We start from the raw sequence: 115,343 nt of genomic DNA, 5'->3' as shown, positions 1-115,343 counted from the left end.
AGTTCTCAAAATGTGGACTGACAGGGATGTCACCCAAAAGGGTTAACAGTCCCCTCCACCGAAGCGCGCACACCTGCACGTCATAACAAGAAAGTCACAAGCCAGCGCACGGCGATGCCGCCGCCCTCAAACCGGGCTTAGAGTCACGGCCAGTCACCGCTCCATCGGGAGTTCGGTACCAGCGCGGCACCCGCCGCCCCACCCGGGCGGACGTGACTGCGGAAAGGACTGATTGTGCGACGTTCCTTGGTGATACTTACCTCCGTCCTCGCGACCGGAGCTCTGACGCTCACCGCCTGCGGCTCCCGAGACGACAGTGGCGGCGACAGCAGCGACAGCGGCAAGACGCTGACCATCGGCGTGGACGCCCCCCTGTCCGGCGAGAACTCCACCACCGGTCTCGGCATCCAGTACGGCGCCCAGATAGCCGTCGACGACGCCAACAAGAACAAGACCGTCCCCGGTGTCACCTTCAAGCTGAAGGCCTTCGACGACAAGGCCCAGCCCGCCACCGGCCAGTCCAACGCCACCGCGATCACCGGCGACAAAACCGCCGTCGGCGCCGTCGGCCCCCTGAACTCCGGTGTCGCCCAGTCGATGCAGCAGGTGTTCGCCTCGGCCAACATGGTCCAGATCTCCCCCGCGAACACCAACCCCGAGCTGACCCAGGGCAAGAACTGGCAGACGGACAAGAAGCGGCCGTACAAGACCTACTTCCGCACCGCCACCACCGACGAACTGCAGGGCAGCTACGCCGCCGACTACGCGTACAACGGCCTCAAGAAGAAGAAGGTCTTCGTCGTCGACGACAAGCAGACCTACGGCGCCGGCCTCGCGAAGATCTTCGCCGAGCAGTACAAGAAGCTCGGCGGCACCGTGGTCGCCACCGACCACGTCAACACCGGCGACAAGGACTTCGGCTCCCTCGTCACCAAGATCAAGAACTCCGGCGCCGACCTCCTCTACTACGGCGGCCAGTACGACGAGTCCGCGCTGATCACCAAGCAGATGAAGGACGGCGGAGTCAAGATCCCGCTCTTCGGCGGCGACGGAATGTACGCCTCCACCTACATCGAGGCCGCCGGCGCCTCGGCCGAGGGCGACCTCGTCACCGCGATCGGTGTCCCCGCCGACACCCTGCCCGCCGCCAAGACGTTCATCGAGACCTACAAGGCCAAGGGCTACAAGGGTGACTACGGCGCCTACGGCGCCTACGCCTACGACGCCACCATGGCCATCATCAACGCCGTGAAGGCAGCCGCCGAAGCCAACGACGGCGAGGTCCCCTCGGACATGAACGACCTGCGCACCACCGTCGTCGACGAGGTCCAGAAGACCAACTTCGAAGGCCTCACCGGCAAGCTCTCCTTCGACGAGTACGGCGACACCACCAACAAGCAGCTCACCGTCTACCAGGTCAAGAACGGCGAGTGGAAGGCCGTCAAGACCGGCACCGCCGACCTCGGCTGACCCAGGCCCCCAGCAGCAACAGCAACACACCACGGGCCGCGCGGAAGGGGACCCCGACCGCGCGGCCCTTGCCACACCCACCCCTGCACACGACCAGTGCATACGACCACCAGCGACATGGAGGCCATGCGGTGAACACCCTGCCGCAGCAGCTGGCCAACGGGCTGCTCCTAGGCTCGATGTACGGGCTGATCGCCATCGGCTACACGATGGTGTACGGCATCGTCCAGCTCATCAACTTCGCGCACGGCGAGATCTTCATGACCGGGGCCTTCGGCGCCTTCACGGTCTACTTCTACATCCTCCCCGACGGCACCGCGATGGCCATCGCCGTGCCCCTGATGCTGATCGGCGGCGGAATCGTCGCCATCCTCATCGCCGTCGGAGCGGAACGGTTCGCCTACCGACCACTGCGCGGAGCACCACGACTGGCACCGCTCATCACCGCGATCGGTCTCTCCCTGGCCCTCCAGGAAGTCGTCCGCAACTTCTACCCCGGCGCCGACCGCACCATCGCCTTCCCCGGCCTCGACGCCACCCACGACATCGGCTCCGTCACCATCAAGGACGCCGACATCTTCCTGATCCTGGCCGCCATCGTGTGCATGTCCGCCCTGGCCTTCTTCGTCCGCAAGAGCCGCACCGGACGCGCCATGCAGGCCACCGCCCAGGACCCGGACACCGCACAGCTCATGGGCATCGACACCAACCGGATCATCGTCATCGCCTTCGCCATCGGCGGATTCTTCGCCGCGGTCGCCGCCGTCGCCTACGGCCTCAAGTACGGCAACATCGACTACCGCATGGGCTTCCTCATGGGCCTCAAGGCCTTCACCGCAGCCGTCCTCGGCGGCATCGGCAACATCTACGGCGCCATGCTCGGCGGCCTCGTCCTCGGCGTCGCCGAAACCCTCGCCTCCGCCTACATCGACGGCATCCCCGGCATGGACAAGCTCGGCGGCCAGAGCTGGGCCAACGTCTGGGCCTTCGCCCTCCTCATCCTCGTGCTCCTCGTCAGACCACAAGGCCTGCTAGGCGAACGCGTCGCGGACAGGGCGTGATCACGATGACCGACATCACCAAGACCACCCCCGCCACCCGCGGACTCATCCCCCTGCCCCTCGCGGCAGCCCGCGCGCTCCTCCTCCTCGGAGGCATCGCCACCGCCGCATCCGCCTTCCTCGCCTGGACCTGGACCAAGGAATTCCCGGGCAACCTCACCATCACCGGATACCCCGGCGGCCTCCAGTGGCTCACCTTCACCGCCGGCGTCCTCACCGCCCTCTTCGCCCTCGCCACCTACGGCATCCGAGGCCTCGGCTGGCTCGTACCAGGACGCAACAACGCACCCCTCGCCCTGCTCGCCCTCGGCGGCCTCGGCGTCACCTGGTACACCGTCATCGCGATCACCGTCGAACTCGGCGGCGTCGTCAACCTCGAACCCGGCGGCTGGATCGCGGCCATCGCCTCCCTCCTGCCCGTCATCGGCGCCTTCGCCCTCCCCGAGAAGCGCACCGACGACACCAAGGAAAACCTCAAGGCGTACCTCGCCAAGCCCGACGGCATCCCCGCCCCCCAGCCCCTCGGCGGATGGGCAGAACGCGCCGTCATCACCGTCGTCACCATCCTCGGCCTCTTCGTCTTCACCTACGGCATCGACACCGAGTACGGCCAACTCTTCGTCGGCTACCTCATCGTCACCGTCTTCGCCGTCTGGGCCCTGCACACCGCAGGCCTCATGGACCGCTTCTCCCGCATCGTCGCCCACAACCGCAGCTTCACGCTCGCCATGGGCTTCGTCGCCGCGATCGCGTTCCCCTTCACCCAGACCGACGACCACTACGCCAACATCGGCGTCAACATCCTGATCTTCGGGACCGTCGCCCTCGGCCTGAACATCGTCGTCGGCCTCGCCGGACTCCTCGACCTCGGATACGTCGCCTTCCTCGGCGTCGGCGCCTACACCGCCGCCCTCGTCTCCGGCTCCGAGTTCTCCACCTTCTCCGGCGTCCAGTTCCCCTTCTGGGCCGCCGCCCTCACCGGCGCCGCCGCATCACTGGTCTTCGGCGTCCTCATCGGCGCCCCCACCCTGCGACTGCGCGGCGACTACCTCGCCATCGTCACCCTCGGCTTCGGAGAAATCTTCCGCATCGCCGTCAACAACATGGACGGCGACTCCGGCCCCGACATCACCAACGGACCCAACGGCATCCCGTCCATCCCGGACCTCAAGCTCTTCGGGTTCAACCTCGGCGAATCCCACGACATCGGCGGCTTCACCCTCGGCCGCTTCGCCAACTACTACCTGCTGATGGTCCTCATCATGGCCATCGTCGTCCTCGTCTACACCCGCGCCGCCGACTCCCGCATCGGCCGCTCCTGGATCGCCATCCGCGAAGACGAAACCGCCGCCACCGCCATGGGCATCAACGGCTTCCGCGTCAAACTCATCGCCTTCGCCCTCGGCGCCGCCCTCGCCGGCCTCGCCGGCACCGTCAGCGCCCACGTCACCTACAGCGTCGTACCGACGCCCTACCAGTTCGCCGGCTCCACACCCCCGAACTCGGCATTCCTCCTCGCAGCAGTCGTCCTCGGCGGCATGGGCACAGTCGCAGGCCCCATCCTCGGCGCCGCCCTGCTCTACCTGCTCCCCGAGAAGCTCGTCTTCCTCCAGGACAAGTCGCTGCTCGCCTTCGGCGTCGCCCTCATCCTCCTGATGCGCTTCCGGCCAGAAGGCATCATCGCCAACCGCCGCCAGCAGCTCGAATTCCACGAGACCGGCCAACTCGACGTACCAGACACCACAACACTGACCGGCGAACCAGCCGCCGTCACCAAGACGGGGGCGTGAGCACCATGACTACACCCGTACTCGAAGCCCGCGGCGTCACCATGCGCTTCGGCGGCCTCACCGCCGTCCGCTCCGTCGACTTCACCGTCAACGCAGGCGAAATCGTCGGCCTCATCGGCCCCAACGGCGCCGGCAAGACAACCTTCTTCAACTGCCTGACCGGCCTGTACATCCCGACCGAAGGCACCGTCTCCTACAAGGGCACCGTCCTGCCGCCCAAGCCACACCTGGTGACACAGGCCGGCATCGCCCGCACCTTCCAGAACATCCGCCTCTTCGCCAACATGACGGTCCTCGAGAACGTCCTCGTCGGCCGCCACACGCGGACAAAGGAAGGCCTGTGGTCCGCACTGCTGCGCGGCCCCGGGTTCAAGAAGGCGGAAAAGGCCAGCGAGGAACGGGCCATGGAACTCCTCGAGTTCATCGGCCTCGCCCACAAGCGCGACCACCTCGCACGCAACCTCCCCTACGGCGAACAGCGCAAGCTGGAGATCGCGCGGGCAATGGCGTCCGAGCCGGGCCTGCTCCTGCTGGACGAGCCCACCGCCGGCATGAACCCCCAGGAGACGCGAGCCACCGAGGAACTGGTCTTCGCCATCCGCGACATGGGCATCGCCGTCCTCCTCATCGAGCACGACATGCGCTTCGTCTTCAACCTGAGCGACCGAGTCGCCGTCCTCGTCCAGGGCGAAAAACTCGTCGAAGGCACATCGGAGGTCGTCCAGGCGGACGAGCGAGTCATCGCCGCCTACCTCGGCGAACCCTTCGAAGGAGCCCCCGGCGAGGCGGAAGCCGCCGAGGTCGCGGCCGCCGAAGCGCAGAGCAGCACCAGCACCAAGGGAGAAGCCCAGTGACCGCACTCCTCGAAGTCGAGGACCTCCGGGTCTCCTACGGCAAGATCGAAGCCGTCAAAGGCATCTCCTTCAGCGTCGAAGCCGGCGAAGTCGTCACCCTCATCGGCACCAACGGCGCCGGCAAGACGACCACCCTGCGCACCCTCTCGGGCCTCCTGAAGCCGACCGGCGGAAAGATCCTGTTCGACGGCAAACCCCTCACCGGCGTCGCCGCCCACAAGATCGTCTCCCTCGGCCTCGCCCACTCCCCCGAAGGCCGACGCATCTTCCCCCGCCTCACCATCTTCGAAAACCTCCAACTCGGCGCGTTCCTCAGGAACGACAAGGAGGGCATCGAAAAGGACATCCAACGGGCCTACGAGCTGTTCCCCATCCTCGGCGAACGCCGAAACCAGGCAGCAGGCACCCTGTCCGGCGGCGAACAGCAAATGCTCGCCATGGGCCGCGCCCTCATGTCCCAGCCGAAGCTGCTCATGCTCGACGAACCCTCCATGGGCCTCTCGCCGATCATGATGCAGAAGATCATGGCGACGATCGTCGAACTCAAATCCCAGGGCACGACGATCCTCCTCGTCGAACAGAACGCCCAGGCCGCGCTGTCCCTGGCCGACCACGGACACGTCATGGAAGTCGGCAACATCGTGCTGTCGGGCAGCGGGCAGGACCTGCTGCACGACGAATCGGTACGCAAGGCATACCTCGGCGAAGACTGAGATCCATTCGCCGATACGACGAGGCCCGCGCCCCCATCCGGGAGCGCGGGCCTCGTGCATGCTGGCGGGGCCGGCCTCAGCCCTTGCTGTTGCCCTTCTTCTCCTCGGCGTCCTGAATGACCGCCTCGGCAACCTGCTGCATCGACATCCGGCGATCCATCGACGTCTTCTGAATCCACCGGAACGCCGCCGGCTCGGTCAGCCCGTACTCCGTCTGAAGGATCGACTTCGCCCGGTCGACCAGCTTCCGAGTCTCCAGCCGCAGGGAGAGGTCCGCGACCTCCTTCTCCAGCTCCTTCAGTTCCGTGAACCGGGAGACGGCCATCTCGATCGCCGGAACGACGTCGCTCTTGCTGAACGGCTTCACGAGGTACGCCATGGCACCGGCGTCCCGGGCCCGCTCGACGAGATCACGCTGCGAGAAGGCGGTCAGCATGAGGACGGGAGCGATGCGCTCCTCGGCGATCTTCTCGGCAGCGGAGATCCCGTCGAGCTTGGGCATCTTCACATCGAGGATCACGAGGTCGGGCTTGTGCTCGCGGGCAAGCTCCACGGCCTGTTCCCCGTCACCGGCTTCACCGACGACGGAGTAACCCTCCTCCTCCAGCATCTCTTTAAGATCGAGCCGGATCAGTGCCTCGTCCTCGGCAATGACGACACGGGTCGTCAGCGGAGGCACGTGCGACTTGTCGTCGTCGGGCGCGTCTACGGGCTGGGGCGACTCGGGGGCGGTCACGGGGGCTCCTCGTTCGGGGCAGGGGTGCTGCTGACAAGAGACTACCTAGCTGCGGTAAGGTGGGTGCGCGGAGGGTCAAGGGAAACCTTGGATTCTGCGAGCCCCGGTAGCCCAATTGGCAGCAGGCAATGGATTCAAAACCCATACAGTGTCGGTTCGAGTCCGACCCGGGGCACTTTTCCTTCGATTCCAAGGTCGGCACCTAGAAGCGGATGTCCACGTTCTCGTGAACATCCGCTTTTTGCTGCGTGTCGTAGCGATCACCCTCCCAGAGTGTCCGCATGTACGACATCAGCACACGCAAGCGGGCGCTCACGCTGGTTGCACATGGCCGCAGCCTGAACTCGGTGAGCCGGGAGACGGGCATCTCACGTGCCGCGATCCGTTCCTGGCAGGTCCGACTTGAACCCCTGCCACGTATGGCCGCTCCGCCGCCGGGGCCGCCGACCGACGAAGTCTCGTACTCCTACCTGCTGGGCCTCTATCTCGGCGACGGCTGTATCAGCGCCCACCCCCGCGGCACGGGCCACTACCTCCGCATCGCGTGCGCAGACGCATGGCCAGGGCTGATCGACGCCTGTGAGGCCGCTATGCGTTCGGTCAACCCGGCGCGCAACGCATACCGAGTGCAGGCACAAGGCTACGTATCAGTGGTTGGCTACTACGCGCATTGGCCCTGCCTCTTCCCCCAGCACGGCCCTGGCAAGAAGCACGAACGCAGGATCGCTCTGGAACCCTGGCAGCAGGCCATCGTCGAGGCTCACCCTTATGAGTTCATCCGCGGCCTCATCCACTCGGACGGCTGCCGGATCACGAACTGGGCCACCCGTCTCGTAGGCGGCGAGCGGAAGCGCTACGAATACCCCCGGTACTTCTTCACCAACCTGTCGGGCGACATCATCGGGCTCTTCACTGCGGCGCTCGACCGCGTCGGCGTCGAGTGGCGACAGGCCAACGCTCGCAACATCTCCATCGCCCGCAAAGCCTCCGTAGCCCTGATGGACACCCACGTGGGCCCGAAGCACTGACAGCCCACCTACTTGTCGTCCTCCCCGATGTGATGCACCCGGACCAGGTTCGTCGACCCCGAGACGCCGGGCGGCGAACCCGCCGTGATGACCACGACGTCGCCCTGCTGGCAGCGGCCGTACTTCAGGAGCAGTTCGTCCACCTGGTCGACCATCGCGTCAGTGGAGTCGACGTGCGGGCCGAGGAACGTCTCCACGCCCCACGTCAGGTTCAGCTGGGATCGCGTGGCCGGTTCGGGTGTGAAGGCGAGGAGGGGGATCGGGGAGCGGTAGCGGGACAGGCGGCGGGCTGTGTCGCCGGACTGGGTGAAGGCGACCAGGAACTTCGCGCCCAGGAAGTCGCCCATTTCCGCGGCCGCACGAGCCACCGCACCGCCCTGCGTGCGGGGCTTGTTGCGTTCGGTCAGTGGCGGGAGGCCCTTCGCGAGGATGTCCTCCTCGGCCGCTTCGACGATCTTCGCCATCGTCTTGACGACCCCGATGGGGTACTTGCCGACGCTCGTCTCGCCGGACAGCATCACCGCGTCCGTGCCGTCGATGACCGCGTTGGCGACGTCGCTCGCTTCGGCGCGGGTCGGCCGGGAGTTGTCGATCATGGAGTCCAGCATCTGGGTCGCGACGATGACCGGCTTGGCGTTCCTCTTCGCGAGCTTGATCGCGCGCTTCTGGACGATGGGGACCTGTTCCAGCGGCATTTCGACGCCGAGGTCTCCGCGGGCGACCATGATGCCGTCGAAGGCGGCAACGATGTCCTCGATCGCCTCGACAGCCTGCGGTTTTTCGACCTTGGCGATCACCGGGAGGCGGCGGCCCTCCTCGTCCATGATCCTGTGCACGTCGTCGATGTCGCGTCCGCTGCGGACGAAGGAGAGGGCGATGACGTCGAAGCCCATGCGCAGGGCCCAGCGGAGGTCGGCTTCGTCCTTGTCGGAGAGGGCGGGGACGGACACTGCGACGCCGGGGAGGTTGAGGCCTTTGTTGTCGGAGACCATGCCGCCTTCGACGACGGTGGTGTGGACGCGGGGGCCGTCGACCTGGGTGACTTCGAGGCAGACTTTGCCGTCGTCCACGAGGATGCGCTCGCCGGCGGTGACGTCGGCTGCCAGGCCGGAGTACGTGGTGCCGCACTGCGCGCGGTCGCCCTGCGCGTCTTCTTCGACGGTGATGGTGAAGGTGTCGCCGCGTTCAAGGAGTACGGGGCCTTCGGTGAAGCGGCCGAGTCGGATCTTCGGGCCTTGAAGGTCGGCGAGGATGCCGACGCTGCGGCCGGTCTCGTCGGAGGCCTTGCGGACGTGCTGGTAGCGCTCCTCGTGTTCGGCGTAGCTGCCGTGGCTGAGGTTGAATCGGGCGACGTCCATTCCGGCTTCGACCAGTGCCTTGATCTGGTCGTATGAGTCGGTGGCGGGGCCCAGGGTGCAGACGATCTTTACTCGGCGCATGGTTTGAGCCTAGGGCTTACCGGTGGGTAGAGAATTGGTCCCGCATGACTACTCAACAACCTTTACGTGAAGGGCTATTGACAAGTGTTGAATTGTGCGGCTGGGTGCTCCGATGAGCATTTCGCAGGCTGTCGCGTATTCACAGGCGGGGCGGTGCCATCGTAAAGCGGGCGTTGACCTGGGCGTAGACGCGTTGGCGTTGGGGTTCGAGGTCGAGGGAGGCGGCGGCGTCTTCGGCGGCGAAGGCCGCGGAGCGCATGCGGGCGTTGCCGGCGACTGCGTACGGCTCGTGGTTCTCGGCGCCGATGTCGGCCAGTTCCACCAGTGCCGCGAGTGAGGTACCGAGTGCTTCGGCGTACTCCCTCGCCCGCTGGACGGCTTCCTTCACGGCCTGCTGGCGGGCTTGGCGGTGGGCGGGTGAGTCGGGGCGGAGGGCCCATGCGGGGCCGTCGACGCGGGTGAGTTCTTGGTCGGCGAGGCGGGTGGTGAGTTCGCCGAGGGCGGTGAAATCGGTGAGTTCGGCGGTGATGTGGACGCGGCCGTGGTAGGCGTGGATGCGTTCGCCGCGGCCGTGTTTGGTGAGTTCGGGGGTGATGGAGAAGGCGCCGGTTTCGAGGCGTTCGACTGCGTCGCCGTAGGTTTTGATGAGGTCGAGGGTGGTGGTGTTGCGGCGGGTGAGGTCGTCGAGGGCGGTGCGGCGGTCTTTGCCGCGGGTGGCGACGGTGACGACGATGCGGGCGATTTCGGGGTCGACTTCGAGGCGGGCTTCGCCGCGGACGGCGATGCGGGGGGCTTCGGGGGTGCCGTAGGGGACGGCGGGGTGGGGGTCGTCTGGGGGTGGTGTGGTCATACGCCCCACTCTGTCACGCCTTACTCGCTTACGGAGTGGGCGAGTTGGTGGGGTGGGTCATCAGATCGAAACCTGTAGGGCCTGTTGCTGCTGGGCATGTCCGGGTCAGAATCTACGCGCGTTGTCGACCGTGTTCGGTCTACGCGCGTCATTGACCGTGGCCCGAGGAGTGTCCAGAGATGCCGTTGAACCGCCGGAAGTTCCTGCAGAAGTCCGCCGTGACCGGGGCGGGGGTGGCGATCGCCGGTGCTGCGGCGGCTCCGGCGGCGGAGGCCGCGGAGGCGAAGAGGGGGCGGAAGCCGGTGAAGCGGTACGCGTTCACGGTGATGGGCACGACGGATCTGCACGGGCACATCTTCAACTGGGACTATTTCAAGAACGCGGAGTACACGGACGCCAAGGGCAATGCGCAGGGTCTGGCGCGGGTTTCGACGTTGGTGAATCAGGTCCGGGAGGAGAAGGGCCGCCGCAATACGCTGTTGCTGGACGCGGGTGACACGATCCAGGGCACTCCGCTGACGTATTACTACGCGAAGGTGGATCCGATCACCGCCGAGGGCGGGCCGGTTCATCCGATGGCCGCGGCGATGAACGCGATCGGGTATGACGCGGTGGCGCTGGGCAATCACGAGTTCAATTACGGCATCGAGACGCTGCGGAAGTTCGAGGAGCAGTGTGATTTCCCGCTGCTGGGTGCGAACGCGCTGGACGCGAAGACGCTCAGGCCCGCTTTCCCGCCGTATTTCATGAAGACGTTCCGGGTGCCGGGCGCCCCGCCGGTGAAGGTGGCCGTGCTGGGGCTGACCAATCCGGGAATCGCGATCTGGGACAAGGCGTATGTCGAGGGGAAGCTGACGTTCCCGGGTCTGGAGGAGCAGGCGGCGAAGTGGGTGCCGAGGCTGCGGTCGATGGGCGCGGATGTGGTGGTGGTGTCGGCGCACTCGGGTTCGTCGGGGACGTCGTCGTACGGTGATCAGCTGCCGTACATCGAGAACTCGTCGGCGCTGGTGGCTCAGCAGGTGCCGGGCATCGACGCGATCCTGGTGGGTCATGCGCACACGGAGATCGCTGAGCTGCTGGTCACGAATGAGAAGACCGGCAAGACCGTGGTGTTGTCGGAGCCGTTGTGCTTTGCGGAGCGGTTGTCGCTGTTCGACTTCGAGTTGGTCTTCGAGAAGGGCCGCTGGCGGGTCGAGTCGGTGAAGGCGACGGTGCGCGATGCGAAGACGGTCGCCGATGACCCGAGGATCACGAAGCTGCTGAAGGACGATCACGACATCGTGGTCGAGTACGTCAACCAGGTCGTCGGCACGGCCACGGCGACGTTGACGACGGTGGACGCGCGGTACAAGGACGCCCCGATCATCGATCTGATCACGAAGGTGCAGGAGGACGTGGTCAGGGCGGCGCTGGCGGGTTCGGAGTACGCCTCGCTGCCGGTGATCGCGCAGGCGTCGCCGTTCTCGCGGACGTCGGAGATTCCGGCGGGGGATGTGACGATCCGGGATCTGTCGAGTCTGTATGTGTACGACAACACGCTGGTCGCGAAGTTGATGACGGGTGCGCAGCTCAAGGCGTATCTGGAGTATTCGGCGGAGTATTTCGTGCAGACGGCGCCGGATGCGGCGGTCGATGTGGAGAAGCTGACGAACGCGGGCGGCCGTCCGGATTACAACTACGACTACGTGTCGGGGCTGTCGTACGAGATCGACATCGCGCAGGCGGCGGGTTCGCGGATCAAGAATCTGACGTACGACGGCGCCGCGCTGGATGAGGCTCAGAAGTTCGTGTTCGCGGTGAACAACTACCGGGCGAATGGCGGGGGTGCGTTCCCGCATGTGGCGTCGGCGCAGGAGGTGTGGGCGGAGTCGACGGAGATCCGTACGCGGATCGCGGAGTGGGTGACGGCGAAGGGTGTGCTGGATCCGAAGGACTTCGCGTCGGTGGACTGGAAGTTGACGCGGGGCGGTACGCCCGTGTTCTAGGGCGCGGGGTTGCGGGTCAACGGCGTCGGGGCGTTCGCGCTCCGGCGCCGTTGTCGTTGTCGTTGTCGTGTCAGCGTCCGTCGAGGAGGGGGGTGAGGGGTCGGCGGGCGGGTGGGATAAGGGGTTGGGGTTCGAGGCCGAAGGTGGTGAAGGCGGTGCGGCGTGGGAGGGGGTATGTCTCCTTGCCGGTGAGCGAGTTGAGGATGGTGGCGCTGCGCCAGGCGGCGAGGCCGAGGTCGGGGGTGCCTACGCCGTGGGTGTGGTGTTCGGCGTTCTGGACGTAGACGTGGCAGCCGGAGGTGGTGACGGCGGGGTCGAGGACGAGGCGGAAGTGTTCGTCGATGCGGGGGCGTTCGCGGCTGTCGCGGCGCAGGTAGGGGTCGAGGCCGGCGAGGAGGCGGTCGAGGGGGCGTTCGCGGTAGCCGGTGGCGAGGACGACGGCGTCGGTGGTGAGGCGGGAGCGGGTGTTCTGCTGGGTGTGTTCGAGGTGGAGTTCGACTTTGGTGGTGGCGACGCGTCCTGCGGTGCGGACGTGGACGCCGGGGGTGAGGACGGCGTCGGGCCAGCCGCCGTGCAGGGTGCGGCGGTAGAGCTCGTCGTGGATGGCGGCGATGGTGTCGGTGTCGATGCCTTTGTGGAGCTGCCATTGGGAGGTGACGAGGCGGTCGCGGACGGGTTCGGCGAGGGAGTGGAAGTAGCGGGTGTAGTCGGGGGTGAAGTGTTCGAGGCCGAGCTTGGAGTACTCCATGGGGGCGAAGGCTTCGGTGCGGCCGAGCCAGTGGAGTCGTTCGCGGCCGGCGGGGCGGTGGCGCAGCAGGTCGAGGAAGATTTCGGCGCCGGACTGTCCTGAGCCGATGACGGTGACGTGTTCGGCGGCGAGCAGGGTGTCGCGGTGGTCGGTGTAGTCGGCGGCGTGGATGACGGGGACGGCGGGTGCGTCGACGAGGGGTTTGAGTGGTTCGGGGATGTGGGGTTCGGTGCCGATGCCGAGGACGATGTTGCGTGTGTAGGTGCGGCCGAGGGCGTCGGCTTCGCCGTCGGTGTCGAGTTTGGTGAAGTCGACTTCGAAGACGTCGCGTTCGGGGTTGAAGCGGACGGCGTCGACTTGGTGGCCGAAGTGGAGTGCGGGGAGGTTTTCGGCGACCCAGCGGCAGTAGGCGTCGTATTCGGCGCGCTGGATGTGGAAGCGCTCGGCGAAGTAGAAGGGGAAGAGCCTGTCGCGGGCCTTGAGGTAGTTGAGGAAGGTCCAGGGGCTGGCGGGGTCGGCGAGGGTCACCAGGTCGGCGAGGAAGGGGACTTGGATGGTGGCGCCGTCGATGAGCAGGCCGGGGTGCCAGGCGAAGGTGGGGCGTTGGTCGTAGAAGACGGTGTCGAGTTCGGCGAGGGGGTGGGTGAGGGCGGCGAGGGAGAGGTTGAAGGGGCCGATGCCGACGCCGACGAGGTCGCGGGTGGTGTCGGGCTCGTGGCGTGGGGGGTGGGTCATCGGGGGGTGGTTCCTTCCACGAGTTTCAGGAGCCCGGCGAGGTCGCCTGGCCGGGTGGCGGGGTTGAGGAGCGTTGCTTTGAACCACAGCCGGCCGTCGAGGCGTGCTCGGCCGAGGACGGCGCGGCCGTCGGTGAGGAGTTGTCGGCGTACGGCGGCGACGGCGGCGTCGGTGGCTGTGGTGGGCCGGAACAGGACGGTGCTGAGGGTGGGTGTGTCGTAGAGCTCGTAGCCGGGGTGTTCCTGGACGAGTGCGGCGAATTCGCGGGCACGGTCGCAGATGTGATCGATGAGTGTGCCGAGTCCGGTGCGGCCGAGGGTTTTGAGGGTGACGGCGATTTTGAGGGCGTCGGGGCGGCGGGTGGTGCGCAGGGAGCGGCCGAGCAGGTCGGGGAGGCCGGCTTCGGTGTCGTCGTCGGCGTTGAGGTAGTCGGCGTGGTGGTGCAGGGCTGCGAGGTCGCGGGTGTTCTTGACGGCGAGGACTCCGGCGGGGACCGGTTGCCAGCCGAGTTTGTGCAGGTCGAGGGTGACGGTGTCGGCGGCTGCCAGTCCGGTGAGCTTGGCGCGGTGGCGTTGGCTGAACAGGAGGGGGCCGCCGTACGCCGCGTCGATGTGGAGTCGTGCGCCGTGGGTTCGGCAGAGTGCGGCGATGTCGGGGAGGGGGTCGATGAGTCCGGCGTCGGTGGTGCCCGCGGTGGCTGCTACGAGGATCGGGCCGGGGAGTGCGGTGAGGGCTTGGTCGAGGGCGGCGGGATCGAGGGTGCCGGCGGGCGCGGGTACGACGACGGGGGCGGGCAGGCCGAGCAGCCAGGCGGCGCGGGGCAGCGTGTGGTGCGCGTTGGCACCGACGACCAGCCGCACGCTCGGGCCGTGTGCTTCGCGGGCGAGGAGGAGGGCGAGTTGGTTGGATTCGGTGCCGCCGGTGGTGATGAGGGCGTCGGGGTGGTGCTGTGCGGTGTCGGCTGCGGGCCGGTGGGGGCCGTTCGCGCAGTTCCTCGCGTCCGGGTAGACCTCGTTCGCGAGTGCTCGTGTCACCAGTTCCTCCAGCTCCGACGCGGCTGGTGCCTGGTCCCACGAGTCCATCGACGGATTCAGGGCGGACACGGCGAGGTCGGCGGCGGTGGCGACGGCGAGGGGTGGGCAGTGGAGGTGGGCCGCGCACAGGGGGTGCGCGGGGTCGGCGGCTCCTTCGGCGACGGCTTGCACGAGGACGCGCAGGGCGTCCGGGTCGCCCTCGTCGGGCAGTACGTCGCCCACCGCGTCCCGCACGCGCGCTGCGACCGCGTCCGGGCCTCCCGCGGGCAGCGGGCCGCCTCGGGCCCGCTCGCCGGCGTGGAGCGCGTCGAGGACGGTGTCGAGCAGCGGCCGCAGGGCGTGGCGGCCCTCGGGTCCTGAGGCGAGGCGGCTCCGAGGAAGTGAGAGTGCGTTCCCGCGTCGTTCGGTGCGTGCTCTCGGCGTGCCGGGCGAAGGCTCTCGATGGGGGTCCCCCCGCTCGAGCGAAGCCGAGAGTGGGGGAGGAGCTACTTGAGCCTTTGACTGGTGCGGCGAGAGTGCGTGCCGGGCGGCGTGGGGGCGTGCTGGCACTTCCTCGGAGCCGCCTTGGGGCAGCAGCGTGCTCATGGGTGTCCTCCGGGCGCCGGGCAGAGGGGGTTCCAGCTTGTACGCGGTTGCGTGGTGGCGCCCGAAAAGCCCAACGATCGGAACCCGAATGGGGGTACTTCCGTGCGGGGAAAACGTGTTGGGGGTGTCGGAGTTGCGAGGTCCGGGTTCCTATGCCTCCCGGACGCGCAAGGCCCGTGCGAGGTCGTCGAGCTGGTCGACCAGTTTGCGGCGCAGGGCGGGGATGGGGTCGCCGTCGCGCAGGCAGGTCTCGCCCAGACGCAGGGTGTCGGGGTCGACGGCGTGGACGGGGAAGGCCCAGCGGCCGGCGGCTTCTGCGATGGCGGGGCCGCGGCGGGCGGCCACGGCGACGGCGTCCGCGTAGTAGCGCGGCACGTACTCCCGTACGAGGTCGGCCTGTTCGGGCTGCCAGAAGCCCTGGGCGGTTGCCGTGAAGAGGTAGTTGGAGAGGTCGTCGGTGGCGAACATCGCCTCCCAGGCCGTGCGCTTGGCGTCCGGGTCGGGCAGGGCGGCCCGGCAGCGGGCGGCGCCTTCCTGGCCGGTGGCGCTGGGGTCGCGGTCCAGTTCGGCGGCGATGGCCGACTCGTCGGTGGCGCCGAGGACGGCGAGGCGGGCCAGGACGCGCCAGCGCAGCTCGGGGTCGAGTTCCGGGCCGCCGGGCACGGTGCCGTCGGCGAGCCAGGCGGCGATGGTGTCGGGCTGGGCGGCGACGTCGATGAAGTGGCGTACGGCGATCAGGCGCAGGCCGGGGTGGTCGCCGTCCTCGGTGCGGCGCATCAGGTCGCGGCAGAGGTCGGAGAGGGTGGTCAGCGCGGCGGGCCGCTGCTCGGGGGTGAGGTAGCGGTCGGCGATCTGTCCGGCGGCGAAGGCGAGGACGCCCTGGACGATGGCGAGGTCGGTTTCGTGCGGGAGGTGGGCGCGGGCCGCTTCGAGGTAGGCGGTGGCGGGCATCGCGGGTTCGGCGGTCGTCCCCGGATGGGCACTGACGCCGTCGCGTACGGCGTCCCTGAGGGCGTTCCAGACGACGGCTCGGGTGAGGGGGTCGGGCAGGCCGGACAGGCCGGCGTGCACGGCCCGGAAGGAGTCGGTGTCGAAGCGGACCTTGGCGTAGCTGAGGTCGCCGTCGTTGAGCAGGAGCAGTGCGGGGCGTTTGCCGATGGGCCGGGTGTCGGTCTGCGGGATGTCGAGGTCGAGGCGTTCGCGCAGGGTGAGGCGGCCTTCGTCGGTGAGGTCGAGGTCGTAGAGGCCGACGGCGATGTGGTGGGGGCGGCTACCGGCATGGTCGACGGTGAGGGTGCAGGTGCCGTCGTCGCCGGGGGTGATGTGGGGGGTGAGGGTGTCGACGCCGGTGGTGCGCAGCCAGGCGTCGGCCCAGGCGTGGACGTCGCGGTCGGTGGCGGCGGCGAGGGAGTCGATGAAGTCGGCGAGGGCGGCGTTGGCGAACTTGTGGCGGGCGAAGTGGGTGTTGATGCCGGCGAGGAAGTCCTTCTCACCGAGCCAGGCGACGAGTTGCCGTAGTGCGGAGGCGCCCTTGGCGTAGGAGATGCCGTCGAAGTTGAGGAGGGCGGAGGCGGTGTCGTCGACGGCTTCGGGGGCGACGGGGTGGGTGGAGGGGCGCTGGTCGGCGTCGTAGCCCCAGGCCTTGCGGTTGACGCCGAACTCGACCCAGGTGTCAGTGAATCGGGTTGCTTCGATGAGGGTCTGGTAGCCCATGTACTCGGCGAAGGACTCGTTCAGCCAGATGTCGTCCCACCAGCGGAGGGTGACGAGGTCGCCGAACCACATGTGGGCCATCTCGTGGGCGATGACCATGGCGCGGGTCTGCCGCTCGGTGTCGGTGACGGCGGAGCGGTAGACGAACTCGTCACGGAAGGTGACCAGTCCGGGGTTCTCCATGGCGCCGGCGTTGAACTCGGGGACGAACGCCTGGTCGTAGGAGTCGAAGGGGTAGGGCTCTTCGAACTTCTCGTGGTAGCGGTCGTAGCACGCGCGCGTGACCTCGAGGAGTTCCTCGGCGTCGGTGTCGAGGTGAGGGGCGAGGGAGCGGCGGCAGTGCAGGCCGAAGGGCAGGCCGCGGTGTTCGGTGCGCACGGAGTGCCAGGGGCCGGCGGCGACGGCGACGAGATAGGTGGAGATCAGCGGGGTGGGAGCCGCCTTCCACAGGCCGTCGCCCTGGTGCTCGGTGATGCCGTTGGCGAGGACGGTCCAGCCTTCGGGGGCCTTGATCGACAGTTCGAAGACGGCCTTGAGGTCGGGCTGGTCGAAGGCGGCGAAGACGCGCTGGACGTCGTCCATGAACAGCTGGGTGTAGACGTAGGTCTCGCCGTCGGTGGGGTCGGTGAAGCGGTGCATGCCCTCGCCGGTGCGCGAGTAGCGCATGCCGGCGTCGATGTGCAGTACGTGCTCGCCCGGAGTGAGGTCCTTGAGGGGCAGCCGGTTCTCGTCCAGGGTGTCCAGGTCTAGGTGGCGTCCGTCCAGGCGGGCATTGCGCAGCTCGGCGGGCTTGAGCTCGACGAAGGTGTCCGAGGCCTCGAGATCGCTCCGTACCGTGAAGTGGATGACGGTGACGGAGTCGAAGAGCTCCTCGCCTCGCGTCAGATCGAGTTCGATCTGGTAGCGGTGGACGTCGAGAAGCCGGGCACGGGTCTGCGCTTCGTCGCGCGTGAGTACGGACATGCAGGCCATGCTGCCTGATGCCACTGACAACGCACAGGCTCGGATCGGTAACGCGACCTATGTCCGGTCCTGTTCGAGTTTTCCGGTTTGGGTGCCCGAGGGCCGCTGGTTCGGTACGCGGGCGTCGGGGTGGGGCAGCGCGGGCCGCGGGGGGTGGTCCTGGACGAGGGCGCGCAGTGCGCGGACCTCGCGTTCGAGAGCGAGGTGGCGCTGGTGGGCGTCGTACAGGTAGCGGACCTTGGTGCGCAGGGCCCAGGGGTCGATGGGCTTCATGACGAGGTCGGCGACGCCGAGGCCGAAGGCGGTGGAGGTCAGTTCGTGGTCGGCGCCGTAGCCGGTGAGCAGGATGACGGGGATGTACTGGGTCTGTTCCACGCGCCGCATGTAGCGGACCACGTCGAGGCCGCCGACGCCGGGCATGCGCACATCGAGCAGAAGAAGGCCGACCCGGCCGCGGAGCACCTGCTTGAGTGCCTCGTCACCGCTGGTGGCGCGGGCCAGCAGATAGCCCAGCGGCGCCAGGGCGCTCTCCAGTGCGTAGAGCGTGTCCTTGTGATCGTCGACGATGAGGATCTTGGATTCCGACGGCATGGCCCGGCGTCCCTCCCGCGTGGACAACCAGCTTATGTCCGGGCGCTGACGGGGCGTGCTCGTCAGCTGACAAGGAGTGCACAGCGCAGCATGCCGCGCGCGGGCGCGCATGTCACGCCCCGGGGAGCGAAGAACGAGGTCAATCGGCCGCCGGCATAGAGCCGTTCACCGTGTCCTCGGCGATGATCTCGTGGTGTCTGATCACTTCGCCGATGATGAAATTGAGGAACTTCTCAGCAAAGGCGGGGTCCAGCTTGGCGCTCTCGGCGAGTGCGCGCAGCCGGGCGATCTGCCGGGCCTCGCGGGCGGGATCGGCGGGCGGCAGCTGGTGCGCGGCTTTGAGGTGGCCGACCTGCTGGGTGCATTTGAAGCGTTCGGCGAGCATGTGGACGACGGCCGCGTCGATGTTGTCGATGCTGTCGCGTAGCCGGGCGAGTTCCTCGCGGACGGCGGGGTCGACGTCACCGGTCGAGGTGTTGCTGGTGGTCATGGGCGAAACCCTACGGGGAGGCCGGGCCGCGGCCCGAAGGGGCGCGGGGCTGTGTCTGATATGCGGCTCCGCCGCGATGGGGGTCTCCCCGCTCGAGCGAAGCCGAGAGTGGGGGAGCGACCAGCCACGACGGCGCCGCAGACGAAAGACGGCCCAACTGCGTGCTTCCAGCGGAGCGCTCAGCGCGGGCGTTCGATGACGGGTGGGTCGTCGGGGTCGGGGATGCGGTCGCTCCAGCCGCCGGGGACGGTGCGGCCCTCCTGGGCGCGGAAGCGGATGGGGGCCATGCCGACGCGGCGGGTGAACAGGCGGGAGAAGTAGGCGGGGTCGTCGTAGCCGACGCGGCGGGCGACGGCGGCGACGGGCAGTTCGGTGGCGGCGAGGAGTTCCTTGGCGCGGCCGAGGCGGATGCCGAGCAGGTAGTCCTTGGGGCTGCAGCCGGCCACGCGGCGGACGGCGGCGCGTAGTTCGGCGGTGGTCATGCCGTGCCGGGCGGCGTGGTCGGCGACCGACATCGGCAGACAGGCGTCGCGGGCGAGCGCCTTGAGGACCTGGTTTCCGGCGGGGGTCAGGTCGGCGCGGGCGCGGCGCAGGGCGACGAGGAGTTCGTGGACGGCGGCGCCGGTCTCCACTTCCAGGAGCGGGTTGTCGCGACGGGCGGCGCGCACGATGCGGGCGACGACGGCGCGCGGGCCGGTGGCGTCCGCGAGGGGCACCACGGGGCGGCCGGGTTCGATGTAGCCGAGTTCGGTGTAGGTGGCGGTGGCGGGTCCGGCGAAGCCGACGAAGCCCTCGTCCCAGCCGGTGTCGGGGTCGGGCCCGTAGTGGTGCGGGACGCCGGGTGTGAGCCACAGCAGTGCGGGCGCGGTGACGGTGGTACGGCGGCCGTCGGGGCCGGCGTACCAGCCGCCGCCGGTGCTGATCACGACGGCGACGTGGCTGTCGAGGGTGCGCGGTCCTACGGTGGGCAGGGCGCCGTACTGGAGGCCGACGCCTAGGCAGACCAGGCCGAGCCGGTGGTGGGCGGGGCCGGGCGTGAAGAACCGCATCCAGGTGTGGTACATCCGCGGCCGACTCCGCTCCGTGTCGTGTACGTCCAGGTCGTGTGCGTCCCGGTCGTGTGATTCCAGGTCATTTGCGTCCCGGTCGCTTCCGTCCCGGTCGTTTCCGTCCAACCAGCGCCGATCTTTGTCCATGGACGTGATCGCCGCCAGGGGCGAGGGTGACGGCATGAGCGACTTCACGGTGGGGGACACGGATTTCCTGTTGGACGGGCGGCCGGTGCGTTTGCTGTCCGGTGCGCTGCACTACTTCCGCGTGCACGAGGAGCAGTGGGGGCACCGGCTGGCGATGCTGCGGGCGATGGGCCTGAACTGTGTGGAGACGTACGTCCCGTGGAATCTGCATGAGCCCGGTCCCGGCAGGTTCCGGGACGTGGGTGCGCTGGGCCGTTTCCTGGACGCGGCGCGGGAGGCGGGCTTGTGGGCGATCGTCCGGCCGGGGCCGTACATCTGCGCCGAGTGGGAGAACGGTGGGCTGCCGCACTGGGTGCCGGGGCATGCACGCACGCGTGACGAGCGTTTTCTGCGTCCCGTGGAGCGCTGGTTCGGCCGGCTGCTGGAGGAGGTCGTGCCCCGGCAGATCGACCGCGGCGGCCCGGTGATCATGGTGCAGGTGGAGAACGAGTACGGCAGCTACGGCTCGGACGCGGAGTATCTGCGCCGCCTCGCCGAGCTGCTGCGGGACCAGGGTGTCACGGTGCCGTTGTTCACCTCGGACGGCCCGGAGGACCACATGCTCTCCGGCGGATCCGTGCCCGGAGTCCTCGCCACGGTCAATTTCGGCTCCCACGCGCGCGTGGCGTTCGAGACGCTGCGCGGGCACCGCCCCGAGGGCCCGCTGATGTGCATGGAGTTCTGGTGCGGCTGGTTCGACCACTGGGGCGGGCAGCACACCGTGCGCGACGCCCAGGATGTGGCCGAATCCCTGCGCGAGATCCTGGAGTGCGGCGCCTCCGTCAACATCTACATGGCGCACGGCGGCACCAACTTCGCCGGCTGGGCGGGCGCCAACCGGGGCGGCGGCGACATGCACGACGGGCCGCTGGAGCCGGACGTCACCTCCTACGACTACGACGCGCCGATCGACGAATACGGCCGCCCCACGGAGAAGTTCTGGCGCCTGCGCGAGGTGCTCGCCGAGTACGCCGACGGTCCGCTGCCCGAACCGCCGCCGACGCCTGAGCCGTTGGGTGCCCCGGCCGACGTGGACCTCGCGGGCTGGGCGCCCCTGAGTGCCGTACTGGAGACGTTCGGCGGCCCGGAGACCGTCTCTCCCCTCCCGCCGTCCTTCGAGGAGCTGGACGTGGACAGGGGGCTCGTACGGTACGAGGTCACCGTGCCGGGGCCGCGGCAGCCGTATCCGCTGATCGCGCGCGGGCTGCGGGATGTGGCGGTGGTGTACGTCGACGGGACGCGGGCCGGGGTGCTCACCGAGGGCGACGAGCAGCTGAAGGAGCCGGTTGCCGGGCACGCGCGCGTGGAGCTGTGGGTGGAGTCCCTGGGGAGGGTCAATTACGGGCCGCGGTCCGGGGAGCCCAAGGGCATCACCGGGGGCGTCCTGCACGAGCGGCAGTTTCTGCACGGGGTACGCGCGCGTGCGCTGCGCCTGGACGCCTTCGACGCGGGGGTGGACGGCGTGCCCTTCGAACCGCCGGCCGGGGAGGGTGCCCCCGGCCTGTACCGGGGTACCGTCATGGTCCGCGGCGCCGGGGACGCCTGCCTGGAGCTGCCGGGCTGGACGCGCGGGTTCGTGTGGATCAACGGCTTCAACCTCGGGCGTTACTGGTCCGCGGGCCCACAGCACACGCTGTACGTCCCCGGGCCGGTGCTGCGGGAGGGCGGCAACGAGGTGTGGGTGCTGGAGTTCGAGGGGCCGTCGCCGGAAGCCGGGCTCCGCCTGATGTCCGACCCGCGAAACCCGCTCAGACCCTCGTAGAGTGGAATCGGGTCAGGGCGTCTTGGGGGTACAGGCGTGGCGAACGACGGACCGGTCGAGCACGGCTACCCACACCTGGAGACGGTGCGGGAGTCGATCACCGCGCTCTACAAGCGGCTGTCGTACGACACCATCCAGACGTTCGCGATCAGTGTGGCCCCCGTCGACGTGGCGTTCTGCGACACCGACGACCTGTATCTGGGCGCCCAGCGAGTGGCCCGGGAGCTGGTGCGGCACTACCGGCTCCCGGACGCCCGGGTGATCGTCAGCTTCCGCGAGATGAAGCACGCCGCGAACGTCGAACTCGCCGCGGGACCCGAGTACTTCGTCGAGCTGAACGACCGCTTCCGCACCCACCGGCGGGACATCGGCGCGGCCCTCGCCCACGAGATCATGCACGTCTATCTGCACCGCCTCGACCTGTCGTTCCCCGGCACCCGCGACAACGAGATCCTCACCGACACCGCGACGACGTACCTGGGCGCCGGCTGGCTGCTCCTCGACGCCTACCGGGAGGACGCGGCGTCGTCGCAGAAGCTCGGCTATCTGACACCGGAGGAGTTCGGGTACGTCCTCGCCAAGCGCGCCCTGGTGTTCGGCGAGGACCCGTCCGTGTGGTTCACCAGTCCGCAGGCCTACACGGCGTACACGAAGGGCATGGTCCAGGCCCGCCACGACGAGCAGCAGCCCCCGCTGACGGCGGCCGGCTGGGCGGGCCGCCGCCGCTACGCCCGCGACCGCCGCCACGTCCACGGCCCCCAGCCCGGCGTCCCCTACACCTTCAGCCCCGACGGCGGCGGCCACCTCCGCGTCACGTTCCCCTGCCCGACCTGCCACCAGCGGATCAGGGTGCCGGTGCGGGGGCGAGTGCGGGCGCGGTGTTCTTTGTGCCGGACGGTGCTTGAGTGCGATACGTAGGTGCTGGGCCAGCAGGTCGGTCGTCGCGTGCGGGTCCGTCGTGGCTGGTCGCGCCCACGCGGCGGAGCCGCAAATCGATACAGCCTCGCGCCCCTTCGGAGCGCTGATCTACGCCCCATACACCTCTCCCGGCACCTCCGCCTCCTCCAACAACTTCAGCACCGTCTCCCCCACCTCCCCCGCATCCCACCGCGCCCCCTTGTCGGCGGTCGGTCCCGGGCGCCAGCCCTCCATGACCGTGACCCTGCCCCCCTCCGCCTCGAAGACCCGCCCGGTCACCCCCGCGCTCCCCGCCGAGCCCAGCCAGACCACCAGCGGCGAGACGTTCTCCGGGGCCATCGTGTCGAAGCCGGTGTCCGGTGCCGCCATGGTCTCGGCGAAGGTACGTTCCGTCATCCGGGTCCGGGCCGCGGGGGCGATCGCGTTGACCTGAACCCCGTAGCGCCCCAGCTCGGCCGCGGCGACCAGCGTCAGACCGACGATTCCGGCCTTCGCCGCGCTGTAGTTGCCCTGTCCGACCGAGCCGAGCAGCCCCGCACCGCTGCTGGTGTTGACGATCCGCGCGTCGGGCAGACGGCCCGCCTTGGCCTCGGCGCGCCAGTGCGCGGCGGCGTGCTTCAGAGGCAGGAAGTGACCCTTGAGGTGGACGCGTACGACGGCGTCCCAGTCGTCCTCGTCCAGGTTGACCAGCATCCGGTCGCGCAGGAAGCCCGCATTGTTGACGAGCGTGTCGAGCCGACCGTAGGTCTCCAGGGCGGTCCGGATCAGTGCGGCGGCGCCGTCGGTCGTGGCGATGTCGCCGCCGTGCGCGACCGCCTCGCCGCCCGCCGCGCGGATCTCGTCGACGACCTGGCCGGCCGGGCTGTCGGGGCCCGGTGTGCCGTCCAGGCCGACGCCGAGGTCGTTGACGACGACCCGCGCGCCCTCGGCGGCGAACGCCAGCGCGTGGGCGCGGCCGAGGCCACGGCCCGCGCCGGTGACGATCACGACGCGTCCGTCGCAGATTCCGGTCATGGTGCGGGTCATTGTTGCGTCTCCTTGTCGACTCATCGCTCTTGTCTCCCCCGGGGCCCATCTCACGTCTCTTTGTTGGCGGTTGCGGCGTCCAGGAAGGCGGGCCGCTCCCCTCCCCCGTGCACCAGCAGGTTCGCCCCGCTGATGTAGGCGGCCGCGTCGGAGGCGAGGAAGACCGCGGCGGCGCCGACGTCGGCGGGATCGGCGAGGCGGCCGAGCGGGACGGTGCGGCCGACCGCCTCGATGCCGTCGTCGCCGCCGTAGTGCAGGTGGGACAGCTCCGTGCGGACCATGCCGACGACGAGGGTGTTGACGCGGACCTCCGGCGCCCACTCCACGGCCATGGACCGGGCGAGGCTCTCCAGGCCCGCCTTGGCCGCGCCGTACGCCGCCGTGCCGGGTGAAGGGCGGTCGCCGCTGACGCTGCCGATCATGACGACGGCGCCACGGGACCGCTTGAGGTGCTCGTACGCGGCGAGGGAGACGGTCAGTGGAGCGATCAGGTTCAGCTCGACGACCCGTGCGTGCCGCTCGGCGTCCGCGTCGGTCAGCCGTCGGAAGGGGCTGCCGCCCGCGTTGTTGACCAGCACGTCGAGCCGGGACAGTCCGCCGAAGAAGGCACGCACGGCCTCCGGGTCCCGCAGGTCCACCGGCACGAACTCGGTTCCCTCGACGGGGTCTTCGGGAGGCCGGCGTGCGCAGGTGACGACCTCCGCGCCCGCCTCGACGAACGCCTTCGCGATGCCCGCGCCGACGCCGCGGGTGCCGCCGGTGACGACGACGAGGCGGCCACCGAGGGGCCGGTCGCGGGGATGGCCGGAGTTTTCCACAGGGTCTGGCGCTTGGTTTTCCACAGGGCCTCCCGCCGCGATCCGCCTGCTGCTAGCTTCGAAGCCTCACACCTAACAAATGTTTGGTGGAAAGGTAGCTGAGTGCGAAGGTAGCTGATGCGTCCATGGGTGTCTCCACCTCGTCCCCGGAAACGGGGTCCGAAAAAGACGGAATCGCCGTTGTCACAGTCGACTTCCCGCCGGTGAACGCCCTTCCGGTGGACGGCTGGTTCGCGCTGGCCGACGCGGTGCGCGCGGCCGGCCGTGACCCGGAGGTGCGGTGCGTGGTGCTGGCCGCCGAGGGGCGGGGGTTCAACGCGGGCGTGGACATCAAGGAGATACAGGCGCGTGGGCAGAGCGCGCTGGTCGGCGCCAACCGGGGCTGCTTCGCGGCGTTCTCGGCGGTGTACGAGTGCGAGGTGCCTGTGGTGGCGGCGGTGCAGGGCTTCTGCCTGGGAGGGGGCATCGGTCTTGTGGGGAACGCGGATGTGATCGTGGCGAGCGAGGACGCCGCTTTCGGGCTGCCCGAGCTGGACCGTGGAGCGCTGGGCGCCGCCACCCACCTGGCCCGGCTGGTCCCGCAGCACCTGATGCGCGCCCTGTACTACACCTCGCGGACGGCGACGGCGGCCGAGCTGCACGCGCACGGCTCGGTGTGGCGGGTGGTGCCGCGCGAGGAACTCTTTTCGGCCGCCCTGGAGTTGGCCCGCGAGATAGCCGCGAAGGACGGGGAGCTGCTCCGGCTGGCCAAGGCCGCCATCAACGGCATCGATCCGGTGGACGTGCGCCGCAGCTACCGCTTCGAGCAGGGCTTCACCTACGAGGCGAGCGTGAGCGGCGTGGGCGACCGGGTCCGCGACACCTTTGGACGCAACTCCTTTGGAAAGGACGGTGACTGAGTGGGCGACAGGACGATGACCGCCGTGGGGGACAAGACGATGACCACCGTGGGCGACAAGACGATGACCGCCGACGAGGCCGTTGCCGGGCTGGAGAGCGGCATGACCCTCGGCATCGGCGGCTGGGGCTCGCGTCGCAAACCGATGGCCCTGGTGAGAGCGGTGCTCCGGTCCGGCGTCACCGACCTCACCGTGGTGTCGTACGGCGGCCCGGACGTCGGCATGCTCGCCGCCGCCGGACGGATCCGCAAACTGGTCGCCCCCTTCGTCACCCTCGACTCGATCCCCCTCGAACCGCACTACCGGGCGGCCCGCGAGCGGGGGGAGCTGGAGCTGATGGAGATCGACGAGGCGATGTTCATGTGGGGGCTGCACGCGGCGGCGAACCGGCTGCCCTTCCTGCCGGTGCGAGCCGGCATCGGTTCCGACGTGATGCGGGTCAACCCGGGTCTGCGGACGGTGACGTCGCCGTACGACGACGGGGAGACGTTCGTGGCGATGCCCGCCCTGCGCCTGGACGCGGCCTTGGTCCACGTGAACCGCGCCGACCGGCGGGGCAACGGCCAGTATCTGGGGCCCGACCCGTATTTCGACGACTTGTTCTGCGAGGCGGCGGACGCGGCGTTCGTCTCGTGCGAGCGGATCGTGGACACCGCCGAGCTGACGAAGGAGGCCGCACCCCAGACCTTGCTGATCAAGCGTCATGTGGTGACGGGCGTGGTGGAGGTGCCGGGCGGCGCGCACTTCACGTCCTGCGCCCCCGACTACGGGCGAGACGAGGCCATGCAGAAGGAGTACGCGACCACACCCTGGACGGAGTTCGCCGAGCGGTTCCTCAACGGGCCCGAGATGGAGGGGACATGACCGTGACGCGGAGTGAGTTCTGTGTGATCGCCTGCGCCGAGGCCTGGCGCGGTGCCGGTGAGATCCTGGCGAGTCCCATGGGCCTGATCCCCTCCGTCGGCGCGCGTCTCGCCCGGCTCACCTTCGCGCCGGACCTGTTGCTGACCGACAGTGAGGCGATGCTGGTCGACGTGGACGGCACCGTCGAGGGCTGGCTGCCGTATCGACAGCATCTGACCCTCGTCACCGGCGGCCGGCGGCACGTCATGATGGGCGCGAGTCAGATCGACCGCTTCGGCAACCAGAACATCTCCTGCATCGGCGACTGGGAGAAGCCGAAGCGGCAGCTTCTGGGGGTGCGGGGCGCGCCGGTCAACACCCTCAACAATCCGACCAGTTACTGGATCCCGAAGCATTCCCGGCGGGTGTTCGTGGAGAAGGTCGACATGGTGTGCGGGGTGGGGTACGACCATGCGGGCGGTGCCCGCCATCACCGCATCCCGCGGGTCGTCTCCGACCTCGGCGTCTTCGACTTCGACACCCCGGACCGCTCGATGCGGCTGGCCTCGCTGCATCCGGGTGTGACCGTCGAGGAGGTCAGCGATGCGACGGGGTTCGCGCTGACGATCCCGGACGAGGTGCCGTCCACCCGCGAGCCGACGCCCGCCGAACTGCGCCTGATCCGCGAGGTGATCGACCCGGACAACCGGCGCGCGCGTGAGGTCCCCGAGGAGGCGAGGGCCTGATGGACACCGCGCTCACCCGGCTGGTCGGGGTCCGCCACCCGATCGTGCAGACGGGCATGGGCTGGGTGGCGGGCCCGCGTCTGGTCTCGGCGACGGCGAACGCGGGCGGGCTGGGCATCCTGGCCTCAGCGACCATGACGACCGACCGGCTGCGCGAGGCGATACGCGAGGTCACGTCCCGTACGACGGCGCCCTTCGGGGTCAACCTCCGCGCCGACGCCTCCGACGCAGGCGAGAGGGCACGGATCCTGATCGAGGAAGGCGTACGAGTCGCCTCCTTCGCGCTGGCGCCCTCCCCGGAGCTGATCGGCACGCTCAAGGACGCGGGCGTGGTCGTGATCCCGACGGTCGGTGCCCGGCGCCATGCCGAGAAGGTCGCGGCCTGGGGCGCGGACGCGGTGATCGTGCAGGGCGGGGAGGGCGGCGGACACACCGGCGAGGTGGCGACGACGGTGCTGCTGCCGCAGGTCGTGGACGCGGTGCGGATACCCGTGGTGGCGGCGGGCGGCTTCTTCGACGGCCGGGGCCTGGTCGCGGCGCTGGCCTACGGGGCGGCGGGCGTCGCCATGGGCACCCGCTTCCTGCTCACCTCGGACTCGACGGTGCCGGACGCGGTCAAGGCGCGCTACCTGACGGCGAGCGTCCGGGACGTCACGGTCACCCGAGCGGTCGACGGCCTGCCCCACCGCATGCTCCGCACGGACCTGGTCGACTCGCTGGAGAACTCCGGCCGCACCAGAACCCTCCTCCGAGCCATGAACCACGCGGCCCGCTTCCGCAAGCTGTCCGGCATCAACTGGCCGACGATGCTCCGCGACGGCCTCGCCCTCAAACACGGCAAGAACCTGTCCTGGAGCCAGGTCCTACTCGCCGCGAACACCCCGATGCTGCTCAGAGCGTCGATGGTGGACGGACGCACGGACCTCGGGGTAATGGCGTCGGGACAGGTCGCCGGAGTCATCGACGACCTGCCGACATGCGCAGAACTAATCGACCGGATCATGAAGGAGGCGGAAGAGACACGGGAACGACTAACGGCCCCCTAGCAGCCAACAGTTCAGCAGCGCCCCGTAAGGGGCGCGGGGAACTGCGCGACCAGCCACAACGAAGCCGCAGACAACCGACGGCCCATCACGCCACCCCCAGCGGAGCGCAGCGTCACAGCCTCTCAATGATCGTCACGTTCGCCTGCCCCCCACCCTCACACATCGTCTGCAGCCCGAACCGCCCACCCGTGCGCTCCAGCTCATGCAGCAGCGTCGTCATCAGCTTCGCACCGGTCGCACCGAGCGGGTGACCGAGCGCAATCGCACCGCCGTTGACGTTGACCTTCTCCGGATCCGCGCCCGTCTCCTTGAGCCAGGCCAGGACGACGGGAGCGAAGGCCTCGTTGATCTCGACGAGGTCGATCGCGTCGATGGAGAGGCCGGTCTTCTTCAGGGCGTGGGCGGTGGCCGGTATCGGAGCGGTCAGCATCCGGATCGGGTCCTCGCCGCGCACCGAGAGATGGTGGACTCGGGCGCGCGGCGTCAGCCCGTGCTCACGCACCGCCCGCTCGGAGGCCAGCAGCATGGCAGCCGCGCCGTCGGAGACCTGAGAGGAGCAGGCGGCCGTGATCGTGCCGCCGTCGATGACCGGCTTGAGCCCGGCCATCTTCTCCAGGGAGGTGTCCCGGCGTGGCCCTTCGTCGACGGTCACCTCGCCGTACGGCACGGTCTCGCGCTGGAAGCGGCCCTCGTCGATCGCCCGCAGCGCCCGCCGGTGCGAGCGCAGCGCGAACTCCTCCTGGTCCTGCCTGCTGATCCCCCACTTGCCGGCGATCATCTCGGCACCGACGAACTGGTTGACCGCCCGGTCCCCGTACCGCGCCCGCCAGCCCTCACTGCCCGCGAAGGGCCCCTGGGTGAAACCCAGCGGCTCGGCGGCCTGCCGCGTCGCATAGGCGATCGGGATCTGCGACATGTTCTGCACACCGCCCGCGACGACCAGGTCCTGCGTCCCGGAGAGCACGCCCTGCGCCGCGAAGTGCACGGCCTGCTGCGAGGACCCGCACTGCCGGTCCACCGTGACACCCGGCACCTCCTCCGGCAGCCCGGCCGCCAGCCAGCAGGTGCGGGCGATGTCGCCGGCCTGCGGCCCGACCGCGTCCAGGCAGCCGAAGACGACGTCCTCGACGGCGGCGGGATCGATGCCCGACCGCGCGACCAGTTCCTTCAGCACATGCGCGCCCAGGTCGGCCGGATGGACCCCGCTCAGTCCTCCCCCGCGCCGCCCCACGGGCGTACGGACCGCTTCGACGATGTAGGCCTCGGCCATGGCAACTCCCCAGACTTCCGGACTCCAGCAGTGGGTTATCTACGTACGGCGATCCCGTCCAGCACCATCGACAGGTACTGCCGGGCGATCTCCTCGGGGCTGTGGTGTCCGCCGGGCCGGTACCAGGACGCGGCGACCCACACCGTGTCCCGCACGAACCGGTAGGTGAGCCGGACGTCGAGGTCGGACCGGAAGACCTCGGCCGCGACCCCGCGCTCCAGCGTGGACAGCCACGCCTTCTCGAACTTGCGCTGCGATTCGGCGAGGAACGCGAACCGCTCCTGCGCCACGAGGTGCTTGGACTCCTTCTGGTAGATCGCGACGGCGGCGCGGTGCCGGTCGATCTCCCGGAACGACTCGGTGACCAGGGCCTCCAGCGTCTCGCGCGGGCCCAGTTCGGCGGCGCCCAGGACGGCGTCGTACCCGTTCCAGAGCTCGTCGAGGAAGGTTCGCAGGATCTCCTCCAGCATCGATTCCTTGGAGTCGAAGTGGTAGTAGAGGCTGCCGGCCAGCATCCCCGCGTGGTCCGCGATCTTGCGGACGGTGGTGGCGTTGTAACCCTGCTCGGCGAAGACTTCGGCGGCGGTGTCGAGGAGCTCGCGCCGGCGCTCGGGGGCGGCGGTCACCTGGGGCTTCTTCTTCGTAGGCACAAGCACATTGTGGGCGCTCCATGGTCCTCCGTGATCAGGGATGCCGACTGCTGACGGAGACGACCTCTCCGGTCATGTACGAGGAGTAGTCCGACGCCAGGAACACGATCACGTTGGCCACCTCCCAGGGCTCGGCGTACCGCCCGAAGGCCTCCCGCCGGGTCAGCTCGGCCAGCAGGTCGGGGCTGGTCACCTTCACCAGGTGCGGATGCATGGCGAGGCTCGGTGAGACCGCGTTGACTCGCACACCGAACTCGGCGGCCTCCACCGCCGCGCTCCGGGTCAGCGCCATCACCCCGGCCTTCGCGGCGGCGTAGTGCGCCTGTCCGGCCTGGGCACGCCAGCCGACGACGGACGCGTTGTTGACGATCACCCCACCGTCGCTGCCGGCCTGGAACAGCCGTAGGGCCGCCCGGGTGCACCGGAACGTCCCGTTCAGCGTCACATCGAGCACCTTCGACCACTGCTCGTCGGTCATGTCGACGAGGTCCGAAGTCCCGCCGAGCCCGGCATTGTTGACGACGACATCCAGCCGACCGTGCATTTCGGCCGCCGCCTCGAACAACGCACTGACCTGCGTCTCGTCGGTGACATCGCACGGCAGCGCAGCGACGGCCGACCCGAACTCCCCGGCCAGCTCGGCCTCGTACTCCTTGAGCCGCCGCACATGCGCGTCGCTGATCAGCACGCGCGCGCCCTCCTCCAGGAAGCGCCGCGCGGTCGCCCCGCCGATCCCCGCCCCGGCCGCCGCGGTGATGACGGCGGTGCGTCCCTTCAGCAGCCCGTGCCCGGGCACGTAGGCCGGACTCTCGACGCCTGTCATAGGGACACGCTAACCTACCAAACACTTGTTAGGGAAGACCGCGAGAAGACCGCCGCGGAGATCACGGCTGAGGGGGACGCACCGATGGATCTCGCCTTCACACACGAAGAGGACGCCTTCCGGGCCGAGGCCCGCGCCTGGCTGCAGGCCCACGTGCCGTCCGCCCCGCTCCCCTCCCTGGAGACCGAGGAAGGCTTCCGGGCTCACCGCGCGTGGGAGGCCGAACTGGCCGCGGACCACTGGTCGGTGGTGGACTGGCCGAGCGCGTACGGCGGCCGGGACGCGGGCCTGATCAGATGGCTGATCTTCGAGGAGGAGTACTACGCGGCGGGCGCACCCGGCCGCGTCAGCCAGAACGGCATCAGCCTCCTCGCCCCCACCCTCTTCGACCACGGCACGGAGCGACAACGCGCGCGCGTGCTGCCGCCGATGGCCTCCGGCGAGGTCATCTGGGCCCAGGCGTGGTCGGAGCCCGAGGCCGGTTCGGACCTGGCATCCCTGAAGGCCAGGGCCGTCCGCACAGACGGCGGCTGGCTGCTCACCGGGCAGAAGACCTGGTCGTCACGGGCCGCCTTCGCCGACCGCGCGTTCGGCCTGTTCCGCACCGAGCCGGACACCCCGAAGCCCCACCAGGGCCTGACCTACCTGATGTTCGACCTGCGCGCACCGGGCGTCACCGTCCGCCCCATCGGCCGCCTCGACGGAAAGCCCGCCTTCGCCGAGCTGTTCCTGGACGAGGTGTTCGTGCCGGACGAGGACGTGATCGGCGAACCCGGGCAGGGCTGGCGGATCGCCATGTCGACAGCGGGCAACGAACGCGGGCTGAAACTGCGCTCCCCGGGCCGCTTCCTGGCGAGCGCCGACCGCCTGCTGACGCTCTGGCAGGCACAAGGAGAACCGGAATCCACGAAGCGCCGTGTCGCCGACGCCCTGATCGGCGCCCGCGCCTACCAGCTCTTCACCTACGCCGCCGCCTCCCGCTTCCTCGACGGCCAGGAACTCGGCCCGGAGTCCAGCCTGAACAAGGTCTTCTGGTCCGAGTACGACATCGCGCTGCACGAGACGGCCCTCGACCTCCTGGCCGAGGAGGGCGAGTTCGCGGACACGGACTGGTCGGAGCGGTACGTCTTCGCCCTCGCCGGCCCGATCTACGCCGGCACGAACGAGATCCAGCGGGACATCATCGCCGAACGCCTGCTCGGCCTCCCGAAGGGACGCCGCTGATGCGCGAGGGCTCCGCCGACGCCGAAGGAAGCGCGACGCACAGGGACGCACAGAAAAGGGGCCGCGATGATGCCCGAAGGAACGCCCTGATGCCGAAAGGACGCCGCTGATGCGCTTCCTCCTCGACGCCGAGCAGCGCGCGTTCGCCGCCTCGCTGGACGCGATGCTGACCTCCGCGGACACGCCGTCGGTGGTACGGGAGTGGAGTCGCGGCGAGCACGGCAGCGGGTGCGCGCTGTGGGGCCGTATCGCCGAAGCGGGCGTGTTCGCACTGGCGGTACCGGAGGAGTACGACGGGCTGGGCCCCCGGCCCGTCGAACTCGCCGTCGCTTTCGTCGAGTTGGGGCGACACGCGGTGCCCGGCCCGCTGGTGGAGACCGTGACCGCGGCAGTACTGCTCACCAAGGCCGAACGCCTGCTCCCGCCCCTCGCCTCCGGCGAGACCATGGCGACGGTCGCGTACGACAGCCCGTACGCCCTCGACGGCGACGCGGCCACGATCCGTCTCGCCCTCACCCCCGACGCCCTCCACCTGTCCCCCGGCCACGGCCCCGTCCGCCCGTCCCTCGACCCCGCCCGCCGCCTCACCCCCCTCACCCCGGGCGGCGAACTCCTCACCCCCACCCCGCCCGTCGAGCAAGCCCTCACCTGGGCCCGCCTCACCACCGCCGCCCATGCGCTGGGCGTCGGACTCGCCCTCCTCGACAAGACCGTCGCCTACGTCAAGCAGCGCACCCAATTCGGCGCCCCCATAGGCTCGTTCCAAGCCGTCAAGCACAGGCTGGCCGACGCGAAGATCGCCCTGGAGTTCGCCCGCCCCCTGCTCTTCGGCGCCGCGCTGACCATGGACGCCGCTGATGTCGCCGCAGCCAAGGTCACGGCCTGCGAGGCGGCGTATGCGACGGCGCGGACCGCGCTGCAGTTGCATGGCGCGATCGGCTACACCGCGGAGTGCGACCTGTCGCTGTGGCTGTCCAAGGCCCGCGCCCTGCGCACCGCCTGGGGCACTCCTGACGCGTGCCGGGCCCTGGTCGTCAGGGGTGGTGGTCGCCGCTGGTGACCTCCCGGTACTCCTCCACCGTCGGCTTCTCGATCCGCTTGTCGGGCCCGAACATGGCCCGCGACAGCCGGGCCCGCAGCCGCTGGGACGGTTTCACCGGGCGGCGGACGCCGCCCGCGTCGACGAGCGGACCGAGCTCGTACGGCGGGTTCTGCTCGTGCTGGGTCAGAGTGAACAACTGCGCCTGCGAGACAGGTTCATGGACCTCGAGGTACTCGCCGTTCGGCAGCCTCTTGATGGTGCCCGTCTCCCTGCCGTGCAGCACCTTGTTCCGGTCGCGGCGCTGGAGACCGAGACAGATCCGCTTGGTGATGCTGTAAGCGAGGACCGGCACCACGAAGACCGCGACCCGCACGAACCAGGTGATGTCGTTGATGGACAGATGCAGATGGGTGGCCACGATGTCGTTGCCGCCGCCGATCAGCAGCACCACGTACAGGCTGAGCCAGGCCACGCCGAGGCCGGTGCGCACGGGCGCGTTGCGCGGCCGGTCCAGGATGTGGTGCTCGCGTTTGTCGCCGGTGACCCATGCCTCGATGAAGGGATACACGCCGATCGCGAGCATGACCAGCGGGAACAGCGCGAAGGGGATGAACACGCCCAGCACGAGGGTGTGGCCCCAGAGGTTGATCTCCCATCCCGGCATCACCCGGATCAGCCCCTCGGAGAAGCCGAGATACCAGTCGGGCTGGGCGCCGGTCGTGACCAGATCGGGTCGGTAGGGCCCGAAGGCCCACACGGGGTTGATGCTGGCGATGCCGCCCATGATCGTCAGCACGCCGAAGACGAGGAAGAAGAAGCCGCCCGCCTTCGCCATGTAGACCGGCAGGAAGGGCATGCCGACCACCGACCTGTTGTCACGGCCGGGGCCGGGATACTGCGTGTGCTTGTGGTAGAAGACCAGGATCAGATGGGCGGCCACCAGCCCCAGCATGATCCCGGGCAGCAGCAGGACGTGGATCGGGAACAGGCGCGAGATGATGTCGTGCCCGGGGAACTCCCCGCCGAAGAGGAAGAACGACAGATACGTCCCCACGATCGGGACGGACAGGATCGCGCCCTGGGCGAAGCGGATGCCGGTGCCGGAGAGCAGGTCGTCGGGGAGCGAGTAGCCGGTCAGGCCGGTGATGATGCCGAGCATCAGCAGGGTCCAGCCGAAGAGCCAGTTGACCTCGCGCGGCTTGCGGAACGCGCCGGTGAAGAAGATCCGCATCATGTGCACGAGCATGGCGATGACGAAGACCAGCGCCGCCCAGTGGTGGATCTGCCGGATCAGCAGCCCGCCGCGCACATCGAAGCTGATCTCGAGCGTGGACTCGAACGCCCTGGTCATCATGACGCCGTTGAGCGGTTCGTACGAGCCGTGGTACTCGACCTCGGCCATGCTCGGCTCGAAGAACAGGGTGAGGTAGACGCCGGTGAGGATCAGGACGATGAAGCTGTAGAGCGCGATCTCGCCCAGCATGAAGGACGGGTGGTCCGGGAAGACCTTGCGCATGTTGGCCTTGGCCAGGGCGTAGAGCCCGAGCCGCCCGTCGGCCCAGTCCGCGAGTTTCTCGCCCCTGCCGGGAGCCTGCCTGCGCGAGCGGGCGGACCCTGCCGCCTGGTCCACCGATCGTGCGCCGTCCATGCGTCGTCGCCTCCCCATCGGATCTCACTCAGGGTGGCACGGCAGTCACGGCTCAGCCAACGGTGCGTGCAGACGGGTGGCGGGCGCTCCGCGGGCTGGGCTGGGAACGCTGTGCCGCGGGAGGCCGTCTGTCGTCAGCGGGCCCGCTGTGGCTGGTCGCCCAGTTCCCCGCGCCCCTTTGGGGCGCGCTGCTGAACCTCGTTCAGCTATGCAGGTCCCACGATCCCCGCCGCCCGCGCCGCCACCAGCCACTTCGGGAACTCGTCCACGAGACGGTCGTACAGCTCGCCGTCGGGCACCTTCCGCGGATCCGGGCCGGCGTGGAAGAACCCGGCGTTGTCGACGGCCCGCTTGTGCGGCACCGCCAGCTCGTCGAGCTTGCGCAGATACTCGAACTGACGGCTCTTCGGATCGCCGAAGCCGATGAACTGCCAGAAGATCGGCAGCCTGGCCGCCTTGCACAGATACCGTTCCGCGGCGAGCTTGTTGATCGGGCCGCCGTCGGTCTGGAAGACCACCAGGGCCGGGTCCTTGGAGCCGCTGTCGAGGTAGTGGTCGATGACCGCGTCCATGGCGAGGTGATAGCTGGTCTTGCCCATGTGCCCGAGCCCGGCCACGATCCGGTCGATCCGGCCGCGATGGTCGGCGAGGGCGATGTCGGTGACCGCGTCGACGTCCGTGGAGAAGAACACCACGGGCACGGTTCCGTCGTCGTCGAAGTGCGCGGACAGCCCGAGCACCCGGTCGGCGAGCGCCTGCACACTGCCGTCCTTGTAGTACGGCTTCATCGACCCGGAGTAGTCGACCACCAGATAGACCGCCGCCCGCTGCCCGTCCAGGCCGTGCTTCGTGAGCGACACCCCGGCGCTCTTGTAGAGACTGACCAGCGCGGGCGCGGTCTCCTCCACCTTGCTGAGACTGATCGCGGCCATGCCGACTCCCCCATCGCTCACCAGAACTGACGCCGAGGCTACGGCACCCCACCCCCGCGCACTGGCGTGAGAAAAGCCGCGGCGCCTGCCCAGTCGTCCGGTCGGGGACTGGAGGGCAGGCGCCGTCGGGTGTACCGCACGCCTTTGTGCGGGACGTTTTGGGGCCGATCAGACCATGAGCGAGCGGTCCGTCGGACGGATCGGTGCCGGCAGGTCGCTCACGCCGGTCAGGAAGCGGTCGCACCCGCGGGCGGCCGAGCGGCCCTCCGCGATCGCCCAGACGATCAACGACTGACCGCGGCCCGCGTCACCGGCGACGAAGACTCCGGGGACGTTGGTCTGGAAGTCGCCGTCACGGGCGATGTTGCCGCGCTCGTCGAGGTCCAGGCCGAACTGCTCGACCAGGCCGTTGTCCCGGTCGGTGCCGGTGAAGCCCATCGCCAGCGTGACCAGCTGGGCGGGGATCTTGCGCTCCGTGCCCGGCTTCTGCGTCAGCTTGCCGTCGATGAACTCGACCTCGGTGAGGTGCAGCCACTGGACGTTGCCGTCCTCGTCGCCCTCGAAGTGGGTGGTGGAGACGGAGTAGACCCGCTCACCGCCCTCCTCGTGCGCGGACGTGACCTTGTACAGCATCGGGAAGGTCGGCCACGGCTGGTTCGGCGCCCGGTCCTCGCCCGGCCTGGGCATGATCTCCAGCTGCGTGACGGAGGCCGCGCCCTGGCGGTGGGCCGTGCCCACGCAGTCGGCGCCGGTGTCGCCGCCGCCGATGACGACGACGTGCTTGCCCTCGGCCGTGATGGGGGGCGTCACGAAGTCGCCCTCCTGGACCTTGTTGGCCAGCGGCAGGTACTCCATGGCCTGGTGGATGCCCTTGAGTTCGCGGCCGGGGACCGGGAGGTCACGAGCGGTCGTCGCACCGGCGGCGATGACGATCGCGTCGTACCGCTTCTTCAGATCGGTCGCCTTGAGGTCGCGGCCGATCTCGATACCGGTACGGAAGCGGGTGCCCTCCGCGCGCATCTGCTCGATACGGCGGTTGATGTGCCGCTTCTCCATCTTGAACTCGGGGATGCCGTAGCGCAGGAGGCCGCCGATACGGTCCGCGCGCTCGTAGACGGCGACCGTGTGGCCCGCCCGGGTCAGCTGCTGAGCGGCGGCGAGACCCGCCGGGCCCGAGCCGATGACCGCGACCGTCTTGCCGGACAGGCGCTCCGGGATCTGCGGGGCGACGTCACCGGTCTCCCACGCCTTGTCGATGATCGAGACCTCGACGTTCTTGATGGTGACGGCCGGCTGGTTGATGCCGAGCACACACGCCGACTCGCAGGGCGCCGGGCAGAGGCGACCGGTGAACTCCGGGAAGTTGTTGGTCGCGTGCAGGCGCTCGGACGCGGCGGCCCAGTCCTCGCGGTAGGCGTAGTCGTTCCACTCGGGGATCAGGTTCCCCAGCGGACAGCCGTTGTGGCAGAACGGGATGCCGCAGTCCATGCAGCGGCTGGCCTGCTTGCTGATGATCGGCAGCAGCGAGCCGGGGACGTAGACCTCGTTCCAGTCCTTCTTGCGCTCTTCGACGGGACGGGACTTGGCGACCTCGCGGCCGTGGTTGAGAAAGCCCTTGGGATCAGCCATTGGTCGCCGCCTCCATCATCTTCTCGGTGATCTCGGTCTCGGAGAGACCGGCTCGCTCGGCGGCGTCCTTGGCGGCGAGCACTGCCTTGTACGTACTGGGGATGATCTTGCTGAAGCGGTCCACCGACTCGGACCACTCGGCGAGGAGCTTCCCGGCGACCGTGGAGCCGGTCTCCTCCGCGTGCCGGCGCACCACGTCGTGCAGCCACTGCTTGTCGGTGTCGTCCAGCTTCTCGATGGCGCCGACGTTGCCGACGTTCACGTTGTCGCGGTCGAGGTCGATCACGTAGGCGATGCCGCCCGACATACCGGCCGCGAAGTTACGGCCCGTCTCGCCGAGCACCACCGCATGACCGCCGGTCATGTACTCGCAGCCGTGGTCGCCCACGCCCTCGGCGACGACGGTCGCGCCGGAGTTGCGGACGCAGAAGCGCTCGCCCGTACGACCGCGCAGGAACAGCTCGCCGCCGGTCGCGCCGTACGCGATGGTGTTGCCCGCGATCGTCGAGAACTCGGCGAGGTGGTCGGCGCCCCGGTCGGGACGCACGATCACACGGCCGCCGGAGAGGCCCTTGCCGACGTAGTCGTTGGCGTCTCCCTCCAGGCGCAGCGTGATGCCGCGCGGCAGGAAGGCACCGAAGGACTGGCCGGCCGAGCCGGTGAAGGTGATGTCGATGGTGTCGTCGGGCAGGCCCGCGCCACCGAACTTCTTGGTCACCTCGTGGCCGAGCATGGTGCCGACCGTGCGGTTGATGTTGCGGATGGCGACCTGGGCGCGCACCGGCTGGGCGTCGGTCGCCGAGTCGGCGGCCAGAGCGTCGGCGGCGAGCTTGATCAGCTCGTTGTCGAGCGCCTTCTCCAGGCCGTGGTCCTGCTCGATCACCTGGTGGCGCACCGCGCCGCCGGGCAGGTCGGGCACGTGGAACAGCGGCTCCAGGTCCAGGCCCTGCGCCTTCCAGTGGTCGATGGCCCGCGTGACGTCCAGCGTCTCGGCGTGGCCGACGGCCTCCTCGAGGGTGCGGAAGCCCAGCTCGGCGAGGATCTCGCGGACCTCCTCGGCGATGAACTTGAAGAAGTTCACGACGTGTTCGGCCTTGCCCGCGTACCGGTCGCGCAGCACCGGGTTCTGCGTGGCGATCCCGACCGGGCAGGTGTCCAGATGGCAGACGCGCATCATGACGCAGCCGGAGACGACGAGCGGCGCGGTCGCGAAACCGAACTCCTCGGCGCCGAGCAGCGCGGCGATGACCACGTCACGGCCGGTCTTCAGCTGGCCGTCGGTCTGTACGACGATGCGGTCGCGCAGGCCGTTGAGCAGCAGGGTCTGCTGGGTCTCGGCGAGGCCGAGCTCCCAGGGGCCACCGGCGTGCTTGAGCGACGTCAGCGGCGACGCGCCCGTACCGCCGTCGTGACCCGAGATGAGCACGACGTCCGCGTGCGCCTTCGACACACCGGCGGCGACCGTGCCGACGCCGACCTCGGAGACCAGCTTCACGTGAATCCGCGCCTGCGGGTTAGCGTTCTTCAGGTCGTGGATCAGCTGGGCCAGGTCCTCGATGGAGTAGATGTCGTGGTGCGGCGGCGGGGAGATGAGCCCCACGCCCGGCGTCGAGTGCCGGGTCTTCGCCACCCACGGGTACACCTTGTGGCCGGGCAGCTGGCCGCCCTCGCCGGGCTTGGCGCCCTGGGCCATCTTGATCTGGATGTCGTCCGCGTTGACCAGGTACTCCGACGTCACGCCGAAGCGGCCGGAGGCGACCTGCTTGATCGACGAACGGCGGGCCGGGTCGTACAGCCGGTCCGCGTCCTCGCCGCCCTCACCGGTGTTGGACTTGCCGCCCAACTGGTTCATGGCGATGGCGAGGGTCTCGTGCGCCTCCTTGGAGATGGAGCCGTACGACATGGCGCCCGTCGAGAAGCGCTTGACGATCTCGGAGACCGGCTCGACCTCGTCGATGGAGATCGGCTGCCGGTCCGACTTGAAGCCGAAGAGGCCGCGCAGCGTCATCAGGCGCTCGGACTGCTCGTTCACGCGGTCCGTGTACTTCTTGAAGATGTCGTAGCTCGCGGTGCGGGTGGAGTGCTGGAGGCGGAAGACCGTCTCCGGGTCGAACAGGTGCGGTTCGCCCTCGCGGCGCCACTGGTACTCGCCGCCTATGTCGAGGGCGCGGTGCGCGGGCGCGATGCCGCTCGCCGGGTACGCCTTCGCGTGGCGGGCGGCGACCTCCTTGGCGATGACGTCGATGCCGACGCCGCCGATCTTGGTGGCGGTGCCGTTGAAGTACTTCTCGACGAAGGCCTGGTCGAGACCGACGGCCTCGAAGACCTGGGCGCCGCGGTAGGAGGCGACGGTCGAGATGCCCATCTTGGACATGACCTTCAGAACGCCCTTGCCGAGCGCGTAGATCAGGTTGCGGATGGCGTGCTCGGCCTCGATGCCGGGAAGGAACGTGCCCGCGCGGACCAGGTCCTCGACGGACTCCATCGCCAGGTACGGGTTGACCGCCGCGGCGCCGAAGCCGATGAGCAGGGCGACGTGGTGGACCTCGCGGACGTCACCGGCCTCCACCAGCAGGCCCACGTGGGTGCGCTGCTTGGTGCGGATGAGGTGGTGGTGGACGGCCGCGGTGAGCAGCAGCGACGGGATCGGCGCGTGCTCGGCGTCCGAGTGGCGGTCCGAGAGGACGATCAGCCGGGCGCCGTTGTCGATGGCCGCGTCGGCCTCGGCGCAGATCTCGTCGATGCGCGCGGCGAGGGAGTCACCGCCGCCGGAGACCCGGTACAGGCCGGACAGGGTCGCGGCCTTCATGCCGGGCATGTCGCCGTCGGCGTTGATGTGTATGAGCTTGGCCAGCTCGTCGTTGTCGATCACCGGGAAGGGCAGGGTGACGCTGCGACATGAGGCGGCCGTCGGCTCCAGCAGGTTGCCCTGCGGGCCGAGGGAGCTGCGGAGCGAGGTGACCAGCTCTTCGCGGATGGCGTCCAGCGGCGGGTTGGTGACCTGTGCGAACAGCTGGGTGAAGTAGTCGAAGAGCAGACGCGGGCGGTCGCTCAGCGCGGCGATCGGCGAGTCCGTACCCATCGAACCGATGGGCTCGGCACCGGCCTTGGCCATCGGCGCGAGGATGACGCGCAGCTCTTCCTCGGTGTAGCCGAAGGTCTGCTGGCGGCGGGTGACCGAGGCGTGGGTGTGCACGATGTGCTCGCGCTCCGGCAGGTCGGACAGCTCGATCTCGCCGGCTTCGAGCCACTCCGCGTACGGCATCTCGGTGGCGAGCTGGGCCTTGATCTCGTCGTCCTCGATGATGCGGTGCTCGGCGGTGTCGACGAGGAACATCCGGCCGGGCTGCAGCCGGCCCTTGCGGACGACCTTGGCGGGGTCGATGTCGAGGACGCCGACCTCGGAGCCGAGGACGACGAGGCCGTCGTCGGTGACCCAGTAGCGGCCGGGGCGCAGGCCGTTGCGGTCGAGTACCGCGCCGACCTGGGTGCCGTCGGTGAAGGTGACGCAGGCCGGGCCGTCCCAGGGCTCCATCATCGTGGCGTGGAACTGGTAGAAGGCGCGTCGGGCCGGGTCCATGGAGTCGTGGTTCTCCCACGCCTCCGGGATCATCATCAGCACGGAGTGCGGCAGCGAACGGCCGCCCAGGTGCAGCAGTTCCAGCACCTCGTCGAAGGACGCGGAGTCGGACGCCTCGGGCGTGCAGATCGGGAAGATCCGGTCGATCTTGTCCTGCTCGCCGAACAGGTCGGAGACGATCTGGGACTCGCGGGCCGCCATCCAGTTGCGGTTGCCCTTGACCGTGTTGATCTCGCCGTTGTGCGCGACGAAACGGTACGGGTGGGCGAGCGGCCAGGACGGGAAGGTGTTGGTGGAGAACCGGGAGTGCACGAGCGCGATCGCGGAGGCGAAGCGGCGGTCGGACAGGTCCGGGAAGAAGGGCTCCAGCTGGCCGGTGGTCAGCATGCCCTTGTAGACGATGGTCCGCGCGGACAGCGACGGGAAGTAGACGTCGGCCTCGCGCTCGGCGCGCTTGCGCAGCACGAAGGCCTTGCGGTCGAGGTCGATACCCGTAGCGGGCGCGGCGGCGCCGTCGGCGACGAAGATCTGCCGGAAGGCGGGCATCGTCGAGCGGGCGGTGGCACCGAGGAGTTCGGGGGCGACCGGCACCTCGCGCCAGCCGAGGACCGTCAGGCCCTCGTCGGCCGCGATCGTCTCGATCCGTGAGACGGCCTCGTCCGCGCCGGCCTCGGGCAGGAAGGCGATACCGACGGCGTACCCACCGGCTTGCGGCAGTTCGAATCCGGCCACCTCACGGAAGAAGGCGTCGGGAACCTGGGAAAGGATGCCGGCGCCGTCACCCGAGTCGGGCTCCGAGCCGGTGGCGCCGCGATGCTCCAGGTTGCGCAGAACCGTGAGCGCCTGTTCGACCAGCGCATGGCTCGCCTCGCCGGTGAGGGTGGCCACAAAGCCGACGCCACAGGCGTCGTGCTCGTTGCGGGGGTCGTACATACCCTGCGCAGCAGGGCGAGCATCCATGAACGACCAGTTCTGGCCATTCCCGGAGTGCTGGGACGGCTGGCGCGGCGTACGCATCGGCTCTCCCGTCGTCGTCAACTTGGCATATGCAGGTGCCGAGGGACGACGCTGGCCCTCTGCGTGAGTGCAAAATTTCGTGCAGGTTACATGATGGGGCGGTTCTCGGGAACCGGATACCGCGTTCCAACATGCGGACGCCGCGGTCGCGGCGGGGGTACCGCGCACGGCGGCGGAAGCAATGGGGACCGAAGCGGACAGATCGATGTCCGTCAGCCCGAGGGCCGGGGAGGCGTCGTCATCGACCCCGAGGGTGCGCGGCAGGCCTCATTGCCCACAGCGCTTACGGCTCATGCCCGGTGGTTAAGCAATCGAAACCAGCGAGTAACGGCTACTTATGCGGCCCAACGCATAAGTGCGAGTCCCCCTATCCTACGGCGGTTCCCAGCAGGCTGCCCAGGGCGTACGTCACACCGGCCGCCGCGCCACCGAGCGCGAGCTGCCTGAATCCGCTGAACCACCAGGTCCGCGCCGTCACCTTGGCCACCACGGCACCACACGCGAACAGCCCCACCAGCGCAAGGAGCACGGCCGGCCACAGAGAACTGGCACCCAGCAGATACGGCAGTACGGGAAGCAGGGCGCCCAGCGCGAAGGAACCGAACGACGAGACGGCGGCGACCAGCGGCGACGGCAGATCACCGGGGTCGATGCCGAGTTCCTCGCGGGCGTGTATCTCCAGGGCCTGCTCGGGATCGCGCGAGAGCTGTTCCGCCACTTCCCGCGCCAGCCGGGGCTCGACCCCGCGCGCCTCATAGAGCGCGGCGAGTTCGGCCTCCTCGTCCTGGGGATGCTTGCGCAGCTCGCGCCGCTCCACATCCAGTTCCGCCTCGACGAGTTCCCGCTGCGAGGCGACGGACGTGTACTCACCGGCGGCCATGGAGAAGGCCCCGGCGGCGAGACCCGCGAGCCCGGCGATCACGACGGTCCGCGGACCGGCCGCGCCGCCCGCGACACCGGTCATCAGGGCGAGGTTGGAGACCAGGCCGTCCATCGCGCCGAAGACGGCGGGGCGCAGCCAGCCGCCGTTCACATCCCGGTGGGTGTGATTGTCGCGGTGCGCCTCATGGAGCGCCGCTTCGGTTTCGATGATGGCCATACCGGATCCCCCAGAGCTAAGGTGAGGCAAAGTTTAGACTGACTCCAGTCTTTGACAATACCAAACTTACGCCCCGGATTCCCCTCCCGCCAGCAAGGAAAGGCTCGTCTAACCTGCGCCTTTACCGCTGATCGCTCATTCGACAGCGAACATGCACAGATGTCGACCGGGTGACCTTGAGGCCCCCGACGCTCTCCCGGACCCCTCCGGTGGGACACATCCGCAAAGGGCTCCGCGCCCTGGGAGGAGCCCCCGGAGGAGAGGCCCCTATGGCATCGATCGCCTGCGTTCCCTCGGCCCCGGCGCCCGGGAACGCCGCCGAACTCCGCGACCGGGCACGCGGCGCGCTGCTCGGCCTCGCCGTCGGCGACGCCCTCGGAGCCCCCGCCGAGAACATGAAGCCCTCCGAGATCCGCGCCCGCTGGGGCCGTATCACCGGTTACGTCGCCGACAAGCCGGCCGGCACGGACGACACGGAGTACGCGATCTTCTCGGGCTTGCTGCTCGCCCGCCACGGCAGCGCCCTGACCCCCTCCCATGTGGAGACGGCCTGGCACAAATGGATCGCCGACCGCGACGAGGGCCCCTTCCGCGGCGCCGGCTTCAGCGAACGCGGCACCCTGGAGAACCTCCGCCGCGGCCTCGCCGCCCCCATCTCCGCCCAGCACCGCCACGCCTGGAGCGACGGCCTCGCCATGCGCGCGGCCCCCTTCGGCGTCTTCGCCTCGGGCCGCCCCGCCGAAGCGGCCCGACTGGTGGCGATCGACGGCTCGGTCAGCCATGACGGCGAGGGCATTTACGGAGGCCAGGCGGTCGCGGCCGGCGTCGCGGCGGCGATGGCCGGCGCCCCGACGATCGCGGTGGTCGCGTCCGCCCTCGCCGTCGTTCCGGACGACTCCTGGACGGCCCGCTCCCTGCGCCGCGCCGTCGCCGTCGCCCACCGAGGCGAACGCGCGGTCCGCTCCGCGGTCGTCATCGGCGGCTACCCCTGGACCGACCTCGCCCCCGAAGCCGTCGCCCTCGCCTTCGGCGCCTACGCGGCAGCCGACGGCGACTTCGTCCAGGCCGTACTGACCGCCGTGAACATGGGCCGCGACGCCGACACCACGGCAGCGGTCGCGGGCGCACTCGCCGGCGCGACCCAGGGCGCGTCCGCCATCCCGTCCGACTGGGCCGCCGCCATCGGCCCGGCCCACGGCAGCTGCCTGCCGTCGATGAGGGGCCACCACGTGCTGGACGTGGCGGACCTGCTGACGGAAGAGGAGGACGCGGAGGCAGAGACAGAGGAACGGCAGGACGATCTCGTACGACCGGTCGATCTCGTACGACCGGACAGTCTCGTACGACATGAGGGGCGGGCGGAGTGCGACCCCGTGGCCCTCTATGTCCTCGCCGCAGACGAGGACGAGGTGCGGCCGTGACCCGGCGGGTGGAAGGGCTGTTGCTGGGGCTGGCCGCGGGGGACGCCGCCGGTTGGCCGGCCGCCCGGCACCGGGCGGCCCGGATGCCGGAGTGGACGCGGCGTCTGACGCGCGAACTGGACACGTTCGCGGAGCAGAACGCGACGACCACGCTCCCCGTGCCGATCGCGCTGAACCAGCCCCCGGAACCCCTCCGCCTCGGCCCCTCCGACGACGCGGAGTGGGCGGCGTTCGCAGCGGAGGCCGTGCTGCGGGCCGGGGACGACAGTGCGCTGGGCGACCTGAGCCGGGAGCGCCGTACAAGGGCCGCCATCGATCTGACCTGGAACGCGGTCGCGAGCGAAGTCGCGGCGGCGGCCGAACGCGCCCCCGAGATCGAGTCGGCGGTGCTCCCGCTGCGCGCCCGTATCTCGGTCCGGGCCGGTCTCGGCAACCTGGCCACCGGACTGCGCCCGCCCGCCACCGGCCACGACAATCCGCACTACTTCGACGACGCGGCGTGCGTACGGGCCTGTGTGCTGGCCGTCGCCCACCCCGGCGACCCCGAACTCGCCGCCTCCCTCGCCGAGTTCGACGCCCGCTATACCCAGGACGGCGACGGAGTGCACGGCGCGCGGGCGATGGCGGCGGCACTCTCGCTGGCCCTGGTCGGAGCGGAGGTCGAGGCGTGCGCGCGGGCGGCCCTCGCGGAACTCCCCGAGTCCACCGAGGTCGGCCGCAACGCCCGCCACGCGCTGAAGCTGGCGTCCGACACGGACAGCGCCTTCGCGCTGATCCCGCTCCTGGAGCACCAGATCGTCGACCACGTCTACAGCTACGGCATCGCCGCCGCCGAAACGGTCCCGGTCGCCCTGGCCCTGGCGACCGCGGCACACGGCAGGATCGCCGAGGCGGTCCCCGCGGCGGCCTGTCTGTCCCGGGTCGCGGACTCGGCCCCGGCGCTCGTGGGCGCCCTGACCGGCGCGCTGGGCGGCGGCGCGGCGATCCCGGCGACCTGGCGGGACACCTGCCGCACCCTCTCCGGCTGCGTCCTCCCTCGCTTGACCGGCACCGACCTGGTGGAACTCGCCGAACTCCTGGAAGCCGTACAACCGGCCCCACCGGGGGGATGATTCGGGGCATGACGCCCAAAGGAGAAGAAACCTCAGCGATCACTCTGCCCGAGCGGATCACCGGCGCCCTGGTCGGAGCGGCCGTCGGCGACGCACTCGGCGGCCCCGTCGAGGGCTACTCCCCCGCCCAGATCCTCGAACGCCACGGCGGCCGCGTCCACGGCATCGTCGGCCCCTGGCACGGCGACGCCTGGCGCACCGCCCGCCCCATCGCCCCGTACCACAAGGGCGACGGCCACATCACCGACGACACCTTGCTGACCCATGCCCTGGTACGGGTGTACGCCCAGATCCGCGACCACCTGGACGCCTACGCGATCGCCGAGCACCTGGTGCCGGACCTGATGACGAACCCGCGCTGGATCCCGGAGCTGGAGACGGAGACCCTGCCGCTGCACCGGGTCTTCCTGGCGGAGAAGTGGCTGGTCGCGAGGTTGCACTACGGCCATGTCGACCCGCGAGAGGCCGGCGTCGGCAACGTCGTCAACTGCGGCGCGGCGATGTACATGGCCCCGGTCGGCCTGGTCAACGCGGCCAACCCCGAGGGCGCATACACCGAGGCCCTCGACATCGCGGGCGCCCACCAGTCGTCGTACGGCCGCGAGGCGGCGGGCGTCTTCGCGGCAGCGGTAGCCGCGGCCTGCACGCCCGGCGCGACACCGGACTCGGTCGTCACGACGTGCCTGTCCCTGGCGAAGGACGGCACGCGCACCGCGATCGAGAACGTCTGCGAAGTGGCCTCCGCCCATTCGGACTTCGAGTCGGCGCTGAGCCCGCTACGGGAGGTGGTGGCACCGTACGACACAGTGGGCCCCGACTACCGGCAGCCGTCCCTGGGCGCCCGCCGCCCGTCCCGCCTGCACGCGATCGAGGAACTCCCCGTAGCGCTGGGCATGTTGGTCGTCGCCGACGGCGACTTCCGCCACACAGTCCTCGGCTCGGTGAACTACGGCCGCGACTGCGACTCCATCGCCACGATGGCGGGCGCGCTCTCGGGCGCCCTGGGTTCCCCGATCCCGGAGGCCTGGTCCAAGACCGTCTCGGAAGCCAGCCGCCTGGACCTCTGGGAACCGGCGACGACTCTGACCCAGGTCACGCGAGAGATCTTCGAACGGGACGTACGACGACGCCGAGCCCATGAACAGGCACTGACCGAGCTGGGAGTCCCGGCATGCTCCGACTGACGTGGGTCCAGCCGGAGGACCTGGTCGGCCACGAACTGCGTCAAGCAACCCTGGACGGCCGCGAGCCTTCGAGAATCGCGGCGCGGTGGCGAGCGGCGGGCGGGAACGAGGCTCCACTCCGGTCCGGCGCATCTCCCGATCGGGCATCACGCTACCTGCGACAACTGGCAGAGGACTTGCTGGACGAACTGACGGACCTGCCAAGCGCGTTGGAGGAGCAGGAACCGACGGAACTGGAGAAGATCAGAGCCCTGTGCCCGAACTGGCCACCCGCCAAGCTGCGGGCAGCTGACCCGCCCAAGCTGCAGGCAGCTGTCCCGCCCAAGCTGCGGGCATGCGTGCCGCCTGGGGCGGCACGGTTGGGCGCAGGCGGCACCCCGCCAGCGCCGGGCTGCGCGACCGACCCCGCCCCAGCCCCCACGCAGGCCCGCTTGGAAGCAGCCTGGCTCGGCCGAGCAGCAGGGTGCCTCCTGGGCAAACCGGTGGAGAAGCTCCCCCTTCACGCGATCCGCCAACTAGCCAAGGCCACAGACAACTGGCCCTTGAACACCTGGTTCACAGCCAAGGGCCTCCCCGCGGACCTCGCCACGAAGTACCCCTGGAACCGCAGATCCGCACCAACCTCCCTCGCCGAAAACATCGACGGCATGCCAGAGGACGACGACCTCAACTACCCCCTCCTCAACCTCCTCCTGCTCCAACGCCACGGCAAAACCTTCACCAGCGAAGACGTAGCCACCCTCTGGCTGGACGAACTCCCCGCCGGCCGCACGTTCACCGCAGAACGCATCGCCTACCGCAACCTCCTCACCGGCATCCACCCCCCACACACGGCCCGCCACCGCAACCCCTTCCGCGAATGGATCGGCGCCCTGATCCGCGCCGACGTCCACGGCTGGACCAACCCCGGCAACCCAGCCGCCGCAGCGGAACAGGCCCACCGGGACGCCACCCTCACCCACACAGCGAACGGCGTCTACGCTGCGATGTTCACCGCGGCCGTCATCGCCACGGCCGCCACCGGCACGCAGGACATCCACACCTGCCTACGCACAGGCCTCACGGTCATCCCCCCGAACTCCCGCCTCACGAAGGCCATCCACCGCGCCCTCCAACTGGCCGAAGACCACACCGACTTCGACACCGTCGTGGACGAACTCCACACGACCTACGCAGACCACCACTGGGTCCACGCCATCCCCAACACCGCCCTGATCACCGCCGCCCTCACCCACGCGAACGGCGACTTCACCACCTCCATCTGCCGTGCCGTCTCCGGCGGCTGGGACACCGACTCCAACGGCGCGACGACCGGCAGCATCGCCGCCCTCCTCGCCGGCTCCCCCACCGCACTCCCCGACCGCTGGACGACCCCCCTCAAGAACCGACTGGCCACCTCCGTCGGCGACTTCAACGGCACCGGCTTCGACACCCTCGCCCATCTCACCCAAGCGCTCACCCAAGCCCTCACCCACCTGGAGGCTCCTCGCCCATGACCCACATCGCCGTACTCGGCAGCACGAACATGGACCTGGTGGCCTACGTCGAGAAGGCTCCACAACGCGGCGAAACAGTCACCGGCCGCGCATTCCGCACGATCCCCGGCGGCAAGGGCGCCAACCAGGCGATCGCCGCCGCCCGCGCGGGCGCCACCGTCTCGATGATCGGCGCGGTCGGCAACGACGGCTTCGGCGCCCGCCTCCGTTCCACCCTCGAACACTCCGGCGTGGACACCGACCACCTGCGCACCACGGAAGGCCCGTCCGGCACCGCCCACATCGTGGTGGACGACGACGGCAGCAACGCGATCGTCGTGGTCCCCGGAGCCAACGGCACCCTCGACCACCTCACGCCCGGCGACGAGGGCCTGATCGCCTCCGTCGACGCCCTGCTCCTCCAACTGGAGATCCCGCTCACCGCGGTCCTCGCGGGCGCCGAAGCGGCACGCGCCCATGGTGTCCGTACGATCCTCACGCCCGCCCCGGCCCAGCCCCTGCCCCCCGAACTCCTCGCCGCCACCGACCTGTTGGTCCCGAACGAGCACGAGGCGGCCACGCTCACCGGCATCCCCGACCCCCACGCCGCCGCGTACGTCCTGCTCGACCAGGTACCGGAAGTGGTCATCACACTCGGCGCCTCCGGCAGCCTGTACGCGGCCCGCGGTCAGGAGCCCCTCACCGTCCCGGCCCCGAACGTCACCGCCGTGGACTCGACCGGCGCGGGCGACACCTTCGTCGGCGCCCTCGCGGTGGCCCTCACCGAGACGCGCCCCATGCGGCAGGCCCTGGCGTGGGCCGCCGCGGCAGCCGCACTGTCCGTACAGCGAGCGGGAGCGTCGGCGTCGATGCCGACCCGCCAGGAGATCGAAGCGCAGTTCGCCTCATGAGCACACCCGAAGCCACACCCCGAACCACACCCCGAGCCACACACCACCCCACACACCACCCCACACCCCCGCTGACCGGCCTCCGCGTCCTCGACCTGGCCACCCTCTTCGCCGGCCCCCTCGCCGCCACTCTCCTCGGTGACTTCGGTGCCGAGGTCATCAAGGTCGAGCACCCGACGAAACCGGACCCCGCCCGAGGCCACGGCCCGGCGAAGGACGGAGTCGGCCTGTGGTGGAAACTCCTCGGCCGCAACAAGCGCACGATCACCCTGGACCTCTCCAAGCCCGGCGGCCGCACCACCCTCCTGCGCCTCGCCGCCACCGCCGACGTCGTCATCGAGAACTTCCGCCCCGGCACCCTGGAGAAGTGGGACCTCGGCTGGCCGGAGCTGTCGGCCGCCAACCCCCGCCTGGTCCTCACCCGCGTCACCGGCTTCGGCCAGTTCGGCCCCTACGCCCACCGCCCCGGCTTCGGCACGCTCGCCGAGGCGATGAGCGGCTTCGCCGCGATCACCGGCGAGCCCGACGCGCCCCCGACGCTCCCGCCGTTCGGCCTCGCCGACTCGATCGCGGGCCTGGCGACGTCGTACGCCGTGATGACCGCCCTCGCCGCCCGCGACCGCACCGGCGCCGGTCAAGTCGTCGACATGGCCCTCATCGAACCGATCCTGACGGTGCTCGGCCCCCACCCGACCTGGTACGACCAGCTCGGCTACGTGCAGGAACGCACCGGCAACCGGTCCGCCAACAACGCCCCGCGCAACACCTACCGCACCGCGGACGGCACCTGGGTCGCCGTCTCGACCTCGGCCCAGTCGGTCGCGGAACGCGTGCTGCGTCTCGTCGGCCGCCCGGACCTGATCGACGAACCCTGGTTCGCGACGGGCGCCGACCGGGCCCGCCACTCCGACGTCCTCGACGAGGCGGTCGGCACCTGGATCGCCGAACGCCCCCGCGCCGAGGTGCTGGCGGCCTTCGAGAAGGCGGAGGCGGCGGTGGCCCCGATCCAGGACGTACGGGATGTGCTGACCGACCCGCAGTACCAGGCCCTCGGCACGATCACCACCGTCGACGACCCGGAACTGGGCCCCCTGCGCATGCAGAACGTCCTCTTCCGCCTCTCCGACACCCCCGGCGCGATCCGCTGGCCGGGCCGCCCGCACGGCGCGGACACGGAGCAGGTCCTCACCGAACTCGGCCTGACGGCCACCGAGTTGGAGGCTTTGCGCAAGGAAGGCTCCGTACGGTGACCTTCCCCCTGACCTGGCTCTACGTCCCCGGCGACCGCCCACACGTCATCACCAAGGCGCTCGCCTCGGGCGCCGACGTGGTCGTGATCGACCTGGAGGACGCGGTAGCCCCGGACCGTAAGGCCTACGCCCGCGCGGCAGCGGCCGAACTCCTCTCCGACCCCCAGCCGGTCCCGGTCCACGTCCGCGTCAACGCCCTGGACGGCCCGTTCGCGGCGGCCGACCTCACCGCACTGGCACGTCTCCCGGGCCTGTCCGGCCTGCGCCTCCCGAAGGTGTCCACCCCCGAACAGGTCGTCCGCATCGCGGAACTCCACTCCGGCCCACCCCTGTACGCCCTCCTGGAATCCGCCCTCGCCGTCGAACACGCCTACGCGATCGCGTCCGCCCACCCCGCACTCCACGGCATCGCCCTGGGCGAGGCGGACCTCCGGGCCGACCTGGGTGTTCGGCACGACGCGGGCCTGGACTGGTCCCGCTCCCGCGTGATCGTCGCCGCCCGCGCGGCCGGCCTCCCGCCACCACCCCAGTCGGTCCACCCCGACACCCGTGACCTGGACGGCCTGACCGCGTCCTGCGCCCACGGCCGCACCCTCGGCTTCCTGGGCCGCGCCGCCATCCACCCCCGCCAACTCCCCGTCATCGAACGCGCCTACCTCCCCACGGAGGAGGAACTGGAACACGCGGAGACGATCGTCAAGGCAGCCACAGGAGAGCTGGGCGCCCAGGCCCTCCCGAACGGAACGTTCATCGACGCGGCGGTAGTGGCGGCGGCGCAACGAACCCTGTCCCTGGCACGCCGCCGCTGACCCCGTCCCCGGACACAACGAGGGCGCCCGCACAAGCGCGCGGGCGCCCTCATCGACGTACAACCGACCTTCAGGTCTTCTTCGCGGACCCCGACTCGGATTCGGCCTCGGCCTCGGCCTTGTCCTTCACGTCGTCATCGGCGGCATCATCACCGTCGGCCGAACCGCCGGAGGCATCCGCATCCGCATCCGCGACCGCCTCCGGATCCGGCTCGATGATCTCTTCCCGCCCCGGCCGCTTCTTCGCCGACACCACGATGTAGGCCACCGCGAGCAGGAACAGGAGCAGGGCGGTCCAGTTGTTGAGGCGGAGGCCCAGGATGTGGTGGGCCTCGTCGACCCGCATGTACTCGATCCAGAACCGGCCGACGCAGTACGAGGCGACGTACAGCGCGAAGGCCCGCCCGTGCCCGAGCTTGAAGCGGCGGTCGGCCCAGATGACGAGGACCGCGACGCCGATGCACCACAGCGACTCGTACAGGAACGTCGGGTGGTAGTACCCGGGCACCCGGCCGTCCGCCGTGGACGTGATGTGCAGGGCCCAGGGCAGGTCGGTCTCCCGCCCGTACAGCTCCTGGTTGAACCAGTTGCCCCAGCGTCCGATGGCCTGCGCGAGAGCGATGCCGGGGGCGACGGCGTCGGCGTAGGCGGGCAGCGGGAGGCCACGACGGCGGCAGCCGATCCACGCACCCAGCGCGCCGAACGCGATCGCGCCCCAGATGCCGAGGCCGCCCTCCCAGATCTTGAAGGCGTCCACCCAGTCGCGGCCTTCGCTGAAGTACAGCTGGTAGTCCGTGATCACGTGGTAGAGCCGACCGCCGACGAGGCCGAAGGGCACGGCCCAGACAGAGATGTCGGCCACCGTGCCGGCCCGCCCGCCCCGGGCGACCCAGCGCCTGCCGCCGAGCCAGACGGCGACGAAGACGCCGATGATGATGCAGAACGCATAGCCGCGCAGCGGAATGGGGCCGAGGTGGATCACCCCGCGCGACGGGCTGGGAATGTAGGCAAGTTCCATGGCAAGGTCGACGCTACCCTGCCGGGCCGCGCCCACGGCAAGCGGCCCGGCAACGGGTGCGTAACGGGCGGGCACCCCGGCTCACGCCTTGTTCGCCTCCTGCACCAGCTGCTTCAGCTTCGCCGGCGTCATCGACTGGTCCTGCAGGATGTTCTTCCCGTCGAGCAGCACGGTCGGCGTGCCGCTGAAGCCGCCGTCCTGGAAGGCGGCCGCGGACTTCTCGACCCAGTTGTTGTAGGTGCCCTTCTCCACGCAGGTCCGGAAGGCGGGAGTGTCGAGGCCGTCGACCTTGGCGGCCAGCTCGATGAGCTTGCTGTTCTCGCCGAAGGCGTCGTCGGTCTCGGGCGGCTGGTTGTCGAACAGCACGTCGTGGTACGCGGGGAACTTTCCGGCGTCCTGGGCACAGGCCGCCGCGTTGGCCGCGTTGCGGGAGCCGGTGCCGCGCATGTTGCCGTCGATGATCGTCGCGAGGCGGTACTCGACTCTGAGCTGTCCGGAGTCGGTCAGTTCATGGATGGCCGAGCGGTACACCGTCTCGAAGGACTTGCAGGCCGGGCAGCGGAAGTCCTCCCACACCGTGAGCGTCGACTTGGCGCTGTTCTTGCCGACCGGGATGGCGAGATTGTCCTCGCCGTTCGCCCCCGAGGGCGCCACGAGCGGGCCCGAGCTCTCGCTGTCGTCCTTGCCCGCGTTGGCCGCGACGACGCCGATCACCGCCGCGAGCCCCAGGACGCAGACGACGCTCGCGCCCACGATCAGGGCCCGTCGGCGCTTGTCCGCGGCATTCTGCTTCTCACGCTCGACCGCCAGCCGCTCACGGGCGGTGCGCTTTCCCTCACGGTTCTTCTCGCTCACACCCACAGAACGAACCGGGGAGGCGCACCGCGCCTCCCCGGTCCCAGGTCCACCCGGAAGAGGGACCTGTATGAAATCCCGGTTGTTACGCCTGCCCGCGCACGCCCTTCGCCAGCTCACCGGCGAGGCCGCGGACCGCCTCGACACCGGCTGCGTCGTCCGCCGCGTCCAGCATCCGCTTCACGAAGGCCGAGCCGACGATCACGCCGTCGGCGAAGCCGGCGACCTCGGCGGCCTGGGCCGCGTTGGAGACGCCGAGGCCGACGCAGACGGGCAGGCCGGTGCCGGTGGCCCGGGTGCGCTGGACCAGGTCGTGGGCCTGGGCGCCGACCGACTCACGGGTACCGGTGACGCCCATGAGCGAGGCGGCGTAGACGAAGCCGCTGCCCGCGGCGGTGATCTGCGCGAGCCGCTCGTCCTTGCTGCTGGGCGCGACCACGAAGACGGTCGCCAGGCCGTGCTTCTCGGCGTGCTCCCTCCACAGCGCCGACTCCTGCACGGGCAGGTCGGGCAGGATGCAGCCCGCCCCGCCCGCCTCGGCCAGTTCGGCGGTGAAGCGCTCGACGCCGTAGCGGTCGATCGGATTCCAGTACGTCATCACGAGCACCGGCTTGCCGGTCGCCTCGTACGTCTCGCGCACCGTGCGCATCACGTCGGCGATCTTGACGCCGCCGCGCAGGGCGATGTCGTCGGCGGTCTGGATGACCGGGCCGTCGAGGACGGGGTCGCTGTGCGGCAGACCGACCTCGACGACGTCGGCGCCGCCGTCGAAGGCGGCCTTGATCGCCTCGATGCCGCCGTCGACGGTCGGGAAGCCGGCCGGGAGGTAGGCGATCAGGGCGGACCGGCCCTCCGCCTTCGCGCCCGCGAGGGTGTCCGTCAACAGCTGGATGTTGCCGCTCACTTGGCGTCCCCCTCGATCTCGGCGGTCTCGCTGCCGGCGTCGGCGGCGACCTCGGCGTCGGTGTCGTACAGCCCGAAGTAGCGGGCTGCGGTGTCCATGTCCTTGTCACCGCGGCCCGACAGGTTGACCACGATCAGCCCGTCCTTGCCCAGCTCCCGGCCGACTTCGAGCGCGCCTGCGAGCGCGTGCGCGCTCTCGATCGCCGGGATGATGCCCTCGGTCCGCGAGAGCAGGCGCAGGGCCTGCATGGCGGCGTCGTCGGTGACCGCGCGGTACTCGGCGCGACCGGTGTCCTTGAGGTAGGAGTGCTCGGGTCCGATGCCCGGGTAGTCCAGACCGGCCGAGATCGAGTACGGCTCCGTGATCTGGCCCTCCTCGTCCTGGAGGACGTAGCTCCGGGAACCGTGGAGGATGCCGGGCTCACCCGCGGTCAGGGTCGCCGCGTGCTCACCGGTCTCGACGCCGTGGCCCGCGGGCTCGCAGCCGATGAGGCGTACCTCCGGGTCGGGGATGAAGGCGTGGAAGAGACCGATGGCGTTGGAGCCGCCGCCGACGCAGGCGATGGCGGCGTCGGGGAGACGGCCCGCGCGCTCCAGCAGCTGGCGGCGGGTCTCGACGCCGATCACACGGTGGAAGTCGCGGACCATGGCGGGGAAGGGGTGCGGGCCGGCGACCGTGCCGAAGAGGTAGTGGGTGTGGTCGACGTTCGCCACCCAGTCGCGGAACGCCTCGTTGATGGCGTCCTTGAGGGTGCGAGATCCCGACTTCACGGCGATGACCTCGGCGCCGAGCATGCGCATGCGGGCCACGTTGAGGGCCTGGCGCCGGGTGTCGATCTCGCCCATGTAGATGGTGCACTCGAGGCCGAACAGCGCGCAGGCGGTGGCGGTCGCGACGCCGTGCTGGCCGGCTCCGGTCTCGGCGATCACTCGGGTCTTGCCCATGCGCTTGGTGAGCAGGGCCTGGCCGAGCACGTTGTTGATCTTGTGCGAGCCGGTGTGGTTCAGGTCTTCCCGCTTGAGGAAGATGCGGGGGCCTCCGGCGTGCTCGGCGAAGCGGGGGACTTCGGTGAGGGCGCTGGGGCGGCCGGTGTAGTTGACCAAGAGGTCGTCGAGTTCTCGGGCGAACTCGGGGTCGTGCTTGGCCTTGTCGTACTCGACGGCTACCTCGTCCACGGCGGCCACGAGGGCCTCCGGGATGAACTTGCCGCCGAATGCGCCGAAGTAGCCTTCGGGGCTGGGGAGTTGACCCTGGGGGTCGGGGATGAAGAAGTCGCTGGGCATGCGGATACCTCACGGTGAGTGCGTGGAAAAGACACTAATCGCCGTGGGGGCGGAGGTGATCAGTTGGCTGCGGGACCGTTGTGGCTGGTCGCGCAGTTCCCCGCGCCCCTCACGGGGCGCTGCCATCGGCGGCCGTTCACCTGCCCGGGTTCGTCTCCGATGACGTAACGCACCCTGCGGCCGTGCACCCTGCGTGCCGGCGCGCGGCAACCCCGGGGGCGGCAGCCGCGTGCGAGGCGGGCGTGCCGGTCCACGGTTGTCACGGTCAGCGAGAGAGTCATCGGCGGTAACCCTACCGGGTGATCAGCCGCGGCCGTGGCGGAGTGCGGGGTGGGCGCCCGCTGCCACCAGGTCGGCCACTGCTGTCTTCGGGTCCTTGCCGGTGACGAGGGACTCGCCGACGAGGACGGCGTCGGCGCCGGCGTTGGCGTAGGCGATGAGGTCGTGGGGGCCGCGGACGCCGGATTCGGCGATCTTGACGATGCCTTCGGGGATCTCGGGGGCGACCCGCTCGAAGGTGCCGCGGTCGACCTCGAGGGTCTTGAGGTCGCGGGCGTTGACGCCGATGATCTTGGCGCCGGCGTCGACGGCGCGGTCGACCTCGTCCTCGTCGTGGACCTCGACGATCGGGGTGAGCCCGATGGACTCGGCGCGCTCGACGAGGGACTCCAGGGCGGGCTGGTCGAGGGCGGCGACGATCAGCAGGACGAGGTCGGCGCCGTAGGCCCGGGCCTCCCACAGCTGGTACGACGTGACGATGAAGTCCTTGCGCAGGACCGGGATGTCCACGCGGGCGCGGACGGCCTCCAGGTCGGCCAGCGAGCCGCCGAAGCGGCGCTCTTCGGTGAGGACGGAGATGACGGCGGCGCCGCCCGCCTCGTAGTCCGCGGCGAGTCCGGCCGGGTCGGCGATGGCGGCCAGCGCGCCCTTGGAGGGGCTGGAGCGCTTGACCTCGCAGATGACCTTGACGCCGTCCCCGCGCAGGGCGGCCAGACCGTCCTTGGCCGCGGGGGCCTTCGCCGCGCGCTCCTTGAGCTCGTCGAGGCTGACGCGCGCCTGCCGCTCCGCGAGGTCGGCACGGACTCCGTCGATGATCTCGTCGAGCACACTCACGCGAGCGGCCCCCTTCCAGACGGTTGACTGTGAAAGCGGTTCAAAACCTATGGTCACTGCGATGGTATCCGCAGGAGGGCGTAGGCCTCGCATCCGGTTGACGCCGGTCCCACTACCTGGACATTCACCAGTTGATCAAGGGTGGAGCCAGCCACCGAACGGCAGGTTCCGGACAACCGTGAAGACCAGCAGCAATGCCCCGACGGTCCACAGGTGTGCGGACCCGAGTTCGATATGGAAGGGTCGGCCCCGTGCCGCGCGGACCACCCAGACGGTCCATACGACGGCGAAGAGCGCGTAGCCGACGACCGCGACCGCGTTGTCCTGCAGCGCCCCCAGGAAGTCCCCGTGGACGACGGCGTGCGCACTGCGCAGGCCGCCGCAGCCGGGGCAGTAGATGCCGGTGTACTGCAGGAGCGGGCAGGCGGGGTAGTGGCCGGGCTCGTTCGGGTCCACTGTCCCGACGTAGGCGAAGGCCCCGGCGACGGCCGCGAGCAGTCCCGCGGGCACGGCCAGCCGCCCGAGCACGGCTCCGGGTCCGGTTCCGGCGGGCGGTGTGGCCTTCCGGCTGTCGAGGTTCACGTCTTGCATTGTGCCTCGCGCAGGCGTGAGGGGCGGCCCCGGCGTCATACCGGTCCGCCCCTCACACGGTGCTTGCGCTGTACGGGACTTCAGCCGCTGATACCGGCCGGCCGGTGCTTCTCCGAGAGCGTCTGGTACGCCGCGTGCTGGTCCTTCGACTGGCCCAGGCCCATGCCCTTCATGATCCAGCCGACGACGCCACCGAGGACCGTGACTCCCAGACCGGCCCAGAAGCCCACGGGGCTGGCCAGCACCATGAAGGCGCCCGAGATGCAGAAACCGATGAACGCGATAGTGACACCGGTCCAGGCGGCCGGGGTGTGACCGTGGCTGCTGCCCGCCATTGCTTGCTCCTCGTTGCTGTGTGCCGTTGCTGTGTGCCTGTGTGAGCCGAACGCTCGCCATCATTGTCCCGCACGGCCCCGCGTGCAGTGATCAGGGGTACGCACAGCGCCCCCGAAGGGGTGCGGGGCTGTGTCAATATGCGGCTCCGCCGCGTGGGCGCGACCAGCCACGACGGCGCGCAGACGACCGACGCCCCATAGCGGCACCGACAGCCGAGCTTCACGCTCCGGTGGGATCCTCGCCGCGGTCCAGCGCCTTCCACAGGTCCTCGGGACGATCCGGGTCGACGACGGGCGCCTTACGACGCGGCCGAGGCGCCCCGGACCGCTCGTACCGACCGGACATCGCAGGCCACAGCCGCCCATAGCGCAGGGCGAGCAGTCCGGCGAGCAGAATCAGGACACCGCCGACCGCCGCCACGTACGGCCAGGCGGTGTGGGTGAGCGCGTCGACCCCCGCGGCGGTGTCCCCGGTGGTTTCCGCGGCCTTCTCGTCGAGCGCCGAGCTGTCGGACGCGCCGAACACGGCCGCCACGACGATCCCGGCGCCGGACAGCGCGAGTAGCGCCGAGACCAGCAGCCGCCCGGACTTGCGGACGGCGAAGACGGCGACGAGCGCGGCGAGGCCCACTATGGCGAGGGCCGCGGGCACGCCCGTGACGTCGCTGCCTTTCGCGGTCAGCGGGAAGGAGCCGCCGGCCACGGTCGCGGTGCCCTCCGACCACTGCTGGCGGGTGGCCAGCAGCGCCACGGCCGCGCCGAGCGCGCCGGCCAGCAGGGCGACGGCGAGGCTGAGGCGGCCCGCCCGGGCGGGTCCTGCGGCTTCGGAACGGGGGTGAGGAACAGCAGTCACGTACTCCACTATCGCGCGAACCCCGGGCGAACCGTCACCCGGGGTTCACGTGAGACCCGTCCTACTTTCCGAGCCGGTTCGCCGTGTGCACCGCGCGCAGCACCGCCGCCGCCTTGTTGCGGCACTCGGTGTCCTCGGCGACCGGGTCGGAGTCGGCGACGATGCCCGCGCCGGCCTGGACGTAGGCGGTGCCGTCGCGCAGGAGTGCCGTACGGATGGCGATGGCGGTGTCGGAGTCGCCGGCGAAGTCGAGGTAGCCGACGCAGCCGCCGTACAACCCCCGCCGGGACGGCTCGAGTTCGTCGATGATCTGCATCGCGCGGGGCTTGGGGGCGCCGGAGAGGGTGCCGGCCGGGAAGCAGGCGGTGAGGACGTCGAAGGCGGTGCGGCCCGCGGCGACCCGGCCGGTGACCGTCGAGACGATGTGCATCACGTGCGAGTAGCGCTCGATGGACATGAAGTCCACGACCTCGACCGAGCCGGGTTCGCAGACCCGCCCGAGGTCGTTGCGCCCGAGGTCGACGAGCATCAGGTGCTCGGCGCGCTCCTTGGGGTCGGCGAGCAGCTCGTCGGCGAGGGCCTGGTCCTCCTGCGGGGTGGCACCGCGCCACCGGGTGCCGGCGATGGGGTGGACCATGGCCCGCCCGTCCTCGACCTTGACGAGCGCTTCGGGGGACGAGCCGACGACGTCGAAGCCCTCGAAGCGGAACAGGTACATGTACGGGGAGGGGTTGGTCGCCCGCAGTACCCGGTAGACGTCCAACGCGCTTGCCGTGCACGGCGTTTCGAAGCGCTGGGAGGGAACCACCTGGAAGGCCTCGCCGGCCCGGATGCGCTCCTTGATGTCCTCGACGGCGTCCTGGAAGTCGGGGCCGCCCCAGAGTGCCGTGTACTCGGGGAGTTCGGAGGGCGGGAGCACGGCGGGCGGCTGGGCGACCGCGCGCGTGAGGTCGGCCTCCATGGCGTCGAGGCGGGCGACCGCGTCGGCGTGGGCCTCGTCGACGCCGGTGTCGAGGTCGTTGTGGTTGATCGCGTTGGCGATCAGCAGGACGGAGCCCTCCCAGTGGTCCATGACGGCGAGGTCGCTGGTGAGGAGCATGGTCAGCTCGGGCAGCTTGAGGTCGTCCCGCTCGCCGGGGCCGATCTTCTCCAGGCGGCGCACGATGTCGTAGCCGAGGTAGCCGACCATGCCGCCGGTGAAGGGCGGCATGCCCTCCTGGTGCGGGGTGTGCAGGGCCTCGATGGTGGCGCGCAGGGCGGCGAGGGGGTCGCCGGCCGTGGGGACGCCGACGGGTGGGGTGCCGAGCCAGTGGGCCTGGCCGTCCCGCTCGGTGAGCGTCGCCGCGGAACGCACGCCGACGAAGGAGTAGCGGGACCAGGAGCGGCCGTTCTCCGCGGACTCCAGCAGGAAGGTGCCGGGGCGCTCGGCGGCGAGCTTGCGGTAGAGCGCGACCGGGGTGTCGCCGTCCGCGAGGAGCTTGCGGGTGACGGGGATGACTCGCCGGTCGGTGGCCAGCTTGCGGAACGTCTCGAGGTCCATGGCGGCTGACCTTACTGATGCGGGGCGGACGGGCCGGAGTCGGCGCCGTCCTTGAGCAGGACGTCGGCGTCGAAGCAGGTGCGGGCGCCGGTGTGGCAGGCGGCGCCGACCTGGTCGACCCTGACCAGCACGGTGTCGGCGTCGCAGTCGAGGGCGACGGACTTGACGTGCTGGAAGTGGCCGGAGGTGTCGCCCTTGACCCAGTACTCCTGGCGGCTGCGCGACCAGTAGGTGCAGCGGCCGGTGGTGAGCGTCCGATGCAGCGCCTCGTCGTCCATCCAGCCGAGCATCAGCACCTCACCGGTGTCGTACTGCTGGGCGATGGCGGGCAGGAGTCCGTCGGCGCTGCGCTTGAGCCGCGCGGCGATCTCCGGGTCGAGGCGGCTGGACTGCCGGGGCGTGCTGGTCATGCCGACCATTGTGCCGCGCGGCACTGACAGTGCTGATGGAGTGTCCAGTACCCGGACCGTACAGGTGCTGTCCATTGGGCGGACCCGGTGCGTGGTCGTACGCTGACTGCATGTCGACTTTCGCCAAGCGTGAACGACTTCTCCTGGCCGACCTCCTGGAGGCCGAGGGCCCCGACGCCCCCACCCTCTGCGAGGGCTGGCGGACCCGTGATCTCGCCGCGCACGTGGTGGTGCGCGAGCGTCGCCCCGATGCCGCCGGCGGCATCCTCATCAAGCAGCTGGCGCCGCGCCTGGAGCGGGTGATGGCGGAGTTCACCGCCAAGCCGTACGAGGAGCTGATCCAGCTGATCCGTACCGGCCCGCCGCGCTTCTCGCCGTTCGCGCTCAAGCAGCTCGACGAGATGTCCAACACGATCGAGTACTACGTCCACACCGAGGACGTACGCCGCGCCCAGCCCGACTGGACTCCCCGCGAGCTCGACCCCGTCTTCCAGGACGCCCTCTGGTCCCGCCTGGAGCGCTCCGCCCGCCTGATGGGCCGCGGCGTCCCGACCGGCCTCGTCCTGCGCCGCCCCGACGGCCAGACAGCGGTCGCCCACCGCGGCACCCCGGTCGTCACGGTGACCGGCGAGCCGTCGGAACTGCTGCTCTTCGCGTACGGCCGGCAGAACGCCGCCAAGGTGGAGCTGGAGGGCGAGGAGGACGCGATCACCAAGCTGCACGAGACGAAGCAGCTGGGGATCTGAGGGTCACTTGGGGAGCTCTGCGCGGCGCAGGGAGCCCGCGCAGAGGGCGATGACACCACCCAGGGCGCTGACCACGGCGCCCACCACGAAGACCGGTCCGGTGCCCCACAGCTCGGCCGCCCAGCCGACCACCGGGAAGGTGAGCGGCGCGACGCCGAAGCCGACGAGCGTGGAGGCGGCGGTGACCCGGCCGACGTAGGCCGGGCCCGCCGCCGCCTGGACCAGCGCCCCGCACAGGGCGCCGGACAGACCGGCCGACAGGCCGATGAGCAGGGCCACCCCGACCGCCCCGGGCACAGACGTCACCTGCGCCAGCGCCCCGATCGCCACGGCCCCGAGGAGGCTCGTCACCGCGGCCACGGCTCCGGCCCTGGGCACCCGGCCGCGCCAGGTCAGCAGGAACGAGGCCGCGCCCGCGCCGGTCCCGAAGCCGGCCAGTACCCAGCCCATGCCGGACGAGCCCCAGCCGCGCTCCTGCGCGAGGAGGGTCAGGCCGAGGTTCATCGGGCCGACGAAGCCGAGGTCGGTGAGGGCCGCGGCGATCACCAGCGGGCGCAGCACCGCGTCCCGCCGGATGTGGCGCAGCCCGTCCCGCAGCTCCGCCAGGACCGCGCCCCGGGGCGACGCGTCGTCCGGCGGCAGCCTGCCGACCCGGACCGCCAGCAGCAGCGGCAGGGACACCCCGACGAGCAGCGCGGCCAGCCCGAACGCGCCCGCCGTACCGCCGACGGCGACACCGAGGCCGCCGAGCGGTCCGCCGAGGACGTTCGCGAGCCGGGTCGCGAGGCCGCGCATGCCCTGGACGCGGGCGAGCTGGCCGCGTCCGGTGATCCGTGCGGGCAGGGCGCCGGCGGCAGGCAGGAACACGGCGTCGACGACACCGAAGAGCACGGCGACCGCACCCAGCACCCACAGCCCCGGGCTGGTGGCGAGGAGCAGGACGGCCGCGGTCAGCACGAGAGCGGCGCGCGCGGCGGTGCTGACGAGCACGGTACGGCGCGGCCCATAGCGGTCGGCCACCACTCCCCCGCCGAGCATCAGCAGGGCACGCGGCAGCGCACTGGCCGCGGTGACCAGTCCGGCCTGGGCGGGGGTGCCGGACTGGACGGCGGCCCAGGACAGGGCGATGAAGTAGACGTTGTCGCCGACCGCGGACGAGACGTACGCGCCCAGCCATCGCAGGACGTTGGGGTCGCGGTGGGCCGGTCTCTCCTTCAGGCCGGCCCCGGGCACGAGCGTGCTGGTCACGGCGGACCGTCCTCTCGGATACGGACTCTCAGGTACCGGGCTCTCAGGTGCGGAAAGGGAAGCCGTACGTGTGCACCGCGACGTTCTCGCGGCCCTCGGTGTCGCCCGCGGCAACGGCGGCCCGGCCGCGCTCCTCGTACCGGCGGACCAGGGCGTACATCTCCTTGGACATCGCCGAGAGTTCGTCGGGGGTGAGCCTGAGCAGCCACTCGGAGGAGTCGGACGCCGTCGTCCACGCGTCACTCCAGTGGGCCCGTTCGTCGAGGTAGCGGCGGTACATGTCGGCGCGCTGCTCGAAGAAGAGGCGGCTCGCCGCTGTGTGCGCGGCGGCCTTCTCCGGGGCGTCCCTGAAGTCCTCGTCGTGGATGGACACCCCTTCGGAAGCGGGCTGCCACCAGCGCTCCCGACCGTCCGCGCCCTGCGCCTCGGACTCCTCGATGAGCCCGTGTTCGGCGAGTTTGCGCAGGTGGTAGCTGACCAGCGAGACGGCCTCGTCGACCTGGTCGGCGAGCTGGGACGCGGTCGCCGAACGCGCGATGATCAGGCACCGGTACAGCTGGGCCCGTAGCGGATGCGCGAGCGCCTTGAGGGTGCCCACGTCCTTGATGCGCCTCTCCCGATCCGTCATGCCACTCACGCTAGATGGGAAATAAAAGTTGCACAATATATTTTGCGCAACTTCTCTTTCCCATCTCCGCATGAAAAAGCCCCGGCCGAAACCGACCGGGGCTCAGCTCCCGCTAGCGGACGGGGTGTCCCGCCTCCCGCAACGTCTCCTTCACCTCGCCGATCCGCAGGTCGCCGAAGTGGAAGACCGATGCCGCGAGGACCGCGTCCGCGCCCGCGGCGATGGCCGGCGGGAAGTGGGCGAGCCGGCCCGCGCCGCCGGAGGCGATGAGGGGGACGGTCACGTGCTTGCGGACGGCCTCGATCATCTCGATGTCGTAGCCGTCCTTCGTGCCGTCCGCGTCCATCGAGTTGAGCAGGATCTCGCCCGCGCCCAGCTCGGCGGCCCGGTGCGCCCACTCGATCGCGTCGATGCCGGTGCCCTTGCGGCCGCCGTGGGTCGTGACCTCGAAGGTGCCTTCGGGAGTGCGGCGCGCGTCCACCGACAGGACCAGCACCTGCCGGCCGAACCGCTCCGCGATCTCGCGGATCAGGTCGGGACGGGCGATGGCCGCCGTGTTGACGCCCACCTTGTCCGCGCCCGCCCGCAGCAGCTTGTCCACGTCCTCGGCCGTGCGGACGCCGCCGCCGACCGTGAGCGGGATGAACACCTGCTCGGCGGTGCGGCGCACCACGTCGTACGTCGTCTCGCGGTTGCCGGAGGACGCGGTGATGTCCAGGAAGGTCAGTTCGTCGGCGCCCTCGGCGTCGTACACCTTGGCCATCTCGACGGGGTCGCCCGCGTCGCGCAGGTTCTGGAAGTTGACGCCCTTGACGACCCGGCCGTTGTCCACGTCCAGGCAGGGGATGACTCGTACGGCCAGGGTCATGCGGATGCTCCTCGGAACGCCTCCACCTCGACCTCGACGACCAGGCTGGGGTCCACGAAGCCGGAGACGATGATCATGGATGCGGCGGGCCGGACGGAGTCGAACAGCTCCTTGTGAGCACGTCCGATGTCGTCCACGTCCCGGGCGTGGGTGATGTACATACGCGTGCGTACGACGTCGTCCCGGCCGAGACCCAGCTCCGCCAGCGCCGCGAACGCGACCTCGAAGGCGTTGACCGTCTGCTCGTACGGACCGCCGCCGGCGATCTCACCGTCCACTATGGACGTGCAACCGGACACCAGCACCAAGCCGTTCGGCAGCTCCACCGCGCGGGAGTAGCCGAAGGTCTCCTCCCAGGGCGCACCGGTCGTGACACGCCGTAGGTCGCTCACTGGGCTACCGCCTCCAAGGCCTCTTCCAAGGTGAACGCCTTCGCGTACAGGGCCTTCCCTACGATCGAGCCCTCCACGCCCAGCGGGACGAGCTCGGCGATGGCCCGCAGGTCGTCCAGCGAGGACACGCCGCCGGAGGCCACGACCGGGCGGTCGGTCGCCGCGCAGACGTTCTTCAGCAGCTCCAGGTTGGGGCCCTGCAGCGTGCCGTCCTTCGCGATGTCGGTGACCACGTACCGCGCGCAGCCCTCCTTGTTGAGGCGCTCCAGCGTCTCGTAGAGGTCGCCGCCGTCGCGGGTCCAGCCGCGCCCGCGGAGCGTGGTGCCCCGTACGTCCAGACCCACCGCGATCTTGTCGCCGTGCTCGGCGATGACCTTCGCGACCCACTCCGGCGTCTCCAGGGCGGCCGTCCCCAGATTCACCCGGGTGCAGCCGGTGGCCAGGGCCGCCGCCAGCGAGGCGTCGTCCCGGATGCCGCCGGACAGCTCGACCTTGATGTCCATCGCCTTGGTCACCTCGGCGATCAGCGCGCGGTTGTCGCCGGTGCCGAACGCGGCGTCCAGGTCGACCAGGTGCAGCCACTCGGCGCCCGCCCGCTGCCAGGCGAGGGCCGCCTCCAGGGGGGAGCCGTACGACGTCTCGGTCCCGGACTCTCCATGCACGAGGCGGACGGCCTGGCCGTCGCGGACGTCGACGGCGGGGAGGAGTTCGAGCTTGCTCACAGTGTTCCGATCCAGTTGGTGAGGAGCTGGGCTCCGGCGTCGCCGGACTTCTCGGGGTGGAACTGCGTCGCCCACAGGGCGCCGTTCTCCACGGCGGCCACGAAGGGCTTGCCGTGCGTCGACCAGGTCACCTTGGGGGCCGTCAGCGTCGGGTTGTGGACCTCGAGGTTCCAGTCGTGGACGGCGTACGAGTGCACGAAGTAGAAGCGCGCGTCCGCGTCCAGACCGGCGAACAGCTCGGAGCCGGGCGCCACGTCCACGGTGTTCCAGCCCATGTGGGGCACGATGTCGGCCTGCAGCGGCTCGACCGAGCCGGGCCACTCGTCGAGGCCGCCGGTCTCGACGCCGTGCTCGATGCCGCGCGCGAACAGGATCTGCATGCCGACGCAGATGCCCATGACGGGACGGCCGCCGGCCAGGCGACGGTCGACGATCCAGTCGCCGCGGGCCTCGGTCAGCCCCTTCATGCAGGCGGCGAAGGCCCCGACGCCGGGCACGAGGAGCCCGTCGGCGTTCATGGCCTTGTCGTAGTCACGGGTGATCTCGACGTCGGCGCCCACGCGCGCGAGGGCACGCTCGGCCGACCTCACATTGCCGAAGCCGTAGTCGAAGACCACGACCTGCTTGGGCGCACTCAATTCCACACCTCCAGCCTCAGGACACCGGCGACGAGACACATCCCGGCGCCGATCGAGAGCAGCACGATGAGGCTCTTCGGCATCTCCTGCTTGGCGAAGGAGTAGATGCCGCCGAGAAGGAAAAGACCGACGACGAGCAGAACCGTGGAGGTGCCGTTCACAGCGCGCCCTTCGTCGAGGGGAGGATGCCGGCCGCGCGCGGGTCCCGCTCGCTGGCGTACCGCAGCGCCCGGGCCAGCGCCTTGAACTGGCACTCCACGATGTGGTGCGCGTTGCGCCCGTACGGCACGTGCACGTGCAGCGCGATCTGGGCCTGGGCGACGAAGGACTCCAGGATGTGCCGGGTCATCGTGGTGTCGTACTCGCCGATCATCGGCGCCATCTTCTCGGGCTCGGTGTGCACGAGGTAGGGGCGGCCGGACAGGTCGACGGTGACCTGGGCGAGGGACTCGTCAAGGGGCACTGTGCAGTTCCCGAATCGATAAATCCCCACCTTGTCGCCGAGCGCCTGCTTGAAGGCGGCGCCCAGCGCGAGGGCGGTGTCCTCGATGGTGTGGTGCGAGTCGATGTGCAGGTCGCCCTCGGTCTTCACGGTCAGGTCGAACAGACCGTGCCGGCCGAGCTGGTCGAGCATGTGGTCGTAGAAGCCGACGCCGGTCGACACATCGACCTTGCCGCTGCCGTCGAGATCGATCTCGACGACCACCGACGTCTCCTTGGTGACGCGCTCCACGCGTCCTACGCGGCTCATCAGCTCTGCTCCTTCTTGAGTTCACGGACCGCGTCGAGGAACGCGTCGTTCTCCTGTGGGGTTCCGGCGCTGACCCGCAGCCACCCCGCGATGCCGTTGTCGCGGACCAGGACGCCCTGGTCGAGGATCCGCTGCCAGGCCGTGTGAGAGTCCTCGAACCGGCCGAACTGCACGAAGTTCGCATCGGACTCGACGACTTCGTAGCCGGCCGCCCGCAACTCGCTCACCAGCCGGTCCCGCTCGGCCTTCAGCTGCTCGACGTACTTCAGCAGTGTGTCGGTGTGCTCCAGGGCCGCGAGCGCGGTCGCCTGGGTGATCGCCGAGAGGTGGTAGGGCAGCCGTACGAGCTGGACGGCGTCGACGACGGCCGGGTGCGCGGCGAGGTAGCCGAGGCGGAGTCCGGCCGCGCCGAACGCCTTCGACATCGTCCGCGACACGACGAGATACGGCCGGCCTTCGAGCAGCGGCAGCAGCGAGTCGCCGTGGCTGAACTCGATGTACGCCTCGTCTACGACGACCATTGACGGCTTCGCCGCCTGCGCGGCCTCGTACAGCGCGAGGACCGTCTCGGGCGGAACCGCGTTGCCCGTGGGGTTGTTGGGGGTGGTGATGAAGACGACGTCCGGCCGGTTCTCGGCGATCGCCTTCTCGGCGGCGGCGACATCGATCGTGAAGTCGTCGTCGCGGGGACCCGAGATCCAGCCCGTCCCGGTGCCGCGCGCGATGAGCGCGTGCATCGAGTACGACGGCTCGAAGCCGATCGCCGTACGGCCAGGTCCGCCGAAGGTCTGCAGCAGCTGCTGGATGACCTCGTTGGAGCCGTTGGCCGCCCAGACGTTCGCCGGGCCGACCTCGTGACCGGACGTGTCGGTCAGGTACCTGGCCAGCTGGGTACGCAGTTCGACCGCGTCCCGGTCCGGGTAGCGGTTGAGGTTCCGGGCCGCCTCGCGGACGCGCTCGGCGATCCGTTCGACCAGGGGCTCGGGCAGGGGGTACGGGTTCTCGTTGGTGTTCAGCCGTACGGGGACGTCCAACTGGGGCGCGCCATAAGGGGACTTGCCGCGCAACTCGTCCCGTACGGGGAGATCGTCGATGCCAGTCACTTGTCCTCGGGTACCTTCCAGCCGAACCTCGCCTTGATCGCCGCACCGTGCGCCGGCAGGTCCTCCGCCTCCGCCAGCGTCACCACGTGCCGCGCCACGTCGGCCAGCGCGTCCCGCGTGTAGTCGACGATGTGGATGCCGCGCAGGAAGGACTGGACCGACAGGCCCGAGGAGTGGCAGGCGCAACCACCGGTGGGCAGGACGTGGTTGGACCCGGCGGCGTAGTCGCCGAGCGAGACCGGCGCCCAGGGGCCGATGAAGATGGCGCCGGCGTTCTTCACCCGGTCCGCGACCGCGGCAGCCTCGGCCGTCTGGATCTCCAGGTGCTCGGCACCGTACGCGTCCACCACCCGCAGCCCCTCGTCGACGCCGTCGACGAGCACGATCGCGGACTGCCGCCCCTTCAGCGCCGGGACGATCCGGTCCTCGATGTGCTTTGTTGCCGCGACCTGCGGCTCCAGCTCCTTCTCCACCGCGTCGGCCAGCTCCACGGAGTCGGTCACCAGGACGGCCGCGGCCAGCGGGTCGTGCTCGGCCTGGCTGATCAGGTCGGAGGCGACATGCGCCGGGTCGGCGGTGGCGTCGGCCAGGACCGCGATCTCGGTCGGGCCCGCCTCGGCGTCGATGCCGATCTTGCCGGTGAAGTAGCGCTTGGCGGCGGCGACCCAGATGTTGCCGGGGCCGGTGACCATGTTGGCGGGCGGGCAGGACTCGGTGCCGTACGCGAACATCGCGACGGCCGTGGCGCCACCGGCCGCGTACACCTCGTCGACGCCGAGCAACGCGCAGGCGGCGAGGATCGTCGGGTGCGGCAGGCCCCCGAACTCGGCCTGCGCCGGGGAAGCGAGCGCGATCGACCCGACGCCGGCCTCCTGCGCGGGCACGACGTTCATGATCACGGAGGACGGGTAGACCGACCGGCCGCCGGGCGCGTAGAGCCCGACCCGCTCGACCGGCACCCACTTCTCGGTGACCGAGCCACCGGGCACGACCTGGGTCGTGTGCGTTGTACGGCGCTGCTCGCGGTGGACGAGACGGGCGCGCCGGATGGACTCCTCCAGGGCGGCGCGCACGGCCGGGTCGAGCTCTTCGAGTGCCTTGTCGAGTGCCTCGGCCGGGACCCGTACGGAATCCAGACGCACCCCGTCGAACTTCTCGGCGAAGTCGATCAGCGCCGCGTCGCCCCGATGATGCACGGCCTCGCAGATCGGACGCACCTTCTCGAGGGCGGCCGCAACGTCGAAGTCGGCTCGGGGCAGCAGGTCGCGCAGGGCGGGACCCTCCGGGAGGGCGTCGCCGCGCAGATCGATTCGGGAGATCACGGGCTCAATTCTCGCAGACCGGAGTCGGGCGTCGTTCGCGTGTATCAATGGCTGATACACGACACGGAAGATCCTCTTCACCGTTGGTGTTCGGGGCGTCACTCAGCGGGCATGAACGGTTGTACGAAACCTATGAGTAACAGGAGGAAGGAACCACCGTGACCGAGGGGGCCGGCCTCCGCGCCGGGGAGCTGCCTGACGATCTGACCGCCGCCGAGGCCGGCATGTGGCAGGCCTTCCGCAACGGCAGCGTGTACGACCTGAGCAGCGGCGACCCGATCGTCGACGATCCGCACGGCGGGCGCCCGTGGGGACCGGAGCGGACGGTGCGGGCGCGGATCGTGTGCTGGCTGCTGCTGGACGGCCCGCCCGCCCTCGCGGGCCGCGTGTCGTCGCTGAAGCTCACCGGCGTGCAGATCAGCGGCACCCTGGACCTCGCCGGCGGCACGGTCACGCCCTACGTCGAGCTGCGCGGCTGCCGTTTCGAGCGGGAGGTCCTGCTGCCGGAGGCCCACTTCACCACCGTACGGCTGGTGGACTGCTCGGTGCCGCGGCTGGAGGCGGCCCGGGTGCACACGGAGGGCGATCTGCATCTGCCGCGCTGCCGCTTCCACAACGGGGTACGGCTGACCGACGCGCAGATCGGCACGGATCTGCTGATCAACCAGGCCATCGTCTACCGGGACCGCAGCGGGCGCTCCATCTCCGGGGACGGCATGACCATCGGCCAGGACCTCCAGGCCGAGCTGCTCGAATCGCACGGCGAGCTGCGGCTGCGCGGGGCCAACGTCGGCGTGTCGCTGAGTCTGCGGGGCGCCCGGCTGGCCAACCCGTACACCCGGTTCGCGTTGAACGCGCCTCAGCTGACCGTGGGGCGGACGCTGTATCTCACGCCCGCCGGTGTCGGCAGCGTGCTGCTGAGCGGGGGCACACCCGCGCGCGGGACGCGGGTCCAGCGGGTCGAGTGCGAGGGCGGGGTGCGGCTGGACGACGGGCGGTTCGGGGACTCCGTCGACTTCGAGCGGGCCCGGTTCACCTTCACCGACGAGCAGGAGCTGTCGCTGCGGCGGGTGCAGACACCGGAGTTGCGCTTCCTCGGCGAGCGGCCGGCGCGCGGGCGTGTCGTGCTCTCGGGGGCGAAGATCGTCAACCTGATGGACCGGAGGGACAGCTGGCCGGGCCCCGGGCGGCTGCACATGGGCGGCTTCGCCTACGAGAACCTCGTGCCGCGCGGCCCGTTCCCGCTCGCCGAGCGGCTGGAGTGGGTGGCCGCCGCGACCGCCGAGTACAACCCGGAGCCGTACGAGCGGCTGGCCACCGTGCTGCGGGCCGGGGGCGAGGACGAGGACGCCCGCGAGGTGCTGCTGGCCAAGCAGCGCCGGCGGCGCGAGACGCTGCCGGCGGCGGCCAAGCTGTGGGGGTATGCGCAGGACTGGACCGTGGCCTACGGCTACCGGCCCGGCCGGGCGGCGGTCTGGATGGCGCTGCTGTGGGCGGCGAGCTCGGTGGCCTTCACGCACGCCGACCATCCGCCGATCAAGTCCGGTGAGCATCCGCCGTGGAACCCGGCCCTCTTCGCGCTCGACCTGCTCCTGCCGGTCATCGACCTCGGTCAGGTGGGTTTCTGGCGGCTGGGCGGCGGCTGGCAGTGGCTGGCCGCGGCGATGATCGTGGTCGGCTGGATCCTTGCGACGACGGTGGCGGCGGGGGCGACGCGGCTGCTGCGACGGGGGTGAAGGGGGATGAAGGACGTGCGGCAGCTGCCCACCAGGTGGTCGGTGCGCACGCGCGTTCTCCCGCGACCACTAGGCTTTTGCGCCGTGACCACCGTCCGGCTTCCGCTCTTCCCCCTGAACTCGGTGCTGTTCCCGGGACTCGTGCTCCCGTTGAACGTCTTCGAGGAGCGTTATCGCGCCATGATGCGCGAACTGCTCAAGTCCCCCGAGGACGAACCGCGCCGTTTCGGCGTCGTGGCGATCCGCGACGGCCACGAGGTGGCCGCCAGCGCGCCCGGCATGCCGGACCCGACGGCCCTGCCCGAGCGCGGGCCCGCCGCCGGCTTCGGCGCCGACCCCGTCAAGGCGTTCCACGGCGTGGGCTGTGTGGCCGACGCGGCGACCATCCGGGAGCGGCCCGACGGCACGTTCGAGGTACTGGCGACGGGGACGACCCGGGTGCGGCTGCTGTCGGTCGACACGTCCGGTCCCTTCCTGACGGCCGAGCTGGAGGAACTGACGGAGGAGCGCGGCGACGAGGCGGGGGCGCTGGCCGAGGGGGTGCTGCGGGCGTTCCGGCAGTACCAGAAGCGGCTGGCGGGCGCCCGGGAGCGGTCGCTGACGACGAACGGGGAGCTGCCGGACGAGCCGGCCGTGGTCTCGTATCTCGTGGCCGCCGCGATGATGCTGGACACCCCGACGAAGCAGCGTCTGCTCCAGGCGCCGGACACCGCGTCCCGGCTGCGCGACGAACTGAAACTCCTTCGCTCCGAGACGGCCATCATCCGTAACCTGCCGTCATTGCCGGCGTCGGACCTGACGCGCGGCGCGACGAACCTCAACTGAACCTGGAACAGGCCGGATGGCGAAGAAGTCGAAGAAGCAGCAACAGCCGGGCGGCACACCGGCGACGGTGGCGTTGACGGCGGCGGGCGCGGACTTCACGGTCCACGCCTACGACCACGACCCCGCGCACCCCTCCTACGGCGAGGAGGCAGCCGAGGCGATGGGTGTCTCCCCGGAGCGGGTCTTCAAGACGTTGGTCGCGGACGTCGACGGTTCACTGGTCGTCGGCATCGTCCCGGTGTCCGGCTCGCTGGACCTCAAGGCCTTGGCGACGGCGGTGGGCGGCAAGAAGGCGACGATGGCGGACCCGGCCCTGGCGGAGCGCACGACGGGCTATGTCCGGGGCGGTATCTCCCCGTTGGGCCAGCGCAAGAAGCTCCGCACGGTCCTGGACGCCTCGGCAACCGCCTTCGACACCATCTGCGTCTCGGCGGGCCGCCGCGGCCTGGAGGTCGAGCTGTCCCCGAAGAACCTGACCGACCTCACGAACGCCACCCTCGCCCCGATCGCCCGCACCTGACCTCTCGACGCCGTCCCCTTCCTCGGTTAAGCAAAGGGGACATGTCGAAGAAAACCAGAAAACGCAAATGGCGCGTGAAAAAGGGCCGAGCGAACCATGGCCGACGCCCATCCTGACCCAAGCCCATCCGGCATGCAGGGGTGAGGCCACCTCCACCACAACCAGCCCGTCCGGCGTGCAGGGGTAAGCCGGCCTCGGCCACTTCTCGACGCCGGTCCGTGCATTTCAGCCCGTCCGGCAATTGAGGACGAGCACAGCCATCCCAAACCCCCACCCACCCACCGGGGGCGCCTCACCCCTCGACGCCGGTCCGCGCACTTCAGCCCGCCCGGCGATTGAGGACGGGCACAGCCATCCCCAACCCCCACCCACCCACCCACCGGGGACGCCTCACCCCTCGACGCCGGTCCGCGCATCTCAGCCCGTCCGGCGTTTGAGGACGAGGCCGTTCAGGCCGATGCGGGGGTCTGGGGGCGCAGCCCCCAGGGATGGGACGGGTAGGGGCGGCGGGGGCGAAACAACCCCCGCCGCAACCACAGCGGACCTGCCCCTACACAGGCGGCACCCCAGCAGGCTGCTGATACGGCTCCGGATCCCGCGGCCCGAACAACGCCGTCAGCCCCAGGTGCACCACCAGCCCCGCCAGCGGCCACGCCAGCAACGCACCCTTCGCCCCCAACTTCAGCGGTGCCGAGAACGTGACTCCCTTGCCCACGTCCTTGGCGTGAGCGACGACGTCCTCGGCCGGCCCGAGCCAGATCCCCACCCGCCAGGCCAGCAGCGACCCGAGCAGCCCTCCGACGGCCAGCCCCACCACCAGCGGCACCCCGCCCCGCCGCCGCACGAGGAACACGACGAAGGCGCTCACGACCCCGAAGGCGACGGCCAGCAGAGTGAACGTTCCGTCCACCCCCACCGCCTGCTCCCCCTCGGTGTCCTTGAGGTAGACGATCCAGTTCTTGTCGACGACGTCCCCCACCAGCGGCACGCGCGGCGCCAGCCAGGCCCACACCACGCCCAGCAGCAGTCCGCCGAGCGCCACCACGACCGCGATCACCGCGGCTTCCCGCACTTCGGTCTTCATCCCGGGCCCGTCCTGTCCGTACCCGACATCATGCGACGCGGGAGCCCCGTACGCCTGCCCGGCAGGCGACGGCGGCCACCCACCGTGGGACGGCTGTTCATGCGGCGGCGGAGGAGGAGTCAGCGGTGCGGTCACCCTGCCATCGTGCCAGGCCCGCCCGTGCGGTGTGTCACCGGACGGCGGCCCGGCGATACGCCCAGGTCGCGACGGCCAGCGACACCACGCCCACGACCCCGCAGACGGCGAGGTCACCGAGCACGAACGCCCAGTCCGGGCTCGGCCCGAACGTACGCGCGAAGGCTTCCACGCCGTAGGTCGACGGCAGCAGGTCCCGCAGGAACCGCACCCCCTCCGGCATGCGTTCCGCGGGCAGCACACCCAGCAGCAGCGCCGCCGACATGCCCAACTGGCCGAGCAGCGTGGCCAGTTCCGGCCGCGGCGCGAGCAGCCCGAGGGCAGCCCCGAGCCCGGCGAGCGCGGCACCGGCGAGCGGGATCACCGCGGCCAGCACCCACAGATGCGACAGCGGCAGCCCGAACAACGCGCACCCGAACACCGCCGTCACGACGGTCCCCGGCACGGTGAACGAGGCGTACGCGCCCGCCGCGCCCAGCACCACCGCCGCCGGTGGCACCGGCAGCGTCGCGTAGTGGTCGAGCCCGCCGCTGGCCCGCAGCTGCCCGAAGTACTGGGCGAGCAGGTTCAGCGCGACGAAGGCCACGACGAGCACCGACGACCCGGCCACCACGGCCCGCGCCTCGCCCCCGCCGTCCACGACCCCGCGCATCAGGATCATGATCCCGACCGACTGGAACGTCGCCACGAACAGCAGCGGTATCCGCGCGACCCGCGCCCGGGACAGCTGCGCCCGGTACACGGCGGCGAGGGACGGCCACAGCCGCGCCCGCGGCCCGAGGGCGACCGCGCCGTCGGCGGCCTCCTCCACGCCCAGGGCCCCGCCCTGCAGGACATCGGCGGATACGACACTCACGTCGAAGTGCTCCCCTTCGTACGGCCCACTGAGGCAGTCCCCCTGTCCCCTACGGATACGGATACGACGATCCGCGCGCTCATGCCTTCACCAGCCCCTGCGCATCGCCGCCCAGCGCCAGGTACACGTCCTCCAGGCTCGGCGTGGCGAGCGTGAAGTCGTCCAGGGCGGTGAACGCGGCCCCGCCGGTGACCGTGGCGACGGCCACCCGGGCCTCCTCGGGCGCGAGCCGCAGCGTCCAGCGCCGGCCCGACTCGACGGCCCGCTCCCGCAGCGCGGCGACCTCGGGAACCTCCAGCGGCGCCCGGTCCCGCCACACCAGCTCGACCCGGACCTCCCCAGCGACCTGCTCCTTGAGCCCGGCCGGGCTGTCGCAGGCGATCACGCGTCCCTGGTCGAGGACGGCGACCCGGTCGAGGACGGTCTCGGCCTCGATGACGTTGTGGGTGACCAGCACCACGGTGGTGCCGCGTTCAGCCCGGCGCCGGTCGACGGCGGACCACACGGCCCGCCGCGCCACCGGGTCCATGCCGGTGGTCGGCTCGTCGAGGACCAGCAGCGACCGCTCCCCCACCAGCGCCGAGGCGAAACAGGCCAGCCGCCGCTGCCCGCCGGACAGCTTCCTGATCGGGCGCCCGGCGAGCGGCGTGAGGCCCAGCTCGTCGAGTACGTCGTCCCGCTCGGCCCGCGCCCGCTTCACCTCGAGTCCGCGCAGCCGTCCGGTGGTCTCGGCGGCGAGCGACACGGTGAGGTCGTCGAGGGCGGTGGACTCCTGGCCGAGGTAGGCGAGGATCCGTGCGGCCCGCTCCGGATGCCGCACGATGTCGTGCCCGAGGATCTCCACGCTGCCGCGGTCCGGCCGCATCAGCCCGGTCAGCTGCCGTACGAGGGTGGTCTTCCCGGCGCCGTTCGGTCCGAGCAGCCCGAAGATCTCACCCCGCCGGATGTCCAGCCGTACATCGTCCGTGGCCCTGACCTCGGGCGTCGCCGGAACCCCGCGCCGACCCCGCACCGCGGGATAGGTCTTCGTGAGCCCGCGCACCGCGCACACGACATCCCGACCGTGCCGAAGTGCCTGTCCCGCGCGCATACTCACAAGGGACGAGAGTACGGGGTCGGGAGCCTCCGCTCCCCCTTGGGGGCGGCGTATGTGCCGTTTCACTCCCCCGCGGGAGCGTGTTCCGCGGCCGTCCGCACATCGATCTCGCGCCAGAACCCGGCCCGGATCGCATACCGGTCGTGCTCGTCGATCTGGTCGTCCTTGTGGGCGAGAAGCCCGAACCGGGCGGCGTACCGCAGCAGTTCCCCGTCGATGCGGTGCGGAATCCGCGGATACATCCCCGACAGCTTCTGCAGATGGCCCTGGTCCCCCAGCCGCCCCATCCACCGCCGGGCGAACACCTGCCCCACCTCGAACGGATCCCCGCCGACCGTGGTGATGTCCTCCTCCCGGTCCGCCCACCGCTGCTCCGCCGAGGTCAGCTGCGCCAGCGTCGGCATGGAGGCGACCTCGGGCGGCTCGGCAGCGACACCGGGCCGGTCGACCCAACCCTTGTCGGAGGACCACCGCAGCGTCGCGCTCGCGGGGTGCTTGTCGGCCTGGGTGCCGCCGGGGGCGCGCAGCGCGGCCAGGTCCTTGGGGGTGGGCACGCCGCCCTTGGGCGCGGGCACCCGCTCCTGCGTGCCGTTCTCGGAGACGGTGGCCGCGGGCGGGTGCTCCCGCTCCTCGGCGGCCCGCTCGGCCGAGGAGAGCGCGGACTCCGGCAGCGGCGCGGAGAGGATCGCGGCGATCTCGGGCCGCGGCACCGGCGGCGGCGCGCAGATCCCGCCGAGGTCCTTGGCCCGTACCGCCTTGGTGATCCACGTGCGGTCGAGCACGCGCCGCTCGTCCGCCTCGGCGACCAGATCCTCGGACTGGTTGTAGTCGCCGTCGGCAGCCTGCACGGCCCACAGGTGTACGGCGACCCCGTGCTCCTTCGCGGCCATCATGCCCGGCAGCAGATCGCCGTCGCCGGTGACCAGGACGATGTCGGAGCAGGCGCGGTTGCGGGCCAGTTCGGTCAGCTCCGCGTGCATCGCCGCGTCGACGCCCTTCTGGGCCCAGCGTCCGTCGCTGCGGGTCAGGGCGCCGAGCCGGACGGTGACCCGGGGCATCACGCGCAGCCTGCGGTGCTCGGGCTGCGGGACGCGGTCGGGGGCGCCGTCGAACCAGTAGATACGCAGCAGCGGCCGTTCGGTGTCCGACTCGGCGCGTTCACGCAGGCCATGGATGAGGGCGGTGTGGTCGACGGTGATGCGGGAGCGTGAGGGCTCTCCGGCGAGAAGAGAGGCGGCGGCCCCCAGCAGATACCCGGCGTCCACCAGGACGATGCAGCGGTCCACGCGATCCACCCTCTTTCCGGGAGGTTTGCTTCGGGCTTCCTTCGAGTCTGCCCGACCACGCGAGGGTTAACGGGCGGAACTCGATCTTCGGCGTGGCGTTTCGGGGCATCGCCTGCCCGACAAGCGCTGTCACAGACGGTAATTATCCGAAATGCGTTCCTTGCCAGCCTATGTGAGTCTGGTCGCGGCCCTGGCCCCTAGATCCCCCACAGGAGGCAGATCACCATGGCCAAGAACAAGAAACAGGACCGGAAGCAGCCGCAGTCCGAGCGCGGGGAGCAGCAGGCCCAGCAGTCCTCGATGGAGGCACAGGCCGAGCAGCGCATCTCCCACGCGACTCCCGGCGACATCGCGCGCAAGGGCAAGCAGAAGCGCTTCGGCCACAACTGACATCTTCATAACGGGCCGTTGCGGCCCAGGCACAGAACGAGGGGCGCACCCGGCACGGTGCGCCCCTCTCGCGATACCGCGACTCAGCCGGCCAGACAGGACGGCCCGAGCAGCACCTTCAGGTCGCCGAAGAGCGCTGGATCCGGCTTCACCCGGTGCCGGTCCAGCCGCAGTACGGTCGTCTTCCGCGGCCCTTGGAGCTTGATCCGCACCTCGCTCTCGCCCTTGTGATGGCTGAGGATCTCCCCGAGGCGGCTGACCATGGGCGGGGTGACCCGGGTGGCCGGGATGGTGAGGATCACGGGGGCGTTGGTGCCCGCGTTCGACAGGTCGGGGACCTGGAGCTCCATCGCGACGAGCCGGGGCACGTCCTCGCGCTTGTCGAGGCGGCCCTTGACGAACACCACGGCGTCCTCGACGAGTTGGGTCGACACCAGCTGGTAGGTGGCGGGGAAGAACATGCACTCCAGGGAGCCGGCCAGGTCCTCGACGGTGGCGATGGCCCAGGCGTTGCCCTGTTTGGTCATCTTGCGCTGGAGGCCGGAGATGATGCCGCCGATGGTGACGACCGCCCCGTCGCCGAAGTCGCCGCCGGTGAGCTGGGCGATGCCCGCGTCGGCCTTGTCGGACAGCACGTGTTCCAGGCCGAACAGCGGGTGGTCTGAGACGTACAGGCCGAGCATCTCCCGTTCCTGGGCGAGCAGGTAGGCCTTGTCCCACTCCTCGTCGGTGAAGGTGACGTCCATGCCGAAGCCGGGTTCGTCGGCGCTGTCGTCGCCCATGCCGCCGAAGAGGTCGAACTGGCCCTCGGCCTCCTTGCGTTTGACCTGCACCACGTTGTCGATCATCGGCTCGAACTGGGCGGTCAGCCCCTTGCGGGTGTGGCCCATGGTGTCGAAGGCGCCGGCCTTGATCAGCGATTCGGTGGTGCGCTTGTTGCAGACGACGGCCTCGACCTTGTCGAGGTAGTCGGGGAAGGAGGCGTACTTTCCCTTCTCCTTGCGCGAGCGGATGATCGACTCCACCACGTTCGTGCCGACGTTGCGGACGGCCGAGAGGCCGAAGAGGATCACGTCGTCGCCCTGGGCGGCGAAGTTGGACATCGACTCGTTGACGTTCGGCGGGAGCACCTTGATGCCCATGCGCCGGCATTCGTTGAGGTAGACGGCCGACTTGTCCTTGTCGTCCTTGACGGAGGTGAGCAGCGCGGCCATGTACTCGGCCGGGTAGTTCGCCTTCAGGTACGCCGTCCAGTACGAGACGAGTCCGTACGCGGCGGAGTGGGCCTTGTTGAAGGCGTAGCCGGCGAAGGGGACCAGCACGTCCCACAGTGCCTGGATCGCCTCGTCGCTGTAGCCGTTCTTGCGGGCGCCCTCCTGGAAGAGGACGAAGTTCTTCGCCAGCTCGTCGGGCTTCTTCTTGCCCATCACCCGGCGCAGGATGTCGGCCTCGCCGAGCGAGTACCCGGCGATGATCTGAGCGGCCTTCTGCACCTGCTCCTGGTAGACGATCAGGCCGTAGGTGACCGCCAGGACCTCCTCGAGGGGCTCTTCGAGCTCCTTGTGGATCGGTGTGATCTCCTGGCGGCCGTTCTTGCGCTCCGCGTAGTTGATGTGCGAGTTCATGCCCATCGGGCCCGGCCGGTAGAGGGCCGAGACGGCGGAGATGTCCTCGAAGTTGTCGGGCTGCATCTGGCGGAGCAGCGAGCGCATCGGGCCGCCGTCGAACTGGAAGACGCCGAGGGTGTCACCGCGGCAGAGCAGTTCGAAGGTCTTGGGGTCGTCCAGCGAAAGGGAGAGCATCTCGAGGTCGATGCCCTTGTTGGCCTTCACCATCTTGATGGCGTCGTCCATGATCGTCAGGTTGCGCAGGCCGAGGAAGTCCATCTTCAGCAGGCCGAGCGACTCGCACTGCGGGTAGTCCCACTGCGTGATGGTCACGCCGTCGGTGTGCCTGACCCAGACCGGCGCGTGGTCGACGATGGGCTCGCTGGACATGATGACGCCGGCGGCGTGCACACCCATCTGCCGGACCAGGCCCTCGACGCCCTTGGCGGTGTCGATGACCTTCTTCACGTCCGGCTCGTTCTCGTACATCGCGCGGATCTCGCCGGCCTCGCTGTAGCGCGGGTGCGAGGGGTCCGTGATGCCGTTGAGGTCGATGCCCTTGCCGAGGACGTCGGCGGGCATCGCCTTGGTGAGCCGGTCGCCCATGGCGTACGGGTAGCCGAGCACGCGCGCGGAGTCCTTGATGGCGTTCTTGGCCTTGATCTTGCCGTACGTGCCGATCATGGCGACCTTGTCGGCGCCGTATTTCTCCGTCACGTACCTGATCACCTCGACGCGCCTGCGCTCGTCGAAGTCGATGTCGACGTCGGGCATGGAGACGCGCTCGGGGTTGAGGAACCGCTCGAAGATCAGGCCGTGCGGGATCGGGTCGAGGTCGGTGATGCCCATGGCGTACGCGACGATCGAGCCGGCCGCGGAGCCTCGGCCCGGACCGACCGCGATGCCCTGGTTCTTGGCCCACATGATGAAGTCGGCGACGACGAGGAAGTAGCCCGGGAACCCCATCTGGATGATGACGTCCATCTCGTACTCGGCCTGCTTCTGCCGGTCCTCGGGGACGCCGCCCGGAAAGCGGCGCTCCATGCCGCGGCGGACCTCCTCCTTGAACCAGGTGACCTCGGTGAAGCCCTCGGGGATGTCAAATTTCGGCATGAGGTTCTTGGCCTCGAACATGCCGGTGGTGTCGATCTGCTCGGCCACCAGGAGGGTGTTGGCGCAGCCCTCCTGCCAGGCGTCCGAGGAGTCGATGGCGTACATCTCGTCCGTGGACTTCAGGTAGTAGCCGGTGCCGTCGAACTTGAAGCGGTCCGGGTCGGAGAGGTTCTTGCCGGTCTGGATGCACAGCAGCGCGTCGTGCGCCGTCGCCTCGTGCGCGTACGTGTAGTGCGAGTCGTTGGTGACCAGGGGCGGGATGCCGAGCTTCTTGCCGATCTCCAGCAGACCGTCGCGGACCCGGCGTTCGATCTCGATGCCGTGGTCCATCAGCTCCAGGAAGTAGCGGTCCTTGCCGAAGATCTCCTGGTACTCGGCGGCCGACTTCAGGGCCTCGTCGAACTGGCCGAGGCGCAGCCGGGTCTGCAGTTCGCCGGAGGGGCAGCCGGTGGAGGCGATGAGCCCCTCGGACCACTGGGAGATGGTCTCCTTGTCCATCCGCGGCCACTTCTGCAGCCAGCCCTCGGCGTAGGCGTCGGAGGAGAGCTTGAAGAGGTTGTGCAGGCCGGTGGAGTTCGCCGCCCAGATCGTCTTGTGGGTGTAACCACCGGAACCGGAGACGTCGTCGCGCTTCTGGTGCGGCTGGCCCCACTGGATCTTGCGCTTGTTGCGCCGGGACTCGGGGGCGACATAGGCCTCGATCCCGATGATCGGAGTGACTCCGGCCTTCTTCGCAGAATGGAAGAAGTCGTACGCCCCGTGCAGGTTGCCGTGGTCGGACATCGCGATATGGGTCATGCCCATCTCGTTGCACGCGTCGAACATGTCCTTGAGCCGCGCGGCACCGTCCAGCAGCGAGTACTGGGTGTGGACGTGCAGGTGCGTGAACGGCGGCTTTGACACGGCGTGACCTCCAAGGAAAACGCTCGGCGACAGGCTGCGGACAGTCTGGGGGGACAGCGTCGAAGTCTATGCCTGAGCACTGACATTTGAGATGAACACTGTGGCGCGCAGCGCCTCGATGAGGGGATGGTGGTCGGGTGACGGGCGGGCGGGCACTCCCACGTACCTTCATGCGTTGGAAGGGGACGGACGCCGCCGTCCATTCGGACGTCACAGCCGCCCCACCTGTCACGCACCACCCTCGCACCAGGAGGCACCAGGCAATGTCGGTCCCGCAGCTCAGCGCCGAGCAACGCGGCGAGGAGATCCTCACCGTCTTCGACACCGCCTTCGGCGAGCTCCTGGCCGCCGACCCGGCCGCGTTCCGCGTGAAGTTCCGCAAGATGGCGGCCTCGGCGTTCGCGTTCTACCGGGGCACGGCGTGCCTCTTCTACCACGACCTCGACGCCGAGAACGCCGGGCGGGGCGGGGGGCGGATACTGAGCGGCCCGTACCTGGACGAGCGCACCTCGCGCGTGTGGATCCACGGCGACCTGCACGCCGAGAACTTCGGCACGTACATGGACTCGAACGGCCGGCTGGTCTTCAACGTCAACGACTTCGACGAGGCATACGTCGGCCCCTTCACCTGGGACCTCAAGCGCTTCTCCGCCTCCATCGCCCTCATCGGGTACGCGAAGGCGCTCAGCGACGAGCAGATCACCGAGCTGGTGACGATCTACGCGGCCGCCTACCGCGAGCGGGTGCACGCGCTGGCCACCGGCGCCAAGCGCGACGAGGTCCCGCCGTTCACCCTGGACACCGCCCAGGGCCCGCTGCTCGACGCGCTGCGCGACGCCCGCTCGCTGACCCGCTTCAGCCTGCTCGACTCGATGACCGAGATCCGTGACTTCGAGCGCCGCTTCGCGGCGGGCGGCGGCTCCATCGAGCTGGACGCGGCCACGCGCTACAAGGTGCTCGCCGCCTTCGACGGCTACCTGGAGACCCTGCCGGAGACCTCGCTGGCCCGCCCGGACTCGTACCGGGTGAAGGACGTGGTCGGCCGCCGTGGCATCGGCATCGGATCGGCCGGTCTGCCGTCGTACAACATCCTTCTGGAGGGCCACAGCGACGCCCTGGAGAACGATGTGGTGATCTACATCAAGCAGGCCCAGACCCCGGCCGTGTCCCGGCACATCACCGACCGGGCGATCCGCGACTACTTCCAGCACGAGGGCCACCGCACGGTGATCTCCCAGCGGGCCCTGCAGGCGCACGCCGACCCGTGGCTGGGCTGGACCGAGCTGGACGGCTCCGGTCAGCTGGTCGCCGAGGTCTCGCCGTACGCCGTGGACCTGGACTGGGGCGACATCGACGAGCCGGAGGAGATCGCGGCGGTCGTCGCCGACCTCGGCCGGGCGACGGCGACGATGCACGCGGCGGCGGACGACACCTCCGGCGAGTCCCTGGTGCCGTTCTCCACGGAGCGGGCCATCGACGCGGCGATCGCGGCGGACTCCGACGACGGCGCCGGCTTCGCGGACCTGCTGGTCGACTTCGCGCACAGCTACGGCGCACGCGCGCGTGCCGACCACCAGATCTTCCTGGACCTGTTCCGCAACGGCCGGATTCCGGGTCTGTGACGGAAGGGCCACTCACAGGAACCCTTTAGGGGTCCCTTACCGGCCGACGTGACAGACTCTCCTCCGCTATGGACATATCCGGGACCCAGCTCAGAGCCGTACGCGCGGCGCTGTTCACGGCACTCGTCGTGACACTCAGCACCGCGTCGCACGTGCTGCTGTCCCGGGTCCCGCTGCCGCTGAACACGGTGGCCGCGGTCGCCGTCGGCGTGTTCGTCATCGCCTACGCGCTGGCCGGCCGTGAGCGCGGGTTCGGGCGGATCGCCGCCCTGCTGATCCCGCTGGAGCTGGCCGCCGACACCGTCTTCACCACCGGCCAGCACGTCTGTTACGGCGCCGCGGGCGGCCCGGTCGCGGGCCCCCTGCGCTCCGTCGGCTTCGACGTCCTGTGCGGCGACGGCACCGGTGTCGGCACCCCGCTGGCCCGGGTCACCGGAACGGACCCCGAGCGGGCCGCCGACCTGCTCGCCCACGCCGACCCGACGGCGGCCTGGCTGCTGCTGGGCGCACATGTCGGCATCGGCCTCCTCGCCGCCGCCTATCTGCGCCGCGGCGAGCGGGCCCTGGCCCAGCTGCTGAGCGCGGTGGCGGCGACCTCGTTCCGGCCACTGCTGCTCGCGGCCGCCGCGGTGACCGTACGCCCGGCCCCGTCACCCCGCCGCCTGCCGCGCTCCGCCCACCGCCCGGCCGTCATCCGCGACCGGATCCTCGTTCACTCCCTGGGACGCCGCGGACCGCCGTGCCCGGCCGCTTTCGCATAAACCCTCATAAGGCCTCACCAGGCCTCATCAGGCTTCACGCGAACAGCCGAGCACCAGCAGTCCCCCCATACGTATCCCGCGCACAACAGGTGCGCGTCCCACTGGAGAACCCCATGAGCAAGCGGAACAGCAAGGCCGCGAAGACCGCCGCCCGCGAGCGACTGCGCCAGGAGCGCGAGCGGCAGGCCAGGCGCGCCAAGGTCAAGCGCCAGGCCATCGTGGCCGGTTCGATCGTCGGCGTCCTCGCGATAGCCGGCGGCATCAGCTACGCGGTGGTGCAGGGCAACAAGCCCAGCCACTGGGAGGCCCTGAAGGACGACAAGGTCGTCGCCCCGGCCAACACCACGGGCACCGACGGCACCACCGTCGTAATCGGCAAGAGCAGCGCGAAGAAGACCCTCAAGGTGTACGAGGACCCGCGCTGCCCGGTCTGCGCCCAGTTCGAGCAGACGGTCGGCTCGACCGTGGAGAAGGACGTCGAGGACGGCAAGTACAAGATCCAGTTCGTCGGCGGTACCTTCCTCGACGGCGACTCCCTGGGCGACGGCAAGATCGGCAGCCAGGGCGAGGGCTCCAAGAACGCGATGAGCGCCCTGGGTGCCGCGCTGAATGTGAGCCCGGAGGCGTTCCTCGACTACAAGAAGGCGCTCTACTCCGCCAAGTGGCACCCGGAGGAGAGCGACGACAAGTTCAAGAACGACGACTATCTGATCGAGATCGGCGACAGCGTCGACGCCCTGAAGAACAACACCAAGTTCCAGAACGCCGTGAAGAACGGCACGTACGACGAGTGGGCGCTGGCCATGTCGAAGACCTTCGACACCAACAAGGACAAGGTGACCGGCACCCCGAGCTTCGTCATGAACGGCAAGATGCTCACCACGGCCGACGGCAACCCCCCTATGACGGTGGCCGACTTCACCTCGCTGGTGGACGGCGCCCTCAAGGCCTGACGCTCACGGTCCTGATCGACCCCCAGCCGAAGAGCGGGCGAACTTTTACGAGTTCGCCCGCTCTCGTTCATACCGATCAGTAACCTGATCGCTCGTGACCAGTCGATACAGAACTTCACAGAGCCCCAACCCGCTTGCACCGCGCCGCCGTACGGTCGTCAAGGCCGCGGCGGCCACTGCTGTCCTGGGCGGCCCGCTCGCCGCCGCACTCCCCGCGCGAGCCGCCGACGAGGCCCCCGCGTTCCTGCACGGTGTCGCCTCCGGCGATCCGCTCCCCGACGGTGTCCTGCTGTGGACCCGGGTGACGCCCACCGCGGCGGCGGTGCCCGGCTCCGGGCTCGGCCCGGACACCGAGGTGAGCTGGACCGTCGCCACCGACAAGGCGTTCATGAACGTCGTCGCCAAAGGGTCGACGACCGCGGCCGCCGCCTCCGACCACACGGTCAAGGCGGACATCCGGGGCCTCGCGCCCGCGACCGACTACTGGTTCCGCTTCTCGGCGGGCGGCACGGACTCCCCGGTGGCGCGCACCCGCACCGCGCCGGCGGCGGACGCGGCCGTCCCCAATCTCCGCTTCGGCGTGGTCTCCTGCGCCAACTGGGAGGCCGGCTACTTCGCCTCGTACCGCCATCTCGCCGCCCGCGGCGACCTGGACGCCTGGCTGCACCTCGGCGACTACATCTACGAGTACGGCACCGGCGAGTACGGCACACGCGGCACCGTCGTACGGCAGACCGAGCCCGCCCACGAGATCCTCACGCTCGCCGACTACCGCGCCCGGCACGGGAAGTACAAGACCGACGCCGACCTCCAGGCCCTGCACGCGGCGGCTCCGGTCGTCGCGATCTGGGACGACCACGAGATGGCCAACGACGGCTGGGCGGGCGGCGCCGAGAACCACACCGAGGGCGCCGAGGGCACCTGGGCCGCCCGTCAAGCAGCCGCCAAGCAGGCGTACTTCGAGTGGATGCCGGTCCGTCCGGCGATCGCCGGCACCACCTACCGCCGACTCCGCTTCGGCAAGCTCGTCGACCTCTCCCTGCTCGACCTGCGCTCCTTCCGCTCGCAGCAGGTCGCCGTGGGCAACGGCGAGGTCGACGACCCCGACCGCACGCTCACCGGCCGCGCCCAACTCGACTGGCTGAAGGCGGGCCTGAAGTCCTCCGACACCACCTGGCGGCTGGTCGGCAACTCGGTGATGATCTCGCCGTTCGCCATCGGCTCGCTCTCCGCGGAACTCCTCAAGCCCCTCGCCAAGCTGCTGGGCCTGCCGCAGGAGGGCCTCGCCCTCAACACCGACCAGTGGGACGGCTACACGGACGACCGCCGCGAAATCCTCGCCCATCTGCGGTCCAACGCGATACGCAACACCGTCTTCCTCACCGGCGACATCCACATGGCGTGGGCCAACGATGTGCCGGTGAACGCCGGGACCTACCCGCTGTCCGCCTCGGCCGCCACGGAGTTCGTGGTCACCTCGGTCACGTCGGACAACCTGGACGACATCGTCAAGGCACCCGAGGGCACGATCTCCGCGATCGCCTCCCCGATCATCCGCGCCGCCAACCGACACGTCCACTGGGTCGACACCGACCGCCACGGCTACGGCGTCCTGGACATCACCGCCGCCCGCGCGCAGATGGATTACTACGTCCTCTCCGACAAAACAAAGCAGAACGCAACCGCCGCCTGGTCCCGCTCCTACCGCACACGCAACGGCACGCAGAAGGTCGAACGAACCTACGACCCGGTATAACGACCGGTGCAGCCGCGCCCCAAAGGGGCGCGGGGAACTGCGCGACAAGCCACGACGGCGCCGCAGACAACGATCGCCCCATCGCGGCACCCCCCAGCGGAGCGCTTACGCGTCCAAACCGTCGAGGAAGCCGAGCGCCACCCGCCAGGTGGCCTCGGCAGCCTCCTCGTCGTAGTCCGGCAGCCCGGGGTCGGTATAGAGATGCCCGGCTCCGGCGTACCGGTAGATCTCCACGTCCGCACCCGCTCTGCCCATCTGCAGATACCACGCGCTCAGCCAGTCGTCGGTCTCGAACGGGTCCGGCTCGGCGACATGCAGCTGCACCGGCAGACCGTCCACCGAGACGTTCGGCGCGAGGTCCGACGTGCCGTGCAGAAGCAGCAGCCCGCGCGCCTTCTCGTCGCCCAGCGCGAGGGTCTGCGCGATGGACGCACCGAGCGAGAACCCGGCGTACACCAACCCCCGCTCGGAATAGGGCGCCGCGGCCAGCACGGCACGCTTCAGCAGCTCGTCCTTGCCGATCCCGTCGTTGAAGGTCATGCCCTCCTCGACCGTCTCGAACGTCCGCCCCTCGAAGAGGTCCGGCGTCCACACCTCGTGTCCGGCGCCGCGCAGCCGGTCCGCCGCCGCGCGCGCCGCGGGCCTGAGGCCGAAGGTCGAGTGAAAGAGCACGATGTTCATGAGGCCATGGTGCCAGCCGGATACGACAACGTTCGCGACACCGGCCGCGGGGTACCCGTCGCGCACCGGGGGGCGGCATGTTCACGCCCCCGGGTCGGCGGTTACGGTTCGGAGGATGGAGAACATACTCCGCCCGCTGATCGTCATCGGCGGCTCGATCGTGCTGCCGCTGCTCATCGGCTGGGCCACCGACGTACTGCTGCGCAAGGCCGACGAACGGCACAGCGAGACCCCGCTGTGGGGCCTGCTGCGCCGCGCCCGGATTCCCTACCAGGTCGTGCTGTGCGCGGCGGTGCTCAGAGGGTCGTACGACGAGGCGAAGCTGCTGGAGGGGTACGAGGTCGGCATCGGCCGGGTGCTGACGCTGGTGCTGATCGGGGCCACCGCCTGGCTGATGGTCGGGATCGCCGCGGCCGTCGTCGAGGCGTCGTACAGCCACTATGCGCGCGCCCACCGCGACCCGGCCCGGGTCCGGCGGGTCCGTACCCAGGTGACGCTGATCATGCGCGTGGTGGCGGCGATCGTCGGCGTGGTGTCCGTCGCCGCGATGCTGCTGACGTTCCCGGCGATGCGCGCGGCCGGCGCCTCGCTGCTGGCGTCGGCGGGCATCCTCGGCATCGTCGCCGGTGTCGCCGCGCAGTCGACGCTGGGCAACATGTTCGCGGGGTTCCAGATCGCGTTCGGCGACATGGTGCGCATAGGCGACACGGTCGTCGTGGACGGCGAGTGGGGCACGGTCGAGGAGATCACCCTGACGTTCCTGACCGTACGGACCTGGGACGAGCGCCGGATCACCATGCCGGTGTCGTATTTCACCTCCAAGCCCTTCGAGAACTGGTCGCGCGGCGGCGCCCAGATGACCGGCATCGTCTACTGGCAGCTCGACCACTCGGCCCCGGTGGAGGCGATGCGTGAGCAGCTGCGCGACATCCTGCGCGAGTGCCCGGCGTGGGACGGCCGCCACTACGGCCTGGACGTCACGGACGCCACCACGAGCACCATGGAGGTACGGGCGCTGGTGACGGCCAAGGACGCGGACGACATATGGACGGTACGGGTCACCGTGCGCGAGCGGATGATCCGCTGGCTCGCCGCACACCACCCGTACGCGCTGCCCCGCGTCAACACGGCGGACGCGGTGGTGCCGCCCGGCCACGTCGACGGCCGGGCGTTCCGCGACGGCTCCGGCCCCCGCCGCGTCCATGACACGCCGCGCTCCGGAGACCGCTGACCGTCAGTGCCCGCGCTCGGCGCCGCCGTTGACCTGGATCACCTGGGAGGTGATGTGCCCGGCCGCGTGGGAGGCGAGGAAGTGCAGGGTCGCGGCGATGTCGCCGGGCGTCCCGGCCCGCCCGGTCGAGGTCTCCCCGATGAGCCGTTCCCGCCGTGCCGCGTCCATCGTGTCCCCGAAGAACCCGGTGTCCTCGACATACCCCGGCGCGACCACGTTCACGGTGATCGCCCGCGGCCCCAACTGCCGGGCCAGCTCATGGGCGTACGGATGCAGCGCGGCCTTGGCGGCGCCGTACGCCCCGCTTCCCGACCCCCGGAACGCGGCGATGGAGCTGAGGAACAGCACCCGCCCACCGGGCTCGGCGAGCCGCTCCTTCAGCGCCTCGGTGAGCAGCACGGCGGTCAGCGTATTGAGCCGGAAGTTGACGGTCCAGTTGTGGGCGACGGCATCGAGGGGGTCGTCGCTCTCCGCCGGCGTCTCCAGCATCCCGCTTCCCCCGGCACTGTGGATCAGCACGTCCACCGTCCCCAACTCCCGCGCCACGAAGTCCGCGACGCCGCGCACCTCACGCGGATCGCTGAGATCCGCGGCACAGGTCAGCGCACCGGGCACCCCGGCGTCCGCCAGCGCCTCGGCCCGCCGCCCGAGGAGCAGCACCTGGTCCCCATCACCGGCGAAGAGCCGCGCCGCCGCGAGCCCGATCCCCGTACCGCCACCACTGATCACCACATTGCGAGCCATGATCAAACCCTACGACCGTCGGCCGCCGACGGTGGGAGATCCCTCGAACCACGCACATCCAGCTGCCGCGGCGTGCCATGCGCGCCTGCGTGCTACACAGTCCGCCGCATCGCCCGATGCGGCATCCCCGCGTCCAAGAACTCCGGCCCGTACGCCGCGTACCCCAGCCGTTCGTAGAACCCCATCGCGTGGGTCTGCGCATGCAGATCCACGGCCCGCAGCCCACGCGCGCGTGCCGCCTCCTCGATGGCCCGCACCAGCGCCGCCCCGACGCCCAGCCCGCGTGCCGACTTCGTCACCGCGAGCCTGCCGAGCGAGCCGACCGACGGGTCACCGCCGTTCTTCGCGGCGGCCTCCTCGCCGCACAGCAGCCGCCCGGCCCCGAGCGGCATCCCGTCCTCCCGGACGGCCAGCACATGCACGGCTACGGCGTCATGGGCGTCGTACTCGAGATCCTCGGGCACGCCCTGCTCGACGACGAAGACCTCCTTGCGCACCCCGAAGCACGCCTCGCGGTCGCCGGGACCCGCGGCGACGCGGACCACGTACGACACAGGCGCGGAGCTCACGCGTACGTCTCCTCGCGGACCTGGTCCAGCGCCTTCTGCAGGTCGGCAGGGTAGTCGCAGGCGAACTCCACCCACTGGCCGTCGCCGGGATGCTCGAAGCCGAGCCGTACGGCGTGCAGCCACTGGCGGGTCAGGTGGAGCCGCTTGGCGAGGGTCGGGTCGGCGCCATAGGTCAGGTCACCGACGCAGGGGTGCCGGTGGGCGGCCATGTGGACGCGGATCTGGTGGGTGCGGCCGGTCTCCAGCTTCACATCGAGCAGGGAGGCCGCTCGGAACGCCTCGATGAGGTCGTAGTGCGTCACGGACGGCTTGCCGTCGGCGGTGACCGCCCACTTGTAGTCGTGGTTGGGGTGGCGGCCGATGGGCGCGTCGATGGTGCCGCTGGTCGGGTCGGGGTGGCCCTGCACGAGCGCGTGGTAGCGCTTGTCGACCGTGCGCTCCTTGAACTGCCGCTTCAGCGAGGTGTACGCGCGCTCCGACTTGGCGACCGCCATCAGTCCCGACGTACCGACGTCGAGGCGGTGCACGATGCCCTGGCGCTCGGCGGCGCCGGACGTCGAGATGCGGTACCCGGCGGCGGCAAGCCCGCCGATGACCGTCGGTCCGGACCACCCGGGGCTGGGATGCGCGGCCACGCCGACCGGCTTGATGATCACGACCACGTCCTCGTCGTCGTGAATGATCTCCATGCCCTCGACCGGCTCGGCGACCACCTGCACCGGCGCCGGCGCCTGCGGCATCTCGACCTCGAGCCAGGCGCCGCCGTGCACCCGCTCGGACTTCCCGACCACCGAGCCGTCGACCGTGACCTTCCCCGCCGCTGCCAGCTCGGCGGCCTTGGTACGGGAGAAGCCGAACATGCGGGAGATGGCGGCGTCGACGCGCTCGCCCTCCAGGCCGTCGGGCACGGGCAGGGTACGGATCTCGGGAAGCGTGCTCACTCGTCGAGTATGCAGGACGGCACTGACACCCCCGACCGCGCGCTCAGTCCTTGTGGACGGTGCCGTCCGGGTCGAGCCCCCGGAACGACAGCAGCACGATCAGGATGCCGCCGCACACGATCGCCGAGTCGGCCAGGTTGAACACCGCGAAGTGCTTGGGCGCGATGAAGTCGACGACCGCCCCCTCGAAGACGCCCGGCGAGCGGAAGATCCGGTCGGTGAGGTTGCCGAGCGCACCGCCGAGCAGCAGGCCGAGCGCGATCGCCCAGGGCAGGCTGTACAGCTTGCGGGCGAGGCGGGCGATCACGACGATCACGGCCGCGGCGATCATCGTGAAGATGACGGTGAAGGCCTCGCCGAAGCCGAAGGCCGCGCCCGCGTTGCGGATCGCCTCGAACTTCAGCCAGTCCCCGATGATCTCGATCGGCTCGTGGTGTTCCAGCTTGGCGACCACGATCATCTTGCTGATCAGGTCCAGGGCGTACGCGAACGCGGCCACGGCGAACAGGACAGCGATCCGGCGCTTGCCCCTGGGCCGCTCACCGGTGCTCCCCTGCCCGTCCCCACCGGACGACTGCTCCGGCTCCGCTCCAGCTCCCTCAGGGGAATCCGGCGTACCGATGATGCGCTCCGCCTCTGCCACGTGAGTCCCTCGACCTAGGTACCTGACTGAGCACGAGGGTACGGCACGCCTCCTGGCACCCGCGTGCTGAGGAGGCGTACGAGGAACCGGCCGGCGTCGGTCAGTAGCGGCGCTCCTGCTTCTGCTTGCACTCGACGCACAGGGTGGCCCGTGGGAAGGCCTGCATACGGGCCTTGCCGATGGGGTTCCCGCAGTTCTCGCACAGGCCGTACGTGCCCGCGTCGAGCCGCACCAGGGCTCGCTCCGTCTGGATCAGCATCTCGCGCGCGTTGGCGGCGAGGGCCAATTCGTGCTCGCGCGTGATGTTCTTGGTGCCGGTGTCCGCCTGGTCGTCGCCCGCGCCGTCTCCGGAGTCCCGCATCAGACCCGCGAGCGCCTCCTCGGACGACGTGATCTCGGTGCGCAGCCGCGTCTCCTCGGACAGCAGCTCGGCACGCGCCTCCTCGACCTCCTCCGGGGTCCAGGGGTCCTCACCGGGGCGCACCGCGAGTTCGCCCGGCTCCACCGCCGCGGCGACCCGTGCCTTGGGAACGGCGGTCTTCGCCGCAGTGGCCGTGCCAGGAGTCTTCTTCGCAACCACCGTCGTGGCTCCCGTCTGCTTCGCGGCCTCGGCCGCGCCCGCCTTCTTGGCCGTGCTCTTCTTCGTGGCCGCACTCTTCTTGGAGGTGCCCTTCGCAGGCGTGCCCTTGGGGGCACCGCCCTGCTCACCGGCACTCTTCGGAGCGGCCGTCTTCTTCGCGGCCGCCTTCTTCGTACCGGCCTTCATGGCCTCCTCCTTCGCGGCCGCCTTCTTCGATACGGCCTTCTTGGCCCCCGCCTTCTTGGCGGTGACCTTCTCTGCTGCTGCCTTCTTGGCGGTCGCCGTCTTGGCGGTCGCCTTCTTCGAAGGAACCGAGGGGGCCGCCTTCGACGTCGCCGTTGCCTTCTTGGCGGGGGTCTTCTTGGTGGCGGTCTTCTTGGTGGCGGCCTTCTTCGCAACCCCCTTGGATGCCCCCGCCTCCTTCTCCGTGGCCCCCTTCCCCCGGGCCGCAGTCCCCCGCACCGTCTTCACCGGCTTGGCCGGCTCCGCCGCCTTCGCGGCTTTTCCCGCGGACCCCCCTTGCGCGCTCTTCTTGCCGCTCACGTCCTTGGCCGCGCCGCCGGAGCCACGGGTGGATCTGCCGGACGCCGACTGCTGTACGGCGGTCTTCTTCGCCACCATGGCCGCGGCCCCTTCACATATTGTGATCTTGCTCGCGAATCGTGCTGGGACGATAAATCGACTTGAGTCCCGCGGCAACGGGGCACGCCGCCCGATTCGCCCGCCCCGCAGCGCCGGGCGGGAAGCCTGCATCCGTTGTGCCCAGCTCTCCGCCAGGTAATCCGCCTGGCCCGTCATCCCGGGATCCGAGCGCGCGTACCTGGCCAATCGGGTCATCCCGGAACCCGCCGCCGCTGTGCCCCCAGGCCACCGGAAAACCGGTCGGCCACTGTCCGCGCGGCGCCGTACACTGGGCGGAGCGAAAAGCGTGGATGGGGACGAGTAGCGGCGTACGCAGCCCAGAGCGACCCGGGGACGGTGGAAGCCCGGGGGCGAGCGCGACGCGAAGATCACCCCGGAGCCGCCGGAAGAAACCCCGCAAGGGGCGGTAGACCCGGCATCGCGACCCCAATGAGGGGGCTCACCGACGCACCTGGTGCGGCGGGGAGCCAAGGAGGGTGGTACCGCGGGAGCGCGCCGAAGGCGGCGCAAGGAAAGACGTAGCTCTCGTCCCTCCGGTCGGAAGGCAGAAAGTCCGCCGGAGGAAGCTCGCTGATGACAACGCCGACGTACCGCCAGGTGCCCGCCCAGGTCGACCTGCCCGCGCTGGAGCACGCCGTGCTCGACTTCTGGCGCGAGCAGAAGATCTTCGCCAAGACCCTGGAGCAGTCCGAGGGCCGCCCCGAGTGGGTGTTCTACGAGGGCCCGCCCACCGCGAACGGCATGCCGGGCGCCCACCACATCGAGGCACGCGTCTTCAAGGACGTCTTCCCCCGTTTCCGCACCATGCGCGGCTACCACGTGGCCCGCAAGGCGGGCTGGGACTGCCACGGCCTGCCGGTGGAGCTGGCGGTCGAGAAGGAGCTCGGCTTCTCCGGCAAGCAGGACATCGAGGCGTACGGCATCGCCGAGTTCAACGCGAAGTGCCGCGAGTCGGTGACCCGCCACACGGACGCCTTCGAAGCCCTCACGACCCGCATGGGCTACTGGACCGACCTCAACGACCCCTACCGCACCATGGACCCCGAGTACATCGAGTCCGTCTGGTGGTCGCTGAAGGAGATCTTCAACAAGGGCCTGCTGGTCCAGGACCACCGCGTCGCCCCCTGGTGCCCCCGCTGCGGCACCGGCCTGTCCGACCACGAGCTGGCACAGGGCTACGAAACGGTCGTCGACCCGTCCGTGTTCGTCCGTTTCCCCCTCACCTCCGGCCCGCTCGCCGGCCAGGCCGCGCTCCTCGTCTGGACGACGACCCCCTGGACCCTGGTCTCCAACACGGCCGTCGCCGCCCACCCCGACGTCACCTACGTCGTCGCGACGAAGGGCCCAGAAGGCGCCGAGAAGCTCGTCGTCGCCGAACCCCTGCTCGCCAAGGCCCTCGGCGAGGGCTGGGAGACCACCGGCCAGACCTTCACCGGCGCCGAGATGGAACGCTGGACGTACCAGCGCCCCTTCGAGCTGGTCGAGTTCCCGGAGACCGAAGGCGGCACTCACTACGTGGTGAACGCCGAGTACGTCACGACCGAGGACGGTACGGGTCTGGTCCACCAGTCCCCCGCCTTCGGCGAGGACGACCTCAAGGTCTGCCGCGCGTACGGCCTGCCCGTCGTGAACCCGGTCCGCCCCGACGGCACCTTCGAGGAGGACGTCCCCCTCGTCGGCGGCGTCTTCTTCAAGAAGGCGGACGAAAAGCTCACAGAGGACCTCCAGCAGCGCGGCCTGCTCTTCAAGCACATCCCGTACGAGCACAGCTACCCGCACTGCTGGCGCTGCCACACCGCGCTCCTCTACTACGCGCAGCCGTCCTGGTACATCCGCACCACGGCCATCAAGGACCGCCTCCTCCAGGAGAACGAGGACACCAACTGGTTCCCGGAGACGGTCAAGCACGGCCGGTACGGCGACTGGCTGAACAACAACATCGACTGGGCCCTGTCCCGCAACCGCTACTGGGGCACCCCGCTGCCGATCTGGCGCTGCGCGGACGACCACCTCACGGTCGTCGGCTCCCGCGCGGAGCTGACCGAGCTGACCGGCACCGACCAGTCGGCTCTCGACCCGCACCGCCCGTTCATCGACGACGTCACCTTCGACTGCCCGCAGTGCGCCCAGACCGCCACGCGCGTGCCGGAGGTCATCGACGCCTGGTACGACTCGGGTTCGATGCCGTTCGCGCAGTGGGGCTACCCGTACAAGAACAAGGACCTCTTCGAGGCCCGCTACCCGGCGCAGTTCATCTGCGAGGCCATCGACCAGACCCGCGGCTGGTTCTACACGCTGATGGCGGTCGGCACGCTGGTCTTCGACAAGTCGTCGTACGAGAACGTCGTCTGCCTCGGCCACATCCTCGCCGAGGACGGCCGCAAGATGTCCAAGCACCTGGGCAACACCCTGGACCCGATCCCGCTGATGGACCGGCACGGCGCCGACGCGGTCCGCTGGTTCATGGCGGCCGGCGGCTCCCCGTGGGCGGCACGCCGCGTGGGCCACGGCACGATCCAGGAGGTCGTCCGCAAGACCCTCCTCACGTACTGGAACACGGTCGCCTTCCAGGCCCTGTACGCCCGCACCTCCAACTGGGCCCCGAGCGAGGCCGACCCGGCCCCCGCCGGCCGCCCGCTCCTGGACCGCTGGCTGCTGTCCGAACTGCACGCCCTCACCGACCAGGTGACCCAGTCCCTGGAGGCCTACGACACCCAGCGCGCCGGCAAGCTGCTCTCGGCGTTCGTCGACGACCTGTCCAACTGGTACGTACGCCGCTCCCGTCGCCGCTTCTGGCAGGGCGACAAGGCCGCGCTGCGCACGCTGCACGAGGTCGTCGAGACCGTCACGAAGCTCATGGCCCCGCTGACCCCGTTCATCGCCGAGCGGGTCTGGCAGGACCTCATCGTGCCGGTCACGCCCGGCGCCTCGGAGTCGGTGCACCTGGCGTCCTGGCCGGAGGCGGACCTCTCGGCGATCGACCCGGAGCTGTCGAAGCAGATGGTCCTGGTCCGCCGGCTGGTGGAGCTGGGCCGTGCCACGCGCGCGGAGTCGGGCGTCAAGACGCGCCAGCCGCTCAGGCGCGCGCTGGTGGCCGCGACGGGCTTCGACTCCCTCAACCCCGAGCTGCACACCCAGATCACGGAGGAGCTGAACGTCGAATCGCTGGCGTCGCTGTCCGAGGTGGGCGGCTCGCTGGTCGACACGACCGCGAAGGCCAACTTCCGCGCCCTGGGCAAGCGGTTCGGCAAGCGCGTCCAGGACGTGGCCAAGGCCGTCGCCGCCGCGGACGCGGCAGCGCTGTCGCTGGCCCTACGTGAGGGCACGGCGTCGGTGGAGGTCGACGGCGAGACGATCACCCTCGCCCCCAACGAGGTGATCATCACGGAAACCCCGCGCGAGGGCTGGTCCGTGGCCTCCGACTCCGGCGCGACCGTCGCCCTCGACCTGGAGATCACGGAGGAACTCCGCCAGGCGGGCCTCGCCCGTGACGCGATCCGCCTGATCCAGGAGGCCCGCAAGAACAGCGGCCTCGACGTGGCCGACCGCATCGCGCTCCGCTGGACGGCGACAGATCCCGCAGTGATCGCTGCCCTGTCGGAACACACGGAGCTGATCGCCGACGAGGTCCTCTCCACGGACTTCGCCCAGGGAGAGGCAGACGACACCTACGGCTCGCCTTTCACAGACGAGCCCCTCACCCTGACGTTCCGCCTCCGCAAGGCATAGCCACACGCGAGCCCGCAGGCCTGCGGCCAACCTGCCGCCGCCTGCGGGCAGTCGTGCCGCTGGGGCGGCACGGGTGGGCGCAGGCGGCACCCCGCCGGCGCCGGGCTGCGCGACCCACCCCCGCCCAGCCCCCACGCCGCGCAACCACCAGACCCGGCCCACCAAAAGGGCGGGGCCCCGGATCAAAAACCCGGGGCCCCGCCCTGAACGCTGCCGACGTCTACGCCGTACTACGAACCGTCAGTTGTCGTCCTCGTCAATGAGGAACCCCCGCATCGGCGAGGGAGCCTGCCCCATCGGACCAGGACCCTGCGGCCGTACCGGCGCCATCGGCTGGGTCATCGCCGGCGACATCTGCTGCTGGCCGCCGTAGGACGGACCGGCCGGAGCCGGGCCACCGCCCATGCCCTGGTTGCCGCCGTACGACGGCGCGCTCGCACCGGCCGGAGCCATGGAAGGCGCCGGGGACGGCGGGAGGGACGCCGTGGCCGGAGTGCGCGGCGGAGCCAGCGAGTCGTCGGACTGGGTCTCCAGCTGACGCAGCTGCGACTCCAGGTACGACTTCAGCCGCGTGCGGTACTCGCGCTCGAAGCCGCGCAGGTCCTCGACCTTGCGCTCCAGCGTGGCGCGCGCGGACTCCAGGGAGCCCATCGCGACACGGTGCTTCTCCTGCGCGTCCCGCTCCAGCGCGTCGGCCTTGGCACGGGCGTCACGCTCGAGACCCTCGGCACGCGAACGCGCCTCGCCGACGATCTTGTTGGCTTCGGAACGGGCCTCGGCGATCGCCTGGTCGGCGGTCTGCTGGGCCAGCGAGAGGACACGGGCGGCGCTGTCGCCACCGGGGCCCTGACCGGGGCCGCCCATCGGACCGCCCATGGGGCCGCCCATCGGGCCACCCATCTGCTGCTGCATGGGGGGCTGGCCACCCATGTGGCCCTGACCCATCGGACCCTGGCCCATCGGACCGGGACCCTGCGGGCCACCCTGACCCTGACCGCCGGGACCGGCGGGCAGCTGCGGTGCACCGCTCGGCAGCTGGGGCGGGCCACCCATGGGGCCACCCATCTGCTGCTGCGGCGGGCCCGATATGCCGGCGGGCACGGGGGAACCCGGCCCGCGCATGCCCTGCTGCGGCATGCCGCCCTGCTGCTGGTCCTGCGGACCGGGACCCTCCGGCGGCTTGCGCATGTTCTGCTGGTTCTGGGCAGCAGCGCGCGTGGCGGCGGCCAGCTTGGCGCGGAGGTCCTCGTTCTCGCGGAGCAGGCGGGTCAGTTCGGCTTCGACCTCGTCGAGGAAGGCATCGACCTCGTCCTCGTCATAGCCTTCTCGGAGGCGGACGGTCGTGAACTGCTTGTTCCGCACGTCCTCGGGGGTCAACGGCATCTCTTCACCTCAACGTAGTCGTCGGCATTCGGCAAGACGGTAGGTCACATCGCTCATCACAGCCGACTCACGATCGAAATCAGGATGTAGACGATGATCATCAGTACGAAGAAGGACAGGTCGAGCGCCACGCCCCCGAGACGCAGCGGCGGAATGAACCGCCGCAGAAGCTTGAGCGGTGGATCAGTGACAGTGTAGGTGGCCTCCAGAACGACCACCATCGCCTTGCCGGGCTGCCATGAGCGGGCGAACTGGAAGACATAATCCATGACCAACCGGAAGATCAGCACGATGAGGAAGCACATCAGCGCGATGTAAATGACTTGCAGGACCACGCTCATGACCCTTGCTTCCCTCTCCCCTGATCCATGCTGTTCGTTACTGCTGTTCCGGTGGTGCGTCTCAGCTCTGGTTGAAGAACCCGCCCTCTGCGATGCGGGCCTTGTCCTCCGCCGTGACATCGACGTTAGCAGGCGACAACAGAAACACCTTCTGCGTCACCCGCTCGATGCTGCCGTGAAGACCAAACACCAAACCGGCCGCAAAGTCGACAAGTCGCTTGGCGTCTGTGTCATCCATCTCAGTCAGATTCATGATCACCGGGGTGCCCTCACGGAAGTGTTCCCCGATAGTACGGGCCTCGTTGTAGGTCCGCGGGTGAAGTGTGGTGATCCGGTACGGCTCTCGTTCCGACACGACCTTGGGCATGATCACCGGTGCGTTCTTCTCCAGGTTTTGACGTTCTTGTGTGATGGATGCCACGGGCGCGATGCGCGCCGGACGCCCGGATTCCGCGGGCAGGGCGGCTGCGTGAGGCACCGGATCGCGCGGTGCCGGAGGCTGCACCACGCGTACCGATTCATCCCTTTGGGACTGATGTGAGCCGTGGGACTGGTGCGACGGTTCGTGTCGCCGGTGGTCCCGTTCGGGCTCCGGGTCGAGTTCGGGTTCGAAGTCGTCGTCGGGGTCGAAACCGCGGCCGTCGTACCCATCGTCCTCCACGAGGCCGAGGTAGACCGCCATCTTGCGCATCGCGCCGGCCATTGCTCTGAGTCCTCCGCTCTGTGGTGGATCGGCTGACGACTGCCAAGTGCCAGGGATCCACGAGGTCGTTACGCCCGCTGTACAGCGGTAATGACCATATTTTCTGCTGTGGTCCGACTCTTGGCGACGTTACCCGAGCCCGAGGCGGACTCCGAGTACCGCAGTGCCGACGCGCACATGTGTCGCTCCGGCCGCCACGGCTTGCTCGAGGTCCGCGCTCATTCCTGCCGAGACCATGTTCGCAGCCGGATGTGCCCTGCGCAGGTCAGTCGACAAATCCATCATGCGCTCGAACGCCGCCAGTTCGCGTCCCGCGTACTCCCCGGCGAGCGGCGCGACGGTCATCAGCCCGTCGAGCCGGAGCCCCGGAGACCGAGCCACCAGATCGGCCAACTCGGCGATTGAGCCCGGTGCCACGCCTCCCCGCTCCCCTCTGCCGCTCGCACCCGCGTCGAGCGCGACCTGGATCAGACAGCCCACCTCGCGCTCGGCCCGCACGGCCTCCTTCGAGAGGGCCGTCACCAGCCGGGAACGATCGACGGACTGCACATGATCCGCGTAACCGACCACGGATCGCACCTTGTTGGTCTGGAGCTGACCCACGAAGTGCCACGTAAGGGGCAGATCCGAACATTCGGCGGCCTTGGGTGCCGCGTCCTGGTCGCGGTTCTCGGCGACATGGCGCACACCGAGTTCCGACAGGATGCGCACATCGCTCGCCGGGTACGTCTTGGTGACCACGATCAGAGTCACCTCCTCGCGCTTGCGCCCGGCGGCCACGCACGCGGCGGCGATGCGCTCCTCCACCTTCGCCAGGTTTACGGCGAGTTCGCCCTTACGGTCCGTCATGCCCCATCAGTCCAGCCAGACATAGCCCGCGAGCCGACCGGTGGTGCGGTCGCGGCGGTACGAGAAGTGATCGTCCGACTCCAGCGTGCACACCGGCGACTGCTCCCGGTCGCGCACCCCGAGCCGTTCGAGTTGCGCGTGCACACCGGCGCTCACATCGACGGCGGGTGTGCCCCAACTCGTCTCCGCGTACGCCGTCGGCTCCACGGCGGCCACCTCGGCTCGCATCGTCTCCGGCACTTCATAGCACCGTCCGCAGACGGTGGGTCCGGTGCGGGCGACGATCCGGGACGGCTCGGCGCCCAGGTCCATCATCGCGCGTAGCGCGGTGGGCACCACCCCGGCGACCATGCCGGGACGTCCCGCGTGAGCGGCGGCGACGACCCCGGCGACCGGGTCGGCGAGGAGCACGGGCGTGCAGTCGGCGGTGAGGACGGCGAGGGCGAGTCCGCGCCGCACGGTCACGATCGCATCGACCTGCGCGGCGGGCCGGTCGCCCCAGGGCCCGTCCACCACCGCGACGTCGTTGCCGTGCACCTGGTTCATCCAGACCACGTCGGCCGGGTCGATGCCCAGCGACTTGGCGGCAAGTTCGCGATTGGTCCGTACGGCGTCGGGGTCGTCGCCGACCGCGCCGCCGAGGTTGAGCTCCTCATACGGAGCGGCGCTCACCCCGCCCCACCGGTCGGTGAAGCCGAAGTGCGCGCCGCTCACGCTCTCGCGCTGTCCTATCACTTCAGGAAGTCCGGCACGTCCAGCTCCTCGGCCGCGCTGTCCGAGTAGGACCGGGACGGCGGGACCGGCGGGGCGACCGGGATGTCGTTGACCGGCTCGGGCGCGGGCGGCTCCGGCTCCTCCTTCGGCTTGACGCTGCCGAGCGAGCCGAAGGACGGACGGCTCTCGGTCTGCCGTACCGGAGTCGGCTCTTCGCGCTTGGGCGCGGAGGTGCCCAGGATGTTGTCCCGCTTGGACGGCGGCTGGCCCCCGTCGAAGCCGGCCGCGATCACGGTGACCCGGACCTCGTCGCCGAGGGCGTCGTCGATCACCGCGCCGAAGATGATGTTGGCCTCGGGGTGGGCGGCCTCGCTGACCAGCTGGGCGGCCTCGTTGATCTCGAACAGGCCGAGGTCGGAGCCGCCGGAGATGGAGAGCAGGACGCCGCGGGCGCCGTCGATGGATGCCTCCAGCAGCGGCGAGGAGATCGCCATCTCGGCGGCGGCCACCGCGCGGTCGTCGCCGCGGGCGGAGCCGATGCCCATCAGGGCCGAACCGGCCTCGGACATGACCGACTTGACGTCGGCGAAGTCGAGGTTGATCAGGCCGGGCGTGGTGATGAGGTCGGTGATGCCCTGGACACCGGAGAGCAGGACCTGGTCGGCCGACTTGAAGGCGTCGAGCACCGAGACCTGGCGGTCCGAGATGGACAGCAGCCGGTCGTTCGGGATGACGATGAGGGTGTCGACCTCTTCGCGGAGTTCGGCGATGCCGTCCTCGGCCTGATTGGCGCGGCGCCGTCCCTCGAAGGTGAACGGGCGCGTGACCACGCCGATGGTGAGGGCGCCGAGGGTCCGGGCGATGTTGGCCACGACGGGCGCGCCGCCGGTGCCGGTGCCGCCGCCTTCACCGGCCGTCACGAAGACCATGTCGGCCCCCTTGAGGACCTCCTCGATCTCCTCACGGTGATCCTCGGCCGCCTTGCGGCCCACGGCCGGGTTGGCTCCGGCCCCGAGTCCGCGGGTGAGTTCGCGGCCGACATCGAGCTTGACGTCGGCGTCGCTCATCAACAGCGCCTGCGCGTCGGTGTTGATGGCGATGAACTCGACGCCCTTGAGACCGACCTCGATCATCCGGTTGATGGCATTGACACCACCGCCGCCGACACCGATGACTTTGATGACTGCGAGGTAGTTCTGCGGTGCTGCCACGTCGAAGGCCTCTCGCCTCGAGTTACGTGCCGCCGGCCCGCCGAAGCACTGCTGCCTCGCGATCCGGACGACTGATGCCGAATGGGACGGTCCGAACGCCGACCCGAACCCTAACGTTGAAGTTTAGGGTTACCAGTGTGTCTGTTCGCTGGAATCTTCTGAACAGGACACTAAGTCGACAAGTGGCGCACGTTCAACGAACACGCCGAACCTCCCGTTTTTCTTTTCACCCTATGTGATCAGGCGTTGCACTGCCCAACCAGGGTGCTGGCCTGCGCGGATGTGCGTCAACTCCCCGATGACGCCGGGGCGGTGGGAACGCTGACATCGAAGTGCCGCGCATCCGGCGATGCTTTCATGAGAGCGGTGAGCGTACGCGCCTTCGCGGCGCCGTTCTCCGCACTCCCCCACGCGACGGTGCGGCCGTCGTTCAACTCCAGTGAGATGTCGTCGTACGAACTCACCTTGACGGTCCGGGTGTCACGGGCGACGGCGGCCGGAATGGCACCCGCCGCGCGTACGGCCTCGCGCACCAGTCGGCCCTCGCCGAAGCGCCGCAGGCTCGCGGCGCTGGAGCCGCTGCGGGACAGCGTCAATTCGAGTGCGGGGATACCTTTCGGGGCGTCAGAAACCGTGGCGAATCGGACGCCTTCATCGTCCACTTCGATGAACTTTCCGCCCTTTTCGACAATCAGAACCGGAACGCGCTCAATCACTTTCAGCCCGATTCGATGGGGCCACGAGCGGACCACGTCAACCGAGTCAATTCGGGGCAATTTTCGGCTCAATCGTGCCTCAATCGCACCGGTGTCGACGGTAATCAGCGGCGCCCCGACCGGCACGTCGGCGGCCTCGAGCACCTGTTGCGGCATCAGAACCCGTGTTCCGTCGACCGATACGCGCTCCACCCGCAGCCACTTCGAACCGTAGAGCACCCAGACCGAGCCGGCCCCGATGAGCACCAGCACCACGGCCAGGATGATGATCGTACGAAGCCTCGGTCGCCGCGGACGGCGAACCGGAGGCGGGCCGGCCGACTCCTGCTGGCTTTCACCGCGTTCGGCGGTCGTCGGTCCGGCCACGCTTCCTGCCCTCCGTCATCAGCTCCTAGTGGTGTGCACGACGCGCGGCGATCGCCTCGTACACCATGCCGACGAGCAGTTCGTCGGCGTCCCGGCGGCCGAACTCGCCGGCGGCGCGGGACATCTCGTACAGCCGGTGCGGATCGGCGAGCACGGGCAGGACATTCTGCTGCACCCACTGGGGGGTGAGTTCCGCGTCGTCGACCAGCAGTCCGCCGCCGGCCTTGACCACCGGCTGGGCGTTCAGCCGCTGTTCGCCGTTGCCGATGGGCAGCGGGACGTAAGCGGCTGGGAGCCCGACGGCGGAGAGTTCGGCGACGGTCATCGCGCCCGCGCGGCAGAGCATCATGTCGGCCGCGGCGTACGCGAGGTCCATCCGGTCCACGTACGGTACCGGGATGTACGGGGGCATTCCCGGCATCTGCTGCACCTGCGGCAGTTCGTTCTTCGGACCGACCGCGTGCAGGATCTGGATCCCGGCCTGCTGGAGGTAGGGCGCGACCTGCTGGACCACCTCGTTGAGGCGGCGGGCGCCCTGGGAGCCGCCGGAGACCAGCAGCGTGGGCAGGTTGGGGTCGAGGCCGAACACGTGCCGGGCCTCGGGGCGGGCGGCGGCCCGGTCGAGGGTGGCGATGGAGCGGCGCAGCGGGATGCCGATGTAGCGGGCGTCACGCAGCTTGCTGTCCGGGGTGGAGACGGCGACCTTGGCGGCGTACCGCGAGCCGATCTTGTTGGCGAGGCCGGGGCGGGCGTTGGCCTCGTGGATGATGATCGGCACCCCGAGGCGCTTGGCCGCGAGATAGCCGGGCAGGGCGACATAGCCGCCGAAGCCGACGACCGCGTCCGCCTTGGTGCGCTCCAGGATCTGCTCGGCCGCCTTGATCGTGCCGCGCAGCCGGCCCGGGACGGTGATCAGCTCGGGGGTGGGCTTGCGTGGCAGCGGTACGGCGGGGATCAGCGCGAGTTCGTACCCGCGCTCGGGTACGAGTCGGGTCTCCAGGCCGCGCTCCGTGCCCAAAGCTGTGATTCCCACGGTCGGGTCCTGCCTGCGCAGGGCGTCCGCGAGGGCGAGCGCGGGCTCGATGTGGCCGGCGGTCCCCCCACCGGCGAGTACGACATGCACCGAAATTCACCGCTCTCCGGACGAACGCGCCGCTGAGGCACGCCGTCGCATCGTGTTCCATCTGCCCGGCCCCGAAGGGCGTCCCGCGCGCTTTCTACCAAAGCGAGGTTGCCGCATGGAAAGCGCTGCCCGCGCAGCGGGCTCGTCACGCGCGAAGGCGATCAGCAGCCCGATGGCGAACATGGTCGGCAGCAGGGCGGACCCTCCGTAGGAGAACAGCGGGAGAGGGACACCGGCGATCGGCAGCAGACCGAGCACCGCACCGATGTTGATCACCGCCTGAGCGGTGATCCAGGTGGTCACGCCTCCCGCGGCATACCTCACGAACGGGTCCTCCGTGCGTCCGGCCACGCGGATACCCGCATAGCCTAGAGCCGCGAACAGGGCGAGCACCGACAGCGTCCCCGCCAGGCCCAGTTCCTCACCGGTGACGGCGAAGATGAAGTCCGTGTGCGCTTCGGGCAGTTGACCCCATTTTTCCACACTCGCGCCGAGTCCGGAACCGAAGAGTCCGCCGGAGGCGAGCGCGTAGATGCCGTGCACGGCCTGCCAGCAGTCGGCGGTGCCGCTGCCGGGCTCGGTGGCACCGATGCAGGCGAAGCGTGCCATACGGTTCGGGCTGGTCTTGATCAGGATCGCGCCGACGAAGGCCGCCCCCGTCAGCACGCCCACGAACAGCCTGGTGGGCGCCCCGGCCAGCCACAGCAGGCCGAACAGAATCGCCGTCAGGATGATCGCCGTACCCATGTCGCCGCCGAGCATGATCAACCCGAGCAGCATGAACGCCACCGGAACGAGCGGCACCAGCATGTGCTTCCACTGGCTGAGCAGCTTCTTGTCCTGTTTGCGGGCGAGCAGGTCGGCGCCCCACAGCACCAGCGCGAGCTTGCCGAACTCGCTGGGCTGAAGCTGGAAAGGACCGGCGATGGAGATCCAGTTCTGGTTGCCGTTGACCGCCACTCCTATCCCCGGCACCTGCACCAGGGCCATCAGGAAGACGGCGCCCGCCAGTATCGGGTAGGCCAGCGCCCGGTGCAGCTTGACCGGCATCCGCGAGGCGGCGAACAGCAGCCCGGCGCCGAGCAGTGCGGCCAGGGCCTGCTTGCGGAAGAAGTACGACCCCGGCAACGACAGCTGCAGCGCGGTGATCTGGGAGGCCGAGTAGACCATCACAAGGCCGAGCACGGTGATCAGCAGGCTGCCGCCGAGGATCAGGTAGTACGCGGTCAGCGGCCGGTCCCAGGCCTTCTGGGTACGGGTGACCAGCCGAGCGACGGGATTCTCGCCCGGGGTCCGCGCGGCGGCGGGCCGGCGGACGTCCCGCTGCACGGGCGGCCGCCCGGTACGGCTACCGGGCATGGCTGCCTCCGCTGTACGTCGGCCTCGACGGCTCCACGCGTCCCTCCCAAGGTCGCCCGGCAGCCGGCGGCCGGGGTCGGTCAGGCGCCGAGTTCGCGAACGGCGTCCGCGAACGCGTCTCCACGCTTGTTGTAGTTGACGAACATGTCCATGGAGGCACAGGCGGGTGCCAACAGCACCGTGTCTCCGGCAACGGCGAGTCGCCGCGCCTCCTGGACCGCCGCGAGCATCGCCCCAGTGTCGGTCCGGTCGAGGTCGACGACGGGTACCTCGGGCGCGTGTCGCACCAGGGCTTCACGGATCAGCGCACGGTCGGCGCCGATCAGCACCACCGCGCGCAGCCGCTCGGCAGACTTGGCGACCAGCTCGTCGAAGGTCGCGCCCTTCGCCAGACCGCCCGCGATCCAGACGATCGAGTCGTACGCCGCCAACGAGGCCTGGGCCGCGTGTGTGTTGGTCGCCTTGGAGTCGTCGACGTAGGCCACCCCGTCCACGTCGGCGACATGCGCGATGCGGTGGGCGTCCGGGGTGAAGGCACGCAGCCCGTCCCGTACGGCCGCTGCCGGCACGCCGTAGGCGCGCGCGAGGGCGGCGGCGGCAAGGGCGTTGGCGATGTTGTGCGGGGCCGGCGGGTCGACGTCGGAGACCTCGGCGAGTGCCTGGGCGTTCTTCTGCCGGTTCTCGACGAAGGCGCGGTCGACCAGGATGCCGTCCACGACGCCGAGTTGGGAGGGCCCGGGGGTGCCGAGGGTGAAGCCGACGGCCCGGCAGCCCTCCTCGACGTCGGCCTCGCGCACCAGGTCCTCGGTGGCTTTGTCGGCGACGTTGTAGACACAGGCGACGCGATTGCCCTCGTAGATACGGCCTTTGTCGGCGGCGTACGCCTCCATGGAGCCGTGCCAGTCGAGATGGTCGGGGGCGAGGTTGAGGACGGCTGCCGAATGCGCGCGCAGGGAGGGCGCCCAGTGGAGCTGGTAACTGGAGAGTTCGACCGCGAGGACGTCGTACTGCTCCTCGCCGAGCACCGCGTCCAGCAGGGAGACGCCGATGTTGCCGACGGCGGCCGTGCGCAGGCCCGCCGCCTTCAGGATCGAGGCGAGCATCTGGACGGTGGTGGTCTTGCCGTTGGTGCCGGTGACGGCGAGCCAGGGGGCTGCGTCCGGGCCGCGCAGGCGCCAGGCGAGTTCGACATCGCCCCAGATGTCGATGCCCGCTTCATGTGCCGCCACGAACAGCGGCTTGTCCGGCTTCCAGCCGGGTGCGGTGACGATCAGGTCGGTGCCCTCGGGCAGGGTCGCGCCGTCGCCGAGGCGGACGCTGACACCGAGCGCCTCCAACTCCGCGGCCTCGGCACGCGCGCGTGCGTCGTCGCCGTCGTTGACGACGGTGACGTGCGCGCCGAGGCCGTGCAGGACCTTGGCCGCCGGGACGCCGGAGACGCCAAGACCGGCGACGGTGACGTGCTTGCCCTGAAACTCGAAGGGCTCCGAGGAGGTCACTTGTCCGCTGCCCATCCCGCGTAGAAGAGGCCCAGTCCGACGATCACACAGATGCCCTGAATGATCCAGAAGCGGACCACGACGAGCACTTCCGACCAGCCCTTGAGTTCGAAGTGGTGCTGGAGTGGCGCCATTCGGAACACGCGCTTCCCGGTCATGCGGAAGGAGCCGACCTGGATGACCACCGACATCGTGATCAGGACGAACAGGCCGCCGAGGATGGCGATCAGCAGCTCGGTGCGGGAGCAGATCGCCAGGCCCGCGAGGACACCGCCGAGAGCGAGCGAACCGGTGTCACCCATGAAGATCTTGGCGGGCGAGGTGTTCCACCACAGGAAGCCGAGGCAGGCGCCCATCAGCGCGGCGGAGATGACCGCGAGGTCGAGCGGATCGCGCACCTCGTAACAGGCGCCCGGGTTGGTGAGGTCCGTCGCGTTGGCGCACGACTCCTGGAACTGCCACACGCCGATGAAGGTGTAGGCGCCGAAGACGAGCACGGAGGCGCCGGTGGCCAGACCGTCCAGACCGTCGGTGAGGTTCACGCCGTTCGACATCGCGAGGATCATGAACAGCGCCCAGACGACGAACAGCACCGGGCCGATCGTCCAGCCGAAGTCGGTGATGAACGACAGTTTCGTGGACGCCGGGGTGTTGCCGCGGACATCCTCGAACTGCAGCGCCAGCACTGCGAAGGAGATGCCTCCGAGCAACTGGCCGGCCATCTTCGCCTTGGCCCGCAGACCCAGCGAGCGCCGCTTGACGATCTTGATGTAGTCGTCGAGGAAGCCGACCAGACCCATGCCGACCATCAGGCCGAGGACGAGCACACCCGAGTAGGTCACCGAGTAGCCGGTGATCAGCTTGGACAGGAAGTAGGCGGCGACGGTCGCGAAGATGAAGGCGATACCGCCCATCGTCGGCGTACCGCGCTTGCTGGCGTGCTCACGCGGGCCGTCGTCCCGGATGTACTGGCCGTAGCCCTTGCGGGCCAGCAGCTTGATCAGCAGCGGGGTGCCGACCAGGGTCAGAAAGAGGCCAATGACTCCTGAGAACAGGATCTGCTTCATCATCGGGCGGCAACCTCACCCTCGGCACCGGTCCCGACGAGCGCCTGCGCCACGCTCTCGAGCCCGACCGACCGGGACGCCTTCACGAGTACGACGTCTCCCGGGCGCAATTCGCTGCGCAACAGGTCGATCGCCGCCTGTGCGTCGGACACGTGCACCGACTCCTCACCCCACGAACCCTCGTTATATGCGCCCAGTTGCAGCCAGGACGCTTCCCTTCCCCCGACAGCGACGAGCTTGCTGACGTTGAGCCGGACGGCGAGCCGTCCGACCGCGTCGTGCTCGGCGAGAGCCTCGTCCCCGAGCTCGGCCATCTTGCCGAGCACCGCCCAGGTCCGCCGCCCCTTGCCCATGGCCGCGAGCGCGCGCAGGGCGGCTCGCATGGACTCGGGGTTCGCGTTGTAGGCGTCGTTGACGACCGTCACACCGTCCGGGCGCTCGGTGACCTCCATCCGCCAGCGGGAGAGGGAGCCCGCCTCGGAGAGCGCGGTGGCGATCTCTTCCGCGGACATGCCCAGCTCATGGGCGACGGCGGCCGCGGCGAGCGCGTTCGACACGTGGTGCTCACCGTACAGGCGCATGGTCACTTCGCTTGCACCGGAGGGTGTTCGAAGCAGGAAGGCGGGTTGTCCACTGTCCGTGAGTCTCACGTTCTCGGCGCGTACGTCCGCTTCGCCGGACTCTCCGAAAAGGATCACCTTCGCCTTCGTACGGGATGCCATGGCCCGTACGAGCGGATCGTCGGCGTTGAGAATCGCCGCGCCGTCTTCCGGAAGTGCCTCTACGAGTTCGCCCTTGGCCTGCGCGATCTGCTCCCGGCCGCCGAACTCGCCGATGTGGGCGGTGCCGACGTTCAGGACGAGGCCGATCTTCGGGGGCGTCAGATCCGTGAGGTAGCGGATGTGGCCGATGCCGCGGGCACCCATCTCCAGGACGAGGAACTTCGTCTCCTCGGTGGCGCTCAGCGCGGTCAGCGGCAGTCCGATCTCGTTGTTGAACGAGCCGGGTGTCCACACGGTCGGCGCCTTGCGCTGGAGCACCTGGGCGATGAGGTCCTTGGTGCTGGTCTTGCCGGCGGAGCCGGTCAGCGCCACGAGGGTCGTGCCGAGCCGTCGTACGACATGACGCGCGAGCGCGCCGAGGGCTGCCTGGACGTCCTCGACCACGATGGCGGGGACGCCCACGGGGCGGGACGCCAGGACGGCGGCCGCTCCCGCCGCGACGACCCCGTCCGCGAAGTCGTGGCCGTCCACGCGCTCGCCGACGAAGGCGACGAAAAGACTGCCGGGGCCCGCCTCACGGGAGTCCCGGACGACCGGTCCCGTGACCTGGACGGACGGATCCGGTATGTCGTGCGTCTGCCCGCCGACGACTGCTGCGATCTCGGCGAGAGAGAGGGCGATCACAAGTTCATCCCCTGGGTCTTCTGGATTCTCATCCCTGGGTTTTCCGGATTGCTTCGCGAAGCACCTGGCGGTCGTCGAAGGGACGGACCACCCCGGCGATGTCCTGGCCCTGCTCGTGGCCCTTGCCCGCGACCAGCACGGTGTCCCTGGGCTGCGCGCGGGCGACGGCGGCGGCGATCGCGGCGGCCCGGTCCTCGAAGACCTGGACCTCGCCGCGCTCGTATGCCGGCACGGACGCCGCGCCCTGAAGCATGGTGGCGAGGATCGCGAGGGGGTCCTCGCCGCGGGGGTTGTCGGAGGTCAGTACGGCGGTGTCGGCGAGCCGGGCCGCGGCGGCGCCCATCGGTTCGCGCTTGGTCTTGTCGCGGTCGCCGCCGCAGCCGAGCACGATGTGCAGCTTGCCCTCGGTGACCTTGCGCAGGGCCCGGAGCACCGATTCGACGGCGTCGGTCTTGTGTGCGTAGTCCACGACCGCGAGATACGGCTGACCGGCGTCCACCCGCTCAAGCCGGCCCGGCACGCCCGGCACAGCGGCGATGCCGTCGGCGGCGGCCTGCGGGTCGAGGCCCGCGGTGGCCAGGGCGACGATCGCGGCGAGGGTGTTGGCGACGTTGAAGGGGCCCGCCAGCGGGGACTTGGCGGCGATCCGCTCGCCCTTGGGGCCGATCGCGGTGAACGCCGAGTCCATGGGCCCCACCTGGACGTCCTCCGCGCGCCAGTCGGCGTCGGGATGGCCCTCGGCGGAGAAGGTGACGACCGGGACGGCGGACTCCTTGGCGAGCCTGCGGCCGTACTCGTCGTCGAGGTTGACGACGCCGAGTTTGCTGCGTTGCGGCGTGAAGAGCTGTGCCTTGGCCCGGAAGTAGTCCTCCATGTCGGAGTGGAACTCCATGTGTTCCGGGCTGAGGTTGGTGAAGACGGCGATGTCGAAGACGCAGCCGTCGACGCGGCCGAGGACCAGCGCGTGGCTGGAGACCTCCATGGCGACGGCCTCGACGCCGCGTTCGCGCATGACGGCGAACAGGGCCTGGAGGTCGGTGGCTTCGGGGGTGGTGCGCTCGGACTTGATGCGCTCCTCGCCGATGCGCATCTCGACCGTGCCGATGAGCCCGGTGGACCTGACCGTCTTCAGGCCGCCCTCGACGAGGTAGGCGGTCGTGGTCTTGCCCGAGGTGCCGGTGATGCCGATCTGGAGCAGGTCCCGGCCGGGGTGGCCGTAGATCGTGGCCGCCAGCTCGCCCATCCGTCCGCGCGGGTCGTCGACGACCAGGACCGGGAGCCCGGTGGCCGCGGCGCGTTCGGCGCCGGTCGGGTCGGTCAGCACGGCGACGGCGCCGAGGCCGGCGGCCTGCGTGACGAAGTCGGCGCCGTGCAGCCGGGCGCCCGGGAGGGCGGCGTACAGGTCGCCGGGGCGGACGGCGCGCGAGTCATGGGTGATACCCGTGACCTCGGCTGCGACTTCCGGCCGCGCGGCACCACCCAGCTGATCGGCGAGCTCCGCGAGGGGTGTGGCGGAGACCTGAACCGGCCTGGGCGGCCCCGGATATGTCACGGGTGCGCCCTTCTGAGTGGTTTGGGACTGATCAGCGTGTGGCACGGCGGTGAGCGTACCCGGCGCACCCGCTTCGGGGCGAAGTGAGGGCGCGCCCGCGCCCTGGTTCCCGGGATCGGGAGTGATCGTTGTCACGAGGGGGTTCCTGGTGGCTCGGTGCTGATCAGGGTCAGTATTCGACCGGCAGATTGGCGGGCTTGGCCCCGGTCGGCGGGACCTGAAGGGTCTTCAGCGCGAACTCCATGACCTTCTTGTAGACGGGTCCGCAGATCTGGCCGCCGAAGTAGCTTCCCGCGGTGGCGTTCTGGATGGCGCAGTAGACGGTGATACGGGGCTTGTCGGCCGGCGCGAATCCGGCGAACGACGAGGTGTAGCCGTGGTACTTGCCGGTGGCCGGATCCACGCGGTTGGCGGTGCCCGTCTTGCCCGCGACGCGGTAGCCGGGAATCCGCGCCTTGGTGCCGGTGCCGTCCCGGTCGTCCACGACGGACTCCAGCATCTGGGCGAGGGTCTTGGCCGTCTTCTCGCTGACGACCCTGGTCTTCTCGGGTTTCGCGGCGGGAGTGAAGCGGCCGTCGGCGCCCGTGGTGCCGCGGACGAGCGAGGGTTCCACGCGTACGCCGCCGTTGGCGATCGTCGAGTAGACGGATGCCGCCTGCATCGCGTTGAGGGACACGCCCTGGCCGAAAGGAATCGTGTACTGCTGCGAGGTCGACCACTGGCCGGGCGGCGCGAGGATGCCCTTGGTCTCGCCGGGGATGCCGAGCCCGCTGTAGCTGCCGAGGCCGAACTTGCGCAGATAGGAGTACAGGATCCGGTTGGACTCGGCCTGGGTCTTGCCGAGCTGGCCGGTCGCCAGGATGGTGCCGATGTTGCTGGACTTGGCGAGCACGCCGTTCAGCGTCAGGTACCAGGTCTCGTGGTCGATGTCGTCCTTGAACAGCCGGTCACCGCGGTGCAGCCGGTTGGGCACGACGACATGCGTCAGCGGGGTGGCGACATTCTCCTCGAGGACGGCGGCCATCGACATGACCTTGGCGGTGGAGCCCGGCTCGTACGCGTCCTCCAGGGCCCAGTTGTGCAGGGACTCCGCGTCGGCCTGGGAGAGGTCGTTGGGGTCGAAGCCGGGCGAGTTGGCCATGGCGAGGATCTCGCCGGTCTTGGTGTCCTGCACTATCACGTAGCCGCGGTCCGCCTCGGACTCACGCACCTGCTCGGTGATCGCGTTCTGTGCGGCCCACTGGATGTCGCGGTCGATGGTCAGCTCGACGTCGCTGCCGGGCACGGCGGGCGTCTCGGTCGAGGCGACTGTGGGCACCTGGCGGCCACCGGACTGGGCGTAGCGGATCTTGCCGTCCTTGCCGGCCAGCTCCGAGTTCAGCTGCCGTTCGACACCGCCGCCGCCCTTGCCGTCGGCGTTGACCCAGCCCAGTATCCCGGCGGCCAGCTCGCTGTTCGGGTAGACCCGCTTGCTGGTGGGTTCCGCGAGCACGCCCGCGAGGACGTTGACCGTGCTCTTGTCGGACTCGGCCTTGGTGGCCAGCGTGCTCTTGAGGTCCTTGATCTGCTGCCAGACCTGCGGTGTCTGCCGCCGCGCCAGCAGTGCGTAGCGGAGCTCCTTGTTCTCCGGCCTGAGCTTCTTGACCAGGCCGTCCTGGTCCACGCCGAGGATCGGCGCGAGGAGCGCGGCGGCCTGCTCGGGCCCGTCGTCGATCTTCAGTTGCTCACGGCTGAACAGCGTGGGGTCGGCCGTGATGTCGTACGCGTCCTCGCTGGTGGCGAGCGCGACGCCGTTGCGGTCGGTGATCTCGCCGCGTTCGGCGGACAGGGTGCGGCCGACGTACCGGTTCTGCCCGGCCTTGGCGGCCAGGGTGTCGGCGTCGACGGCCTGGACCTGGAGCAGTCGTACGACGAACGCGAGCAGTACGAGGGTCAGCGCGAGGCTGACCATGCGCAGCCGGGGGCGGGGGCTGCCCAGCCGGATGACGCCGGGACGGTTGGAGCGGGCGGCGGCCGGGTTCGGGCGGCGGGCCGGGCGGGCGCCGGGGCCGGGGCGCCGCTGGCCGCTGCCGCGGGGGCGGTCGGGCCGGGCCGGGCCGGGCACGCGGCGGCGCGGCGGTTCCCTGTCGGACACTTCCGTCACCTGCCGAAATTCGTGGTCGGGGTGGGGGCCGGTGCTGCGGGCGCGGCGGGCGTCGGGAGCGCCGCGGCGTCCAGGGGGGCGGGGGTCGGGATCGTGGCCGGGCCTGCCGCCGGGTCGGCCGGCAGTGCCTCGGGGGCGAGGACGAGGGGGGCGTACGCGTCGCTCACGACGCCCTCGGCGGGTGAGGGGACGCCCTTCACGGTGCCGTCGGGGTCGAGGAAGGCGGGGTCGCCGCCGGGGATCATGCCGAGCTCGCGGGCCCGGCGCTGGAGGGCGTCGGGGGCCGAATAGGCGTCGATGTCCCGCTGCAGGGCCTGTTCCTCGTCGGTGAGGCTCTGGGTCTCCTTCTGCAGGTCGTCGAGTCTGAACGCCCCTTCGCTGAGCGCCGAGTTCAGCACCAGGAGTCCGATGAGACCGCCGCCGAGGAGGAGGACGACCAGGAGGACGAAGGGGGTGCGGGCGGCCTGGTTGCGGCCTCCGGCTCCTGGGATGAGGCGTGCGAGACGGGCCGCACGCCCCCTCAGTTGGGGTTTCCTATTCACTCGCCCCTCCCCTGAGTCCGGTTCCCCAACCGACTCACCCACCTGCGAGTCCGGTTTTCCAACCCACTCACGCCCGTCATGCCCCTCACGCCCCTACTCAACGTCTTCCCTGACGCGCTGGGCTCCGCGCAGTCGCGCCGGTGCCGCTCGCCGGTTCTCGGCGATCTCGTCCTCGGTGGGAAGTTCGGCACCGCGGGTGAGCAGCTTGAGCCGCGGCTGGTAGCGCTCGGGGACGACCGGCAGTCCGGGGGGCGCGGTGGTGGCGGCGCCGGCCGCGAACACCTGCTTGACCAGCCGGTCCTCCAGCGAGTGGTACGACAGCACGGCGATCCGTCCGCCCACGTCGAGCACCTTCACGGCGGCCGGGATCGCCCGCTCCAGGACGGAGAGTTCCCCGTTGACCTCGATACGCAGGGCCTGGAAGGTGCGCTTGGCCGGGTTGCCGCCGGTGCGCTTGGCGGCCTGCGGCAGCGCGTCCCGGATCAGCTCCACGAGCCGGGCGCTGTTGCTGAACGGCTCCTTCTCGCGCTCCCGCACGATCGCGGAGACGATCCGCTTGGCCTGCTTCTCCTCGCCGTACATCCGCAGGATCCGGACGAGGTCACCCGCCGGGTAGGTGTTGAGGACCTCGGCGGCGCTGATGCCGGTCGTCTGGTCCATGCGCATGTCCAGCGGCGCGTCCTGGGCGTAGGCGAAGCCGCGGTCGGCCTCGTCGAGCTGCATGGAGGAGACGCCGAGGTCGAAGAGGACGCCCTGCACGCGCGCGATGCCGAGCCGTTCCAGTACGTCCGGCAGCTCGTCGTACACGGCGTGCACCAGGGTGGCCCGCTCGCCGAAGGGGGCGAGCCGCTCGCCGGACAGGCGCAGGGCCTCCTTGTCCCGGTCGAGGGCGACGAGCCGCGCCTCGGGGAACTGCCTGAGCAGGGCTTCGCTGTGGCCGCCGAGGCCGAGCGTGCAGTCGACGACCACCGCTCCGGGGGCCTGGAGGGCGGGGGCCAACAGGTCCAGGCACCGCTGGAGCATCACCGGGACGTGTCGACTCTGGCTCAAGGGGCCCTCTCAGATCCGGCGGGCCCGTACGCACCGCCGGGTCCCCGCCCGCTCGAGAAGGGGAAGGCCTGCCGGCGCCGGAAGCGTCAGCCGACCGGGAGCGGGAGGAGGCCGAGCCGTACGTACGCGCCGCGCACGCGAGGAGATCTCCGGAACATCACCGGGGTCTCCGGGGAATTCAGTCCAGCAGGGAGAGCCTCGCCTCCCGCTTCGCGTCACTTTAGTCCACGCTGTCTCGCGGTCAATCAACCGGCCTGCGCGTCGCGGCTCGGGGCGCGCAGGAAGCGGCCGGGCGCGGAAAACCACTCGTCCGGGCGATCTCCGGTCACGCTTGTGGGTTACCTCACAACAAGGTTCATTGATGTTCTTTGTCCTCTCTCACAGCGGGCCCGGAACGGACGTGACCAGTACCGTCATGGGTATGACGACCTCCGCATCAGTTCCCGCTGGACCCGAAGGCGCCATATCGAGTGGCACCGTCACCGATCGCCTCGTAGAGGCCAACGCGCGGTACGCCGCCGCGTTCACCGACCCGGGTATGGACGCCCGTCCCGTGCTGCGAGTCGCCGTGGTGGCCTGTATGGACGCCCGCCTCGACCTGCACGACGCGCTCGGCCTCGACCTGGGCGACTGCCACACCATCCGCAACGCGGGCGGCGTGGTCACCGACGACGTGATCCGCTCCCTGACCATCAGCCAGCGCGCGCTCGGCACGCGCAGCGTCGTTCTCATCCACCACACCGGCTGCGGCCTGGAGACCCTCACCGAGGAGTTCCGGCACGACCTGGAGATGGAGGTCGGCCAGCGGCCCGCCTGGGCGGTGGAGGCCTTCCGGGACGTCGACCAGGACGTACGGCAGTCGATGCAGCGCGTGCGCACCTCGCCGTTCCTGCTGCACACCGACGACATCCGGGGCTTCGTATTCGACGTGAAGACGGGCCGGCTGCGTGAGATCGACCCCGCGTAACCGGCCGCGGCGCCCGCTCAACCGCCGCCAAAGCTGTCGTTTCGCTGTTGATTTCAAGTTCTGCGGTGCCCAAATGGTCATAGGACCGGCAAATCGCGGCCAGTTGTCCACAGTCGAGTGACACGAAACGGTAACGGCAGCAAGAATGCGGGTGTGGCGTCACGCGGAACTATTCACGCGTGGTGTCCGTGTTCCAGGGGTGGGCCGGTCCGCAGCACAGCGCGACGGCCCGGACAGAACGGGCCGAGGAGGGCCGGGTGACGACCTATGACGATCGAGCGAGCCTCACTGATCTGACCGCCACTGTGGAGCGTGTCCGCAGTTCGGTGGAAGGAGTGATCGAGGGCAAGCCCGAGGTCGTACGGCTTTCGCTGACCGTGCTGCTCGCCGAGGGGCATCTTCTGATCGAAGATGTTCCAGGTGTGGGCAAGACAATGCTGGCCAAGGCGTTGGCGCGGTCCATCGACTGTTCGGTGCGGCGTATTCAGTTCACGCCCGACCTGCTGCCCTCGGACATCACAGGTGTGTCCATCTGGGATCAGCAGCGCCGTGACTTCGAGTTCAAGCCCGGCGCGATCTTCGCGCAGATCGTGATCGGCGACGAGATCAACCGCGCCTCGCCGAAGACGCAGTCCGCGCTGCTGGAGTCCATGGAGGAGCGCCAGGTAACCATCGACGGGCAGACCTACGAGCTGCCGAGCCCCTTCATGGTGGTGGCCACGCAGAACCCGGTCGAGATGGAGGGCACCTACCCGCTGCCGGAGGCCCAACGGGACCGCTTCATGGCCCGTGTCTCCATCGGCTACCCGAGCGCGGACGCCGAGCTGCAGATGCTGGACGTGCACGGCGGGGTGAACCCCCTGGACGACCTCCAGCCGGTGGCCCATGCGCACGAGATCGTGAAGCTGGTCGAGGCCGTGCGCGAGGTGCACGTAGCCGAAACGGTCCGGCGGTACGCCGTCGAGCTGGTCGCCGCCACGCGCAACCACCCCGACCTCAGACTCGGCGCCTCCCCGCGCGCGACGCTGCACCTGCTGCGCGCGGCGAAGGCGTCGGCCGCCCTCAGCGGCCGGGAGTACGCGCTGCCGGACGACATCCAGGCGCTCGCGGTGGCCGTCCTGGCCCACCGGCTGCTCCCCACCGCCCAGGCCCAGCTGAACCGCCGTACGGCGGAGCAGGTCGTGCAGGAGATCCTGCAGCGCACCCCGGTTCCCGCGGCGCCCCAGCAGCCCGGCATCGGCCTGGCCCACGGCGCGACCGCGTACGGCCAGCAGCCGCCGCGGAGGCTGTGATGACCACCGGTGGCACTCCGCACGCGACGGAGGACGACCGGGGCGAGCAGGGCGGTGTGCGCACGGCGCTGGCGGGGCTGAGCACGCGGGGACGCTCCTTCCTGGCCGCCGGAGTGGCGGCGGCGATCTGCGCGTACGTCCTCGGGCAGAGCGATCTGCTGCGGGTCGGCCTGCTGCTGGCCG

At 70.0% G+C, this 115,343-nt stretch carries 104 protein-coding genes and 1 tRNA gene (2 of these 105 running past the window's edge); 38 read left to right on the top strand and 67 right to left on the bottom strand.

Translation table 11 applies throughout. The annotated features are described in order from the left end of the window. The 6 genes from OG828_RS36555 to OG828_RS36530 form a co-directional block, all read left to right on the top strand. A protein-coding gene (locus OG828_RS36555) for a hypothetical protein (RefSeq protein ID WP_328503575.1) crosses the window boundary here: on the top strand, nt 1–21 show its final stretch. Its footprint begins 660 nt before the window's first position; only the last 21 of its 681 coding nucleotides appear in the window; its start codon lies off the left edge, out of view; it ends in the stop codon at nt 19–21. A gap of 225 nt (nt 22–246) precedes the next feature. Further along, nucleotides 247–1,470 carry a branched-chain amino acid ABC transporter substrate-binding protein gene (locus OG828_RS36550; protein ID WP_328372487.1) on the top strand — a complete coding sequence of 408 codons (1,224 nt, stop codon included), beginning with the start codon at nt 247–249 and terminating at the stop codon, nt 1,468–1,470. Between the two features lie 131 nt (nt 1,471–1,601). After that, nucleotides 1,602–2,531, top strand: coding sequence for a branched-chain amino acid ABC transporter permease (locus OG828_RS36545; RefSeq protein WP_328366486.1), 930 nt, complete (start codon nt 1,602–1,604; stop codon nt 2,529–2,531). A gap of 5 nt (nt 2,532–2,536) precedes the next feature. Beyond that, entirely contained in the window at nt 2,537–4,321 is a 1,785-nt protein-coding gene (locus tag OG828_RS36540; protein ID WP_328441167.1) for a branched-chain amino acid ABC transporter permease, read from the top strand. A gap of 5 nt (nt 4,322–4,326) precedes the next feature. Further along, nucleotides 4,327–5,175: an ABC transporter ATP-binding protein gene (locus OG828_RS36535; RefSeq protein ID WP_328366480.1), complete on the top strand. Its 849-nt coding sequence runs from the start codon at nt 4,327–4,329 to the stop codon at nt 5,173–5,175. Continuing rightward, on the top strand, nt 5,172–5,888 hold the full coding sequence (locus OG828_RS36530; protein WP_210575980.1) for an ABC transporter ATP-binding protein: 717 nt from the start codon (nt 5,172–5,174) through the stop codon (nt 5,886–5,888). The genes OG828_RS36535 and OG828_RS36530 overlap by 4 nt, the downstream gene beginning before the upstream one ends. Nucleotides 5,889–5,964: 76 nt before the next feature. Here OG828_RS36530 and OG828_RS36525 read toward each other — a convergent pair whose 3' ends face one another. Beyond that, nucleotides 5,965–6,624, bottom strand: coding sequence for an ANTAR domain-containing response regulator (locus OG828_RS36525; protein ID WP_328366475.1), 660 nt, complete (start codon nt 6,622–6,624; stop codon nt 5,965–5,967). Between the two features lie 100 nt (nt 6,625–6,724). Here OG828_RS36525 and OG828_RS36520 point away from each other — a divergent pair. Then, nucleotides 6,725–6,799: transfer RNA gene (locus OG828_RS36520), tRNA-Leu, on the top strand. Nucleotides 6,800–6,905: 106 nt separating this feature from the next. Next, nucleotides 6,906–7,652, top strand: coding sequence for a helix-turn-helix domain-containing protein (locus OG828_RS36515; RefSeq protein WP_328503574.1), 747 nt, complete (start codon nt 6,906–6,908; stop codon nt 7,650–7,652). Between the two features lie 8 nt (nt 7,653–7,660). Here the strand turns inward: OG828_RS36515 and pyk are convergent, their stop codons facing one another. Together pyk and OG828_RS36505 are read right to left on the bottom strand one after the other, a co-directional pair. Then, nucleotides 7,661–9,091 carry a pyruvate kinase gene (gene pyk, locus OG828_RS36510; RefSeq protein ID WP_328503573.1) on the bottom strand — a complete coding sequence of 477 codons (1,431 nt, stop codon included), beginning with the start codon at nt 9,089–9,091 and terminating at the stop codon, nt 7,661–7,663. Between the two features lie 139 nt (nt 9,092–9,230). After that, nucleotides 9,231–9,941, bottom strand: coding sequence for an SIMPL domain-containing protein (locus tag OG828_RS36505; RefSeq protein WP_328503572.1), 711 nt, complete (start codon nt 9,939–9,941; stop codon nt 9,231–9,233). Between the two features lie 179 nt (nt 9,942–10,120). Between OG828_RS36505 and OG828_RS36500 the strand changes: the two genes are divergently transcribed. Then, nucleotides 10,121–11,926: a bifunctional metallophosphatase/5'-nucleotidase gene (locus OG828_RS36500; RefSeq protein WP_328503571.1), complete on the top strand. Its 1,806-nt coding sequence runs from the start codon at nt 10,121–10,123 to the stop codon at nt 11,924–11,926. A 70-nt stretch (nt 11,927–11,996) separates the two neighbouring features. Here the strand turns inward: OG828_RS36500 and OG828_RS36495 are convergent, their stop codons facing one another. From OG828_RS36495 to OG828_RS36470, 6 genes are all read right to left on the bottom strand, one after another. Further along, nucleotides 11,997–13,409 carry a lysine N(6)-hydroxylase/L-ornithine N(5)-oxygenase family protein gene (locus tag OG828_RS36495; protein WP_328503570.1) on the bottom strand — a complete coding sequence of 471 codons (1,413 nt, stop codon included), beginning with the start codon at nt 13,407–13,409 and terminating at the stop codon, nt 11,997–11,999. Then, nucleotides 13,406–14,779 carry a pyridoxal phosphate-dependent decarboxylase family protein gene (locus OG828_RS36490; RefSeq protein ID WP_443062526.1) on the bottom strand — a complete coding sequence of 458 codons (1,374 nt, stop codon included), beginning with the start codon at nt 14,777–14,779 and terminating at the stop codon, nt 13,406–13,408. The genes OG828_RS36495 and OG828_RS36490 overlap by 4 nt, the downstream gene beginning before the upstream one ends. Before the next feature lie 399 nt (nt 14,780–15,178). After that, nucleotides 15,179–17,704 carry an aminopeptidase N gene (gene pepN, locus OG828_RS36485; RefSeq protein WP_328503569.1) on the bottom strand — a complete coding sequence of 842 codons (2,526 nt, stop codon included), beginning with the start codon at nt 17,702–17,704 and terminating at the stop codon, nt 15,179–15,181. 57 nt (nt 17,705–17,761) lie between these two features. Further along, the gene (locus OG828_RS36480; protein ID WP_328366456.1) at nt 17,762–18,295 is read right to left on the bottom strand and encodes a response regulator; all 534 of its coding nucleotides are present in this window, start codon (nt 18,293–18,295) and stop codon (nt 17,762–17,764) included. Between the two features lie 139 nt (nt 18,296–18,434). Beyond that, a complete protein-coding gene (locus tag OG828_RS36475; RefSeq protein ID WP_328366454.1) occupies nt 18,435–18,785 on the bottom strand; it encodes a chorismate mutase in 351 nt (116 codons plus the stop codon). Nucleotides 18,786–18,964: 179 nt separating this feature from the next. Beyond that, nucleotides 18,965–19,849 (bottom strand): AraC family transcriptional regulator, encoded by an 885-nt coding sequence (locus OG828_RS36470; RefSeq protein ID WP_328505005.1) that lies wholly within the window; start codon nt 19,847–19,849, stop codon nt 18,965–18,967. Nucleotides 19,850–20,015: 166 nt separating this feature from the next. Here OG828_RS36470 and OG828_RS36465 point away from each other — a divergent pair, with 166 nt between their 5' ends. Beyond that, nucleotides 20,016–21,782: a glycoside hydrolase family 35 protein gene (locus tag OG828_RS36465; protein WP_328503568.1), complete on the top strand. Its 1,767-nt coding sequence runs from the start codon at nt 20,016–20,018 to the stop codon at nt 21,780–21,782. A 36-nt stretch (nt 21,783–21,818) separates the two neighbouring features. Continuing rightward, a complete protein-coding gene (locus OG828_RS36460) occupies nt 21,819–22,700 on the top strand; it encodes a hypothetical protein (protein ID WP_328366451.1) in 882 nt (293 codons plus the stop codon). A 108-nt stretch (nt 22,701–22,808) separates the two neighbouring features. Here the strand turns inward: OG828_RS36460 and OG828_RS36455 are convergent, their stop codons facing one another. Beyond that, nucleotides 22,809–23,714: an SDR family oxidoreductase gene (locus tag OG828_RS36455; protein WP_328505004.1), complete on the bottom strand. Its 906-nt coding sequence runs from the start codon at nt 23,712–23,714 to the stop codon at nt 22,809–22,811. A 62-nt stretch (nt 23,715–23,776) separates the two neighbouring features. Continuing rightward, a complete protein-coding gene (locus tag OG828_RS36450; RefSeq protein ID WP_443062463.1) occupies nt 23,777–24,568 on the bottom strand; it encodes an SDR family oxidoreductase in 792 nt (263 codons plus the stop codon). 101 nt (nt 24,569–24,669) lie between these two features. Here OG828_RS36450 and OG828_RS36445 point away from each other — a divergent pair, with 101 nt between their 5' ends. From OG828_RS36445 to OG828_RS36430, 4 genes are read left to right on the top strand one after another with little or no spacing between them, the layout of a single operon-like run. Continuing rightward, a complete protein-coding gene (locus OG828_RS36445) occupies nt 24,670–25,443 on the top strand; it encodes an enoyl-CoA hydratase family protein (protein ID WP_328366447.1) in 774 nt (257 codons plus the stop codon). A 48-nt stretch (nt 25,444–25,491) separates the two neighbouring features. Beyond that, nucleotides 25,492–26,307 (top strand): CoA transferase subunit A, encoded by an 816-nt coding sequence (locus tag OG828_RS36440; RefSeq protein WP_328505002.1) that lies wholly within the window; start codon nt 25,492–25,494, stop codon nt 26,305–26,307. After that, entirely contained in the window at nt 26,304–27,032 is a 729-nt protein-coding gene (locus OG828_RS36435) for a CoA-transferase subunit beta (protein WP_328503567.1), read from the top strand. Before OG828_RS36440 ends, OG828_RS36435 begins: the two co-directional genes overlap by 4 nt. Continuing rightward, entirely contained in the window at nt 27,032–28,078 is a 1,047-nt protein-coding gene (locus OG828_RS36430; protein ID WP_328503566.1) for an NAD(P)H-dependent flavin oxidoreductase, read from the top strand. The genes OG828_RS36435 and OG828_RS36430 overlap by 1 nt, the downstream gene beginning before the upstream one ends. A gap of 112 nt (nt 28,079–28,190) precedes the next feature. Here OG828_RS36430 and OG828_RS36425 read toward each other — a convergent pair whose 3' ends face one another. Genes OG828_RS36425 through OG828_RS36415 form a run of 3 tightly spaced genes read right to left on the bottom strand, consistent with a single transcriptional unit; the run spans nt 28,191 to nt 30,821 of the window. After that, the gene (locus tag OG828_RS36425) at nt 28,191–29,348 is read right to left on the bottom strand and encodes an acetyl-CoA C-acetyltransferase (RefSeq protein ID WP_328441157.1); all 1,158 of its coding nucleotides are present in this window, start codon (nt 29,346–29,348) and stop codon (nt 28,191–28,193) included. A 35-nt stretch (nt 29,349–29,383) separates the two neighbouring features. Continuing rightward, a complete protein-coding gene (locus OG828_RS36420) occupies nt 29,384–29,998 on the bottom strand; it encodes a TetR/AcrR family transcriptional regulator (protein ID WP_328366438.1) in 615 nt (204 codons plus the stop codon). Between the two features lie 34 nt (nt 29,999–30,032). Continuing rightward, nucleotides 30,033–30,821 carry an SDR family oxidoreductase gene (locus OG828_RS36415; RefSeq protein WP_328441156.1) on the bottom strand — a complete coding sequence of 263 codons (789 nt, stop codon included), beginning with the start codon at nt 30,819–30,821 and terminating at the stop codon, nt 30,033–30,035. An 84-nt stretch (nt 30,822–30,905) separates the two neighbouring features. On the opposite strand from OG828_RS36415, the gene OG828_RS36410 reads away from it, so the two are divergent. After that, nucleotides 30,906–32,045 (top strand): acyl-CoA dehydrogenase family protein, encoded by a 1,140-nt coding sequence (locus OG828_RS36410; protein ID WP_328503565.1) that lies wholly within the window; start codon nt 30,906–30,908, stop codon nt 32,043–32,045. 109 nt (nt 32,046–32,154) lie between these two features. Then, on the top strand, nt 32,155–33,105 hold the full coding sequence (locus OG828_RS36405; protein WP_328503564.1) for an acyl-CoA dehydrogenase family protein: 951 nt from the start codon (nt 32,155–32,157) through the stop codon (nt 33,103–33,105). Here the strand turns inward: OG828_RS36405 and qcrB are convergent. From qcrB to OG828_RS36380, 5 genes are all read right to left on the bottom strand, one after another. After that, the gene (gene qcrB / locus OG828_RS36400) at nt 33,080–34,735 is read right to left on the bottom strand and encodes a cytochrome bc1 complex cytochrome b subunit (protein ID WP_328503563.1); all 1,656 of its coding nucleotides are present in this window, start codon (nt 34,733–34,735) and stop codon (nt 33,080–33,082) included. The genes OG828_RS36405 and qcrB overlap by 26 nt on opposite strands. A gap of 206 nt (nt 34,736–34,941) precedes the next feature. Continuing rightward, nucleotides 34,942–35,667 carry a vWA domain-containing protein gene (locus tag OG828_RS36395; RefSeq protein WP_328503562.1) on the bottom strand — a complete coding sequence of 242 codons (726 nt, stop codon included), beginning with the start codon at nt 35,665–35,667 and terminating at the stop codon, nt 34,942–34,944. A gap of 168 nt (nt 35,668–35,835) precedes the next feature. Further along, a complete protein-coding gene (locus OG828_RS36390; RefSeq protein WP_328366423.1) occupies nt 35,836–37,296 on the bottom strand; it encodes a glutamate synthase subunit beta in 1,461 nt (486 codons plus the stop codon). Continuing rightward, entirely contained in the window at nt 37,289–41,893 is a 4,605-nt protein-coding gene (gltB, locus tag OG828_RS36385; protein WP_328366421.1) for a glutamate synthase large subunit, read from the bottom strand. Before gltB ends, OG828_RS36390 begins: the two co-directional genes overlap by 8 nt. A 367-nt stretch (nt 41,894–42,260) precedes the next feature. Beyond that, nucleotides 42,261–42,992 (bottom strand): VIT1/CCC1 transporter family protein, encoded by a 732-nt coding sequence (locus OG828_RS36380; RefSeq protein WP_328503561.1) that lies wholly within the window; start codon nt 42,990–42,992, stop codon nt 42,261–42,263. A 269-nt stretch (nt 42,993–43,261) separates the two neighbouring features. Here OG828_RS36380 and OG828_RS36375 point away from each other — a divergent pair, with 269 nt between their 5' ends. The 7 genes from OG828_RS36375 to OG828_RS36345 are packed head-to-tail and all read left to right on the top strand — an operon-like array spanning nt 43,262 to nt 51,154. Further along, entirely contained in the window at nt 43,262–44,413 is a 1,152-nt protein-coding gene (locus OG828_RS36375) for an ADP-ribosylglycohydrolase family protein (RefSeq protein ID WP_328503560.1), read from the top strand. Further along, on the top strand, nt 44,356–45,525 hold the full coding sequence (locus OG828_RS36370; protein ID WP_443062462.1) for an ADP-ribosylglycohydrolase family protein: 1,170 nt from the start codon (nt 44,356–44,358) through the stop codon (nt 45,523–45,525). The genes OG828_RS36375 and OG828_RS36370 overlap by 58 nt, the downstream gene beginning before the upstream one ends. 8 nt (nt 45,526–45,533) lie before the next feature. Further along, on the top strand, nt 45,534–46,709 hold the full coding sequence (locus OG828_RS36365; RefSeq protein ID WP_328503558.1) for an ADP-ribosylglycohydrolase family protein: 1,176 nt from the start codon (nt 45,534–45,536) through the stop codon (nt 46,707–46,709). Further along, entirely contained in the window at nt 46,697–48,205 is a 1,509-nt protein-coding gene (locus OG828_RS36360) for an ADP-ribosylglycohydrolase family protein (RefSeq protein WP_328503557.1), read from the top strand. The genes OG828_RS36365 and OG828_RS36360 overlap by 13 nt, the downstream gene beginning before the upstream one ends. After that, nucleotides 48,202–49,095, top strand: coding sequence for a ribokinase (gene rbsK, locus OG828_RS36355; RefSeq protein WP_328503556.1), 894 nt, complete (start codon nt 48,202–48,204; stop codon nt 49,093–49,095). The genes OG828_RS36360 and rbsK overlap by 4 nt, the downstream gene beginning before the upstream one ends. Continuing rightward, nucleotides 49,092–50,345, top strand: coding sequence for a CaiB/BaiF CoA transferase family protein (locus OG828_RS36350; protein WP_328503555.1), 1,254 nt, complete (start codon nt 49,092–49,094; stop codon nt 50,343–50,345). Before rbsK ends, OG828_RS36350 begins: the two co-directional genes overlap by 4 nt. Beyond that, on the top strand, nt 50,342–51,154 hold the full coding sequence (locus OG828_RS36345) for an HpcH/HpaI aldolase/citrate lyase family protein (RefSeq protein WP_328441143.1): 813 nt from the start codon (nt 50,342–50,344) through the stop codon (nt 51,152–51,154). Before OG828_RS36350 ends, OG828_RS36345 begins: the two co-directional genes overlap by 4 nt. Nucleotides 51,155–51,224: 70 nt before the next feature. Here OG828_RS36345 and lgt read toward each other — a convergent pair whose 3' ends face one another. The 11 genes from lgt to hisI form a co-directional block, all read right to left on the bottom strand. Continuing rightward, on the bottom strand, nt 51,225–52,172 hold the full coding sequence (gene lgt, locus OG828_RS36340) for a prolipoprotein diacylglyceryl transferase (protein WP_328503554.1): 948 nt from the start codon (nt 52,170–52,172) through the stop codon (nt 51,225–51,227). Between the two features lie 81 nt (nt 52,173–52,253). Beyond that, nucleotides 52,254–53,027, bottom strand: coding sequence for a DsbA family protein (locus OG828_RS36335; protein WP_328366395.1), 774 nt, complete (start codon nt 53,025–53,027; stop codon nt 52,254–52,256). Nucleotides 53,028–53,112: 85 nt separating this feature from the next. Next, entirely contained in the window at nt 53,113–53,931 is an 819-nt protein-coding gene (gene trpA / locus OG828_RS36330) for a tryptophan synthase subunit alpha (protein WP_328366392.1), read from the bottom strand. Next, the gene (gene trpB, locus OG828_RS36325) at nt 53,928–55,214 is read right to left on the bottom strand and encodes a tryptophan synthase subunit beta (RefSeq protein ID WP_328503553.1); all 1,287 of its coding nucleotides are present in this window, start codon (nt 55,212–55,214) and stop codon (nt 53,928–53,930) included. The genes trpA and trpB overlap by 4 nt, the downstream gene beginning before the upstream one ends. A 59-nt stretch (nt 55,215–55,273) precedes the next feature. Continuing rightward, the gene (gene trpM, locus OG828_RS49675; RefSeq protein WP_374104696.1) at nt 55,274–55,495 is read right to left on the bottom strand and encodes a tryptophan biosynthesis modulator TrpM; all 222 of its coding nucleotides are present in this window, start codon (nt 55,493–55,495) and stop codon (nt 55,274–55,276) included. Between the two features lie 22 nt (nt 55,496–55,517). Continuing rightward, on the bottom strand, nt 55,518–56,327 hold the full coding sequence (gene trpC, locus OG828_RS36320; RefSeq protein WP_328366387.1) for an indole-3-glycerol phosphate synthase TrpC: 810 nt from the start codon (nt 56,325–56,327) through the stop codon (nt 55,518–55,520). A gap of 135 nt (nt 56,328–56,462) precedes the next feature. After that, a complete protein-coding gene (locus OG828_RS36315) occupies nt 56,463–56,918 on the bottom strand; it encodes a DUF2752 domain-containing protein (RefSeq protein ID WP_328503552.1) in 456 nt (151 codons plus the stop codon). An 80-nt stretch (nt 56,919–56,998) separates the two neighbouring features. Next, nucleotides 56,999–57,253 carry an HGxxPAAW family protein gene (locus OG828_RS36310; protein ID WP_328366381.1) on the bottom strand — a complete coding sequence of 85 codons (255 nt, stop codon included), beginning with the start codon at nt 57,251–57,253 and terminating at the stop codon, nt 56,999–57,001. 220 nt (nt 57,254–57,473) lie between these two features. Then, on the bottom strand, nt 57,474–58,115 hold the full coding sequence (locus tag OG828_RS36305) for a TIGR02234 family membrane protein (protein ID WP_210576081.1): 642 nt from the start codon (nt 58,113–58,115) through the stop codon (nt 57,474–57,476). 52 nt (nt 58,116–58,167) lie between these two features. Continuing rightward, complete coding sequence (locus OG828_RS36300; protein ID WP_328503551.1) at nt 58,168–59,646, bottom strand: anthranilate synthase component I; 1,479 nt, start codon at nt 59,644–59,646, stop codon at nt 58,168–58,170. Between the two features lie 11 nt (nt 59,647–59,657). Further along, nucleotides 59,658–60,056 (bottom strand): phosphoribosyl-AMP cyclohydrolase, encoded by a 399-nt coding sequence (hisI, locus tag OG828_RS36295; RefSeq protein ID WP_328366368.1) that lies wholly within the window; start codon nt 60,054–60,056, stop codon nt 59,658–59,660. Nucleotides 60,057–60,166: 110 nt separating this feature from the next. On the opposite strand from hisI, the gene OG828_RS36290 reads away from it, so the two are divergent. Next, nucleotides 60,167–60,802, top strand: a complete 636-nt coding sequence (locus tag OG828_RS36290; protein ID WP_210576087.1) for a TIGR03085 family metal-binding protein — start codon at nt 60,167–60,169, stop codon at nt 60,800–60,802. A 3-nt stretch (nt 60,803–60,805) separates the two neighbouring features. Here the strand turns inward: OG828_RS36290 and OG828_RS36285 are convergent, their stop codons facing one another. The 10 genes from OG828_RS36285 to hisD form a co-directional block, all read right to left on the bottom strand. Continuing rightward, nucleotides 60,806–62,050, bottom strand: a complete 1,245-nt coding sequence (locus OG828_RS36285) for an MFS transporter (protein WP_328503550.1) — start codon at nt 62,048–62,050, stop codon at nt 60,806–60,808. A 43-nt stretch (nt 62,051–62,093) separates the two neighbouring features. Next, nucleotides 62,094–62,678, bottom strand: coding sequence for an ArsR/SmtB family transcription factor (locus OG828_RS36280; protein WP_328503549.1), 585 nt, complete (start codon nt 62,676–62,678; stop codon nt 62,094–62,096). 112 nt (nt 62,679–62,790) lie between these two features. Continuing rightward, complete coding sequence (gene hisF / locus OG828_RS36275; protein ID WP_328503548.1) at nt 62,791–63,546, bottom strand: imidazole glycerol phosphate synthase subunit HisF; 756 nt, start codon at nt 63,544–63,546, stop codon at nt 62,791–62,793. After that, nucleotides 63,543–63,938 carry a RidA family protein gene (locus OG828_RS36270; RefSeq protein ID WP_328366357.1) on the bottom strand — a complete coding sequence of 132 codons (396 nt, stop codon included), beginning with the start codon at nt 63,936–63,938 and terminating at the stop codon, nt 63,543–63,545. Before OG828_RS36270 ends, hisF begins: the two co-directional genes overlap by 4 nt. Next, complete coding sequence (gene priA, locus OG828_RS36265; RefSeq protein ID WP_328366355.1) at nt 63,935–64,660, bottom strand: bifunctional 1-(5-phosphoribosyl)-5-((5-phosphoribosylamino)methylideneamino)imidazole-4-carboxamide isomerase/phosphoribosylanthranilate isomerase PriA; 726 nt, start codon at nt 64,658–64,660, stop codon at nt 63,935–63,937. Before priA ends, OG828_RS36270 begins: the two co-directional genes overlap by 4 nt. Then, nucleotides 64,657–65,298 carry an imidazole glycerol phosphate synthase subunit HisH gene (gene hisH, locus OG828_RS36260; protein ID WP_301979193.1) on the bottom strand — a complete coding sequence of 214 codons (642 nt, stop codon included), beginning with the start codon at nt 65,296–65,298 and terminating at the stop codon, nt 64,657–64,659. Before hisH ends, priA begins: the two co-directional genes overlap by 4 nt. Then, nucleotides 65,295–65,459, bottom strand: a complete 165-nt coding sequence (locus OG828_RS36255; RefSeq protein WP_328366347.1) for a hypothetical protein — start codon at nt 65,457–65,459, stop codon at nt 65,295–65,297. Before OG828_RS36255 ends, hisH begins: the two co-directional genes overlap by 4 nt. Further along, nucleotides 65,456–66,049: an imidazoleglycerol-phosphate dehydratase HisB gene (hisB, locus tag OG828_RS36250; RefSeq protein WP_328366344.1), complete on the bottom strand. Its 594-nt coding sequence runs from the start codon at nt 66,047–66,049 to the stop codon at nt 65,456–65,458. The genes OG828_RS36255 and hisB overlap by 4 nt, the downstream gene beginning before the upstream one ends. After that, nucleotides 66,049–67,152 carry a histidinol-phosphate transaminase gene (locus tag OG828_RS36245; RefSeq protein WP_328503547.1) on the bottom strand — a complete coding sequence of 368 codons (1,104 nt, stop codon included), beginning with the start codon at nt 67,150–67,152 and terminating at the stop codon, nt 66,049–66,051. Before OG828_RS36245 ends, hisB begins: the two co-directional genes overlap by 1 nt. Continuing rightward, nucleotides 67,149–68,474 (bottom strand): histidinol dehydrogenase, encoded by a 1,326-nt coding sequence (gene hisD / locus OG828_RS36240; protein WP_328503546.1) that lies wholly within the window; start codon nt 68,472–68,474, stop codon nt 67,149–67,151. The genes OG828_RS36245 and hisD overlap by 4 nt, the downstream gene beginning before the upstream one ends. A gap of 158 nt (nt 68,475–68,632) precedes the next feature. On the opposite strand from hisD, the gene OG828_RS36235 reads away from it, so the two are divergent. The 3 genes from OG828_RS36235 (at nt 68,633) to ybaK (ending at nt 71,555) form a co-directional block, all read left to right on the top strand. Then, entirely contained in the window at nt 68,633–70,210 is a 1,578-nt protein-coding gene (locus OG828_RS36235; protein ID WP_328503545.1) for an oxidoreductase, read from the top strand. A gap of 84 nt (nt 70,211–70,294) precedes the next feature. Continuing rightward, nucleotides 70,295–71,035: an LON peptidase substrate-binding domain-containing protein gene (locus tag OG828_RS36230; RefSeq protein WP_328366333.1), complete on the top strand. Its 741-nt coding sequence runs from the start codon at nt 70,295–70,297 to the stop codon at nt 71,033–71,035. Nucleotides 71,036–71,051: 16 nt separating this feature from the next. Beyond that, on the top strand, nt 71,052–71,555 hold the full coding sequence (ybaK, locus tag OG828_RS36225) for a Cys-tRNA(Pro) deacylase (RefSeq protein WP_328503544.1): 504 nt from the start codon (nt 71,052–71,054) through the stop codon (nt 71,553–71,555). A gap of 550 nt (nt 71,556–72,105) precedes the next feature. Here the strand turns inward: ybaK and OG828_RS36220 are convergent. The 4 genes from OG828_RS36220 to OG828_RS36205 form a co-directional block, all read right to left on the bottom strand. Further along, nucleotides 72,106–72,774, bottom strand: coding sequence for an AAA family ATPase (locus OG828_RS36220; RefSeq protein WP_328441135.1), 669 nt, complete (start codon nt 72,772–72,774; stop codon nt 72,106–72,108). Between the two features lie 34 nt (nt 72,775–72,808). Continuing rightward, nucleotides 72,809–73,630: an ABC transporter permease gene (locus OG828_RS36215; RefSeq protein WP_328441134.1), complete on the bottom strand. Its 822-nt coding sequence runs from the start codon at nt 73,628–73,630 to the stop codon at nt 72,809–72,811. Nucleotides 73,631–73,709: 79 nt separating this feature from the next. Continuing rightward, the gene (locus tag OG828_RS36210; RefSeq protein ID WP_328372481.1) at nt 73,710–74,681 is read right to left on the bottom strand and encodes an ABC transporter ATP-binding protein; all 972 of its coding nucleotides are present in this window, start codon (nt 74,679–74,681) and stop codon (nt 73,710–73,712) included. Nucleotides 74,682–74,788: 107 nt separating this feature from the next. Continuing rightward, on the bottom strand, nt 74,789–76,012 hold the full coding sequence (locus tag OG828_RS36205) for an NYN domain-containing protein (protein WP_328366324.1): 1,224 nt from the start codon (nt 76,010–76,012) through the stop codon (nt 74,789–74,791). A 225-nt stretch (nt 76,013–76,237) separates the two neighbouring features. Between OG828_RS36205 and OG828_RS36200 the strand changes: the two genes are divergently transcribed. Beyond that, nucleotides 76,238–76,402: a hypothetical protein gene (locus tag OG828_RS36200; protein ID WP_328503543.1), complete on the top strand. Its 165-nt coding sequence runs from the start codon at nt 76,238–76,240 to the stop codon at nt 76,400–76,402. A gap of 83 nt (nt 76,403–76,485) precedes the next feature. On the opposite strand, the gene dnaE is transcribed toward OG828_RS36200, so the two are convergent. Then, nucleotides 76,486–80,025 carry a DNA polymerase III subunit alpha gene (dnaE, locus tag OG828_RS36195; protein WP_328366320.1) on the bottom strand — a complete coding sequence of 1,180 codons (3,540 nt, stop codon included), beginning with the start codon at nt 80,023–80,025 and terminating at the stop codon, nt 76,486–76,488. 263 nt (nt 80,026–80,288) lie between these two features. Between dnaE and OG828_RS36190 the strand changes: the two genes are divergently transcribed. The 4 genes from OG828_RS36190 to OG828_RS36175 all read left to right on the top strand — a co-directional run bounded on the left by OG828_RS36190 (nt 80,289) and on the right by OG828_RS36175 (nt 85,117). Further along, nucleotides 80,289–81,647 (top strand): DUF2252 domain-containing protein, encoded by a 1,359-nt coding sequence (locus OG828_RS36190; RefSeq protein ID WP_328366317.1) that lies wholly within the window; start codon nt 80,289–80,291, stop codon nt 81,645–81,647. Nucleotides 81,648–81,715: 68 nt separating this feature from the next. Beyond that, nucleotides 81,716–82,408 (top strand): hypothetical protein, encoded by a 693-nt coding sequence (locus tag OG828_RS36185; RefSeq protein WP_328441133.1) that lies wholly within the window; start codon nt 81,716–81,718, stop codon nt 82,406–82,408. A gap of 113 nt (nt 82,409–82,521) precedes the next feature. Continuing rightward, on the top strand, nt 82,522–83,361 hold the full coding sequence (locus OG828_RS36180; RefSeq protein ID WP_328441132.1) for a thioredoxin domain-containing protein: 840 nt from the start codon (nt 82,522–82,524) through the stop codon (nt 83,359–83,361). Between the two features lie 94 nt (nt 83,362–83,455). Continuing rightward, nucleotides 83,456–85,117 carry an alkaline phosphatase D family protein gene (locus OG828_RS36175; RefSeq protein ID WP_328503542.1) on the top strand — a complete coding sequence of 554 codons (1,662 nt, stop codon included), beginning with the start codon at nt 83,456–83,458 and terminating at the stop codon, nt 85,115–85,117. Nucleotides 85,118–85,222: 105 nt separating this feature from the next. Here OG828_RS36175 and OG828_RS36170 read toward each other — a convergent pair whose 3' ends face one another. After that, nucleotides 85,223–85,798 (bottom strand): dienelactone hydrolase family protein, encoded by a 576-nt coding sequence (locus tag OG828_RS36170; protein WP_328503541.1) that lies wholly within the window; start codon nt 85,796–85,798, stop codon nt 85,223–85,225. A gap of 115 nt (nt 85,799–85,913) precedes the next feature. Here OG828_RS36170 and OG828_RS36165 point away from each other — a divergent pair, with 115 nt between their 5' ends. Then, the gene (locus OG828_RS36165) at nt 85,914–87,029 is read left to right on the top strand and encodes a mechanosensitive ion channel family protein (RefSeq protein ID WP_328503540.1); all 1,116 of its coding nucleotides are present in this window, start codon (nt 85,914–85,916) and stop codon (nt 87,027–87,029) included. 3 nt (nt 87,030–87,032) lie between these two features. On the opposite strand, the gene OG828_RS36160 is transcribed toward OG828_RS36165, so the two are convergent. From OG828_RS36160 to OG828_RS36140, 5 genes are all read right to left on the bottom strand, one after another. After that, complete coding sequence (locus tag OG828_RS36160) at nt 87,033–87,773, bottom strand: SDR family NAD(P)-dependent oxidoreductase (RefSeq protein ID WP_328366300.1); 741 nt, start codon at nt 87,771–87,773, stop codon at nt 87,033–87,035. A gap of 92 nt (nt 87,774–87,865) precedes the next feature. Further along, on the bottom strand, nt 87,866–88,342 hold the full coding sequence (locus tag OG828_RS36155) for a GNAT family N-acetyltransferase (RefSeq protein ID WP_328441128.1): 477 nt from the start codon (nt 88,340–88,342) through the stop codon (nt 87,866–87,868). Next, nucleotides 88,339–89,283 carry an RluA family pseudouridine synthase gene (locus OG828_RS36150; protein WP_210576118.1) on the bottom strand — a complete coding sequence of 315 codons (945 nt, stop codon included), beginning with the start codon at nt 89,281–89,283 and terminating at the stop codon, nt 88,339–88,341. Before OG828_RS36150 ends, OG828_RS36155 begins: the two co-directional genes overlap by 4 nt. Before the next feature lie 43 nt (nt 89,284–89,326). Beyond that, complete coding sequence (lspA, locus tag OG828_RS36145) at nt 89,327–89,926, bottom strand: signal peptidase II (RefSeq protein ID WP_328441127.1); 600 nt, start codon at nt 89,924–89,926, stop codon at nt 89,327–89,329. A 100-nt stretch (nt 89,927–90,026) separates the two neighbouring features. Continuing rightward, nucleotides 90,027–91,127: a TraR/DksA family transcriptional regulator gene (locus tag OG828_RS36140; protein ID WP_328503539.1), complete on the bottom strand. Its 1,101-nt coding sequence runs from the start codon at nt 91,125–91,127 to the stop codon at nt 90,027–90,029. A 594-nt stretch (nt 91,128–91,721) separates the two neighbouring features. Here OG828_RS36140 and ileS point away from each other — a divergent pair. Continuing rightward, nucleotides 91,722–94,877: an isoleucine--tRNA ligase gene (gene ileS, locus OG828_RS36135; protein ID WP_328503538.1), complete on the top strand. Its 3,156-nt coding sequence runs from the start codon at nt 91,722–91,724 to the stop codon at nt 94,875–94,877. Nucleotides 94,878–95,117: 240 nt separating this feature from the next. Here ileS and OG828_RS36130 read toward each other — a convergent pair whose 3' ends face one another. From OG828_RS36130 to rsmH, 16 genes are all read right to left on the bottom strand, one after another. Next, nucleotides 95,118–96,260: a DivIVA domain-containing protein gene (locus tag OG828_RS36130; RefSeq protein WP_210576122.1), complete on the bottom strand. Its 1,143-nt coding sequence runs from the start codon at nt 96,258–96,260 to the stop codon at nt 95,118–95,120. A 56-nt stretch (nt 96,261–96,316) separates the two neighbouring features. Next, entirely contained in the window at nt 96,317–96,601 is a 285-nt protein-coding gene (locus OG828_RS36125; protein ID WP_058925847.1) for a YggT family protein, read from the bottom strand. Between the two features lie 61 nt (nt 96,602–96,662). Beyond that, nucleotides 96,663–97,304: a cell division protein SepF gene (locus OG828_RS36120; protein WP_210576123.1), complete on the bottom strand. Its 642-nt coding sequence runs from the start codon at nt 97,302–97,304 to the stop codon at nt 96,663–96,665. 129 nt (nt 97,305–97,433) lie between these two features. Further along, nucleotides 97,434–98,153, bottom strand: a complete 720-nt coding sequence (locus tag OG828_RS36115; RefSeq protein ID WP_328366283.1) for a YggS family pyridoxal phosphate-dependent enzyme — start codon at nt 98,151–98,153, stop codon at nt 97,434–97,436. Between the two features lie 6 nt (nt 98,154–98,159). Further along, nucleotides 98,160–98,888 (bottom strand): peptidoglycan editing factor PgeF, encoded by a 729-nt coding sequence (gene pgeF, locus OG828_RS36110; RefSeq protein ID WP_328503537.1) that lies wholly within the window; start codon nt 98,886–98,888, stop codon nt 98,160–98,162. After that, nucleotides 98,885–100,078 carry a cell division protein FtsZ gene (gene ftsZ, locus OG828_RS36105; protein ID WP_328366277.1) on the bottom strand — a complete coding sequence of 398 codons (1,194 nt, stop codon included), beginning with the start codon at nt 100,076–100,078 and terminating at the stop codon, nt 98,885–98,887. The genes pgeF and ftsZ overlap by 4 nt, the downstream gene beginning before the upstream one ends. 287 nt (nt 100,079–100,365) lie before the next feature. Then, complete coding sequence (locus tag OG828_RS36100; protein WP_328503536.1) at nt 100,366–101,160, bottom strand: cell division protein FtsQ/DivIB; 795 nt, start codon at nt 101,158–101,160, stop codon at nt 100,366–100,368. Between the two features lie 25 nt (nt 101,161–101,185). After that, on the bottom strand, nt 101,186–102,283 hold the full coding sequence (gene murG, locus OG828_RS36095) for an undecaprenyldiphospho-muramoylpentapeptide beta-N-acetylglucosaminyltransferase (protein WP_328366272.1): 1,098 nt from the start codon (nt 102,281–102,283) through the stop codon (nt 101,186–101,188). A gap of 6 nt (nt 102,284–102,289) precedes the next feature. Beyond that, entirely contained in the window at nt 102,290–103,642 is a 1,353-nt protein-coding gene (gene ftsW / locus OG828_RS36090; RefSeq protein WP_210576129.1) for a putative lipid II flippase FtsW, read from the bottom strand. Between the two features lie 80 nt (nt 103,643–103,722). Further along, entirely contained in the window at nt 103,723–105,156 is a 1,434-nt protein-coding gene (gene murD / locus OG828_RS36085; RefSeq protein WP_328503535.1) for a UDP-N-acetylmuramoyl-L-alanine--D-glutamate ligase, read from the bottom strand. Continuing rightward, complete coding sequence (gene mraY / locus OG828_RS36080; RefSeq protein WP_328372479.1) at nt 105,138–106,208, bottom strand: phospho-N-acetylmuramoyl-pentapeptide-transferase; 1,071 nt, start codon at nt 106,206–106,208, stop codon at nt 105,138–105,140. The genes murD and mraY overlap by 19 nt, the downstream gene beginning before the upstream one ends. Then, nucleotides 106,208–107,614, bottom strand: coding sequence for a UDP-N-acetylmuramoyl-tripeptide--D-alanyl-D-alanine ligase (locus tag OG828_RS36075; protein WP_328366265.1), 1,407 nt, complete (start codon nt 107,612–107,614; stop codon nt 106,208–106,210). Before OG828_RS36075 ends, mraY begins: the two co-directional genes overlap by 1 nt. 28 nt (nt 107,615–107,642) lie before the next feature. Further along, nucleotides 107,643–109,166, bottom strand: coding sequence for a UDP-N-acetylmuramoyl-L-alanyl-D-glutamate--2,6-diaminopimelate ligase (locus OG828_RS36070; RefSeq protein WP_328503534.1), 1,524 nt, complete (start codon nt 109,164–109,166; stop codon nt 107,643–107,645). 169 nt (nt 109,167–109,335) lie between these two features. After that, nucleotides 109,336–111,300: a peptidoglycan D,D-transpeptidase FtsI family protein gene (locus OG828_RS36065; RefSeq protein WP_443062461.1), complete on the bottom strand. Its 1,965-nt coding sequence runs from the start codon at nt 111,298–111,300 to the stop codon at nt 109,336–109,338. A gap of 5 nt (nt 111,301–111,305) precedes the next feature. Beyond that, nucleotides 111,306–111,851, bottom strand: coding sequence for a septum formation initiator family protein (locus OG828_RS36060; protein WP_328441119.1), 546 nt, complete (start codon nt 111,849–111,851; stop codon nt 111,306–111,308). Nucleotides 111,852–111,944: 93 nt separating this feature from the next. Further along, nucleotides 111,945–112,901 carry a 16S rRNA (cytosine(1402)-N(4))-methyltransferase RsmH gene (gene rsmH, locus OG828_RS36055; protein ID WP_328366257.1) on the bottom strand — a complete coding sequence of 319 codons (957 nt, stop codon included), beginning with the start codon at nt 112,899–112,901 and terminating at the stop codon, nt 111,945–111,947. Nucleotides 112,902–113,322: 421 nt separating this feature from the next. Between rsmH and OG828_RS36050 the strand changes: the two genes are divergently transcribed. The 3 genes from OG828_RS36050 to OG828_RS36040 form a co-directional block, all read left to right on the top strand. Beyond that, nucleotides 113,323–113,868 (top strand): beta-class carbonic anhydrase, encoded by a 546-nt coding sequence (locus tag OG828_RS36050; protein ID WP_328366255.1) that lies wholly within the window; start codon nt 113,323–113,325, stop codon nt 113,866–113,868. 257 nt (nt 113,869–114,125) lie between these two features. After that, nucleotides 114,126–115,160 (top strand): AAA family ATPase, encoded by a 1,035-nt coding sequence (locus OG828_RS36045; protein ID WP_328366252.1) that lies wholly within the window; start codon nt 114,126–114,128, stop codon nt 115,158–115,160. Beyond that, nucleotides 115,160–115,343, top strand: partial view of a DUF58 domain-containing protein gene (locus OG828_RS36040; protein ID WP_328366249.1) — the 5' end (the start) only. Its footprint extends 1,181 nt past the window's final position; only the first 184 of its 1,365 coding nucleotides appear in the window; its start codon is at nt 115,160–115,162; its stop codon lies beyond the right edge, outside the window. The genes OG828_RS36045 and OG828_RS36040 overlap by 1 nt, the downstream gene beginning before the upstream one ends.

Origin of the sequence: Streptomyces sp. NBC_00457 (genome assembly GCF_036014015.1) — a bacterium.
Taxonomy (GTDB): Bacteria; Actinomycetota; Actinomycetes; order Streptomycetales; family Streptomycetaceae; genus Streptomyces.
This window is presented reverse-complemented; position numbering and strand designations above follow the sequence as displayed.

Coding starts and splice junctions, on each gene's coding strand:
- OG828_RS36540 (WP_328441167.1), top strand. CDS start 2,537: ATGACCGACATCACCAAGACCACCCCCGCCACCCGCGGACTCATCCCC.
- OG828_RS36535 (WP_328366480.1), top strand. CDS start 4,327: ATGACTACACCCGTACTCGAAGCCCGCGGCGTCACCATGCGCTTCGGC.
- OG828_RS36515 (WP_328503574.1), top strand. CDS start 6,906: ATGTACGACATCAGCACACGCAAGCGGGCGCTCACGCTGGTTGCACAT.
- pyk (WP_328503573.1), bottom strand. CDS start 9,091: ATGCGCCGAGTAAAGATCGTCTGCACCCTGGGCCCCGCCACCGACTCA.
- OG828_RS36505 (WP_328503572.1), bottom strand. CDS start 9,941: ATGACCACACCACCCCCAGACGACCCCCACCCCGCCGTCCCCTACGGC.
- OG828_RS36500 (WP_328503571.1), top strand. CDS start 10,121: ATGCCGTTGAACCGCCGGAAGTTCCTGCAGAAGTCCGCCGTGACCGGG.
- OG828_RS36495 (WP_328503570.1), bottom strand. CDS start 13,409: ATGACCCACCCCCCACGCCACGAGCCCGACACCACCCGCGACCTCGTC.
- pepN (WP_328503569.1), bottom strand. CDS start 17,704: ATGTCCGTACTCACGCGCGACGAAGCGCAGACCCGTGCCCGGCTTCTC.
- OG828_RS36480 (WP_328366456.1), bottom strand. CDS start 18,295: ATGCCGTCGGAATCCAAGATCCTCATCGTCGACGATCACAAGGACACG.
- OG828_RS36475 (WP_328366454.1), bottom strand. CDS start 18,785: ATGACCACCAGCAACACCTCGACCGGTGACGTCGACCCCGCCGTCCGC.
- OG828_RS36470 (WP_328505005.1), bottom strand. CDS start 19,849: ATGTACCACACCTGGATGCGGTTCTTCACGCCCGGCCCCGCCCACCAC.
- OG828_RS36465 (WP_328503568.1), top strand. CDS start 20,016: ATGAGCGACTTCACGGTGGGGGACACGGATTTCCTGTTGGACGGGCGG.
- OG828_RS36455 (WP_328505004.1), bottom strand. CDS start 23,714: ATGACCGGAATCTGCGACGGACGCGTCGTGATCGTCACCGGCGCGGGC.
- OG828_RS36445 (WP_328366447.1), top strand. CDS start 24,670: ATGGGTGTCTCCACCTCGTCCCCGGAAACGGGGTCCGAAAAAGACGGA.
- OG828_RS36435 (WP_328503567.1), top strand. CDS start 26,304: ATGACCGTGACGCGGAGTGAGTTCTGTGTGATCGCCTGCGCCGAGGCC.
- OG828_RS36430 (WP_328503566.1), top strand. CDS start 27,032: ATGGACACCGCGCTCACCCGGCTGGTCGGGGTCCGCCACCCGATCGTG.
- OG828_RS36425 (WP_328441157.1), bottom strand. CDS start 29,348: ATGGCCGAGGCCTACATCGTCGAAGCGGTCCGTACGCCCGTGGGGCGG.
- OG828_RS36415 (WP_328441156.1), bottom strand. CDS start 30,821: ATGACAGGCGTCGAGAGTCCGGCCTACGTGCCCGGGCACGGGCTGCTG.
- OG828_RS36410 (WP_328503565.1), top strand. CDS start 30,906: ATGGATCTCGCCTTCACACACGAAGAGGACGCCTTCCGGGCCGAGGCC.
- OG828_RS36405 (WP_328503564.1), top strand. CDS start 32,155: ATGCGCTTCCTCCTCGACGCCGAGCAGCGCGCGTTCGCCGCCTCGCTG.
- qcrB (WP_328503563.1), bottom strand. CDS start 34,735: ATGGACGGCGCACGATCGGTGGACCAGGCGGCAGGGTCCGCCCGCTCG.
- OG828_RS36395 (WP_328503562.1), bottom strand. CDS start 35,667: ATGGCCGCGATCAGTCTCAGCAAGGTGGAGGAGACCGCGCCCGCGCTG.
- OG828_RS36390 (WP_328366423.1), bottom strand. CDS start 37,296: ATGGCTGATCCCAAGGGCTTTCTCAACCACGGCCGCGAGGTCGCCAAG.
- gltB (WP_328366421.1), bottom strand. CDS start 41,893: ATGCGTACGCCGCGCCAGCCGTCCCAGCACTCCGGGAATGGCCAGAAC.
- OG828_RS36380 (WP_328503561.1), bottom strand. CDS start 42,992: ATGGCCATCATCGAAACCGAAGCGGCGCTCCATGAGGCGCACCGCGAC.
- OG828_RS36375 (WP_328503560.1), top strand. CDS start 43,262: ATGGCATCGATCGCCTGCGTTCCCTCGGCCCCGGCGCCCGGGAACGCC.
- OG828_RS36365 (WP_328503558.1), top strand. CDS start 45,534: ATGACGCCCAAAGGAGAAGAAACCTCAGCGATCACTCTGCCCGAGCGG.
- OG828_RS36360 (WP_328503557.1), top strand. CDS start 46,697: ATGCTCCGACTGACGTGGGTCCAGCCGGAGGACCTGGTCGGCCACGAA.
- rbsK (WP_328503556.1), top strand. CDS start 48,202: ATGACCCACATCGCCGTACTCGGCAGCACGAACATGGACCTGGTGGCC.
- OG828_RS36350 (WP_328503555.1), top strand. CDS start 49,092: ATGAGCACACCCGAAGCCACACCCCGAACCACACCCCGAGCCACACAC.
- lgt (WP_328503554.1), bottom strand. CDS start 52,172: ATGGAACTTGCCTACATTCCCAGCCCGTCGCGCGGGGTGATCCACCTC.
- trpB (WP_328503553.1), bottom strand. CDS start 55,214: ATGCCCAGCGACTTCTTCATCCCCGACCCCCAGGGTCAACTCCCCAGC.
- trpM (WP_374104696.1), bottom strand. CDS start 55,495: ATGACTCTCTCGCTGACCGTGACAACCGTGGACCGGCACGCCCGCCTC.
- OG828_RS36315 (WP_328503552.1), bottom strand. CDS start 56,918: ATGCAAGACGTGAACCTCGACAGCCGGAAGGCCACACCGCCCGCCGGA.
- OG828_RS36310 (WP_328366381.1), bottom strand. CDS start 57,253: ATGGCGGGCAGCAGCCACGGTCACACCCCGGCCGCCTGGACCGGTGTC.
- OG828_RS36300 (WP_328503551.1), bottom strand. CDS start 59,646: ATGGACCTCGAGACGTTCCGCAAGCTGGCCACCGACCGGCGAGTCATC.
- hisI (WP_328366368.1), bottom strand. CDS start 60,056: ATGACCAGCACGCCCCGGCAGTCCAGCCGCCTCGACCCGGAGATCGCC.
- OG828_RS36290 (WP_210576087.1), top strand. CDS start 60,167: ATGTCGACTTTCGCCAAGCGTGAACGACTTCTCCTGGCCGACCTCCTG.
- OG828_RS36280 (WP_328503549.1), bottom strand. CDS start 62,678: ATGACGGATCGGGAGAGGCGCATCAAGGACGTGGGCACCCTCAAGGCG.
- hisF (WP_328503548.1), bottom strand. CDS start 63,546: ATGACCCTGGCCGTACGAGTCATCCCCTGCCTGGACGTGGACAACGGC.
- hisB (WP_328366344.1), bottom strand. CDS start 66,049: ATGAGCCGCGTAGGACGCGTGGAGCGCGTCACCAAGGAGACGTCGGTG.
- ybaK (WP_328503544.1), top strand. CDS start 71,052: ATGGCGAAGAAGTCGAAGAAGCAGCAACAGCCGGGCGGCACACCGGCG.
- OG828_RS36200 (WP_328503543.1), top strand. CDS start 76,238: ATGGCCAAGAACAAGAAACAGGACCGGAAGCAGCCGCAGTCCGAGCGC.
- OG828_RS36190 (WP_328366317.1), top strand. CDS start 80,289: ATGTCGGTCCCGCAGCTCAGCGCCGAGCAACGCGGCGAGGAGATCCTC.
- OG828_RS36185 (WP_328441133.1), top strand. CDS start 81,716: ATGGACATATCCGGGACCCAGCTCAGAGCCGTACGCGCGGCGCTGTTC.
- OG828_RS36180 (WP_328441132.1), top strand. CDS start 82,522: ATGAGCAAGCGGAACAGCAAGGCCGCGAAGACCGCCGCCCGCGAGCGA.
- OG828_RS36170 (WP_328503541.1), bottom strand. CDS start 85,798: ATGAACATCGTGCTCTTTCACTCGACCTTCGGCCTCAGGCCCGCGGCG.
- OG828_RS36165 (WP_328503540.1), top strand. CDS start 85,914: ATGGAGAACATACTCCGCCCGCTGATCGTCATCGGCGGCTCGATCGTG.
- OG828_RS36160 (WP_328366300.1), bottom strand. CDS start 87,773: ATGGCTCGCAATGTGGTGATCAGTGGTGGCGGTACGGGGATCGGGCTC.
- OG828_RS36140 (WP_328503539.1), bottom strand. CDS start 91,127: ATGGTGGCGAAGAAGACCGCCGTACAGCAGTCGGCGTCCGGCAGATCC.
- ileS (WP_328503538.1), top strand. CDS start 91,722: ATGACAACGCCGACGTACCGCCAGGTGCCCGCCCAGGTCGACCTGCCC.
- OG828_RS36130 (WP_210576122.1), bottom strand. CDS start 96,260: ATGCCGTTGACCCCCGAGGACGTGCGGAACAAGCAGTTCACGACCGTC.
- OG828_RS36125 (WP_058925847.1), bottom strand. CDS start 96,601: ATGAGCGTGGTCCTGCAAGTCATTTACATCGCGCTGATGTGCTTCCTC.
- OG828_RS36120 (WP_210576123.1), bottom strand. CDS start 97,304: ATGGCCGGCGCGATGCGCAAGATGGCGGTCTACCTCGGCCTCGTGGAG.
- OG828_RS36115 (WP_328366283.1), bottom strand. CDS start 98,153: ATGACGGACCGTAAGGGCGAACTCGCCGTAAACCTGGCGAAGGTGGAG.
- ftsW (WP_210576129.1), bottom strand. CDS start 103,642: ATGCCCGGTAGCCGTACCGGGCGGCCGCCCGTGCAGCGGGACGTCCGC.
- murD (WP_328503535.1), bottom strand. CDS start 105,156: ATGGGCAGCGGACAAGTGACCTCCTCGGAGCCCTTCGAGTTTCAGGGC.
- mraY (WP_328372479.1), bottom strand. CDS start 106,208: ATGAAGCAGATCCTGTTCTCAGGAGTCATTGGCCTCTTTCTGACCCTG.
- OG828_RS36050 (WP_328366255.1), top strand. CDS start 113,323: ATGACGACCTCCGCATCAGTTCCCGCTGGACCCGAAGGCGCCATATCG.